This is a genomic window from Candidatus Frackibacter sp. WG13 (assembly GCF_900114655.1).
Lineage (GTDB): Bacteria > Bacillota > Halanaerobiia > Halobacteroidales > Acetohalobiaceae > Frackibacter.
The window spans coordinates 1-82,649 of sequence record NZ_FOTT01000012.1 but is presented as its reverse complement, the minus strand read 5'-3'; the positions used below and the strand labels follow the sequence as shown (position 1 = coordinate 82,649).

Genomic DNA, 82,649 nt, shown 5'->3' with positions numbered 1-82,649 from the left:
ATATCAAGGCTCATCAGCATTTTCTTAGAAAGAAAGTCACCGATTTTAGGTCGTATATCTATACATTTGGGCTTGTTTTTAATAAAATGCCGCGGATTAGCACCTAGTATTAACTACTGTTATTATAGGATTTGTTAAGGTCCGTATATTTATACACCAATAATTTTGCCTCAGAATTATTATTCTCCTCTATATATTAATTTAGATAAATTTTCTTATTCTCCTGCTTATAATTCAGTTTTCTTATCTTTAACTTATGCCTTATCTGTACAAGTTATGTATCTAAAAAATTCAGACCTTAAAGGTTTTAACTGTCTCACCCAGCCTAAAACCAAGGCTGGTTGCAAGCCTACGATAAACTCTGCTTCTAATTCGGAATCTCTTTTCTGGGCTTCACTATCAACTGTCAACTAAACAAAAAAAGCTCCCACCTAATAAAAAGTGAGAGCTTAAATATCTAATTATTCATCATAAATCGGACGACCTTCACTATTAGCGACCTCTCTAAAGCGTTCAATCAATTTCCAAGTATACTCACCTGGTTTACCGTCGCCGATATCTCGACCATCTATATTGATTACCGGAATTACTTCCGCCGCTGTTCCTGTTAAGAAGCACTCATCAGCAGTATAAAGATCATGACGAGTAAATACTTCCTCTTTCACCTCTAACCCAAACTCAGGAGCTACCTCCATTACTACACCTCGTTTAATTCCTTTCAAGGCACCTATGTAAGTCGGAGGAGTGATTAATTTTCCATCTTTAACAATAAAGATATTATCTCCAGTACACTCTGCTACATAACCTTCATTGTTTAGCATAACTGCTTCTAATACCCCAGCTCGATTTGCTTCGATCTTAGCTAAGATATTGTTAAGATAATTTAGTGACTTAATACGAGGATTTAAGGCCTCTGGAATATTTCTTCTCGTCGGCACTGTAATTACTTCTAAACCTTCCTCATAAAACTCTGGCGGATAAAGCTCAATATCACTAGCAATGATCAGAACTGTAGGCTCAGGACACTTACGAGGATCTAATCCTAAATCACCAACTCCTCTAGAAACTACTAACCGAATATAAGCATCTTCTAATTCATTAGCTTGAATCGTCTTAATTACTGCTTCTTCCATCTCCTCTGGTGATAATGGAATATCTAGCATAATAGCCTTAGCTGATTCATATAAACGCTTAATATGCTCATCAAACCTAAAGATTCGACCATTATAAGCTCTAATCCCTTCAAAAATTCCATCACCATATAAAAAACCATGGTCCCATACTGATACATTTGCATCTTCTTTAGCTACCAATTCACCATTTAAATATACCTTTTGTTCCATATTCATTCCCCTTTCTGCATCCTACTCTAATACTCACTTCTATTTAACCTCTTACTTTTTGAAATTATTAAAAAAGTAGAAAGAGCAAAAGCTCTTTCTACTCAACAAATATTATTTATCACCATTCACCGCATCTTTTAGCCCCTTCCCTGGCTTAAAGGCAGGAACTTTTCGCGCAGGAATTTCAATCTCTTCTCCAGTCTGAGGATTTCTACCAGTTCTTGCACTTCTATCTCGAACTTCAAAACCTCCAAATCCAATAAGCTGAATCTTGTCTCTTTCATCAGCGCTCTTTTCAGCTTCTGACTTAAGAGTGTCAGTAATTACATCGAGTACTGCATCAACCGTCTCTTTAGTATCCTTCTTAGTCAATCCCGTCTTCTCTGCAACTTTGTCCACTAATTCAGTTTTTGTCAAATCACTCACCTCCCTTAATATTATAACACTTTAAACTTTATTATATCACCAATTTAATTCGTGATATCGATAATTTATTCCTTTTTTTTTGCAAAAAAATCTTCTAAAATAAAATAACCGGCATTAATGCCGGTTATTAAAGTTAAAACTTAATATTAAATTTACCCATTTTCTCAATAATTATTCTCTTCTTTATAAAATAATACAGATCAAACCTCCACTACCTTCGTTCACTATCTTCTGCAAAGTATCTTGTAATTTATCTTGAGCATTCTCAGGCATTCGATATAACTTAGTCTGAATGCCATCTTTAACTAAATCATACAATGAACGACCTAAGAAGTCAGTATCCCAAATGGCATCTGGATTCTCTTCGAACTCTTCTTGTAAGAAGTCAATTAACTCTTCACACTGTTTTTCAGTCCCCACTACTGGCGAAACTTCAGTAGTAATATCTGCTCTAATCATATGAATAGAAGGTGCCGAAGCTTTTAAATTAACACCAAATCCTCCGCCACGCTTAATTAATTCTGGCTCGTCAAAAGTCAAATCTTCTATTTCCGGCTTAACAATTCCGTAGCCCTTTTCTTCTACCTCAGCCAAAGCCTCTGCTACTCGGTCATACTGTATCTTAGCAACACTCAACTCTTTTATTAGATTAAATAACTCATGTTCTCCTTCAATCTCTAAGCCGGTCACTTCTTCAATTATGTCATAAAATAAGTTCTCTTGCATACCAATAGTAATTTCCGCCGTCCCTGTCCCTAAGTTCATATCTTCTAAAATTACTTCTTGTGCATGTTTAAAATCAGCTAAATTATTCAACCCTTGCTCAATATCTCTTAGCCTAATTACCTCATCTAAGGATGTGTTAATACTTTCAGTTAATTCTTTGCTCAACCAATGGACAGGCTCTAACTCATCAATCCATAATGGTAGATCAATATTAATTTCACGGATTGGAAATTCATATAAGATCTCTTGCAATAAATAAGTTATGTCATTCTCAGTTAAATTAGCACAATCGATAGGAATAACTGGTCTGCCATACTTCTCCTCTAACTCCTCTTGTAGCTCCTTAGTTGCTTGACTAGTAGGATGGGTACTATTTAAAGCAATTAAGTATGGCTTCCCTAGCTTCTCTAACTCATTAATAACTCTTTCCTCTGCATTAACATAACTATCCCGCGGCAACTCAGTAATAGAACCATCTGTAGTTACCACCAACCCAATTGTAGAATGGTCTTCAATTACTTTTTCAGTCCCAATCTCAGCAGCTTCCTGGAAAGGAATCGCATCTTGGAACCAAGGAGTTATCACCATCCGTGGACCATCTTCCTCTTCATACCCTAAGGCTCCATCAACTTTGTAGCCAACACAATCCACCAACCTAACTCTAAAGTCTAACTTTTCATCTAAGGCAATCTTAGTCCCTTCATTAGGCACAAACTTAGGCTCCGTAGTCATGATTGTCCTACCGCCACCACTCTGCGGTAACTCATCTTGTGTTCGTTCCTTCTCGTATTCATCTTCGATATTAGGTAGTACTAATAAGTCCATAAACTTCTTAATGAATGTCGATTTGCCAGTTCGAACTGGACCTACTACACCGATATAAATGTCACCACCGGTCCGATCAGCTATGTCTTGATAAATATTATACTCCTCCATCATTTTCCCTCCTCTAAGTTAATAATCCTATAAATATATCATAAGCGTTAACTTAAACTAAATTCTGATAAATTACAGTCTATAAAATACACCTTTATTAATAAAACCTGAAACAATGTCTTAAGCTAACGCACATGATAAATATATATATAATAACCTATAGATATTAGGCATATATCAATATATATATATGAACTCAATTCCAAAATATTCTTTTTTGCTTATAATAAAATAAAAAATCTCAAACATAATTAAGGGAATTTCTCTATATCAACAATTAATCAAGTAAAAGTCTTATGTACAGCAAAGTAAGCTTAATAAATGCATTTTTCTTTACTTATCTCTTGTAAACTTCAAAAGACTAGAAATAAGAATAAAACTTTCTTTAACCCCTTGTAAATTTAAATCAAAGTGTTATAATAAGCCTAAATAAAGATTGATATATCCTTCACAATTAAAAAAAGGAGATGAAAATGACTATGTTAGACTTTTTAAAAGTAGGCGTAAAAAATTCAAAGACTTATCTTGTTACTATCTCTAGCAACAAGGACGAATCTGTTTTAACTCGTTGCCAAGCTGGAAATGGTAACGAAGCCATTAAGAAGACAGCTTCGAAATATCATGTCTTAGAAAAAGACTTAAAGGCCTACAAGATCACTCATTAATGATTATTTAATTCTATTATATATACATTCCTAATAAAAATAATCCCAACTCCAAAATTAACTCTGGAGTTGGGAGCTTTTATTTAAGCTATAAAACTATCTCTTTTCTATATTAAACCTACCAATTATCTTTATTACTAACCACTTCTTCTATTTCATGCTTCTTTCCTCGCTGCATCAATTCATTAACACCTTGTTGCGGGTCTTTTCCTTTAAATAATACCTCGTACGCTTTATTTATAATCGGTACTTCTACTTGTCTATCTCGAGCTAAATGATAAGCTGCTTTAGCAGTCCTAACCCCCTCGGCCACCATAACCATTTCATCTAATGCTTCTTCTAAACTCTTACCGCTACCTATCTTAGTTCCTAAGCGTCGATTTCTACTATGTTGACTAGCGCAGGTAACAACCAAGTCCCCCATGCCTGACAATCCAGCAAACGTCATTGGATCAGCACCTAATGCTATTCCTAATCGTTTAATCTCTGTCAAACCACGAGTGATCAAAGCTGCTTGTGTATTATCTCCATATCCTAGACCGTCAGCGATTCCAGCAGCAATTGCAATTATATTCTTTAAAGCTCCGCCTAACTCTACTCCTACTATATCTGGATTAGTATAGACTCTAAAAGTATCAGACATAAAAATATCCTGAATTCTTTCAGCTAATTGTCGTGACTGACTAGCTACTACTACTGTTGTCGGAATCCCTCTACTCACTTCTTCAGCATGACTAGGTCCAGATAAGACCGCTATATCATCATGTAGCTCTGGTCTTAATTCATCTTTTAATACCTCTGACATTCGATGATAAGTTTTATCTTCAATCCCTTTAGTCGCACTAACAACTAATGTGTCAGCAGAAATTAGACCTTTTAATTCTTTGGCCACTTCTCGAATCACATGTGAAGGAACTACTACCACAACTAATCCAACGTCTTTAACCGCTTCTTCTAAGTCAGTAGTAGCCGTAATATTATCTGGAAACTTAACTCCTGGCAAATAATTATTATTGCTTCTTTTATCATTGATCTCTTCAACCTGTTCTGGTGATATATCTCGTAGATTAACTTGATATCCGTTTTGAGCTAATACGATAGCAAGAGCACTGCCCCAACTCCCACCACCAATAACAGCTACTTTCTCCATCTTTTATCTCCTCCTTTATTGCCTAACTTAACGCTCATCAACTATATCTATCTCACTCATCATCTGTATCCACATTCATATTCCAACCAATCTTATTTTCTTCCCCAGCTAATAGTCTTTTAATATTAGGACGGTGACGATAAATTACAAAAGTAGCAATCGCTATACCTAAACTAACATATACTAATGGATTATTAAAAAGAATAGCCAAAATAGGTATTAAAGCAGCCCCTAATATAGAACCTAACGAAACATATCTTGTCGTTAATACAGTTATTAACCAAACAAAAAAGGCAATTAAAACTGCTTTCGGCATCAGACTAATTAAAACCCCCACTGAAGTAGCTACTCCACGACCTCCATTAAACTTTAAGAATATCGGCCAATTATGCCCGGCAACCGCTGCTAACCCAGCTAAAATAAGAATTAGAGACGGACTAGTTCCAAATACTTGCTTTGCTATTAGAACACCAAAGTAACCCTTACTAATATCAAAGAGCGCAACCATCACTCCCATTCCAAACCCCATTATTCGATAAGCATTAGTAGCACCAATATTACCACTGCCGTGTTCTCTTATATCCACACCTTTTACTAATCTAGTTAATAATAAGCCAAATGGAATTGAACCTAATAGATAGCCAATTAAAATTACAAACAAATAACTAAACATCATTCTTCTCCCCTTACTTACTCTCTTTTTAATTTCTTTCTCTAGTTAAAATCTTAATCGGTGTTCCCGCAAATCCAAACGCCTTTCGAATACTATTCTCCAAATAACGCTTATAAGAAAAATGCATTAAATCTGGGTCATTAACAAAGAAAACGAATAATGGCGGTTTAACCCGCGGTTGAGTAGCATAATAGATCTTCAACCTCCTACCCTTATCACTTGGTGGCTCAAACATAGTCGTTGCTTCTTTGATTACATTATTTAAAGTATTAGTCTTAACCCTTCTTGAATGCTGTTCAGAGACATACTCTACTATCTCTAATATTTCTAACACCCGCTGTCCCGTTAAAGCTGAAACAAAACTAATCGGTGCATATTTTAAGAATCCAGCTTCATATCTAATCTCTTCGGCATATCTTTGATCAATATTTGTTTCCTTCTCAATTAAATCCCACTTATTAACTACTAAAACCATAGCCTTGCCTTCTTCATGGGCATAACCAGCAATCCTTTTATCCTGCTCAGTAATTCCTTCGGTAGCATCTAAGACCATCAATACTACATCCGAACGATCTACAGCCTTTAAAGACCTAATTACACTATACTTTTCGACACCTGGTTTCACCTTTCCTTTCTTCCGCATCCCTGCAGTATCGATAATAACAAATTGTTGTTCACCAACTGAAAAGTAAGTATCTATAGCATCCCGAGTAGTTCCTGGTACATCACTAACAATTACCCTTTCTTCTCCTAAAATCTTATTAACTAAAGACGATTTTCCTACATTAGGTCTACCAATTACCGAAATACGGATTGTATCCTCTTCATACGCCAAATCTTCCTCTTGTGGGAAATGAGCAATTACTTCATCTAATAAATCTCCTATCCTACGACCATGCTCCGCCGAAATCAATATCGGTTCATCTAAGCCTAACTCATAAAAATCATACTTTACTTCCTCAGCCAGTTCCTTAGATTCTACCTTATTAACCGTCAAAATAATCGGTTTCCCACTCTTACGCAATAGATTAGCTACTTCCCGGTCCATAGGATGAACCCCATATCGCCCATCGACTACAAGCATAATCACTTCGGCTTCCTCAATAGCTATTTCTGCCTGTTGTCTAATCTTTTCTTTAAATTCTTCTTCACTACCTAAATCAATTCCTCCTGTATCTACTAATAAGAAATGGTTATTTAACCATTCTGCTTCTGCATAGATTCTATCGCGAGTAATACTTGGCTTATCTTCAACAATAGAGATACGGTTACCAACAATCCTATTAAAAAGTGTCGATTTTCCTACATTAGGTCGCCCAACAATAGCTACAACCGGCTTACTCATACTAAATCCCTCCGTCTAATTATTAATTAGTTCATTTGTCAAATCACTTGCGTTATTCGCAACTAAAATAAATTCTAAATAATCAAATTCTGCTTCTAATTCTTCTAGCTTTAAATCATCAATAAATAATCCATCATCATTTAAAAGAATCTCTGGTAAGATTACTCTACCTGTTACTTCTTCTTCCCTAATCTTCTTAATTATATCTTTTCCAGTTAAGAGTCCAGTAACCGTAACTTCTCTACCAAAAAAATTATTAGGCACTACTAATAATTCTACTAATAAATTTCTAATCTCATTCAACCTAGCCACTACTGGCCTTAAAGCTTTTTCCCCTAATTCACCAGTAACTAACGTAAATTTCTTCTCTTCTTCTATAGTATCCGGAAGCTCATCTTCTACTTCTGCAAACTGGTCCCAAAAAAGACGCACCATCCCTACCCCATTCTCTAATTGTGGAAAACCGTCATAAGCTTCTGCTTCTGGAAGCGGTTGCTCAGCTAACAAATAGAATTCATCTGCTAAATATAGGTAATTTCCGCCTTGCTGCTGACCTAATTTCTGCTGCCAGTCTTCTACCTGAGCTACTACCTGTTTAGCTTCGTCTTTAGTAAAACTTCGTAAATCATATAATTCATCTCTAAATTTAGTCAAACCAACTGGAACCACCGCTAAACTTTTGACAGCAGATGCTAACTCATCTAAATCTTGAACCGTTCTATCTAATTCCTCACCATCATTTAAATTAGGACATAGTACAATTTGAGTGTGAAACTCAATACCGAACTCGGCTAAATCTTTTAATCTATCTAAGACCTTTCCGGCCTTCTTATTTCTTAACATCTTCACTCTTAATTTAGGATTAGTTGTATGTATTGATATATACAAAGGACTTAAATGCATTCTTTTGATTCGTTCAAAGTCTTTAGCTCTTAAATTAGTTAACGTTATATAGCTTCCTTGTAAAAACGAGAATCTATAATCATCATCTTTTAAATTTAAAGTTCTTCTTAGTCCTGGCGGTGATTGATTAACAAAACAGAAAAGACAATTATTATTACATTTTTTCAATCCATCATATATAATATCTGAAAACTCCAAACCTAAATCTTCATCATAATCCTTTTCAATCTCTAATAACCACTCTTCTCCATTACTCTTTTTAATCAGAACCTCTAAATATAAATCGGTAACTAAAAATTTATAATCAATATAATCACGAATTGGCATTCCATTAATACTCATTAACTTATCTCCAGACTCTATATCTAAATCTGCCGCTATACTATTTGGACTAACTGCTTCTATTTCTATACAGTTCCTTTTTTCCATGATTAACCACCTCAATTTTGCAACCTATCTTATATTATCTTATATCAAACTAAATTAGTCAAGCTATATCATTATTTTAACAACAAAAAAGCTCACCAACAAGTGATGAGCAGTTAAAATCGAGTTAATTACTGAAGATTAGCTAGCCTCTCCTTTACATCCCCAACTAAGTTAACAAAACGATTGTATGACCTCTGCAACCCGTAAACTGTTAAAGGCCTCCCAATGCTAATCAAGCCCAATCCCCTTGATAAAAAACCACCTATTCGGGTCATATTATTAACATATGGCAAAGTATCAACTAAGATTAATTCTGTTCTAGCAATACCGAGATGTTTTAAAGTGCTGAAAATAGCTCGCTTCACAATCTTCCGTGATCCTTTCATACCAACTATATAGACCTTAAACCCTAATTCATCCTCACCAAAATAATAGATAGTTCCTATCTCTTCAGTATCCGTCTTGTCATAATGGGGTACATTTAAGATTTCTTCTTTAGTTGGAATCCGCTCATGAGGCAAAACTCCAGTATGAATTGCAGCTGCCAAAACAGAAGAATGAGCACTACCATAACAATTATATATTACTTTCATTCATTTGCCACCTTTATAATCTAAATCTTCTTATTTTAAACTTTTCTTTATTTTATTAACTTTATCAAGTAATTCAGGAAATGAATCTCTTAGACTATGATTAATTAATCTATTAGCTACAGAAAGACTGGGAAATATTCTTTTCAACTTTAATCCCCACTTTAGTCTTCTATCTTCATAATCTGTTAAATCTATAAATAGATTCTCTGCTTCTAACTGAAATATCCTACTTAAACCTTCTGCTACCCGCTCAATTACGTCACCAACCTTGTCACTACCTAAAATATAAATATCATTACCTAATTGGTCGGTGCCAACAAAGATAATCTGTCCTAATTTAACTTGCTCTTGATTGCCGAAGTACGGCAACTTCTCTAATGTATCCCGTTTAGGAAGTTGATTATCCTCTACTTTATTATCTACAGATACCATATTCAAATGAAAAGCAGCAGCAATAACTGCTAAGTACTGCCCAGTACTGTCATAATAGATTATCTTCATCTTTTACTCCTCTAGTTAATGCTTAACCAATTAATGTTTAACTAAAATATATACACCATTTCCTAAATTATGAGCCATAGATAATGTTAATCGCGAAATTAACATTGCTACATACTCTAACTCCTCTTCATCTTCTACATAAAATACTGGCGCCCCTCCACCTTCAACCTTATCCTTATTAGACTCTAAAGTGACGATTGCCAATATATTATTAGTTAAACTAACTTCCATCTTCAAGCCTCCTTAATCAGCCGCTGCATGACCTGCTTCTGATGCTAAAGGTCTCCGTTTAGACCCTTCTAATACAGGAGTCTTCTCTACAGCCTTCTTAATCCATTTCTCATCCGGTTCAATAGGAATTATAATAATAACGACTCTTCCTGTATCTAAATTTAATCTAGCTAGTGGAGTATAATCTTGTACTCCAACATCTAATCTAACTCCCAATTGAGTAGCAACATCATGTAAGATTGCTTGTCTTTGGCCAGTATTAGCCAAAGTGGCTCTTGCATTATCATCTTTTGGGTCGAGCACAATTCCTATTCCATTTTTTTGCCAATACTCTAAAGATTCTTTTACTCCTACGTTCATAATTATTACATCACCAATAGCAATATTCTCTCCTTCATCACCTTTAAACTCCAAGTCCACCACCTTTACATCAGCAATATCTTTAACTACTTTTTCTCTCATAGCATTCTGTAAAATTAATGCTGTTAGTACTCCAAAAATAATGCCTCCGTACCATTCAAATAACTTAAAGCCAATGGTACTAATTAAAGCTACTAATAAAGCAAGATAATTTCTAGTCTCAAACACTTTAGCTATTCCTTCTATATAGGCAGTCCCTCGCGGAACTAATTCAGTCTCTTCTAAATGATTTAAAAACTCTCTTTCTACTCCACGAATATTACTAAACTGTTGAGCAGCCAAAGCAAGAAATGTTATCGCTACATAATCCTTCTCTAACAATGCTGGTAGGACCATAGCACCTAACCCAGCAGCAATCATTCCTAAGGTTAGATGCACAGCATATCCGTGAGGATAACCAGGGTACTGACGATAATCGATCTTCAGCATCCAAAGCCGAGCTAAGGTCCCTAATAGAATACTACCTATAATCATTACTGGGTATTTCATCTAATATTCGGCAAGGAAACCCCATCTAAAATTTAGGCGGGGAGGAATTGCCTTCCCTCCTTTGTGTGTAATATTTAACATGGTAAATTAATCCATATCATGATATAATAAACTTAAGTGAATATATGGAGTTACATTGACTAATACCTTCAATGTGTGAAATATTCAAGGTATACGCTGTATGAACAGCATACAAGGTGACTTGTAGCCCCTATTGTTTTTACAATAGGGATAGCCTTTTTAGTCAGCTCTAACAACACTATCTAATTCTTAGCTTGTTATTATTTTCTTTCTTATTCATCCTTATTCTTATCTCCATCCTTGTCCTCATTTGACCTTTTAATACCATCTTCAAATCCTAAGAAGTTGACCATCTCTTGACCAAAGAAACGTCTAATTCGATTCATTACTCCTTCCCAACTCCCTTCATTAATAAATAGATAACCAAAGATTCCCGCAGTTACTACTGCTAAAATAATTAATAATGAAGTAAAAGCACCTAAATCCTGTTCAGCATTAACCTGCCCAGCACCCTGCGCTTGTTGTTTTCCTCCTCCATAGAGCAATTGATTCACCGCATCAGCAAACATCACTGCCCCTCTCTTCGCTTGCTCTCGAGGGATAACATGAGTACCCATTTCTAACAACATTGCCCTAGGAGAGAGATCTTGATTATATTTACCTTTAGCATAAAAGATTCCTTTAATTAACCCTGGATGGACCTTATCTGCAGTTGCCTTTAGCTGTTTAGCAAATTTATCATTTACTTTCATGTTAGGATTCTGTCTACCTACTACTAATCTCACCTGACTAACTTTCTTACCATCAATAGTAGTAACATATTGTGAAGGATCTGGTACTCCATCACGATGGATATCAAAGATAGCATCGGGTCTCTTTTGAGCTAATTTTTTCGCAGTTCTCCTTGATCTTTCATAAGCACCTCCGTCATGAGGGTCATGTTTAGCATTAGATGCAATTACTTTAATCCCTTTCTTGCTTAACTGCTTAGCAAATACATCAGCGACATTATAAACATCTCCGTTACCCGGTTCAGTATGAGTTCCACTAGTAGGTACATAGGACTCATCACTATGAGTATTATAGATTGTAATCTCCTTTTTAGCCTCTTCTTTAGATAATAAGGCTTCCGGCTGTGAGATAGAAGAAGATAAATCATCGCTCGTAGTTAGGTCAACAGTACCTTCATACTTAACAATAGCTTGATCACCATTAACTTTAGTCACAACGTACTTCTTATTATTCTGATTAATATACCAGTCACCTTTGTGTACCATCATAGCAGTTTGAAAGATGACTTTCCCGTTTTCATCTACTACTGTAAAATAACCATCCTTCTTTTCTTGTTCAGCATAAGCAAGTGTACTGAAGATCATTAAGAATACTAAACTTAAAATTAAAGTTTTAGTTACCTTTTTATTCATCTCTATCACCTCTTTTCCCCTCATCTGTATTATCTTTAAGCTTTCCTGACAAGAAATCAGCATACTTAACATTATCTAGTTTTTCTTCTTCTCCAGAGTCATCTCCATCTGTATCATCATGGTTTGATCCACCTTGGAGCCGTTCTCTAGATTCACCAACTATTTCAGCTAATAAGACAGCAATAAAACCAGAAGTAACGATTGTATCTAAGGCTCCTGCTCCTCCAATATCTGCTTGTCCTGGTACACCTCCATAGGTGATCTGCCATACATGAATTAAATCATATAGTAAAAATCCTACAGTACCAGAAATAAAAGCATTTCTCCGTGAACGACTAGTTAAGTAAGCCGTTACACCAGCAACAATAGCGAAGATATACGATGGATCTAATAAAGTATGACCCTCTTCAAATTGATAGATCTTAGTCAAAGAATAGATCACCCCACCGGTTACCACTATGGAAAAGATAGCTCTTAACCATTCTTTAGTGGAATCTGCTTTAGCTAAAACATAGATAGCCAAAAGAACTGGTAAAATCGCACCTCCTACATTAACACTAATTGCTGGCGCAGTAGTAATCGGGATATCAATAAAACTACCCACTAACATCAAAGCAAGAAATACTAATGCCTGTTTATCAGTAAGATACATCCTGTCCAAAATCCTTTGTGCAAAACCTAGATAAATTAAGACCGCCATAACAACTAATACAATTACTCCAAATGGCATTTTCCCACCTCCAAATTTTTTCTTATCGCTAGCTATTCTTTCCCTGAAGGCACTAAAATATTCATTAAAAAAAGAAGCCTCTGGTATGAAAATCATACCAGAGGCTTCTTAATAGTTTAGTTTAGTTTAATTTAATTTAATTTTAATTATAAAACTAAATTTAAAGATTTATCTAAATTTTGATATTACTCTTCAAATAATTCTCCAAACATATCACCAATAGTAACTCCACTACCTTCGTCATCATCAATAAAGTCCTCAACATCTTTCTGTTGCTTTTGTGGCTGGTCATTATCATCTTCTAACTCTTTCATGCTTAATCCTACTCTTCTTTCATTAGATTCAATATTAATAATCTTAGCTTCAACTTCATCACCAGCATTTACTACTTCATTAGGAGTAGCAACATGACGTTGAGATAATTGAGAAATATGAATTAAACCTTCAACTCCAGGTTCAATCTCCATGAAGGCACCAAAGTCAACAGTCTTAGTAATCTTACCTTCAACTACTTCACCTTCATTATACTTACTAACAAACTGTTCCCATGGGTCTGGCAGAGTCTGTTTTAACCCTAAAGAGATTCTCTCTTCTTCTGGATTAACACCTAAAACTTTAACTTTAATCTCTTCTCCTTCTTCTAATACATCAGATGGATGGTCGATTCTTCCCCATGACATTTCAGAAATATGTAATAGACCTTCTACTCCACCTATATCAACAAAAGCACCAAAGTCTACTAACTTAGTTACTGTTCCTTCAACTACTTCTCCTTCTTCTAAAGAACTAAAGATTTCCTCTTTCTTCTTCTCAAGCTCTTTTTCTAATACTTTCTTACGTGAAAGTACTACATTATTATTCTCTCTTTCAACTTCGATCACCTTTAATTGTAATGTTTCACCAATATATTGACTTAAATCTTCAACATATTCGATCGCTACATGAGAAGCAGGGATAAACCCTCTTAGTCCAATATCAACTACTAAACCACCTTTTACTTCCTTAGTAACCTCAGCTTCAATAATTTCATCATTCTCATGTACTTCTTGTACTCTTTCCCAGGCCTTTTCATGCTCAAGTCGTTTCTTAGATAAAATAACCTCTCCACTGTCACTTTCAAGCTTCAATACTTCAACTTCAATTTCATCGCCTTCGCTTACTACATCTTCTGGTGCATCAGAACGATTTGAGCTAACCTCATTACGAGGAATAAAACCTTCAGATTTAGCACCGATATTAACATATACTCCTTCATCAGTGACCTGTTCTACAGTTCCTGTTAAGACTTCACCCTTTGTGAAGTCAGCAACTTCCTCATAATTTTCCTCTGCTACCTCTTCTGTTTCACCTACTTCTTCATCAACCTCTTCAACCTCTTCAACCTCTTCAACCTCTTCATTTTCACTCGTTTCTTCCTCAGTTAAATTCTCCTCATTCTTAATCTCTTCCATTCGACTGACAACCTCCTTAATAATCCAATTTGGGGTCGATGCCCCAGCAGTAACACCTACTCTTTTAATATTATGAAACCAATCCCGACTTAGGTCATCTGCAGTTTCAATATGATAAGTCTGAGTGCCAACCTCTTGACAGATTTGAGCCAGGCGATTGGTATTCGCACTATTATAACCACCAATTACAATCATTAAATCTACTTTATCAGCTAATTTTGCTGCTGATGCTTGTCTTTCATTAGTGGTAGTGCAGATAGTATTAAATACCTTTAAAACCTCTGTAACATCCATTAATTGACTAACAACCGCTTTTAACTTATCAATAGATTGTGTAGTCTGAGCAATTACACCAGCTTTTTTTAATTTATTTGGTAATTTTTCAAAATCACCTTCATCTTCAATTACAATTGCTTGGTTATTAGTAGAACCTAAAATTGCAATTACTTCTGGATGTTCTTTATCCCCGCTAATTATTACTTGATAGCCTTCCTCTTGTAAGCGGGCAGCACTCTTTTGTGCCTTCTTAACAAAAGGACAAGTAGCATCCAATACTTCTAAATCTTTCTCTTTAGCTTCAGCTAGTATGCTAGGAGGAACACCATGTGACCTAATGATTATAGTTCCTTCATCTACATCATCTACATTATTTGCTATATTCACATCTAGTTCCTCTAACTTATTTACTGCCTGTGGATTGTGAATTAGAGGACCTAAAGTAAAGATTTCACCTTCTTTATTCTTTCCAGCATCCATTGTTAAATCCATTGCTCTAGTAACTCCAAAACAGAAACCAGCATGATCTGCTAAAATAATCTCCAGAACCAATTCCTCCTTCCAACACAACAATACCAAGATAATCCTTACAAGGTAGTATTCCCATTCTAATCCGGAATATTATAGAAATTAAAAAAGAACCCTTTATATTTTTTCGTCGTCAATAAAATAATTCCTTCTTATATTAGAAAAAAAGTATACCTTAATTCAAATTAAGGTATACTTTTTATTCAAAAAACACATTATTTGACATTATATATAATTAAATGTTATTTCATCCCCATTATTGACAATTACGCAGCATTCTCCATTTCGCCTCTAATTTCTTGTTTTTGATGGGTTCTTAGGAACCATACAAAAGCTCCAATTGCTACTAAAACTCCAACTATTGTAGCCAATGGCCCTTGAATACCGAAACCCTCTGGAGCCATAATGATATACGAAATAGAAACCGCAGTCATAAAAGTAGCAGGTAACGTAGCAATCCAATGAAATCTACCATGCTTAGCTAAATAAGCAGCACCTGCCCATAAAGCGACCATTGCTAAAGTCTGGTTAGACCAAGCAAAGTAACGCCAAATAATACTAAAGTCCATCTGTGATAAGACGACTCCGATTGCAAATAAAGGAATAGCTAACTTAAATCTATTAGTAGTTTCAGTCTGGTCTAAATCAAAGATATCTGCTAATGTTAATCTAGCACTTCTAAATGCAGTATCTCCTGAACTAATTGGCAATGCTACAACGCCTAACATAGCTAAAATACCACCGAATGCACCTAGCATATTATCGCTGATTATCTTAACGATTCCTGCTGGTCCACCATTTTCAGCCATAGCTGTTGCTAAGCCTTCTGTGCCTCCAAAGAAAGTCATTGCTGCTGCCGCCCAAATTAAAGCAATTACACCTTCAGCAATCATAGCTCCATAGAACACTTTTCTACCATCTGTTCTTTCTTGGTCTAAACAACGAGCCATTAATGGAGACTGAGTTGCGTGGAAACCACTAATTGCCCCACAAGCAATCGTTACAAATAACATTGGCCACATCGGCAATGAATCCGGGTGTAAATTAGTTAAAGCAATCTCTGGAATCTTGTAATCACCAAATACTAATCCACCAGCAATCCCTAACGCCATAACCAATAACGAACCACCTAAAATTGGATATAATTTAGCAATAACCTTATCTACTGGCAATACAGTAGCTAAGAAGTAATAGATAATAATAATTCCTAACCACATATTAAGATTTAAACTAGTCATATTAGCCAATAATCCCGCCGGTCCAGTCATAAATACAGTTCCAACTAAGACTAATAAAATAATTGAGAATACTCGCATAAATTTGCGTGCTCCCTCTCCTAAGTATTCCCCAACAATTTCAGCAATACTTGCTCCATCATGCCTTACAGAAATCATCCCTGATAAATAGTCGTGAACTGCCCCCGCAAAGATCGATCCAAATACAATCCAAAGAAATGCAGCTGGCCCAAATAATGCTCCAGCTATCGCACCAAAGATAGGACCTAATCCAGCAATATTTAAAAGTTGAATTAAGAATACCCGCGGCCAACTAAGCGGCATATAGTCCACACCATCTTCTTTAGCATGAGCCGGAGTCTCTCTAGTTTCATCCGACCCAAAAATATTATCTACAATCTTTCCATAAACCATATACCCTACTATTAATGCAATTAATGAACCTATAAATGATACCATAAATATTTCCCCTCCTAATTTTAAAAATATTGTGTAATCAAATTATAATAAATTAGGAGGAATAAAGGAATACTTTCGCTTTAAACTACATAAATCGACACCTGAAATACATTATATTAACCTGAGTGAATTAAACTAATTAAAATCTTTACATAATTAAGAATCTTGTATAACTATTATAGCTTCATTATCATTTATAATTTCATTATTCTTTTTAACTCTTTAACTTTCATTCTACTAACCGGTACTTCTAATTCTAATTTATCATTCATAATTAAACGATATTTCCCTTTAAACCAAGGTAAGATTTCCTTTACTCTTTCTAGATTAACTAAGTAACTACGATGTACTCGAAAGAACTTAGGCATCGGCAATCTTTCTTCAAGGTCAGATAAAGTTGCATCAGTCTTATATTCATTATCATAAGTCTTAATATAAATATCTTTATTCTTAGTATAAGCAGCAATAACCTCATCTTGATTTAATAATTTAATTCTTCCTTGTTTCGAATGAACCGGAATCTTAAGGACTGAATTCTTTTTATCTTCAACTGAAGCTAATATTTGACCTAATTTGTCATTAATCCCTTGCTTCTTTTGCTTATCCTTCTTCATTAACACCCGTTCTATTGTCTTATTAAATCTCTCTTCAGTAAAAGGCTTCAAGAGATAGTCGATAGCATTTAGTTCAAACGCCTTAATTGCATACTCATCATAAGCGGTAATGAAGATAATTAAAGGTTGAACCTCCCATTTGAGAATCTCTTCTGCTACTTCTATTCCTGTCTTTCCTGGCATTTGAATATCTAAAAAGAGCAAATCTGGTTCATTACTCTTACAAATATCTAACACCTTACCACCATCACTTACTTCGGCTACTATTTCAATTAAATCAAATTTAGACAATAAAAATTTCAATTCATCTCTAGCCGGTGCTTCATCATCTGCTATAACCGCTGCTAAACTCATGCTTTCCCTCCTTCTATATCTTGTTGAGGAATTGTAACTAATATCTTAGTTTCTATACCTAACTGACTATCTATTTTTAAACCATAATCGTTACCATAAATCTTTTGTAAACGTGAATTGACATTAGTTAAACCGATCCCTGTTCCTTTACCTCTTCCTTCCTTTAAAATTTCTGTCAATTGACCTTCTTCAATCCCCATGCCATTGTCCTTAATAATAATCTCTACCTCATTATTCTTTTCCTTTGCTATTATCTCTACTATTCCAATACCAGACTTAGGAGAGATCCCGTGCCGAACTGCATTCTCAACCAACGGTTGTAATATAAAGCTAGGTAGATGTAAGTTTAATAGTTCATCTTTAACCTTTATCTTCATTTGTAAATCATCACCAAATCTAGCCTTTTCAATCGCTATATAGTTTTTTACATGCTCTAACTCTTCAGCTAAACTGACCATCTTTTTACCTTCTTTTAAAGTCTTTCTAAAGAAATGAGAGAGCTTAATTAATAATCTTCGGGCTTCGGAAGGGTTAGTTCGACAGAAAGAAATGATTGTATTTAAAGCATTAAATAAGAAATGAGGATGAATCTGTGCCTGTAATGCTTTTAACTCAGCCTGAGTAGTTAACTGAGCCGCTTGTTCTAAATGAGCAATCTTGATTTGAGTCGATAATAGATTAGCTACACCAGTAGCTAACTCTATATCCACATCATTAATACTACTTTCATTATCTTTATAAAATTTTAAAGTTCCAATTAACTCTTCATCAAATTTCAAAGGAACTACTACTGCTGATGCCAATTCACAACCTTTAACTGGACAACCAATATCCGTACGCTTATCAATAACAGCTAATTCTCTATCTGCAATAGCCCGCTTAGTAGCCTCAGTTATAATCTTCTCTCCTGGTTGATGATGATCCTCTGCTAAGCCTTTATGGGCCAAAACTTCATTACGATTAGTAATAGAGACTGCTTTTATATCCGTCATACTTAAGATCGTTGCCGCAGCTTTAGCTGCTGAATCATAATTAAGACCCTCTCGCAGATGAGGAAGGGTCCGATTAGCAATCTCTAAGGCTTTCTGTGATTGTAAAGCTCTTACTTTTTCTTCTTCATTTTTGGTAGTTTTCAAAATGTTAATAAAGATAGCAATACCTAAAGCATTATTCAAAATCATAGGTAAAGCGATTACTTTCACTAGTCTTTGAGCGTCTACAAAAGATTCACTTAAAAATAAAACATATATCATTTCAATAACCATAATTAAGATTCCTAATCCAAAAGCAAATTTGGCATTAATCTGCTTAAATGAACGATACTTACGGACTAAACCAGCCGTTAAACCAGACGAAGTAGTCCCCACTGCACAAGCAAAAGCTGTAAAGCCACCTAAAGTATAACGATGCAAACCTCCAATTAAACCAGTAGTTAAACCAACTATTGGACCACCTAATAAGCCAGCTACCACCGCACCAATAGCCCTAATGTTTGCATAAGCACCAAAGATATAAACTCCTAAGTAAGTTCCTAAGGCCGAAAGAAGCCCAAAGAATATAATTAGAAATATCTTAATTCTAGGACTAGACTGTTCATAAACTACCTTCTTAAATATTTCAGTCCGACTTAATAAATAAGCAAATACAGCAATCACTGACATATTCTGTAGTAAAGTAATTAATAGATCAAATATCATTACTATACCTACTTTCTAATCTATACTTAACTAAAAGTTCATCTATAATTTAATTACAAAATTAATTCTAAAATTAGTATATTATTCAATTAAAGTCTTAATCTCACTCATAATCTCTCTACCGACTGCTTTCATTTCCTTCTTATCTAATTTCTTACCATAATATTTATCTAAAGTAAATGGCTCTCCTATCCTTACTTTAACATCTTCACTAAAAGGCTGCTTAGTATTAGATAAACCAATAGGTAATAATGGAACCTCCGCCTTTAAAGCAATCATAACGATTCCTAACTTAGCTCTTTTTAATTTACCTGTCTTACTTCTAGTACCTTCGGGAAAAGCACCTAAAACTTTACCTTCGTTCAATATCTTTAATGCCGAACGAATCGCTCCCCGAGCAGACTTACTTCGATTTACAGGAATCATACCTATATGATTTAAAACCCCACCTATAACAGGAGCCTCAAATAGTTCTTTTTTAGCCATAAAATGTACAGGCCTGTTCAAAGCACTTCCTACAATTGGTGGGTCCCAATTACTAATATGATTAGCAACTACAATTAATGGTCCCTGCTGAGGAATATTCTCCCTACCATCTATCTGCCAACCAGTCCCAAATCTAAAGAAAGTATTAAAAGCAAAATGACCAAACTTATAGGTTAAGTTTCCTTCCTTCATACTAACTCCTCCTAGCATAATCTTAATACTTCTTCAACAACCTCTCGAATCGTTAGCTTTGTCGAATCCAATTCAATGGCATCATCTGCTTTCTTTAAAGGAGCCACTACTCGTTCCCTGTCTAACTTATCTCTTCTTATAATTTCTGACTTTAACTGAAAAAAATCTATCTCTTCACCTTTGAGCTTCAACTCCTCATACCTTCTCTTTGTTCTCTCTTCTACAGACGCGGTCAAAAATATTTTAACATCTGCATTAGGTAAAACAACAGTACCAATATCACGTCCATCCATTACTACACTAGTATCTTTCGCCATCTTTCGTTGCAAATTAACTAACTCTTTTCTAACTGCTGGTACTTTAGCAACTAAAGAAACATGATTACTAACTGCTTGGCTTCTAATCTCTTCACTTACATCTTCATTATCTAATAATATCCGGTCTTGATTATCCACCTTTCGGAAACGAATCTCTGTATTCTTAGCTAAATTCGCTAGTTCTTGTTCAGAACCTATATCAATCTCTAAACGCAGAGCCTTAAGAGTTAAAGCACGATACATAGCACCGGTATCTATATAAATGCTACCTAACTCCTCGGCTACCTGCTTAGCTATAGTACTCTTTCCTGCTCCCGCTGGTCCATCAATTGCAATTACTAAATCTGATTTCATATCTATCAATTCCTTTCACAACTGTTCTCTACCTATATCAAATAACTATTTCGTGAAAGAAAGCATAAATCCTGCTTAAATTGTTAAATTGACTTCCTGCATAATTAGGAAATTTACTTAAATTAAATTTGAGCTATCAAATCACTAAAACTAGGAAAAGAAGTATTAATACATTCCGTATTTTGAATGATTACTTCCTCTTCAGCAATTAAACCGGCGATGGCTAAAGACATTGCTATCCTGTGATCACCGTAGCTTTGGCAACGACACCCGCCTTTAATCGTCTGTGACCCGGGAATGACCATGCCGTCTTCTCGTTCTTCAACTTCAATACCTAACCTTTTCATTTCTGTAACCATAGCTTTAATACGGTCTGTTTCTTTAACTCTTAGTTCTTCAGCATCTTTAATTATCGTTTCGCCTTCAGCTTGAGTGGCAGCTATAGCTAATATTGGAATCTCATCTATTAGCTTAGGAATTACTTCTCCGCCGATAGTTGTTGCCTGTAAATTACTACTCTTAACTTTGATATCTGCTATTGGCTCTTTATTCTCTAATCTTTTATCTAATAATTCATAGTCAGCTTTCATGTCCTGTAACACTTCTAAAATTCCATCTCTCGTTGGATTTAAACCTACATCTTTTAGAACCAGTTCTGAATTTTGATTAATTAATGCGGCTACAATAAAGAAAGCAGCCGAAGATATATCGCTAGGTACTTTAATCCTCTTACCCTGTAAATTAGGCTTCCCTTTTACTTTGACCTTTAACCCTTCAACTTCTATTTCGGCTCCAAAGTATTCTAACATTCTTTCTGTATGGTCTCGGGATTTTTCTGGTTCTATAACTGTTGTCGTTCCATCTGCATATAATCCAGCTAATAGAATGCATGATTTAACTTGTGCACTAGCAATAGGTGAATGATACTCTTGATTAGTAAGTTCTTGTCCTATTACTGTTAATGGAGCCAGATTACCATTATCTCTTCCATAAATCTTAGCTCCCATATCACTTAAAGGCTTGGTTACTCGCGCCATTGGTCGTTGAGATAAAGATTCATCACCTGTAATTACTGAGTAGAAGTTTTGACCTGCTAAAATACCTAGCATTAATCGCATGGAAGTTCCAGAATTACCTACATCTAAAATAGAAGTCGGTTCTTGCAGCCCATCTAAACCTACGCCATGAATAATCATCTTCTCTGAACCTAAGCCTTCAATCTTAACCCCCATACTTTGGAACGCACGGGCAGTATTCAAACAGTCTTCACCAGTTAAAAATCCCTCTATCTCAGTCTCCCCATTAGATAATGCTCCTAACATTACTGACCGATGAGAGATTGATTTGTCACCTGGCACTTTAATATTTCCTTGTAAATTACCTTTAGGTTTAATTTTTAGTTCCATAATACTCACTCCTCAGACTACTTTATCTGTAACTTATATCCTGCTTTAATCAATAAATTTTCTGCTGTTTTTAACTCTTCTTCTGTAGCAACGACTAATCGTAAAGTTCCACCTTGTTCCCTTACTCTTAAAATCTCAATATCAACAATATTAATTCCTGCTTCTCCTAAAAGTGATGTTGCCTCACCGATAGCTTTTGGACGGTCAGGTAGAGTTAATATTATTTCATAATTAGGAGAAATTAATCCTCTTTTCTTTTTAGGAATCTGACGACGCAGATTTCTAATATGATCAAATTTTTTTAATAACTCATTAGTATTTGTAGCAGTTAATAAATCTTCAAATTCAGTTAATCGCTCTTTAAAAACTTTAATCATTATTTGAATTGCCTCTTTATTATGAAGACAGATATCAGTCCACATTTTAGAACTTCCGCTGGCAATTCTAGTTGTATCTCTAAAACCACCAGCTGCTAAAGAAAATACTCGTTCCTCTTCTTTAGCAACCTCGCCAACTGTATCAACTAAAGTACACGCCATAATATGAGGTAAATGGCTAACAGCAGCAACAATTTGGTCATGTTGCTTAGGCGACATAAAGAGTAATTTAGCTCCTATTATCTGTAGCAAGTCCCTTAATAATTCTATCTTTTCTTCTTCTATATCTTCTGAAGGAGTTAAAACATAGACTGCATTTTCAAAAAGATACAAATCAGCTCCTTCAGGGCCACTAATCTCAGATCCAGTCATAGGATGACCTGGAATGTATACCAAGTCATCCCTTAATACTGAATCAATTTCTTTTACTAACTGTCTTTTAGTACTCCCTACATCAGTAATAATCGCCCCAGATTTTAATTGAGGCTGAATCTTTTCAATTAGCTCCGGAATCACTCCTACAGGTGTAGCTAAAAAGACTAAATCTACTTCCTTAAATCCTTGGTTACCATCAAAACTATCAAGATCAAGACTACTAATACCTTGGTCAATGCTACCTATCTCTAGCGCTGTCTTTATATGTTCTTCATGGTTATCATATCCGATTACCTTTTTGACTGGAGTCAAATTCCGTAAAGCAAGCCCCAATGAACTACCTAGCAGTCCTACCCCGATAATCGCTACCTCTTTAATCTCTTGCATTCTCTTTTCAACTCCACTATCCACGTTATAACTTCTTCCCTACTACTTCACCTAGCGGTCTTAACTCATCCATCAACTTAGTAAAGTTAGTAGGAGTTAAAGACTGAGGTCCATCACATAAAGCAGTAGCAGGGTCTGGATGGACTTCTACCATTAAACCATCGGCTCCAGCAGCTAAAGCAGCCTTAGCCATTGGATTAACTAAATTCCACTTGCCAGTACCATGACTAGGATCAACAATAACCGGTAAATGGCTTAATTCTTTAATGACTGGTACAGTTGAGATATCTACTGTATTTCTTGTATGCTCAACAAAAGTTCTAATCCCTCTTTCACAGAGGATAACATTATAGTTTCCTCCAGCCATTATATACTCTGCTGCCATCAACAACTCTTTATAAGTTGCTGTCATTGCTCTCTTTAACAGTACCGGGTTGTCCTGTTTCCCGGCCTCCTTCAATAAAGGATAGTTCTGCATATTACGCGCACCAATCTGTAAGACATCTGCATAATTACTAACCAAGTCTACACTACGAGTATCCATAACTTCAGTCACTATTTTAAGGCCGGTTCTCTCTCTAGCCTCAGCTAACATTTTTAATCCTTCTTCAGCTAATCCTTGAAAACTGTATGGCGAAGTTCGGGGTTTAAAAGCACCTCCTCTTAAAATATGCCCACCTTTATCCTTAACTATCTCTGCTGCCTCAAACAATTGCTCCTTACTTTCAACAGCACAAGGGCCAGCCATAACTGCAAATGAACCTCCACCTATCTTAACACCATCAATATCAACAACTGTTTCTTCTTTAAACTGCTTTCCAGCTAATTTATACGGTTTTGTAATTTCCACAACTTTTTCGATCCCTCGCAAAGATGCTATAGATTGTATTTTTTCTCTTTTATCTTCACCTATTACGCCAATGATTGTCTTAACTTTGCCTCTTGAAAGATGAACTTTTAATCCTAAATCTTCTACTCGATTAACTACATTATTAATTTGTGCTTCAGTAGCATCATTCTCCATTACAATTACCACTTTCATAACCTCCTATAAATTCAACTATTTAAAATTGAATTAATAATTAAGATTTATTTAACACTTTTTCTAAAGTCTCAATAAACCTTTTATTCTGCTCCTCAGTTCCAACTGTTACTCTAATCTTAGTTTCATAGCCAAAAGCTTGAGCATTACGAATAATTACTCCTTCTTTTAGCATATTTTCAAATACTTTACCGGCATCTTCTTCAATGTCGACCAAAATAAAATTAGTCTGTGTAGGCACATAATCTAAACCTAGTCTTTTAAATTCTTGATATAAATATTCTTTACCTGTTTCATTCACTTGCTTACTTTTATTTAAATGCTCTTCATCTTTTAATGCTGCTTCTGCTGCTCTTTGGGCCATTAAGTTAACATTAAACGGATGCCGAACTCGATTCATGTAGCCTATTAACTCTTCATTAGCAATTCCATAACCAATCCTTAACCCTGCTAAAGCATATGCTTTCGAAAATGTTCTTAAAACGATTATATTATTATATTCATCTAAATAATTAAGGCTCTCTGGATATTCTCCTGTATCTACATATTCTTTGTAAGCTTCATCAAAAATAACAACTATATCTTCTGGTACTTTAGTTAAAAATTCCTCTATCTCTGTTCTATCTACAATAGTTCCTGTTGGATTATTAGGATTACAGACAAAGATTAATTTAGTCTTATCTGTAATTGCTTCTAACATTGCTGATAAATCATGAGTATAGTTATCTAATGGAACTGTTACTATCTCGCCACCCATTACATTAGTTACAAACTCATATTGACTAAATGATGGTTCAGCCATAATTACCTCATCATTAGAAGTTAAAAAAGCTTCTGCTACTAAACTTAATAGACCGTCTGAACCATTACCGAAGATTAACTGCTCCTCTTCTACTCCTAACTTATCACTTAAACTCCTTCTAAGAACGTGACAGTTGCCGTCAGGATAGATATGTACTTGTTTAGCAACTTCTTGCATAGTCTTAATTGCTTCTTTAGATGGTCCAACTGGATTTTCATTAGAAGCCATCTTAATTACATCATCTAATCCTAATTCCCTCTTCACCTCTTCAATTGGCTTTCCTGGTACATATGGTTTAATATCTAAGATTTCTTCTCTAATCATTATCCTTCTCCTCCTTAGTTCACTAAATCTGGTCTTAACTTCTCTGCTTCTCTCAAATAGACATGTTCTATCTTTGACATTTCGTGATCAGGATTAATATGTACTAATACTCTAACACATTTGGAAAGAGAACCTGGTACATCAACCTCGGTAGCACACATCAGAGGAATAAATTTCCACCCTAGTCGCCGAGCTGCTTGCGCTGGAAAGACAGCATTTAGATCCTGAGTCATAGTAAAAAATATAGATACTATCTCATCTTCTGCTAATCTATTTTGCTCAATAATTTCTAGTAATAATTCTTGCGTACTAGTTAAAATCTCCTCTTTATTATTCTCCTTTACTGTAGTGGCTCCTCTAATTGCATAAACATTAACACTCATTCTCTAAACCCCTTCCCTTCAAAATATTAACTTTAAGGCACTGCGCGATGACCTAATCCAATTGCTATTTCATTAAGATGTAATAGACCAATTGCAAAGAAGACCGAAACACTAATGTGATCGCCTCTCCTCGCAATACCGATCTTCCCTCCTACATTAAAGCCAATCGCTTTAGGAGTAATCTGTGATAGAGCTTCACGAGCAGCACCTGCAACTGCTCCTTGGTCGGTATGAGTCTCTTTAATCACTGACTCCCGCTTAGCAGCAACTACTGCTCGTTCTATAATCTTCTTTACTGAAGAAGTAAACTCTCCCCCAAAATCTACAGCCGCTACTTTTAAACCTTCCTTAGCATAATCTTTTTTTAATATATCCTCTTCTTTCCTATCAGTTAACGCCATCTTAATTGCTGCTGCCGCCACATCTTTACTTGCTTGATCATCTTTCATTATTTAATTCCTCCCTCTTTGAAATAAAAAAACACTCCCAATAGGAGTGTGTATTAATAAAGATTAATATTATAAATTACTATTAGCATTACAATACCAATGACTAATAGAATTAACTTGGCACTCCTACCTTTTAATATAACCATCCTAGCAAACCAAGTTACCTAAAATATTAAATTTTTTAAATGAAAAATTAGTTAAATACCATATCTACCAACCTACCGTACTACCATAATACCATAAACCTTTCTACTATATTAACATAAAGCTTTAAGTTTTACAACCATATTTTAATATCTTTTTTGAAACTCTACCCGACCTAAACTCTTTAAATTATCCTGAATCCAGATCTGCTCTCCAACTCTAAAGTTCTGAATACCACCAGAAATATCTGTAACCTTAAACCATAGTCCTCTTTGCACACCACGAGTATCTACTATGACTCTATCACCATCTGAAACAAAAATTTGTATTTGATTACCTATAAAATTATCTATTCGCTTCCCATTAACTATAATTCTAATATTATTCTGATTAACTTGGTCTAAATTTAAGACTGTTAACTCAATTAATCCCTTCTTTTCCCCCATTACTTGACTAGATATTCTACTGGCTTCTTTATGTTTAGCAACTCCTTGCTGAGTTTGCTGATATTCTAGATCCAATTTCTCCAGTGGCAAATAGGTTAATACTTTTTCTACTACTGGTAACTCGCTTAGCTTCAAATTAACATTTAGTGGGTCATTTAAAGCAACTTGTACAGTAATTAATAGGATAATTAATGCTATTGTGCCTTTAATTAAAAGACTCTCTATCCTTTCAATTAATCTTATTACAAAATCATAAAACCCCCGGGACATAATATCACCTCATAATAGTCATTTCTATTTATAATATTATGTCCTCAATAACAAAAATATCCCAATTATAATTAATTAATACTATTAATCCCACTTAAATAACCAGTAGAAAAAGCTGCCTGCAAATTAAAACCGCCTGTATAAGCATCAATATCAACCACTTCTCCAGCTAAATAAAGACCAGAAATTAATTTTGATTCCATAGTACTAGAATCAATTTCATCGGTGCTAACCCCACCTTTAGTAACAATTGCTTGTTTTAATCCTTTAGTCCCAATAATAGTCAAAGTCAATCCTTTTAAGATTCTTACTAATTCAGCTCTCTCTTCTTTCGTAATTTGGTTTACAAACTTATCTTCGGGAATAGATGACAGTTCGATTACTATTGGGATTAATTTACTAGGCAAGAGATCACTAAGACTATTCTTGAACTGTTTACGACTATACTGCTCAAAATCTCTTTGTACTCTATCATCTAGTTGTTGCTCTGTTAAAACAGGCTTTAGATCAATCTCTAACTTTAGACTACCTTTACCTAAATTGTTGACTACATTACGACTCAAAGTTAATACTATTGGCCCTGAAACACCAAAATGAGTAAATAAGAGTTCACCAAATTCAGTCCTAATCATCTCATCATTAAAGTATAACGATGCTTCTACATTCTTAAGCGTTAGGCCTTGGGCTTCACTAGCCCATTCTTCTTTAACCTTTAAGGGGACTAAAGAAGGCTTAATTGAAGTAATAGTATGTCCAATTCTTTCTAACATCTGATAACCATCACCAGAAGAACCGGTGCTAGGATAGACAGCGCCCCCAGGTGTTAGAATTACTCTCTTAGCTAAGTAACAATTACCATCTCTATCTTCAACTCCAGTAACCTGCTTCTCTTCAACTAATACTTTAGCAACTGCAGTATTTAACTTAATCTTAACTCCATTCTCCTCTAAATATCTCTTTAAAGCAGCAACTATATCCCGGGCTGAATCAGACTCCGGAAAGACACGACCACCTCGTTCCACTTTCGTTGGTACTCCTAATTCAGCAAAAAAATCACGTAACTGTTGGTTTGTAAATGTATAAAGAGCACTATACAGAAAAGAACCGTTCTTAGGAAAGTTTGCAATAATTTCTTCGATTCCACAGTTATTAGTCAAATTACATCTACCTTTACCAGTGATTAATATCTTCTTACCTAACTGTTCATTCTTCTCTAACAATAAGACTTCAGCGCCTTGGTTAGCAGCAACACCAGCCGCCATCATTCCAGCAGCACCGCCGCCTACTACTATTATGTCTGCCATATTATCTCTCCCTTCCTAATGAAAAAAGCAGCTCACATATTGATATGCAAGCTACTTTAATTTCTTCAACGCATTTTTAGCTGCCTCTTGTTGTGCTTCTTTCTTACTAGAACCAGAACCTTGACCTAACGACTTATCGTTAAATTTAACTTGAATAGTAAATTCTTTACTATGATCAGGACCTTCTTCGTTAATTACATAATATTCTGGTCTTGAATTAGAAGCCTTTTGAATCTTCTCTTGTAAAGCAGTCTTATAATCTTGAATATGTTCCCCGGCTTCTACAGTTTCAATATCTTCTTTCATTAATCTTAGAATAAAACTACGTGCCGTATCTAAGCTACTATCTAAGTAAATACTACCAACTAAAGCCTCAAAAGCATCAGCAAGAATAGAACTTCTATTGCGACCTCCAGTCATTACTTCACCTTTGCCTAATAATAAGTATTTGCCTAAATTCAACTCTTTCGCCTTATCAGCTAAGATCGGAGCACTAACAAGTACTGCTCTCATCTTAGCTAACTCGCCTTCTTGGTAATCTGGATAACGATTAAACATATACTCACTAATGACGATATCAAGTACTGAATCACCTAAAAATTCTAATCGTTCATTATCCTTTAAACCTAAATTTCTATTTTCATTAGCAAATGACTTATGTGTTAAAGATTTACGAAGTAAATCTAAATCATTAAAATGAATACCTATCTTATTCTGTAATTCCGTTAATTTATCTTGATATTTGGAATCAACCATAATTCTCACACCTTAATTACTCTTGATATTTTTTAAAGATCAAAGTTGCATTATGACCTCCAAAACCTAATGAATTCGATAGCGAAGCATTAACTTCCATTTCCCGTTTTTCATTAGGAATATAGTCTAAATCACAATCTTCATCTTCATTTTCATAGTTAATTGTCGGCGGTACTACCCCTTCTTTAATAGCTAATATAGAAGCAATAGCTTCAATACCACCAGCTGCTCCTAACAAGTGTCCAGTCATTGACTTTGTGGAACTGATAACCAATTTATTAGCATGCTCTTCAAAGACTGATTTAATAGCCATTGTCTCTAGCTTATCATTCTGTGGAGTAGAGGTTCCATGAGCATTAATGTAATCAATATCTGTTAGGTTCAAATTAGAATTATCAATAGCCATCTGCATTGAACGTGCTGCACCTTCTCCATTAGGGTCAGGAGCAGTTACATGATAAGCATCACCAGACATACCATAACCAGCTACCTCACCATAAATCTTAGCTCCTCGCTCTAAAGCACTCTCAAGTTTTTCCAAGATTAAAACTCCAGAACCTTCACCCATAACAAACCCATCTCTTTCAGCATCGAAAGGTCTACTAGCCCTTTGTGGGTCATCATTACGAGTAGACATTGCCTTCATAGCACAGAACCCAGCATAAGATAGAGGAGTTACTGATGCTTCTGCTCCCCCAGTAATCATGATATCTGCATCGCCTCGTTGAATAATCTCAAAAGCATCACCAATAGCATTAGTTCCAGATGCACATGCAGAAACTGTTGTTGTATTAGGACCTTTTGCTCCGGTATGAATTGAAACCTGTCCTGAAGCCATATTAGCAATCATCATCGGAATGAAGAAAGGACTAATTCGTCCTGGCCCTCTTTTTACTAACCTTTTAGCTTGAGCTTCAAAAGTCTCCATTCCACCAATTCCACTACCAATCAGTACTCCTATGCGTTCAGAATTACCTTCATCTATCTCTAATTCAGCATCATCAACCGCCATCTTAGCTGCGCCTACAGCAAATTGAGCAAACTTATCCATTCGCTTTGCTTCTTTGCGGTCCATATAATCTTTAGCATCAAAATCTTTAACCTCACCGGCAATCTGCGAGTCATACTCATCAGCATTAAAATGTGTAATCTTATCTATTCCAGACTCACCTGCTATTAAAGAAGACCAATAATTATCCAATCCACTTCCTACAGGTGAAATCACTCCCATTCCGGTTACTACAACTCGATTACTCATCCTTAGCTTCCTCCCTATTCAAATAATTCTTTGCTTCCGTAACTAGATTTTTAATAACCTCTTTAACCGGTAAAATTTCATTAACTCTATGAGCTTCTTCACCGGCAAAGACTAACCCATTAGCCATATCGCCTTCTTTAGCTTTAACAAGTGACTTAACGATACAGAAGTAACGAGAACACTTCTTTAAACATAAATAGTCACAACTATTACCAGTGTCTACCTCATCAGCATCTAATTTATCAGTAAATTCATTACTTAATGCTTGACCTGGTAACCCAACTGGACTCTCAATTAAGATACTATCCTCTTTAGTAGAATTTATATATAAATCTTTAAACTCTTGCACAACCTCACATTCATCAGTCGCTACAAAACGCGACCCCATCTGAACACCATCGGCTCCCATCCTCAAAACTTCTGCAATATCTTCACCATCAATAATTCCACCAGCAGCAATTACAGGAATCTTTACTTTATCTACAATCTTTTTAATCAAAGACTTCATTGGCTTATCAGTACCTAAATGACCACCAGCCTCTTTACCTTCCACAACTATAGCTGAAGCTCCCAATTTCTCTGAAATCTTAGCTAGTCTAACTGAGGATACTATTGGTACTACTGGTACATTATTTTCTTTACCTAGTGTAAATAGATCTCTAGAGAACCCTGCCCCAGCAACTATTAGGTCTATTCCTTCATTGATCGAAGCCTTAACTAAATCTTTAAATTCACTAGCTGCCACCATAATATTAACACCAATAATACCTTCGGTTAATTCTTGTGCTCTTTTGATTTCATTTCTTAGTTCATCAACTGAGATACCAGAGCCTGCTATTAAACCTATACCACCTTCATCTGCTACCGCAGCAACTAAAGGTGCTGTAGATACTTTAACAGCCATTCCACCCTGGACAATAGGAACTTTAGCTACTAAATCTCCTATCCTTAATTCTGGCAAATTCAAAATAATTCCCCCATATATTTAGATAATTTAGCCTCTCCCTAGCCAAGCCCAAACTATTATTTATGAGGAAAGCCTCAAAAGAGGCTTCCCAAAAACACAAATTAATAATTAAGCATTATTTTCAATATACTCAACAGCATCATTTACTGTTGCAATATCTTCAGCATCCTCATCAGGAATTTCAATATCAAACTCTTCTTCAAAAGCCATTACTAGCTCAACAATATCTAAAGAATCAGCTCCTAAATCATCAATGAAAGAAGCATTTTCTGTCACCTCATCAGGATCAACGGCTAACTCTTCAACAACAATCTCTTTAACTGTTTCTAAAACTGACATTATTCCTTCACCTCCCTTCAGTGATAATTGACAGTTACATAACCATTCCTCCATCAACATGAACCACTTGCCCTGTAATATAATTAGCAGCATCTGAAGCTAAGAATGTAACTAAATTAGCTACATCTTCTGGTTCTCCAAATTCAGCTGCTGGTATCGAACTTAGCATCTGTTCCTTTACATCATCTGATAATTCTTCAGTCATCTTTGATTTAATGAATCCAGGAGCAATAGCATTAGCATTAATGCCTCTACTTGCTAACTCTTTAGCAGTCGACTTAGTAAAACCGATTACTCCTGCTTTAGATGCAGAGTAGTTAGCCTGCCCAGCATTACCCATTACTCCTACTACCGAAGAAATGTTAATAATCTTTCCACTACGCTGTTTCATCATCGTTCTTGTTACTGCTTTAGTGCAGTTAAATACTCCTTTTAAGTTGACGTTAAGTACCGCATCCCAATCCGTCTCTTTCATTCTCATTAATAGACCATCTCTAGTGATGCCAGCATTATTAACTAAAATATCTATAGAGCCACATTCATTTTTTACTTTCTTCATCATTGATTTTACTTCATCTAAATTAGAAACATCTGCTTTCATAGCAACTGCTTCACTTCCTAATTCTTTAATTTCACTCACAACTTCTGTAGCACTATCTTTTTCAGCTTCTACTGGATAATTAACTACTATATTTGCTCCTTGTTTAGCTAAACCTAGAGCTATTGCTTTACCAATCCCTCTTGAGCTTCCAGTAACTACCGCTACCTTATCTGTCAGTTGCATATTTTCACCTTCCTTACCTATTATCATAAATATAATTAGAATTTATTCTAAAACCTATAATTTTTGTAATGTCTTTTCTAAAGAAGAAAGATCTTTTACATTTAAAGCTGTTACACTACGATCAATTCGCTTCATAAATTTCTTAAGAGTTCTGCCTGGACCAACTTCAATTACTGTGTCAACTCCATCATCTATCATCTGTCTAATCGTATCTACCCAATATACTGAACCATCTAATTGCTTAATTAAAGTGTCTCTAATCTCTTCTGGCTCTTTAACATAGTCAGCAGTTACATTAGCGATAATTGGAATTTCAGGCTTGTTAAACTCTGCTTTCTCTAATTCAGTTGCTAATTTTTCTCCAGCAGGTTTCATTAAGCTTGAATGAAATGGACCACTAACTCGCAATTGTACTGCCTTTTTAGCACCTTCTTCTTTAGCTAATTCAAGAGTCTTAAGTACAGCATCTTTTGCCCCTGAAATTACAGTCTGTATCGGTGTATTATAATTAGCTAGCTCTACAATTCCAAATTTACTACCTTCTTCAACTACCTCTTCGATTTGTTGACGCTTTAAGCCAATAACTGCTCCCATAGCACCTTTCCCCTCTGGTACTGCTTCTTCCATGAACTTACCTCGTTTATGTACTAATTGAACCGCTGTTTCAAAATCTAATACCCCACCAGCTACTAAAGCTGAATACTCACCTAAACTATGTCCAGCTACTACTGCTGGCTTCACTCCTTTTGCTTTCAATACTTCACAAGCTGCTATGCTCATTGTTAAGATAGCTGGTTGTGTATTTTCAGTCTTCTTTAATTCACTTTTAGGTCCTTTAAAACAGAGTTCAGACACTTCAAATCCTAAGGCTTCATCTGCTTTAGTAAATATCTCTTTTGCTTCGGAATATTCATTACTTAACTCTTCTCCCATTCCTACTTTTTGGGCTCCTTGCCCTGGAAATAAAAAAGCAATCTTCTCTGTCATATTAATCCTCCTAAATCAGAATAATTATTATCTTATATATTAATTAATTGATATTTCTCTTTAAAGACTTCTTCCGCTTCTTCAATAAAACTCTTAATAATTTCTTCTGCAGATTCTTCTTTATTTACCATTCCAGCTACCTGCCCTGCCATAACACTACCTTCTTCTACATCGCCTTCTTCAGCTGCTACTCTCAATCTATCGACACCTAACTCCTCAATCTTCTCTTTATCGGCTCCTTCTCGCTCTAACTTTTCGATTTGACGAGTTAATTTATTCTTTAAATTCCGAACAGGATGACCGGTAGAACGAGCAGTCACAATTGCATCTCTATCTCTAGCATTAATAATAGCCTCTTTATAATTTGGATGTACCGTACATTCTTCAGCACAGACAAATCTAGTTCCAATCTGTACACCTACTGCTCCTAAAGCCAAAGCCGCTGCTAAGCCACGTCCATCTGCAATACCTCCAGCCGCAATAACCGGTAAATCTACCGCATCCGCTATCTGTGGAATTAAAGCCATAGTTGCTAATTCTCCAATATGTCCTCCAGCCTCAGTTCCTTCAGCAATAATCGCTTCAACATCAAATCTAGCCATTCGTTTAGCCAATGCTACCGAGGGTACCACTGGAATAACTTTAGTCCCTACTTCCTTTAATCTCTCTATATACTTACCAGGATTCCCTGCTCCAGTAGTAATCACAGGAACTTCTTCTTCATAAATAACATCTACCACATCATCAACATGAGGTGATAATAACATAACATTAACACCATAAGGCTTATCTGTTAATTCTTTTGCTTTACGAATCTCTTCTTGAACTACTTCACCAGGTGCATTACCAGCACCAATTACACCTAATCCACCAGCGTTAGAAACAGCCGCTGCTAATTCCCCAGTAGCAATCCAAGCCATACCCCCTTGAATAATCGGATATTCAATCCCTAGTTTATCACAAAGTTCAGTTTTAAACATAGTTTTCCCCCTTACGACCATTTTATAACACTTGCTGCCCAAGTCAGACCAGCACCAAATCCGACTAAAACAATATTGTCTCCTTTATTAATTTCACCGGCCTCTATTGCCTCCGCTAAAGCTATTGGAATAGAAGCAGCCGAAGTATTTCCGTATTTATTAAGATTAACGAAGACATCATCAGAATCTAACTTTAGCCTCTTAGCAGCTGCATCTATAATTCTTGTATTTGCTTGGTGCGGAATGAAGAAATCAACATCTTCCCGGTCTAAATCAGCTTCCTTCAATGCTCTTAAAGCTGCTTTTCCCATAATTCTAACCGCAAATTTAAATACTGAGTTACCTTCCATCTCTATATAATGAAGATTATTTTCAACTGTATCTAAACAAGTAGGTTGTCTAGAACCCCCAGCAGGTAGTTGTAGTAATTCACCACCGGAACCATCGGCTCCTAATACATTGGACAAAACTCCACCTGACTCTACCGGCTGTACCACAGCAGCCCCGGCACCATCACCAAATAATACACAAGTATTCCTATCTTCCCAATTAACAATCTTAGATAATGTTTCTGCTCCTACAATTAATACATTATCATAAGCACCAGTTTCAACAAACTGAGTAGCTGCTGATAATGCATAAACAAACCCTGAACACCCAGCACCTAAATCAAAGGCAGCAGCTCCTTCTGCATTCAACTTGTCTTGTAATAAGCAGGCTGTCGCTGGAAATTGCATATCTGGCGTTATTGTTGCAACTATAATTAAATCTAAATCTTCAGCATCTAATCCAGCATCGTCTAAAGCAACTTTTGCCGCTTCATAAGCTAAGTCTGATGTTGCTGTATCATCATCAGCAACTCTACGTTCCTCAATTCCTGTCCTACTCCGAATCCATTCATCACTAGTATCTACTATCTTCTCTAAATCGTGATTAGTCAAGACTTTCTCCGGAACATAAGAGCCAACACCCGTAATTCCCGCATTTCTTAATTCTTTACCCATCTGCTCTATCATTCCTTTCGTTTAATGTTTTCTTTTATTCGCTGCACAACTTGCTTCTCTATTGCTTCTTGAGCTACATTAATTGCATTCTTGATTGCTTTACCTTTTGAACTCCCATGACTGATAATAACTACCCCATTAACTCCTAATAAAGGAGCTCCACCATATTCAGCATAATCCATCTTCTTTTTCAAATTTTTTAAACCAGACTTCATTAAAAAAGCTCCTGCCTTAGCAATTACACTTTCTTCTAATTCAGACTTTAACATTGTAAATAAAGCATTACCTAAACCTTCTGCTGTCTTCAAAACTATATTGCCTATGAACCCATCACAAACAATCAGATCACAATCACCAGAAAATATATCTCTTCCCTCTACATTTCCAATAAAATTAATATCTAATTCTTTAAGTAATTGGTGTGCTTCTTTAGTTAAGTCATTTCCTTTTTTCTCTTCTTCTCCTACACTTAACAGTCCAACTTTTGGTTCTTTTTTATGTAATATCTGTTCAGCATAAATACTACCCATTAAAGCATATTGAGCTAAATTTATTGGTTTGCTATCTACATTAGCTCCTACATCTAAAACTAAAGTTTCTCCCTCTAAAGCAGGCATAACTGTAGCAATGGCTGGTCTTTTTACTCCTTTAACTCTACCTATCTTCAGTAATCCTGCTGCCATCATTGCACCTGTACTTCCTGCTGAAACTAACGCATCTGCTTTACCTCTCCTAACTAAATTAGCTCCTACTACAATTGAAGAATCTTTCTTTTTTCGAACAGCACGTGCTGGTTCTTCTTCCATTTCGATTATATCCGGTGCTTCTACTACCTCTAATTTATCATTATTATAATCATAATTGGCTAACTCATTCTTAATAATTTCCGTTGGTCCAACTAAAATTATTCTTCCTTTAACTTCTGGTATCGCCTCAATTACACCTTTTATAATTTCAGTTGGAGCATGGTCTCCCCCCATAACATCAACCGCAATTTGCAATTTAGTGCCCCTCCTTGCTTAACTTTTCACCAGAAAAAACAAGAAATTTTCCACTAAAGACTTCCTCTTGATTTACTCTAGTCTTAACTTTAACTCGAAACTTATCTCCTCTTATATTATTAACAGTTGCCTCGGCAATTAATCTCTCTCCTACATAAACTGGTCGTTTAAATTTAGTCTTAGCTGAACCAGTTAAAGCGGCGTCAATATCAAGTATAGCTACTGCTAATGAATTAGCTTGAGCAAAGATATGATGCCCTCTAACAATTTTAGTCTTCTCTAAAACCATATCTTCATTCGTTTCTAATATAGATATTCCTGAATTATTTAACTCTATATCGACTAATTTACCAATAATCTCACAACCACTAATAGATTTAACTTTGGAATATGCTTGTTTAGCCAAATTCTTAGTTCGCTTTCTAACTTCAGGAATATTAAGCTCTAATCTATCTAAACGAATAGTTTGAATGCTAACATCAAATATTTCTGCTAGTTCTCGGTCAATTAGAAAGGGATTCTCTCTTATTTTCTTTTGTAAAACTTTCTGTCTTTCTTTTTTAGACAAATTTTTAACCATATTACCACCTAACTCTATGACCTAGTATTAAGACCTAGTACTAACTTAACCATCATTGATTATTATATATTAAAGAAATTAAAGATTCAAGCAAAAATAAGAAAAAGTTCAGAAGGATATATCCCCTGAACTTTTATCTCAATCTATTTACTTAACAGCTTTACCTTTATAGTGTCCACATTCCTTACATACTCTATGCGATAATTTAGCTTCACCACATTGTGGGCATTCTACTAAATTAGGTGCATTCAACTTCCAGTGTGTTCTTCTCTTTCGCTTTCTAGTCTTTGAAGTACGTCGCTTAGGTACTGCCATTCCTAACACCTCCTTATAGATTCGCTTGCAGTCATAATATATATAAATAGATTAATCATTATCTAATAATTCTTCTAATTTAGCTAATCTCGGATCTACCGTATGCATAAAGCAATCACAGTCTTCAAAATTTAAATTTATACCACAGCTTGGACACAAACCAGCACATTCATCATCACAGACCGGTTTCATCGGAACTGCTAACATTATACTATCGATTACTTCATCTTCAATATCAATAGTAGTCAGTTGCCCAACTTCAACCCTGTCCTTTGATACTTCCTCTTCAACTTTAGCTTCCACCGCCATTTCAAATGGCTTTAAGCAACGACTACATTTGACCGCTAAGTACAGATCAATAGTACCAGTAACCAAGAATGATTCATCAGTATTAATCACCTGAAGATCCATCTCTACCGGATTCTCTATCTCAATATCCCGTCCTTTTAATTGAACATCAACATCTTCTTTTGTCAAATGCACTTCTTTAAAAGCGCCAATATCTCCTCTAATATCACTAATATCAATTTTCATTATAACTCACCTCATGTTTACCACTGTTAATTATAATACAGAGATTATTATCTTGTCAAGGTTTAAAAAAAATTTTTGCAATAAGCTTCTTAATTAGTTTATCTAATATTAGGTATATTTATTATTAAAAATAGCTTCTAGCACACATAAACTTGAGCTAGAAGCCATAATTTTTACTTAAATTTAAACTTAAATTATTTATTCTTCTTCTACTAGTCGTTTAGTATCGCGAGCAATCATTAATTCCTCGTTAGTCGGCACTACCATGGCTATAGTATCTGAGTCGTCAGTTGTAATTATCTGTTCTTCTCCTCGAATATCATTCTTCTCTTTATCTAACTTAACACCTAAATAATTCAATCCTTCCAAAATATCTTCCCTAATTTCAATTCCATTTTCACCTATCCCAGCAGTAAAGACAATAACATCTACCCCACCTAAGACAGCAGAATAAGAACCAATATACTTCTTCACCCGCTGGCAGAAAAGATCAATAGCTAGTTGAGCCCGTTCGTTACCTTCTTTAGCTGCTTCCTCTAAATCTCTAAAGTCATTACTAATTCCAGACACTCCCGCTACGCCGCTCTCTTTATTCATTAGATTATCTACTTCATTAATATCTAAATCTTTTTTATCCATCACAAATGGAATTATTGCCGGGTCAATATCCCCGCAACGAGTTCCCATTACCAAACCCTCTAACGGTGTTAAACCCATACTAGTATCAATTACTTTGCCACCATCAACAGCAGCCATACTAGCACCATTCCCTAAATGACAAGTAATTATCTTCAGTTCTTCAATCGGTTTATTAAGTATTTCTGCTACCCTTTGAGAAACGTATTTATGAGAAGTACCATGGAAACCATAACGACGAATTCCATGCTCTTTATACAATTCATGAGGTAAAGCATATATATAAGATTTAGCCGGCATCGTCTGGTGAAATGCCGTATCAAAGACAGCTACATCTGGTGTTTCAGGCATCATCTCTTGGCTAACTTCAATTCCTAATAAGTTAGGTGGATTATGTAACGGAGCCAAATCTTTAACTGCATCAATAGCATTATAAACCTCATCATCAATTAAAACTGAATCAGCAAACTTCTCACCACCATGTACAACTCGGTGTCCGACAGCATTAATTTCATCCATACTTTCAATTACACCATGCTTATCATCTAAAAGAGCATCAATCACCATCTTAATAGCTACACTATGGTCAGCAATCTTATTTTCAATCTTAACCTCTTCACCGCTAGTAGGTTCATGCTCTAGAAAAGCACCATCAATACCGATTCTCTCTACTAAACCTTTAGCTAACACAGATTCATCTTCCATATTAATTAGTTGATACTTTAATGAAGAACTTCCACAATTAAGTACTAAAACTCTCATAAATTAATATCCTCCCTCTAGGTTATCTCTTAGTAATTTAATTTTAGTTATCTTTAAAGACAGCTTGTACAGCTGTAATTGCCGCTACTGTTACTATATCATCTACACTACATCCTCGTGATAAATCATTAGCAGGTAAAGCAGTCCCTTGAATTAATGGACCAAAGGCATCAGCTTTAGCTAATCTCTGCACTAGCTTATAAGCAATATTTCCTCCATTTAAATCAGGAAAGATTAGAACGTTAGCTTTACCAGCCACATCACTATCTGGTGCCTTCTTAGCTCCAATCTCCGGCACTAAAGCAGCATCAGCTTGCATCTCTCCATCAACTTGTAATTCTGGTGCTTTTTCTTTACAAATTTCAGCTGCTTTTTTCATCTTATCTACCAATGGATGTTCAGCACTTCCTTTAGTAGAAAAAGATAACATAGCAACTACTGGCTCTTCCCCCGTTAATGCTTCAAAAGTTTCCGCTGAGGAAATAGCTAATTCTGCTAATTCTTCTGGAGACCCCTCGGGAAAGACACCACTATCAGCAAATAACATCTTACCATTAACACCATATTCACAATCTGGCACAATCATTAAGAAAGAACCAGAAACTATAGAAACATCATCGGCTGTACCAATTATTCTGATTACTGGACGCAAGACATTAGCCGTAGTATTTAATGCACCTGCTACCATCCCGTCCGCTATCCCTTTCTTAACTAGCATAGCTCCAAAATAGAGTGAATCTGTCATTTGTTTTTTTGCTTCTTCCTTCGAAATCCCCTTATGCTTCCTTAATTCATAATAGGATTGACCAAATTCATCTAATTTTTCAGCTGTTTCTGGATTAATTATCTCTGCTCCAGAAATATCTACTCCTTCTTGTTTAGCTATACCATTTAATTCATCCTCATCACCTAATAAAATAACTTCAGCCAATCCCTCTTTTAAAATTTCAGGAGTAGCTTTAATCATTCTTGGTTCTATTCCCTCTGGTAACACAATAGTCTTACCTGCTGCTTTAGCTTTTTCTTTAATTTCTGCTACAAATCCCATTAATATATCCTCCTTCTTCCTATATTGAATAATTATTTAAATTATGATGATTTGTACTACCTTAATACAATACTACACTATATATATAGTTTCCTTGTTTTATGCTAATTTATGTCTAAAGATTCTATTTTCTGAATTTAATAATTATTAGTAAAATATATATGATTCTTTTATAAGTGCTAAACTAAATTTTAATAAATTAGCTAAAGATGGCTACTGAATCAGCAGCCATCTTTTAGATAAGTTTTTTAATTTTTAAAATCTAATCCTTATTCTATCTTCATCTAAAGTTACTCCATCTGATGCAAATTCTAACATATAAGTTCCTTCTTCAGGTAATTGTTCTTTTGGTACTTCAATCAAATGGTAACCTCTTCTTTTTCGTTCTACTTCTGCCCTAATAACCATATCATCAGCAAGACTCAATTCATCAATATCATATTCAATACCACCAATAACTATATTGTCATTAAAGTCAATACCTCTCGGTACTGGAATATCAAATGAGTCTAATCTTCTTCTTAATTGTCTTCTGCTGACAGCTCCAAAGAGCCTATCTTCAACTGAGCCTGTAAAGTTAATAGTATTATCTTGCGCTATAGTTTCAAAATCTAAGTCTCCTTCTCCTGGTTCTGGACAAGGGATAATCAATATCCTTCCTGGGAAGATTAAATCAGGATTTCTAATACTATTATAGAAGACTAATTCATTAACAGTTGTATTAAACCTTTGCGCTAATTCAAATAATGTATCCCCTTCTTCTACTGTATACCTGAAGAAGCAATCAGGTGGTGATGGAAGCAGAATAGGCAAATTAATTATCATTCCTGCTTCGATTTCATCAGGGTCTTCAATATCCGGATTAACTCGTAATAGATTAGCTACAGTGGTGCCATACTTTTGTGCAATCAAGAATAAAGTTTCTCCTGGTTGCACAACATGCTGTGCTAAATTAACAGTTGGCGGTGGTGGTACTGGTTCTAATTCATCAATTAATTCATTTAACATGTCAATTTGATTTCCTTGACATCTAATTAATTGATCAACTATTTCATTTAAATCCCTATCTGTTACTTGACTGTCTAACCGTCTATATAAGGAAAGTAATTCCCTTTCTCTACTTAAAATTTCACGTGCTGTTTCTAAACCTGGCATTTTTCAACCTCCTTTTATTCATCTGTAGTACATATATATGTAATAATCGTATCTTTGTGTATGTAAATTATTTAAAATACTAAGGAGGTTATCAATTAAAATTTATTAGTATTATGATGATTTAAATACCTAATAACAACTTTCCAGCCATGATTAATACTGCAATTGTAAGTATAACACGAATCCATTTATCTCCTTTATTAACTGCAAAATTACTACCTAAATAGGCACCTAAGCTATTTCCTACAGCCAAAACTAAACCTAACATCCAATCAATTTTGCCATTACTAATAAATACTGCTAATGAAGATATCGTATATACTGCAATAACAAAGACTTTAATACTATTAATTCTTACTAAAGAAAGTCCTGTAATTAAAGATAATGTAACAATAAATAAGAAACCTACTCCTGCTTGAATGAATCCACCATAAATTCCTACAAAAAAGAAAGCAACCATTGCACCTAACTGTCGTCTAGAGCTTAACTTTTCTATAGTAGACTCTAATCTCTTCTTCGGATTATAAAGGATAAGAGCTAATACTACAATCATTACTATCCCTAAAATTTTATTAAAGAGTTCTTCTGGCAAGTTAACAGCAATACTTGAACCAATGATCGCACCTGCAAATGCTGGAATACTCAACTTTAAGCTAAATTTGAAATCAGAATATCCTTTTCGTTTAAAGTTGGTAACTGCTACAATATTCTGCACTAAGATTGCAATTCGATTAGTTCCATTCGCAACTGCAGAAGGTAATCCTAAAAAAATTAAAGCCGGAATTGCAATTAAAGAACCTCCACCAGCTAAAGTATTTAAAAACCCCGCTGCAGTTCCTGCTAACAAAATTAGAATTAATTTAAACGCTGACATCTTTTTTCCACTCCTATTTCATTTAGATTTTGAATAATGTTATTCAATTGAATTTGAAAGTTTATTCTGCATCTATATATTTTATATGCGAAAGAGATAGCTCCTAAATATAGGAACTATCTCCTGATCAAATATCTTCATTAAAAACTACTCTCTTTACAACCTTACTTGCCAAATCTATCAGCTAACTCATTATAAATCTGATTTAAATTAATCTGATGATAATTAAGCAAGACCAGCAAATGATATAATAGGTCTGAAACCTCATAAATAATCTCATCATCTTCATCATTCTTAGAAGCAATAATCACTTCTGCTGCTTCTTCACCTATCTTCTTAAGAATCTTGTCCAATCCTTCATCGAATAAATAACAAGTATAAGAACCTTCTACTGGATTCTTCTTACGATCTAGTACTACTTGATAAATTTCTTGTAAGATTAGAGGTAACTGTCCTTGTGGTACCAATTGATTCTTATTCTGTGCTTCGCCAGTTGAAGTTTCATCTGTCTTCTCTTCATAAACTTCTCCTGGGTCAAATACTTTCTCACCCTCTTCCTCAAACTCTAAATCAGAATTTAAGTGTTGATAGAAACAAGAATAATAACCAGTATGACAAGCACCACCAGTCTGCTTTACTTTAACCAATAAAGTATCGCCATCACAATCGATAGAGATATCTTCTACTTGCTGTAAATGTCCAGAAGATTCTCCTTTTCTCCATAATTTCTGTCGGCTACGACTCCAAAACCAAGTATAACCGGTTTCAATAGTTCTCTTGACAGCCTCTTCATTCATATAGGCCATCATCAATACTTTATCACTTTCGACATCCTGAATAATTGCTGGGATTAATCCCTTATCATTAAAATTTAAACTTGTTAAGTAACTCATATCCTAACTACTACCCCCTCTTTTTGTAGATATTCTTTAACTTCTTGAATTGAATATTCATCAAAGTGAAAGATTGAAGCTGCTAATGCAGCATCCGCTTCTCCATCTACAAAAGCATCTAGGATATCATCAGGGCTACCTGCCCCTCCAGATGCTATTACTGGAATATCTACACTACTTGAAATAGCACAATTTAACTCGTTATCATATCCATCTTTAGTCCCATCTCCATCCATGCTAGTCAACAAAATCTCACCGGCTCCCAAATCTTCAGCTTTTTTAGCCCACTCTACAGCATCTAAACCAGTAGCCTTGCGTCCACCATGGATGTATACTTCCCATTCTGGATTATCATCTGCACTATCTTCTTTTCTTTTGGCATCAATTGCTACGACAATACATTGACTACCAAATCTTTTTGCTCCTTGGGCAATTAAATCCGGATTCTTAACAGCTGCCGAATTAATTGACGTCTTGTCGGCACCTGCTTTTAAAAGTTCACGCATATCATCTACCGTTCGAATTCCTCCTCCAATAGTAAAAGGAATAAAGACCTTCTCAGAGGTTCGCTTAACCACATCAACCATTGTCTCCCGTTTCTCTGATGAAGCAGTAATATCTAAAAACACTAATTCGTCGGCACCTGCTTGATCATAAAAAGCAGCCAATTCTACCGGGTCACCAGCGTCCCTAATATCAACAAAATTAATCCCCTTCACCACTCTACCCTTATCGACATCGAGACAAGGAATTATTCGTTTAGCTAACATATTTTACACCTCACTTGCTACTAACTTCGATTGCATCTTCTAAATCTAAATTACCACTATATAATGCTTTACCTGTAATTACACCTTTAACGCCAAACTCTTCTATCTTTTGCAATGCTTCAATATCAGCTAACTTAGATACTCCTCCAGAAGCGATTACTTTTAATTCTGTCTCTTGTGCTAACTCCTGAGTGCTCTCTATATTAGGACCACTAAGAGTACCGTCTTTACTAATATCGGTAAATACTACCCACTCTACTCCTCTTTCCTTCATCGCATTACCTAGTTCAACAGCAGTAGTATCCGAAGTTTCTAACCAGCCTTCAGTAGCTACATAACCATCCTTAGCATCAATACCTACTACTATTGCCTTCGAGCCAAATTCTTCGATCGCATCTACCACTAATTCTGGATTCTCTATAGCTGCAGTACCAATAATCACACGTTCTACACCAATCTCTAAGTATTGCTTAATCGTCTCTAAGTCTCTAATTCCCCCGCCAACCTGTACCGGCAAATCAACTTCATCGGTAATTTCAGAAATCAAGCCTAAATTCTGTGGTTTCCCATCTAAAGCGCCATCTAGATCAACAATATGTAGTCTTGTCGCTCCTTTATCAGCCCATAATTTAGCCATCTCTAATGGCTCACCATAAACTGTCTCCTGCTCAAAATCTCCTTTATATAACCTTACACATTTCCCATTACGAATATCTATTGCTGGAATAACCTCCACTATATCAACTCCCCAAAATTACGTAAAATCTGCAATCCTTTCTGACTACTCTTCTCTGGATGATATTGAACAGCATAAATATTATCTTTTTGTATACTCGATACAAACTCAATACCATAATCAGTTGTAGTAGCTACCACTTCCTCATCATCAGGAAGAACATAATAAGAATGAACGAAGTATTGGAAAGTTCCTGACTCCAATCCTTTAAATATCTCCGTCTCTTTCTTTATCTCTAATTGATTCCAACCCATATGCGGTATCTTCTTATCCAAATCGCTAGGAAACTTAACTACATTTCCCGAAATAATATCTAAACCCTCTTGAGTTCCCCACTCCTCACTAGTAGAGAAGAGCAAATGAAGTCCAAGGCAGATACCTAAGAATGGCGTTCCTTTGTTTACTACTTTCTTAATCACAGGAATCAACCCAGTAGAATCCAAATTATCCATAGCATCACCAAAAGCACCTACACCTGGTAAAACAACCCCATCTGCCTCTAATATTTCATCAGCATCAGAAGTGATTTGAGCTTCAACTCCTACTTTTTCAAATCCTTTCTGCACACTACGCAGATTACCCATGCCATAATCTATAATCGCAATCACAATCTCACCTCGCTATCGCCTATTAAAGTTTCCCTTTCGTTGACATCACTCCGTCAATACGGTCATCCTTCTCTACTGCTTGCCTTAGTGTTCTCCCTAATGCTTTAAAAGCTGCTTCAATGATATGATGAGTATTCTCTCCCGCTAATTGACGTAAGTGAAGAGTAATACCTCCATTATAACTAACAGCTCGCATAAATTCCCTTACTAATTCTGTATCGAAGTCTCCTACTCGCTCTTTAGTTAATTCTAGTCCATATGCTAAGTATGCTCTACCACTTAGATCTAGTGAAACTGAAATTAAAGCTTCATCCATAGGAACATATTCTGTACTATAACGCTTAATTCCTGCTTTATCTCCTACTGCTTCATTAATAGCTTTCCCTAAACAGATTCCGATATCCTCGACTGTATGGTGAGCATCAATTTCTAAGTCACCACTAGCTTCTAATTCTAAATTAAATAGTCCATGCTTAGTAAATAAGTCTAACATATGGTTTAAGAAAGGAACGCCAGTATTGATTTGGCTTCTCCCTTCCCCATCTAAGTCCAAATTTAATTTAATATCCGTTTCAGATGTTTGGCGTTTGATCTCTGCACTTCTCATTCTATCCTTCCTTTCTCAACTTCTACTCTTCAAATCTAACTCGGACTGAGTTAGCATGAGCATCTAAACCTTCTACTTCAGCCAACTTAATAGCTTTATCTTTTACTTTAGCTAAGCCTTCTTTCGAATAAGAAATAATACTGGACTTTTTAACAAAGTCATCTATATTTAATGGCGAATAAAATCTAGCTGAACCTCCTGTTGGCAAGACATGATTAGGACCAGCAATATAATCTCCTATTGGCTCTGCAGTATAATGTCCTAAGAAGATAGCACCGGCATTCTTAATCTTGCCTAACGCCTCGAATGGTTTGTCTACTGCTACTTCTAAGTGTTCAGCAGCAAAGCGATTAGTAATTTCGATTGATTCTTCTAAATTTTTAGTTAAGATAATAGCACCGTAATCTTCAATCGCTTGTCCCGCAATCTCCTTTCTAGATAATTCAGCTAACTGCTCTTCTAATTCTACCTTAACTTCATTAGCTAATTCCTTAGAATCGGTCACTAAGATTGACGATGCCATTGGATCATGTTCAGCCTGTGATAAGAGATCAGCAGCTACATGACGTGGAACTGCGGTTTTATCAGCTAAAACTAATACTTCACTAGGTCCAGCTAACATATCAATATCTACATAACCATAAGCTAACTTTTTAGCCAGAGTAACATAAATGTTGCCAGGTCCTACTATCTTATCTACCTTAGGAATAGTCTTCGTCCCAAAAGCCAAGGCTCCTACTGCTTGCGCTCCACCTACTTTGTAGATCTTATCTACTCCTACCTTATCTGCTGCTACTAAAGTATAAGGGTTCATCTCTCCTGTCTCACTTGGTGGCGAAACCATCACTACTTCCTCAACTCCTGCTACTTTAGCTGGAACCCCATTCATTAATACCGAAGATGGATAAGCCGCTGTACCACCAGGTACATATAGTCCTACCTTCTCTAATGGTCGAAAGACTTGACCTAAAATGACTCCATCTTCGTCAGTCTTCATCCACCCTTCCCTCGTCTGACGTTCATGAAAATCTTTTATATTATTAATTGCCGTTTCTAAAGCAGCTAGGAATTCATCATCTACTTTCGTATACGCTTCTTTAATCTCTGCTTCTGAAACTAACTGTTCTTTAGCACTGAATTCTGCTTGGTCAAACCTAGCTGTATAATCTAAAACGGCTTCATCTCCATTTTGTTGGATATTATCTAAAATATCTTGCACTGCTTCTAACTTTTCTGGTTCATCAAACGAAGAACGATTTAATACCTTCTCTAACTCCTTTTCTACCCCTTTTGCATTAGCTTTAATTAATCTAATCATCTCTTTCTCCCAAACCCCTTTCTATTCCTTTAATAATCTCCTGTACTTCATTAAATCGCGTCTTATAGCTAACCTTATTAACTATTAACCTTGCTGAAGATTTAGCAATTTCAGCAATCTCAATTAGATTATTTTCCCGCAAAGTAGTTCCAGTAGAAGTAATATCTACAATCATTTCTGCCAAATCGACGGCTGGCGCTAATTCAATAGAACCATTTAGCTTAATGGTTTCTACTTGAATTCCATGTTGATTAAAGAACTTCTCTGCTGTCTTAGGATACTTACTAGCTACTCTTCCCTTAGCTGGTAGCTCTTCTAAAGTAGTGATTCCTCTTTCCTTAGGTACTGCTACCACTAAACGACAAGCACCTAATCCTAAATCGACTACTTCACAAACATTCTTGCCTGCTTCTAATAAGACATCTTTTCCAGCAACTCCGATATCGGCTGCTCCATACTCTACATATGTAGGTACATCTACTGCTTTAGATAATATAAACTTAAATTTACCATCTTTACTATTTAATATTAACTTTCTCGAATCATCACTTAACTCCTCTTTAACTACCCCAGCTTTTCGCAAAATATTAACAACTGGGTCAAAGAGCCTTCCTTTCGGTAAAGCAATCTTTAATGGAACCATCTATAAAACCTCCTAGCTGATTTTAATAACTTCTATACCTAATATCTCTTCAACAGAGTATTGATAATTATCTACTTTATCTTCTGAACCTAAGTAAAGAACTTGATTAAAGTTCTTTTCTCTTGCATACTTGATACTCTCATCTATACTACATTCTTCTACCTCTAAAACTACTGCTTTTTCATTTGCTCTTAGTTTTGTAGCAAGATTAATTGTTTCTTCTTTTTTGTTCTCTTCATAACAGAGAAATATTCTTTCTTCTTGAATTGGCAGCTGAATATTTTGATTCTCTAATGAGAGTAATAACCTATCTATTCCTACTGCAAAACCAGTAGCTGGACTCTCAGTTCCAAACTGTTCAAGTAAGTTATCATAACGTCCTCCGCCACAGATAGTAAACCCTAAATCTTGTGTATATCCTTCAAAAACCATTCCAGTATAATAATCAAGACCTCGATTTATACTAAGGTCTAGATGAATATATTCTGCCACTCCTGTATTTTCCAAGTTTTGGTATATATCATCTAGATTATCTAAAGCCGCTTCAGATTTCTGATTATTAATGAACTTTCTAGCTTTATTTAAAATCTCTTTTCCACCTCTTAACTCAGGTAATACAAGTATACTCTCTTTCTGAACCTCTGTTAAATCTGCATTAGCTATTAATTCTTTTAATGCTACAAAATCCTTATTTGCTAATACCTTTCGTAACTTCCCCTTTGCTTCACTATCTAATTCGAGTTCTTCCATGAGACCTATAAAGTAATCTATTTGTCCAATATCAATATAAAAATTCTCTAAACCTACACTCTTTAAAATTTGCACAGCAATCGCTATAATTTCAGCATCAGCTAAAGAATCTTTAGCTCCAATTAACTCAATACCTGCTTGATAGAATTCTCTCTGTCTTCCAGCCTGAGTTGCTTCATACCTAAAGACATTAGCTTGGTAAGATAGCCGTAATGGTCTTGGTACTTCTTTCATTCGATTTGCTACTAATCTAGCAATCGGTGCTGTCATTTCTGGTCTCAAGGCTAGTATATGACCATCACGATCAAAGAATTTATACATCTTTTCTTGCAATTTAGCTCCAGTGCCAACTGATAGAGCGGCAAAAAACTCAAAAGTTGGCGTTACAACCTCATCATAACCCCAATTAGTAAAAATAGAGTTAATCTTATTCTCTAAATATCGCTTCTTCTTAGCATCTAGAGGTAAATAATCTTTAGTTCCATTAGGTGTCTGCATTTTAGTAAAACTTAATTCTTTTTCCATTTTGTTCACCTCTTTATTAGTTTAACACATTAAAGTAATGATATACTAAAATATAACATACTCTATTCTTAATGTCAACTACTTTAGCAAATTTAATTATAAAATTAAATAAAAGACCTCTAACATTTAATAATTAAATGTTAGAGGTCTTAATTTCTTACTTAGCAAACGTATGGTTTGCTATCTTAACTGTGGTTTCCCTAGTAGATAACCACCATAATGTCTTAGCTTTCTTAGGGTTATAAAAATATATTGCCCCTTTAGATGGGTCTCTACCATTTAAAGCTTCTTTAGCTGCTTTATATGCAGTCTTGTTCGGCTTTAAATTAATCTGACCATTCTTTACTGAAGTAAATTGTCCTTTTTGATAGACAACACCACGGATAGTATTAGGAAATCCGGAGTTTTCTACACGATTTAAAACTACAGCTCCTACTGCAACTTGTCCTTCATATGGTTCTCCTCTTGCTTCAGCATGAATAACTTTAGCTAGCATCCTTAATTCACTATCTGCAATTTCTCCTGTCTCAACTTGTCCTCTTTCAACGCTTTCTTTTCCATCAGCATATTTAGTTATTAAAGTAAGTAATAAGAATAGTGCTACTCCTTTATAAGCATCCTTATTAGTAAGCTCTGCAGCATAAGCAGTTGAATTATTGGCAACTGGCAATATCACAGATAAATACGGAAATATTAAAGTAAATACTAAAGTGAATATTAAGACTTTTATATTAAATAATTGCTGTAGTTTATTCATAGATAATTACTCCTTTTTCCGAATTAAGATTTTATACTAATTCGTCTTCTGTAAAGAATAAGTTGATCTCTCTTTCTGCACTTTCTTGTGAATCAGAACCATGTACAACATTCTCATCAATAATTAATGCATAATCTCCTCTAATAGTACCTGGCTTTGCTTCAAATGGATCAGTAGCTCCCATCATATTTCTAACAGTCTTAATTGCTTGTGCTCCTTCTACTACCATAGCTACTACTGGTCCAGAAGTAATAAATTCTTTTAAATCTGGAAAGAAAGGTTTATCAACATGTTCAGCGTAATGTTCTTTAGCTAATTCATCAGAAATCTGTAACATCTTCATAGCTTTAATATTTAAACCTCTCTCTTCAACTCTACTAACCACCTTTCCAACTAAATTTCTTTTTACTCCATCTGGTTTAATCATAAAAAACGTCTGTTCCACACTTATTCCCTCCTATAGATTTTTATATTGTATCTAAAGATTAAAAACTTTTAAACTAAATAACTTAATTCAATTACACAAAAGCATTAGTTAATTATTGACTACTAATTAATAAGGCTGCTACTCCAATTAGAGCAAATTTCCAATTCTTCACTTTATTTTGTAATCCAGAATTTTCGGCTTTAGTATCTGCTAATTTTTCTTCTAATGCTGTTACTCTATTGCTTAAATTTTGATTCTGTCTTTCTATTCTATTTAATCTAGCGTTGAGATTATTTTCAATCTCTACCCTAATATCTTCTATTATTTTATCAACTTCTTTTCTAACTTCCATTAATTCTCCTTTGGTACTAACTAAATCTTCCTTAATAATCTTATTCTTTTCTTCCAACTTTTTAATCCTTTTATTAAAAATATCTGTTTGTTGATTTAATTCTACTAACTCAGTCCTAAATTCAGTAGACAGTTTACGTAAAGTTTTAATATCACTTTTAGAAGCGTTAACCTTTTCTTGGTCAATAGCCACTAAAATCTTAGCTACAACTTCAGCTAATTGATACCTATTAACTTTCTTTTCACCTTTAAACGTATTATCCTCATATAAAGACATTAATCCATTATCTACTAATTTTTTGACATCTTGATATGCCCAATGACTCTTAGGGACATCTTTAATCTTTTCTACTGCTAAGGCTGGAAGAGTAAAAGTTAAAATCATGCTTATAACAATTAATGTACTAATTAACCTCTTCATTCTTATTTCATCTCCTTCTTTATTAATCATATTCTTCTCCACCTTTAATTACCAAGTCTAAACCTTGACTATTATAATCAACTTCATTACCCGCTTCATTCTTTACCGATAACTCATTTAATTTAAAGTTAGCTGCTCCGGCCTTCTTCACTTTAAAATACATTACAGCAATAGTATCAGAAGTATTTCGTTCCTTATCTAAGTTACCAGCTAAAGTAATCAATCCTTTTTGGTTATCTATTGATGGCTGTTGCCAATTTAATAATCTATTTCCTTCAACAAATAATGTTCCTCTTGAAACATAAACAGCTTCTAAATTATCTGTGTCATACTTTAGTTTAGAATGAAATCTATAAAAATCTTTAATATTAGCTGCTCTAAAGATTACTTTTAAATAATTCCCTACTTCAACATCTCTATTCTGCGCCTCTAAATAGATTACCGGTTCTAATTTAGGTACGGTTAAAAAATTTAACTTCGATTTTGAAGTAGTATTAATTGAATTTAATTTAATAGCGTAAGGCAATTCACCATTAATTCCAGTAGCTTCAACCTGCCAAGGAATCTCTAACTCTTCTTTCGCTTCTAAATAACCTAAATACTTTACTTTTTTCTCACCATTAACTAACTTTAATCCTGGTGGTAAAATTATAGAAACCGTAGGGTCATAAGCCATAGACGCTCCACTATTCTTTATATTAGCTACTACCTTAAATGGATTTGGATTTAAAATTTTATCTTTTACCTTTAATTCCTTAGGACCTAATACTGATAGCTCTAATTTCGGCGGCCCAACAACCTTAACTGACCTATCAACCGAATTATCATCAGTATTATCAGCAATTACTTTTACAGTATACTTTAATCCTTCTCCTGTTCCTTCCTTAGGAACTACTTCCCATACTACCTGTCCAGTTGAACTAGGTTTTAAATTACCTAATTTTTTATCTCGATTTTCTCCCTCTGCTAAAGTTAGTTCTGGTGGCAATTCGATCTTAGCCACTACTTCTTTAGCCTTGATTTCTGCAGTGTTTTGGATATATGCAACAACTGGAAATGATTTCGTCTGTTTATCCAAGACTACTTCTGCTGGTGAACTAACGCCTAAGGATAAGATTCCTGGTACAATCGTAATTCCACCTAATCCATAATTAGTAATATAAGTTCTACTCTGTCCAGGAGGTATAGAGTTCGGTTCCCAAAAGAGAGCCAAAGCACTATCTAGTTGAAACTCACCTTTACGCATAAATTTCTCTCCAGGATTATAATCAAAGTTCCATACACCATCAGCTAGACTACCCCAGTCTGCAAAATAAAGCTTATCAGGTGCAGTTACCTGGTTACCTCTAACTGTTCCTTGAGCAGTTACATGGGGATTAGTTAACTGGTCAAACGCTTGCCAAAAAACTGGCAATTCATTCTTAGTATATACTTTATCACTAATAACTGAATTAGCTCCAATTCTAAAAGGCGCACCATCATTAGTACCTAACATGGTATCTAACATAACTCGCAACCCAACTTTATGACGCTGCTTACCATTATTTTTAATCTTATACTTGATCTGAGCAGTATCTGGTAGACCAGTAGTATTACTCTTAACAAAACTTAAACTCTGAATTACAGTTATATCACCATACTTATAAACAGTTTCAATACCACCTTGGTCGGTTATGTAAGGAGCCTTTACTTGTGTACCATACTTCCCAAATTGTCCAGCCCGTTTCTCCGTTTTACCCCCAAAAATATAATTTTCTCCATCAATCTTTATCGTTGTATAAGAAGTCCATGGTTTAGGTCTTCCATAAATTAAAGGTTTACCATTATCACTATTACGAACTGGATTACCTCCGGTAACATCAACAGCAAATCTGCCATTATTCTCTTTATCTTGATTAACAATAATTGAAATATAATTATTCTTAATCTGCAAATTGCCATTTTTATCAATTGCTGCATAACTAATATTACTTAGGAATAATATTGATATTAATATAAGTATTATTCCCAGTTTCTTTTGTCTCATACTTTAGTCACCTCTTAATTTGCTTAATTATTATAAATCAAGCTTATTAAATTGAACCTTTACATTCTCTCCTGCCTGGAAATTTATAGTTAAGAAGACTGAATAACTATTGATAGCCGTATGAAAGTTCCAACCTCTCTCTACTGTTAATTTAGCTACTCCATCTAAACTACTATTTCCTGAAGATTTAAGAATTCTAATATCCATAATCTTTCCTGTTGCACTCACATCAACTCTTAGCTTAACAGTTCCTTCTACATTCTGATTAGCTGCATTTTTAGGATAAACAGGTACTAACTTCTTAGCAACCATCATCTGTGGAGTCTTCTTCTGTGGTTTTGATTCTTCTTTACTATTATCATCTGTATCTTTATTATTAGCTTGACCTGATTTATTATCTGCTTTCTCAGTATTGCTCTGTTGATTTTTAGATTCTGATTTATTTCGATTAGAATCTGCTTTATCATTAGTTTCTCTTTGCTTATTTACCTTATCCTTGCTAACTTCTATCGTCTCTTTACCCTTTTGACTATCCAATACATCCGAAGAAGTTTTAGATTTAGAATTGTTCTTTTCTAACTTGGATTCATTCTGATTAACGTCTTCTTGCTTAGCAACCTTTTGCTCATCTATATTAGTTTTTTCTTTCGGTTCTTTTTTATTACTAGTTTTAGCCTTCTCCTCTTGTTTCTCTTGTTTCTCTTGTTTCTTTTCTTCCTTCTGCTTCTTTTTCTCTTCCTTTTCCTCTTCTTTCTTATCATTTTCATGTTTCTTATTCTTCTTAGTACTATCTTTAGAATCTATTTTTTTAATCACGTTAGGGTCATTCTTTTCTAGTTCAACATACCTTATTACTCCTGGTTGTTCTAATGGAGAAACCTTGAAGCCAGGCTTTGCTTGATAAACACTAGGAAAGAAAGCTAGTATCAAAATATGAATTAACAAAGAAATCAAAATATACCTTTTCATTAAACCAACCACCTTAAATTTTGGTTATTGCTTCTTGATTTCATCATCTGCTGCTAGAGCTAATTTATAAGCACCAACCTGGCGAGCAACATCCATAACCTCAACCACTTCATTATATACTACTTCTCTATCAGCTTTAATAATTACTACTGTTGCTGGGTCTTCTTTAATTTTTGTAGCAATCTTATCTTTTAAACCAGCCTTAGTCAGTAATTTATCATTTAAATAAATATGCCCTTTTGATGATAGATTAACGATTAATTGTTCTTGTTTCTGTTGATTAACAGTTTTAGCTTTTGGTAGGTTAATATCTAATCCTGTAGGGGTAGTCTTAAATGTAGTAAATAGCATAAAAAATACTAACAAGAAGAAGATAACATCGATCATAGGTAAAATCTGAATATTACTCTTCTTTCTAGTACTTCTGTGAAACATATCGTTCACCCCTGATGTTACCACTTTGACTTCTTTTGAAATCATTATTATCTTCAGATAAAAGTTCAATTAATTTAGTTGACCATTGATTCATCTCATTAACTTTCTCTTCTACCTTACTATCTAAATATGTATAGAATAACATAGATGGGATCGCAACTATTAATCCCGTAGCAGTACTAATCAATGCTTCCGCAATTCCCATGCTCAAAGCACTAGGTGCTGCTATTCCCTGTGCTCCCGCCAAAATATTAAAACTATTTATAATTCCTATTACAGTTCCTAATAAACCTAATAACGGAGCCACAGTAACAATAAAGTCTAAAATCCTTAATCTTTTCTCCATAGCTTTAACCTGATCTTGACCAGTTGCCTGAATATATTCTTTTAAAGTCTGCCTATTCTCCCCATAATTTTCTAATCCACTTAAAAACATAGCTGCTATTGGACCATTAGCTTGCTTAGCCTCATTTTTAGCTTTAGAGACCTTACCATTTGAAAGTAATAACTCAATCTTTTTAAACAGTCTAAAATTATTATTGTCCTGCTTGCGAAAATAATAATATCTCTCAATTATAATTGCTAAACTTAACACCGAACAGATTAATAATGGAATCATAGTTGGTCCACCTTTAAGTAAAACCTTCAACATCTAAATTCCTCCTTAAATTAGAATAAATATCGTTCAATTATTAACAAGTTAACAGAATCTAAACTTATTATCATCTACTTCTAATGCTTCGACATAGAAGGAGTGAATTCCTGCAAAAAAATAATTAATGCCTCTAATCTCCTACTGGAAATTAGAGGCATTGATTTTAACCTGATAAACCTGATTACTCGTTTAAATCTTATTTTGTTGAGTCTTTCTTCTTCATATCTAATCCTGCATGTGGGTTGCTCTTTCCATTATTATTTCCCCCACCAGCATGTGGATTTGTCTTGCCTTTAGGAACTTTAATCTCAATCAATTCTTTGATATCACTTTCATTATATGATTTCTTCAAATAATCCTGTAATACTTTCTGTTTTTTACGACTAACGAATGAATCTTTAATCATACTCTTAACATCAGCAAATTTAAGCTTTTTACCTTCCTTCTTATCAGTTACTTTAATAATATGATAACCATATTTAGTCTTAACTGGATCACTTATTTCACCTGCTTTAAGATTAAAAGCTACTTTTTCAAAAGCAGGAACCATCTGACCTTTACTAAAGTATCCTAAATTACCACCTTTATTTTTACTTGGGCCTGTAGAATTTTCTTTAGCTAATTTAGCAAAATCAGCTCCAGAATCAAGCTTAGCTTTAATCTTTTCAGCTTTCTTCTTAGTATCTACTAAGATATGACTAGCTTTCACCTTAGCCGGCTGAACAAACTTTTCTTTATTCTTATTAAAGTAATCTTTTAACTCTTGGTCAGTCACTTTAATATCTTTAGTTAATTCATTTCCTAATTTTTTAACTATTAAATTCTTCTTAATATTATCTTTAACGTCTTCAAGTGTAATACCTGCTGCTTTAAGTTTCTTCTTAAGGTCTTCAGTCTTATACTGAGCCTTAATTTGATTCAATCTATCTTTAATATCTTTTTCAGTAACTTTTACACCTTTCTCAGTAGCTTTCTGCATTAAGATTTTTTCTTGAATCATTTGGTCTAATAATCTTTTCTTAATTGAAGCTAACATTCCAGCAGACTTTTTATTAGAAAAATCTAGCCCATATCGTTCCTTATATTGAGCTTTAATCTGCTGTAAATTCTTCTCAAACTTCGCTTTAGAAATTAATTCCCCATTTACTTTAGCTACTGCTTCACTCTCATCAATCTTTTTACTACTGCTCTTCGTAGAACTATTACAACCAACTACTAAAGTTGCTAATAATCCTAATGCTAGTAATACCGCAACTAACTTTTTCTTCTTTTTAATCATCTTATCTCTCCTTTGTAATTTAATTTAGTGCCCTTTACTATCCCTTAATATAATACCCTCTTTTATAGATTAAAAATTAATTAAGACTCTTACATAATTAATTTGTAACACCTAATTAATTACAAACTAACTACTCATAGAATTAAGACTAACTAAATCTAAAGTGCTCTCTTTCAATTTAAAGACCACTGAAGATGGTACATCAACGGTCCCAATTAAAGTCCTACCTTTATTCGGCCCATGACAGTCAGAACCTCCAGTTTTAATCAATTCGTACTCCTCAGCTAAAGCAGCGTAATGCTGCACATCATCTTCATCATGTTCAGAATGATAAACCTCTAAACCCTGCAAACCTGCATTAACTAATTCAGGTATTAAATAATCACGCTTAGCTAAAGCGGGATGAGCTAAAACTGGTACACCTCCTGCCCTTTTAACCAACTTAACCGCTTCTACTGGGGTCAACTTATATCTATTAATATAGGCTGGAGACCCTTTCCCAATATAACGGTCAAACGCCTGACTAATTTCTTTAACATAACCAGATTCTATTATAGCCTGAGCAATATGAACTCGTCCTAAGCTTCCTTCTCCTGCTAACTGACAGACACGCTTAAAAGTAATGTCAATCCCTAACTGATTTAATTTTTTTACCATTCTTTGTGCTCTATTATATCTGCTATTTCTTAATTTACTTAAAGTATCTGTTAACTTTAAATCATTGGTATTTATATAATAACCTAAAATATGCACTTCTGCATCAGATATATCAGTATTTAATTCGATTCCTGGAATTACTTCTAAATTTTTATCTACTGCCGCTAACTGTGCTTCTTCTATTCCTCCAATAGTATCATGGTCTGTGATAGCAATTGTCTTAAGACCTAGCTCAACTGCCTTATCTACTACTTTAGTAGGAGTAAAACTACCATCAGAAGCAGTAGTGTGTAAATGTAAGTCAACATTCATCATTATAGTCTCCACCTTCACTTTGCTACATTTTTCACACCCATATACTATTATAAAGATTATTAGCTAAAATATCAAATTTATTTTTAAACTTGTCCAATATAATTTCTTATCTAATATGAAATTATTTGAAATTTAGAATACCATTCTTGTAATATAAATAGCTGCTAAAAACCCTACTAAATCTGCTATTAAACCAGCTACAATCGCATATCTAGTATTTCTAATTCCAACTGCTCCAAAATAAACAGCTACTATGTAAAAAGTAGTCTCTGTGCTTCCTTGAAGTGTAGAAGCTAAACGACCAATAAACGAATCTGGTCCATATTGCTGGATTAATTCAGTTACTATACCTAATGAACCGGTCCCTGAAAGTGGTCTAACTAAACCTAAAGGAACAATCTCTTTAGGAATCCCAAAAAACTGTAATACAGGCTGTAATATATTTAATAAGATATCTAAAGCCCCCGATGCCCTAAAGATACTGATTGCCATTAACATTGCTATCAAATAAGGAATTATCTTAACCACTGTAGTAACTCCCTCTACAGCGCCTTCAGTAAATACCTCATAAACCTTAACCTGCTTGAAATAAGCATAAGCAACAATAGTTAAAACTATTACCGGAATCGCCCATTCAGATAAATACTTTAAATATAAAGCCATCTCTCTGCCTCCTTAAGACCAAATTTTTCGCAAAATTCTATCTGCTATTATTCCGGCAATAGTAGAACAAGTAGTAGCAAAAAGAGTAGTACCTATAATCTCCATTGGAGCACTAGAACCAGCAGCAGAACGTAGGCTAATAATCGTTGCTGGAATTAATGTCACACTAGAAGTATTTATTACTAGAAAGGTACACATTGAATTTGTAGCCCTTTGGGAGTCAGGATTTAAAGTTTGTAATTTCTGCATGGCATTAATCCCTAGTGGCGTAGCAGAATTTCCTAGACCTAATATATTTGCACTTATATTTAACATAATTGCGCCTAATGCTGGATGATTGGGGGGGATTTCTGGGAATAAACGTGTAGTTATTGGTCTAATAACCCGAGATATTAAGTCGGTAAAATTTGATTCTTCAGCTAACTTCATAATACCCAACCATAATGACATTGGACCTATTAACTTAATTAGAATCATAGCTCCATCTTCAGCTGACTTTAAGACTGCTTCTGAAACCTGGTCCATATTTCCGGTAAACATTCCCGTTATAACTCCAATTAAAATTAATCCAAACCAAATATGATTTATCATCTTTACTTCTCCTCCTTAATTAATCATATGCTAAGAATGAGAAGTTATATGCACCTAAAAGACCTACCTATTCAACATTTGAATAGGTAGGCAAAAGTTTAAATTTATTAAATTTACCGCGGCTCCACAATTAACTTAATAGCTGTTCGCTCCTCACCATCAATCTCAATATCAGTAAAGGCTGGAATACAGATTAGATCCATACCACTCGGTGCTACAAAGCCTCTGGCAATTGCTACTGCCTTAATTCCTTGATTAATTGCTCCTGCTCCTATAGCTTGGAGTTCAGCACCTCCCCTTTCTCTTAAAACCCCAGCTAATGCACCAGCTACTGAATTTGGACTGGAACTAGATGATACCTTTAGTACTTCCATGTTAATTAAATACCTCCTCTTTTTGTTAAAAATACCTTTGCTTTACTATAATATTATTTAGACACCTAGAAAAAAATTCCTTCTTTTTTAAAAAAATTTCAGACTTTTCTAACTAAAGAGGAAGCAGCTTAATTTAATTATAATGTTCTCGTCTAATCCTAGTAATAGAATTAGCTAATTTATTCTTCAAATCCAACTCAATAATTGCACCACAAAGTTGAGTATCTCCGGTAGCTGCTGAAAATCGTTGAGGAAGTTTTGTGACCATCTTCTTTAATACATCCTCTTCTTTCATTCCTAAAATTGATTCTATCCCACCAGTTAAGCCTAAATCGGTTATATATGCTGTCCCACTAGTTAACACTCTTTCATCGGCTGTCTGGACATGGGTATGAGTCCCAAAAACCGCTGCTACCTGTCCATCAAAATATCTACCTAAGCCTACTTTTTCTGAGGTGGCTTCAGCATGGAAATCGACCAAAATTAAATCTGCTTCTATCTCATCTAATAACTCTTCTAAACTCCGGAATGGACAATCAACACCATCTAAAAAAATTCTCCCTAGTAGATTAATTACAGCTATTGTACCCCCAGACTCTAACTTATAAATTCCATATCCTCTTCCAGGCGTTCCAGGAGGATAATTATAAGGCCGAATTAACCTCTGATCATCATCAATAAAATTGAAGATCTCTTTGTTATCCCAAGTATGGTTCCCCATTGTCAAAACATCAACACCATAATCATAAAGTTCCTGTGCTACTTTTTCCGTAAGTCCAAATCCACCAGCAGCATTTTCACCGTTAGCTATTATAAAATCAATCTCTTCTTCCTGTTTAATATTAGGTAATAGTTCTCTAACGGCTCTTCTTCCTGCCCTTCCAACTATATCTCCAATCACTAAGACCTTCATTCTAATTCTCCTTCCTAACTACACTTAGATACAAAAGCTATCTATTAAGGATTTTGTATAATTAATTATAGATTTAGCTAACAGATTTAATTGCTTTATCAAATACTAGAACTTTATCACCATCTCTAAAACCAGTTAGTGACTGCTGCATTCTTTTATGGTCCAATTTTATTAAGAGACTATTGATAGTCTCTTCTTGTTCTGTTAAAGCATCTTCTGGTAATGGTTCAATACTTTCAACTAATAAGTCATTACTAAATTCAGACTGAAAAAATTGAATAAAAAAAGAAAGTTTATCTTTAGTTAAACTTAATAAGCTAGTAATCACCTTAACCTTAGTTAAAACTTCATAATCATCAAAGTCAACCTTAAGATGACTTGGTTCTATTTTTGCCAACCGATTAAACAGTTCCAAACTCTTCTTTAATTTAGTTGTAAACTGTTCAATCCGATTCTTTTCTAATTTAGAATCAACTAAGAAAGTAAATGATAATTCCTTATTTTCTGGATCAATATTAACTTTATTAATCTGTGGATATCTAATTAAAATTGAAATAATTAATTCCATGCTCTCGGATTGATTGCTATATTTTTTAGCTACAGGCTCCATTTTATTTTTCACCATCCCTAAAAATTTTATAAATAAAAACCTACACTTCTTATCCTAATTAATCTTTAACTCTCTATTAAATCATTATCTTCTAGATTAATTCATTGAAATCCTGCCTATTCAATAAAGTTAAATATTACAAATAGAAAAAACGCCCTAATCTAATAGATTAGAGCGTTCAAAAATAACTAACTTATAAATTGTATATTATTTTGCATAATCAACTGCTCTGGTCTCTCTAATGACTGTCACTTTAATCTGGCCTGGATATTCTAGCTCATCCTCAATCTGCTGAGAAACATCATAAGCTAATTTAGCAGATTTATTATCAGAAACGTGATCTGGATGAACCATAATTCTCACTTCACGCCCTGCTTGAATAGCATAAGCATTTTCTACTCCATTGAATGAATCAGCAATCTTTTCTAAGCTTTCAAGACGTTTAATGTATGATTCTAATGTCTCACGTCTTGCTCCAGGTCTAGCAGCAGATACTGCATCAGCAGCCGCCACTAATACAGCTTCTACTGATTCTGCTTCTATATCACCATGGTGAGCAGCAATAGCATGAATTATCTTGTCTGATTCACCATATTTTTTAGCCAAGTCAGCCCCAATCTTAACATGAGGTCCTTCAACATCATGATCAACTGCTTTTCCTAAGTCATGCAAAAGACCTGCTCGCTTAGCTAAGTTAACATCCACTCCTAATTCAGAAGCCATAACACCAGCTAAGTGAGATACTTCAATTGAGTGTTGCAATACATTTTGACCATAGCTTGTCCGATATTTAAGCCTACCTAATAACTTAATAATTTCACTATCTAGCCCATGTACTCCTGTATCAAAAGTAGCTTGTTCACCTACTTCATAGATTCTTGAATCTATCTCTTCTTCTGCTTTCTCAACCATTTCTTCTATACGAGCCGGATGGATTCTTCCGTCAACTATTAACTTTTCTAAAGCTATTCGTGCAATTTCACGACGAATCGGATCAAAACCAGAAAGAATTACTGCCTCTGGAGTATCATCAATAATTAAATCAATACCTGTTAAATTCTCTAAAGCTCTAATATTACGCCCTTCTCTTCCAATAATACGTCCTTTCATCTCATCGCTAGGTAATGAAACAACAGAAACCGTCGTCTCAGCTACATGATCAGCTGCACATCTTTGAATCGCAGTAGATACAATCTCTCTAGCTCGTTTATCAGCTTCTTCACGAGCTTGACTTTCTACCTCCTTAATCATTCTTGCTGACTCATGTTCGACTTCATCTTCTATTCTCTTTAATAAGATATCTTTTGCCTCTTCAGTAGTTAAACCTGATAACTTCTCTAACCGCTGAACATGCTTTTGATGTAACTCATCAATCTCTTCTTTCTTTTCTTCGACTTTCTTTGCTTTCTGCTTTAAAACTTTTTCTTTTCTTTCAACATTATCCATTTTCGATTCTAAAGTTTCTTCTTTCTTAACTAGCCTTCCCTCTAAACGTTGTAGCTCATTACGGCGTTCACGACATTCATTTTCTACTTCTTCTTTTATCTCGTGAGCCTTCTCTTTAGCTTCTAAGAGTACTTCTCTTTTCTTAGAATCTGCTTCACGATGTGCATCATCTATAATTTTTTCTGCACGTTTTTCAGCAGATTCAATCTTGCCTTCAGCAATATGGCGTCTAATTAGATAACCTACACCTGCGCCAACTACTAAAGCAACTATTACTAGAATTAATGTTTGCACCATAAATATAAATTCACCTCCATATTAAATTGTACTTATTTTCTATCAAAAAACATAAATTTTTTATGCTGAGAGGACGCTCTTTTTCATTGTATACTTTTCCAAAAGGTATGTCAAGCTTGAAAATCAGTTGTTACATTACTAACCCCTTCTTCTGCTTTTACCCGAAATGCTTTATCCCCTATTTCACTAAGATGGTTCTCATGAGTAACTATAATTACTTGGCGAGAAAAAATTTGGTTAATATGCTTCAAAAACTGAGCTACATTAACAATATAATCTGCACTAACATGTTTAGCTGGCTCATCCAACACCAAAGGACCAGCCACTTTAGGATTATACGATTCCAAGATTGCCACCCTTAATGCCAAAGAAACTACGTCCACTACCCCTCCCCCTCTTGCAGTCTGAGGTTTATTCTTTAACCTACGGTCACCATAATCAGAAACTACATAAAATTCAACATGAGGACGACCTCTCTTTTCTTCAATCTCTATTTCAAAACTAAATTCTGGACCAAATACGAATTGTAATGCTTTAGTAACTAAGCTCACTATCTGTTGCTTAGCCTGCTCTCTAGCATATTCTGAAGCTTCTTTTAGTAAAATTCTTGTCTGCTCAAATATATCTATATCATCTTTAAGCTCTTTAATCTCTTTCTCTCGCTCCTCTTTATCAGTTAATAATCGATTCCGCTCACCTTTACGAATATTGTATTCTTCTTTCTGTTTAATTAAGTTCCTATCTAACTTGCTTATTACATTATTAACTTGCATCTAATTCCTCCCTTATTCATTAAGAATATCATGAGGAAGCAATTCATTAGCTTCACTAATTAATTTTTGTAACTTATCTTCTAAGTTCTTAATTTCCTCTTCTAACTCTTCAGGTTTTACTCCACACGATTCTAATTCTTCCAATAATCGCTTTCGTTTCTTCTTTAATTCATCCATTCTAGCTTCAAATTTATATTGTTTTGTCTTAGCAGCATCTAAGTTATCCTTTAACTCTTTAATCTCTTTCGCAAAGTCTTTATCTGTCATTATTTACCCCTCCCTAATTGATAATTATCAATTATTCGTTCTAACACTCCCTCTTCAATTTGGCTAAAGCAGAGCGGACACCTCTTTAATTCTTTGAGCTTATTTTCATATCTATTTAAGTTCTTATTTAAATCTCGCTTCACTGTCTCAATATACTCTCTACCTTTATTGATACTCTGTTTATTAGCCATATAGTCCTCTTTAATTTGTTTTAAATCTCTTAATCTATCTTTAATCTGTTTCATCTGCTGAATTAAGTTCTGCACTCTATCTGTATTATTTAATTTCTTTAAAACTTTTTCCTTCTCATTTAATTCAGTGATTAATACCTTCCACTCTTGTTGTATATTCTTAAGCTGTAAATATTTCTTATTATACTTACTAAATTCACTTAATGACTTTTCAATCTTATCTAAATTCGTTGTCTCTTTAAGTTTGGATTGAGTAGTTATTATTTCTTCTTTAACCTCATTAAAGCTTTGCTTTAATTTGTTTAAAGTCTTTCGTCTTTCAGCTACACTATCTATCTTTTGATAATAGCTCCCTACTTTGTCTAAATTGCTTAATCTATTTAGCGTTTGGTCTAATTTCTCTATATTAGCATTGGTTTTTTGCCAATCATTCCATAACCTCTTTAAAATAAGAAGTTTTTCTTTCTTTTTACTCATTTTTTTAAGGAGTCGTTCCATCTTTTCTAATTGATTTAATTCCTTTAATACCTCTTTTAAATAAACTCTCTCTTTTTCAACCTCTTCCCATCCTCTTTGTAGATTATAATATTTATTTAATCTATTGTTAACCTCTTTTAGCTGACCTAAAAGTTTCTCTTTCTTATTTATTTCTTTCTTTAAGGCTGGTAAGTCTTGATATTCTTTTAACTGTTCATCAATTCGTTCTATCTCGGATAATTCTTGTTTCTTCTTTCTCTTAGCCCGTGTTAGATCAATAGCCACATCTTTAATAGCAGCATCAATAATATGTACTCCTGTTAATTGACCAATAACTTTTGCTTTAGTAGAACCACTGTCATTCAGCAAAAAGGGACCAACCAACTGATAATCTAAATTTAAAGTCGTCTCCATATCATCATCTATAGTTACTTTCGGCATCTGATGAACTTCTGTTACATCTTTTGGAACTTTAGTTCCAAATCCACTATAGATTTCCTTCTCCCCTGTAGGATCAATTACTACATATCTATTTTCTCTATTAGACCGTTCTCTAATAACTCGATATCCATTTGCTAATAATATACCTACACGACACTGATTAGTACCTACCTGAATAAATTCATCGCCTAATGGCTCATTATATAAAACCCATCTTAAAGCTCTAATAATAGCTGATTTTCCGGTATCAGAGGGCCCTGTAATTACATTCAATCCATCACTTAATTCAATAATAGTCTGATTATGGGATTGAAAGTTTTCAATAGTAATCTCCTTAATTATCTGCATAACGTTCACCTCAACTCTCTATCTAAACTAATCGCTCTTCTGCCTTCTCCAAGCGTCTTCTTGCTTCATCTTTTATTGCTTTATCTAAATCTTTATTATTAGCTAGTTCATTCAAAATATCGTTTAAACCTAAAGAATTGAATGAACCAGCACTCTTTATCTCCTGTACAAAACCAGCTAGTTTTTTTTGTCGATACTCGTTTAACTCTATCTGACTCCGGTCTAACACTTGCTCTCCGGCTTCAGCAACTTTTAATTTATACAATGAAATATCTATATCTTCTTCTAAACTAATAATAGCCACTTGCGGCTTTCTTTTTAACTCACTAGCATAAGCGCCGATTCTAACTAAGCTCCCAGGATTTAAACAGTATTTATCTTCAGACAGCCTTTTGACTCCAAAGCCAGTATGATAATGTCCGGTAATTGTGATATCAGCTTCCGTGTCTTTTATATCGTCTAGCAATGTATAATCTAAGTCTACTGGAAAAGGACGTGGCAGCAACATACCATGAACTATATTAATAGCATAATCAACATCAGTGCGTTTCTTAATTAAATAATCGCTTACACGATTAGATTTATCTAAATCATAATGATATGATGAACCATTTAACTGAACTTTTACCCCTTTCAACTCTATTATCTCCTCATCATCAGGAACTAGAATATTGATAATACCTGAAGCATTGAGCAAACCTAACATTGTTCGTGATAATGTACTAGGGTTATGACCATAAAGATCATGATTGCCAGCAATAGTATAAATAGGCACCTTAAAGTCACGTAATATATGAATAAAATCACCAACTACTGAAGGAGCAGTATCAGGACGGTCAAAAAGGTCGCCTCCATGTAAAACAAAATCTATCTCTTTTTTCTCAATAACATCTTTAACTTCTATTAATTTCTTTTTTAGCATAGTAGGAAATTCATCTAAACGATTACGAGGGGTAGTCCCGCGAATATGAGTATCAGTTAAGACTAAAATTTTCAACTATATATTCCTCCTTCTTATATTTCCTATTTGATTCTAATTCTCGAAACAACTAATTAATCCCTCTATGCAGATAATTTAATTAAATCTCTTGCATAATTATTAATAATAAATACCTTTAATTTAATTCTTAATTTCATATTGAATATTATTATACATATGATATAATACATACAACAAATCAATAAAAGGTGATGGAGCTCACCAGTAAACGCTCAAATAAATATGAGATAATGGCTCCTATCTGTTACTAAGTCTAGTAGTGGATAGGAGTCTTTATATTTAATAATCCCATAAATTTATTAAAAGGTAGGGGAGGTGAAGACATAATGTTAAAGTTATTTTACATAGGATTAGGAGGTTTTTTCGGTGCTATAAGCCGTTATACGATTTCTAAATGGATGGCCCAATGGAATAGTACTTTCCCTTATGGTACTTTTACAGTGAATATATTAGGATCATTTTTATTAGGTTTTTTGATGACCATCTTTTTTGAAAAAACAACCATCTCCCCCTATCTCCGAGTAGCAATTACAACAGGATTTTTAGGTGCTTTAACAACATTTTCTACTTTCGCCTACGAAACAATGTCACTCTTTGAAGATAAAGAAATTCTTTTAGCTAATATAAATATTTTTAGTAATCTAATTATCGGTTTAATATTTGTATTAGCCGGGATATTTTTAGGAAGAACTGTTTAGAAAATTATTTAAAAGAACTATCTTTAATCATTGAAGTAGTAGACAAAGCAGAAAAAATTGAAGTGATTATCCCTGAAGTTAAAAAATGGTTACTAATGAAAAAATAAATGGTACAACCACAAATATTTTTTCAGTCTTCACCAAAATTAAAAAGGGTTGATATAATCATACCAACCCTTTCTAAGTCTATTCTTCATCTTTTTCTATAGCTTCAGTTTTTTCATCTCCATCAACTTCTACTTCATCTTCATTGACCAAGCCGGCTTTTATTTTTACTTTCTTTTCTATTTCAGCCAATAATTCTGGATTCTCCTCTAAAGCTTGTTTAGAGTTTTCTCTCCCTTGTCCTAAAGTCATATCATCACCATAGGAATACCATGCCCCAGAACGTTGAATAATATCGTAATCCACTGCTACATCTACAATACAACCTACTTTAGAAATACCTTCTCCATACATAATATCGACTTCTGCCTTCTTAAACGGCGGTGCTACCTTATTCTTAACTACTTTTATCTTTGTCTTATTTCCTATCATTTCGTCGCCATCTTTAATGGCCTTCCTTCTTCTAATATCTATCCGAACTGATGAATAAAACTTAAGAGCTCGTCCACCTGGAGTAGTTTCTGGATTACCAAACATAACTCCAACTTTTTCACGAATCTGATTAATAAATACACAAGTTGCTTTCGATTTACTAATACTTCCTGATAACTTTCTCATAGCCTGTGACATCAAACGAGCTTGTAAACCCACATGGGCATCCCCCATCTCACCTTCAATTTCAGCCTCAGGTACTAATGCCGCTACTGAATCGACAACAATAATATCTACAGCTCCACTCCTTACTAAAGCCTCACAAATCTCTAATGCTTCCTCCCCAGTATTAGGTTGAGAAATTAATAATTCATCAGTATTTACACCTAAATCTTTAGAATACTTAGGATCTAAAGCATGTTCAGCATCAATAAACGCCGCTACTCCTCCCATCTTTTGTGCTTCAGCAATTACATGTAACGCCAGTGTCGTCTTACCAGAAGATTCCGGTCCAAATATTTCTATTATTCTTCCTCGAGGAATACCACCTACACCTAAAGCAATATCTAATGATAAAGCTCCTGTTGGGATCGTTTCCACATCTAATGCTTTAGCTTCACCTAACCGCATAATAGAACCTTTACCATACTCCTTTTCAATCTGTTTTAAAGTTCTTTCCAAAGCTTTCTTCTTTTCATCACTCACCCTTATCAACTCCTTAAATTTAAGATCTTAAAACCAATAGATTACTTTTGATTACTAAATTTTAAAATTATTTCTTAATTTATTTCTTCATGTCTAAAAAATAATGTAATATAAAAACATCTACAACATGTATATTATAGAACAAATGTTCTTTAATTACAATTGCTAAAATCAATCAATTCAGAGCAATAACCACAATTAAAGGTGATTAAAGCTATTTAAATAACTTTAACATAACTTTACTACTCTTAACAACCTTCTTAAACTTCAAACTTGGTTAGAATCTATTTACTACTTTTCCTATTATTTATTTCATTAGAATATGTTATTTCCCCTTGTTCTTATCATAATTCTTGACACTAATTAACCCTAATTATATAATAATTAATAGTGATTATAAAAAGCTAACTCTTACATGCCTTTATTATAATACTCTCTAATATTTAGAATACTATAGTTAAATTAATTATTGTAATTAGGAGTGAAGATAATGAAAAAACATACAATCAGTATATTCTTAATTATTATTGTTCTTCTTAGTGGATATAACCTTTATTTCAAAGAAAATAAAGTAGAATCTATTAATAATCAAATGTCAGCTACAACCCAACAGAAAAAGAAAGTAGTCGTCAAAGAACAAATTCAACCTACTATAAATAATAGAATTAAATCAAAACCCAATAATAACTTAAATCAACAATCTATTCCAAAGCCTAATAATAAGTCCCAAGAAAACTCCAAATTATTTAATCAAAATAAGGATATAGAAACCACAAAACACAAAATTACTAAACCAACAAAAGAGCCATCATTAGTAGATAAAATTCACGAACATACTGTCCAATACGGTGAAAATCTTTTTTCAATCGCTAAAAAGTATAATATCAATATAGATACTATTTTAGGTGCTAATGATATAACAAATATGAATAGAATTAAACCAGGAATGAAAATTAAAATTCTACCAGTTAAAGGCATCTTATATAAGATTAATCCAGGAGATAGCTTATGGGAACTTACCCAACGTTTTGATATTAGTTTAGATAGAATCACCAAAGCTAACAATATTAGAGATCCTGGACAAGTACAATTAGGTGATTTAATAATCCTTCCTGGGGCTAAACCTGAATTTGGTTATCAAGATAGACTGAAAAAACAATTTATTGCTCCTATTCATACTCCAATTTCATCTTATTTTGGTTATAGAGTTCACCCTATTTCTGGCAAACGAACATTACACGAGGGAATCGATTATGCTGTTAATGTTGGTACTACAGTTAGAGCAGCCAGAGGTGGTAAGATTGTATATAGTGGCTGGGCTAGAGGTTATGGTAAAACAGTAATTATAGAACATCAGCGCGGGTTGAGAACATTATATGCTCATAATTCAAAACTCCTTGTTTACAGTGGAGAGAATGTATATCGAGGAGAGCCTATCGCTAAATCTGGTAACACTGGTAGAAGTACTGGACCACATCTTCATTTTGAAATACAGGTCAATAGTAGACCAGTTAATCCTCTTAATTATTTAAAGTAAATTAATAACTAAAGATATTTATACATTAAAAGCCGGCGATACCGGCTTTTAAAAATTATATCTTATACTCCCATTATAAACTCTAAGATTTAGAAAATTTCTAATTAGAAATTAATTGTTCTTCTTTACTAATCCCTTTTCTTTTTAAAATAAAACTACTCTCACGACTATAAATTGTAATCGTATCAATAGCTTTTAATTGAATTCCATCTTTATTATTAAAATGTAATAAATTTAACGTATAAGGTATTCCATTTTCACTTTGTAACCCCCTAATTCCAGCAGCACCTGTTGTTCCAGCATCTGCAATAACTGTCCTCTTTTCTTCTCTAATCTTAAATTCATGGTCATGACCATGTAATAAGACTGGAACTTTTCCTACTACTGGCGTAGCAATCAAAATATTATGAATCACTACCAAGTCTGGTGCTGTTGCTAACTTGCCTAATAATTCTTTTAAACCATCTTGATATTCTTTAATCATATCTACTTTTGGTGGCTTAATATTCTTAGTAATTGAAGCAGGGTCAGCAAGCCCAGTAACTGTTAAACCTTTAACTTTTACTGTCCCGGCCTCTAATACAATTACATTATCAAAGCTCTTCATCTTCTCTATAATAATTGGTGAATCATGATTACCAGGGACAAAAAGATAAGGAATCTTTAAATTGTCAATCCTCTCTAATAACTTAGCTTCTAGTGGAGTTCCATAGTCACTTATATCACCTGAATCAATGATTAAATCGACATCAAAACTATTAATTGCTTTTTCAACAATATCTAAAGCTACAGGATTATTGTGAATATCACTAACGTGTAATACTTTTATCTGTCCACTGACTTCTCTTAAAGTCTTTAAAGCCTCTACCTCAGTAAAGAGATTAGAAATATTAGTCGTTATCTTCGCCATCTCTTTCCCTAACTGATCAATATTATTTAATCCTTCCTCTATTAAACCGATCATCCAAGGTGCTGCAGATAACATTCCTTTATAATTTGGATCATCAAACCTATCAAGATTATAAGTAGAATAAGTACCTGCAAAGAGAATTACTAATAAAATTAAACCAATCAATCCACCAACTAATAGATATTTGAATTCTCTTCTACCTAACATAAAAACTCCAACTACGCCCCCCATAAAAGCAATTAAGAGTGTGCGTAAGATAAAGAATTGTAGTATATCTCTTCCTCTTCGTTCGATGACATTTATAAATTCTTCTTTATCTTCAATCTGTTTTACTAAACTCCTTAGTCGGTCAGGATTTACATTTAAAACAGTAGCTTTTAAATTCAAAGGATAAGAATGAGTATTAGCCACTACCTTGCCTATTGGTGGAAAATTTACCTGTGTAAAATTATTGCCAGAAATCTGCACAGCTAATTCTACTTCAAAAGCACTTAGTTTATAGACCGTACCACTCATTAAGTTAACCGCAACTACTGCCCCTAAAATTGCAATAAAAAATATAATAATTATTTCATTCTTCATTTTTTATACCACCTAGAGTTATAATTATTCTTTCTTTATTATAACTCTAAAGCACCCTCTAAATACCTTCTTAATTTATCTAATACATATTGCGATGTAAGATATTTAATCTGTTGGCGATTTCCATGAAACTTAAATCTGAAGGCTTTAGTACCTTCTGAAGTTGCTAAACCCATATAAACTAACCCTACTGGCTTTTCTTTACTCCCGCCTCCAGGACCAGCAATACCGGTTACTGATACACCCAAATCTGTACTAGCTAATTCTTTAACTCCTTTTGCCATCTTTAAAGCTACCTTTTTACTGACCGCTCCCTCTTCTTTTAATGTCTTTTCTTTAACCCGCAATAAATCTTTCTTAGCTTGGTTACTGTAAGTTACAACTCCCCTCTCAAAATAAGAAGAGCTCCCAGGAATATCAGTTATTCTATCTCCAATTAATCCTCCTGTACAAGACTCCGCTACAGCTAAAGTTAATTTCTCGTTCTTTAAATAATTCCCTATCACTTCTTCTAAGGTTTCATCATTAACCCCAAAAATATTAACTCCCAGACGGCTTCTTAATTTAGCTTCTGCCTCTTTAATCAACTGATCTGCTAATTCTTCATCTTTTGATTTAGCTGTGATACGCAGATGAACCTCTGCCTTACCAGCTAAAAGAGCAATCGTTGGATTAGTCTGTTCATCCAAGATATCTTTAATTTCAGTTTCCAATGATGACTCTCCATAGCCACACACTTTTAAAACTTTTGATTTAATTAATTGATTACTTCCTAATTTCTTCTTCAAATATGGAATTACTGTCTTGCTCATCATCTTCTTCATCTCTTCTGGAACGCCTGGCATAGAAATGATAGTATTATTATCTTTCTCTAAAATTATTCCTGCCGCTGTCCCTTGTTCATTGATAATTGGTTCTGCTCCTGCTGGCAAATAAGCTTGAGTAAGATTATTTTCAGTCATCTCTCTTCCTAAATCTTTAAAAAAACCCTCAATTCTCTCTACTAGATCCTGATCTTTAATCAATTCCACTTTCATTACATCAGCCACTACCTCTCTAGTTAAATCATCATCAGTAGGACCTAAACCGCCAGTAGTTAATACTATATCAGACCTTTCCAAGCTCATCTTTAAACTTTTATATAACCTCTCCTTATTGTCACCAACTGTATTTCTATGGTATAAATCAATCCCTAATTCAGCTAGCTTCTCTGCAATATAAGCAGCATTAGTATCGATAATTTGACCCAATAATAATTCGGTTCCAATAGAAACTATTTCAGCGCGCATGTTACTTCCTCCCCATTAAAATTATGTATCTATTACTATATATTTATAATACCATAAATAATAGTGCTTTAACAGTTCAGTTTTTATATTTTACATTTCAAAAATTTCATAATTACTTGTTAACGCCCAAAAATTCCTTGTTAATTATACTCAAAATCTAATTATGAAATGCACTTAATTAAATTTTTAATGTAATTGATTATCTATCAGTGAACTGATATAATTAATCAAAAGATTCTAAATTATCTTAATTAAAGGAGTTGATATTGATGTCTTTATCAGAACATGAAGATGTTATCGCTTATAAACCCGCTATTAAAAAAGCTCAAAGACGTTTAGAAAGAACTGGAATTGAAGATATAATAGATAAAACTGGATTAGAATTTATAGAAGAAGAAAATAAATTTGTTATCCCAAGTCTAAATCAAAAGTATTACGTAGACTACCCAACTGGAGAAATGAGTAGTTCAAATCCAGAAATTCCAGTAGCCATTGGAATGAAGATAGTAACCTTACATTTTTTAACTCGGGGTAATAATTGGGAACCAAACGGCGAATTAATTTCTTATAAAGAACTCCCCGGTGGTAATGTTTACAGTGATGCTTTCCAAAGAGAAGCAATTAAACCAATTATCAATAATTTATGCCAACACCCAAATAAATTAAAAAAAGCAGCAAAAAAACTAGGAGCTCAATTTATAGATAAAGGCGATTTAGGTTTCACTATTGAAACTTTACCTACTATTCCATTAACTTATATCATCTGGTTTAGTGATGAAGAATTAAATGGAGGAGCTAATATTCTTTTTGATTCATCAGTAATAACTAAATTACATACAGAAGACGTAGCTTTTTTAGGACAATATACCACTAGCTTACTGATTAAATTAGTTAGCAATTAATTCTTTGCTTCATCTCATATTTTTCTTGATTACTTTGGCATTTCTTCTTTCTTAATAATTTTATTTATAAGGGTATTTCACTATCTGAATAAGCCTAAATCAAATATTTAGGAGACTAATAGATGGATATTATTGTTTCAAAAGTAAACAATTTGTTATTGTCTACTTTTAAAGTTTATGTTACCCTTATATAGGTTAGAAAAAGAAAGGAGAATAAAAATTATGAAGAAAAATTTAATCATCTTAGTAATATTAGCAGTTATAGTAAGTATTCCCGTCACTCAAGCAGATGCCAATCAAACAAAGACTAGTAAAGTTTATCATGTAAAGAGGGGAGACACTTTAGTAAAAATTTCTCGTAATATTGGTATTCCAGTCAAAGTTATAGTTAATCAAAATGATATTAATAATCCATCCAATATTTATGTAGGTCAAAAATTAGTAATTACTATTGATGTTAGTTATGAAAAAGACAACAGTAATAATAATAAAAAAATATTTAGCTATTATACAGTCAAATCAGGAGATATTCTATGGAATATCGCACAAAAGTATAATACAACCGTAAAAAGATTAGTTAAGTTAAATGATATTAAAGATGCTAATGATATGTATGTTGGGCGTCAATTATTAGTGCCTACAAATAATAGCGAGAAGACTAATGATAATTATCGCTATTATACTGTTCAAAAAGGAGATATTTTATGGAATATTGCCCAGAAGTATAATACAACAGTTGCTAAATTAGTTGAATTAAATAATATTCAAGATGCCTATGATGTATATCCTGGACGTCAATTAATTCTTCCTATAAATACTAACGAAGATAACGATAATCAAGAATCAACTAATTATTCATACCCTTTGTATTACTTCTACAAAGTGCAAAAAGGTGAGAACCTAAATAAAGTAGCTAACAAATTTGGAATTAGTCCTCAATTGTTAGTAAGATTAAATAAAATTTCTAATTCAGTTGATCTTAAAGTAGGTAATACAGTCATAATTCCATTAAATAGATCTCAAAGATTTAACTTCTCTTATCTTAAAAACGCTAGTCAAAGACTAGATAACTATTATCGAGTTAAGAGAAATGAATTATTACCAGATATTGAAACATCTTTTAATCTAAATGAAGATGCCTTAAGAATAATTAACAACTTAGATGCGACTGAAAAAGTAGCTACTGGACAGAAATTATTAATGCCAATTAGTCCAGCATTATTCAATAAGCATAAACTTTATACTGTAAAAGCAAATGGAGAGTATATCTTCGATATTGCTTTTAATCACAGTGTGACTATCGATTCTATCCTTAAAGCAAATTATTTTAAAAATGGTAATACTAAATTAAAAAGTGGAACGACTATTATTATTCCATTAACTGAAGATAGTATAACTGAATGGGTAGAATATGAAAATGGCAAACCTAAAGATTCATTATTAGGTTAAATTTTAACTATATCAAAAGACCATGCAGTTTAATCTATCTGTATGGTCTTTCTGTTATATATTCTACCTTTAATTTAATCACTTTAAATAATACCACACTAACCCTACCCACTCATGTAGAGCGCTTAATGAATTTCGCAAAGAAATTCGATTAGGCAAAAAATCTAATAAACTAAGTTCTTTATCTAATATATAATCTGTCGGTACAGCAATTAATGATAAATTCCCATTCTCCTGAAATGAATAGATAGCCCGATTCATATGTACAGCACTAGTTACAAGAATTATTTCTTCATATTCTAACTTTTCTAAAAGCTCAGTAGTGTTAACAGCATTTTGCCATGTATTCTTCGACTGGCTTTCAGTAATAATTTTCTCTTGATTTACTCCCCAATCCAACAATACATTTTCCATAATATCTGCCCCAGAAGTAGCATCTGCACCAGGAACGATACCACCGCTGACTACTATATCTAATCCAGTCTTCTGCTGCAATTGCCAACCAGCGTATAAGCGCTTCAAAGTTGTCTTCCCTATTTCACTGCCTAATGGAGTTCCTCTAACTACTCCCCCGCCTAATACTACAATTATACTTTTATCATTAATCTTTCTCTTGACTTCAGTATAAGTTCGAGGAGGGAAACTATTTTCTAAAGGACTAACTAAAATAAATTCACCTACATAAGAACTCAAAATATATATCACTAAGAATAATACTATTAACCCACTATAAACATAATTCATTTTATAATTACGTGACCTATATCGATTCCTATGTTCCCATAAAAATAACAATATCCCCCCAATTAAAACTAGAAATAACCCTGGAGGCAGTAAGATTCTAGACAGTAACTTTACAATAAATAGCTTCATCAATTTCCCACCTTTTATAATTTCTATGCTCATTTACTTATTCTATTTAACAAGTGATTTTTCCTTGCGAAATTGATGTTTTTTATAATAATTTATAATTTAAAATCTTACTACTGTACCAACTAACTATATTCTATCAAAAACTATTTCATCTAAAGACAAACGAGGTCTTTGCTGCGGTACTTCTTCTGGATACCCTATTGGTAACAAAGTCATAACTTCTAAATTATCCTTCAATTCCAACAGCTCACTAACTTTCTTCTTATTAAACATCATAATCCAACAGCTCCCTAAGCCTAAGCTTGTAGCCTGTAAGACCATATTTTCAATTGCAATAGCACAATTTAACTGCAGGTAAGTCTTAATTTCTGCCTCATCCATCTTTCTACCTTTATATTTTGAAGCATCCATCTTTTCTAGCTGTGTTCCTTTGAAAGCCCCTGATTTATGTAATTCTACAATTCTTCTCTTCCTCTTTTGAATTGAAGTCTTATCAATACAACAAGCTATCACTACTGGCGCCTCAACAACAAAATCAAGCGTGCAGTCTTTTAATTCATCTCTCATCTTTTGCGATTCAATAACAACAAAACGCCAAGGTTGAATATTAGTTCCTGAAGGTGCTAATCTTGCTGCTTCTAAAATTTGATTAACCTCTTCTTGACTTACTTTCTCATCTTTAAAACCCCTAATACTCCGTCTCTTTTTAATTGCTTCTTTAACTTTCATTCTATCTACCTCCTAATATTATTAATGAAATAAAGGAATACTAACATTAATCAAGAAATTATAATATATAAATATAGTATAAGAAACTAATCTTATTATCTAAAGAAAGGTGAGGTCTATGTCAAAAGAAATTAAGATTACACAAAGTGCTAAAGAACTTCTAGCCAAAAAGGCAAGTGTAAAAGAGATTACTATTAAGACTTTAAAAGTAGGTGGCGGCTGATGCGGTACGACTTATAAACCTACCGTGAATGTAGGTAAGCCAGATATTATGTCTAATTATCAGTCTCATGCTATTGATGGTTATAACATACACATCCATAATTCATTACGATTACAACTAAAAGATAAACCAATAATTATAGGGACTAGCGGCTTCCTTTGGTTTAAATCTTTATCTCTACAAGGAATCTCTCCTTACACCGCTTAACTTTAAAGCCACTAATCTAGTGGCTTTTTTACCTCTCTAAGGCCACCTTGTTATTATATTCACTACTTATAAAGAGTAATCTTATTTTAATTCCAATTCATCTATTAATTCCTTATTACCTAAATCTATAATTTCAATTTTGTTATCTTCTATTGCAGCTATAGTTGGTTGAGCTGGTTCCTGCTTTGGTAAAGAAGTACTACCGGGGTTTAATAGGATAACTCCGTCTCTCTCCTTAATTAGTGGTATATGTGTATGACCAAAAACTAAAACATCAGCTCCAAATCTCTTTGCAAACTCAACTCTTTCTTTCTCAGTTTCATGTTGGTAACCATGATAGATAACTATCCTTAAATCATTATCAACCACCACTGAGTATTCTGATAAAGCATAAGGCAGAACCCAATCATCCACTAAAGCATCTACATTTCCTTTTACTGCTACCAAATCACCATCAAACTCATTTAAAGCTTTTACTAATCCTGCTGTATCATATCCTGATGGTAATGGATTTCTTGCTCCGTGATACAGTATATCACCAGCATGCAAAATAATATCTGTGTCCTTTAAATATTCAGTTGCTTCTTCCCAAGCTGATAAACTACCGTGAGTATCGCTCATCACTCCTATCTTCATTGAGTACCACTCCTTCTTTCACTTTTTTAATATTACTTATTTTGCTCTTAAATCATAGTTAATTATCCATATCTTTTACATAAAGTCATATAAGAACAAAATCAATATACCTATTCCACTTGTCGTTCATTCCGCCTGAAATTAAGTATAGTCACTCTATGTAGATGAAAAAACAGCCTATTAACTAGGCTGCTCTGTTGACATACTATTTATTTCTGTACTCCCAACCATTCTCTTAACTCTAACAATAATTGGATACAATATATAAAGAAATACTATGTTCATTAATGTCGTTGGAATAACTACTGAAAGGAATAACCCTTTAAATGGACCTGGTAAACCAACAAATATTAACGCACTTAATAGAAATAAAGTTCCGCTAATAAGTGTACCTATTGCCGCTACAATCCCTGATTCTAATTTTTCATTCACATTAGCTTTCCTAATTAAGCTAACTAAAAGGAAAACTGCAATAGCCGTTAATGGTTTATCGATTATATTAGCAACCTGACCACCAGGAAAAGTAGTAGTAAAAGCAGAGATAATCCCCGTTACTACTCCGGCAACTAAAGTTAATTTAAAATCTTTATACAACATAACCACCACAAACAACATCACTAAACTTAAATCTGGCCTCATACCCATCACAATTGGAGGCATAATACTATGCAAGACAAAACCAATAGCCAACATTAAACCTGCTTCTACAAATTTTCTCATCTTCACTTTTCTCATCTCTCCTTTTCTAATCTATTCTAGTCTAAATATATTTTATCATAAAATTATAAAAAGTAAAGCTATATCTTAAAAAATTCCGATAAACTCTTTAATCAGTAATTCTTCTGCTCGCTCACGGCGATATGCTAAATATATCTTACGATTAATTATCATGTCTTCAACTTTAATTCTTTCGACTCGATTGTTAACTACTGCTTTCTTAGCTGCTAATTCAGAAACAAAGGAAATTCCTAAACCAACCTCAACTGCAGAAATAATTGCCTCAGTACTACCTAATCTTACTATAATATTTAGATTTTTTTTACTTAAACCTCTTTCTTTCAAACCATCTAACATAGCCTTTCTTGTCCCTGACCCTTCTTCTCTAATCAAAATTCTTTCTTTCACTAAGTCATTAGTAGTCACTCTTTCATTCTTAAGTAAACCATGATCTTTAGGTACAATTAAAGTCAGGTTGTCTTCAGCTACTGTCCTAAACTCTAACTCTTTTTTTGTAGGCTTAGAACCTACTACTGCAACATCTACCTTCCTGTTATCTAATTTATCAACAATCTCCTTACTATCATCTACTTCCATTAACACCTCAACTTCAGGAAGCTTTTTACAAAAGTCACTTAGTAAGTTTGGTAAAAGATATTCTGACGGAATAGTACTAGCCCCTATAACTATTTGTCCATAGGCTTCTCCTTTTACTTCTTTAACCTCTAATTTAGTCTGTTCCCAATTATCTAATATCTGTTTTGCTCTATGATATACTACCTTTCCAGCTGGAGTTAATTTTATTTCTCCTCCTTCACGAATAACTAAATCAGTATTAAAAGTCTCTTCTAAAGATTTAATCTGCATACTAACTGCTGGTTGTGTTAAATCTAATTCATCAGCTACTACAGAAAAACTTCCTTTCTCTATTAACTTAACTAACATCTTCAACGTCTTTAACTTCATATAATTAGCCTCCAATCCCACTTTCTTTTCTTGTATTTAGGCTTTTAATTCTTTATTACTATCTTCGTAACGAAGCAATAATTCGTGTAGGATTTAATAAGATATCTAAGACTTCATTGATATCTTTTATTACTAAATCAGATTTTAATAAACTTCTAGTAGCTGCCCCTTCAGGTCCAATAATTAAAATTCCTAAACGTGCTTCTTCTAACATTAAAGCATCATTACTACCATTACCAACTGCAATCACACTATTACTGCCTAACTCTTTAATAAATTTCTTTTTAAACTCAGTTCCTTTAACAGAATCAACAATAGTAACTTCAACATCCACATCGCTAAATTCTTCTTTTACTGTTCCAAAAGTATCAGCAGTCAAAACATAAACCTTAAAATCTACTGCTAATTTATTTAACTTAGCTTTAACTCTCTCTATTGGAATCCCATCACAAGCCAAGGTCCCATTATAATCAAAGACTAGCTTATCTACCTCTAAAGAAATAAAATTAGGAATATCACAATCTAACAACCAGTTCTCCTCCTTCACTATTCTATTACTTAACTTAATTACTATATTTGAACAAAATGTCGATAAAATCCTTCATAGCTAGTTTAAATAACTTCTTACTTCTCTATGTCAAGTACATCTAGACGCTTACATTTTGCCTCACAACCAAGTATTTGACTCACACTTGGCCTTGTTCGTCCCTCGTCTCCAGAGATTAATTCTTTAATATAAGCCCCTGCTTCTGCTTTAATAGTAAGGTCAATCTTTTTAGAAGTAAGTTTATCATAATCTATTTTATAAATCTCTCTTTTTCTAGTCAGTTTAGCTCGTTTATGACTAACTCGCTGAGGAGTATCTTGCTTAATAGTTCCTACTATTTGCTTTAATTTTTTAAAATCTTTTTCTTCAATACCTTTTGAAAGTACTGCTAGAGCACGATAGATCTTATTAGCTCTCTTTCCTTTAAGTTCTTTTTTCTTATCTTTAACGGTAAAATCGAGATTAAAAATCTCAACTTTATCCTGAATCATATTAACTTGTTTTTGTAATTTTTTAAGAGCGATACTTCTCTTTTTAGGCGCTACTAACTCTAAAACAAATTCTCGCTTGCCAAAACATCTTACATCAATATCTTCTCTTCCCGCACCATGAAATTTACCTTCTTTAGCTTTAGATGCTTCAACAAAAGGAGCCTGGACTATTTCTTGTATTGATTCTGAATATTGATTCTTATATCGCCATTCAGTCTGTGGTAAATTACGCGAATATTTATTATATTGACCGTAAATAAATACTGAACTAATCTGTAATTCTACTTTATCCTTAGTTAAATCAACCAATACTGTAATATCAGGATTATTAAACTCAACTGTAACATCTAATCTTTTTAACACTCTCTTTCCTAATAATCGATTAAACTCAGTCTTAATTGGTTCTATATATTGATCGCCACATACTTCCCAAATCTCTTTTTCTTTATCTTTTATATTCTGGGGAAAACGAGTGCCAATTAAGAGATTATTAAATTCATAATTAGTTAAAGCAGCAATTACCATCTTTTCGTACTTATCTAGTTTATTAAAAAAACCTCTGCAGAGAAAACAATCATCTTTAGGAGATATATCTTGCGGAATATTTTCTTGAGAAAAAATATTTTTATGTATCTCCTTACTCTCTTTAAGAATTGCGCCTCGTTCATAGTTTTGCAGTCCATATCCTAAACGAGCAAACTGTCTACCTAAACAGCGGTCACAAAGACCTAACTTCTTTAATTTATCAAATCTTTTTTGAAGGTCCACTCTTATCACCTCAAATAAATTTTTATATCTTTCTGTAAAAAAGAAAAATATCAATAATAGTCTTAATTATAAACAAAATTACTATTCATTTTTAAATATTACTAATTACCAAAGACCTCTACTTTATAAAGTAGAGGTCTTAATATTAAATAAAAAACTAATCTCTCACTAATTTGTTATTCATCTTCATTTACTTGACCCATATACCTTTCATAAATCTCATTTAAAATCTGATTACGAAGATCATGTTCAGCAATAAATTTATTTCCATCTTCCTGTTCAGATTCATCCGTAATCAATAACAATCCCTCTAATTCTTCACAATAACTACTATAATCTAATAAAAATTGAGTAGAATACTTTAACAAAACTAAATCTTGAATTTCTTTTTGAAAATTAATAAAAGCCTGCCTTAATTGATCAAGTTCATATTTAGCCATTTCAATAGCCGCTTCTTTCATTTCTTTATCTAACTTTTGTTTAGGTTGAGTATAGTCTTCTATTGGGTTAAATTCATCCCCCTCCTCATGCAAGTTAGTTTCACCAAATAACTGCTCCATAATCTGTTGAAATCTCTTTTCTTCTTCTGAATTCATTGATAATTCCTCCTTACCAAAGGAAGTAAATTTAATAATATATATATAAGTATAATAGAAAGATTAATTAATAATAACCTTCTTTATACATATTCGTGATAAAAAGCCAAAACCCTCTTAGAATGTAAGTTCTTTAGACGATTATTACTATTTTAAATATAAAAGGATAGAGAATATTCTCTACCCTTTTATATTATATTAAATTTTTACCCTAAAGTTGACTTTAATGTTTGTTTTACCTTTTCCGGTTGAATTGGCTTAACAATAAAATCTTTAGCTCCGGCATCTAAAGCATCTAAAACCATAGGCTTTTGTCCCATTGCACTACACATAATAATTTTAGCGTTCGGGTCAAAATTAATAATCTCCTTAGTTGCTTCAATGCCATCCATATCTGGCATAGTAATATCCATAGTTACTACATCTGGATTAAGTTCTTTATATAGTTCAATAGCCTGCTTTCCATTTTCTCCTTCGCCAACTACCTCATATCCATTATCTTCAATTAATTGTTTCAACATAGTACGCATGAATTGCGCATCATCAACAATCAAAATTCTTTTACTCATCTATTATGCCCCCCATATCATATATGTACTGACTATATATCATTATACATTAAAAAAAAGAAAAAGTGAAGTCAAAATATGTAATAATATATCTATATATTAAAAAACTTTCCCTCTTAATCCTAGAAGGAAAGCAAAAATGGTCGGAGCGAAAGGATTTGAACCTTCGACCCCCTGGTCCCAAACCAGGTGCGCTACCAAACTGCGCCACGCTCCGATAGTATTAATGGTGCCGGGGGTGGGACTCGAACCCACACGGGCACTAAGGCCCATCGGATTTTAAGTCCGATGCGTCTGCCAATTCCGCCACCCCGGCATATTAAAATGGAGCGGGAAACCGGACTCGAACCGGCGACACCCAGCTTGGAAGGCTGGTGCTCTAGCCAACTGAGCTATTCCCGCATATGATTTATAAATTATCCTATATTTCAATTTTAAATTGGTTGCGGGGACTGGATTCGAACCAGTGGCCTCCGGGTTATGAGCCCGACGAGCTACCGGACTGCTCTACCCCGCGTTATTAAGATA

The 82,649-nt window shown here is 34.1% G+C and carries 88 protein-coding genes, 4 tRNA genes and 1 riboswitch; of the genes, 5 read left to right on the top strand and 87 right to left on the bottom strand.

Annotation, left to right across the window (positions count from 1 at the left end):
- Positions 1 to 254: 254 nt before the first annotated feature.
- The 4 genes from BM077_RS13720 to spoIVA form a co-directional block, all read right to left on the bottom strand.
- Entirely contained in the window at positions 255 to 410 is a 156-nt protein-coding gene (locus BM077_RS13720) for a hypothetical protein (RefSeq protein WP_176941670.1), read from the bottom strand.
- Between the two features lie 51 nt (positions 411 to 461).
- Positions 462 to 1,343 (bottom strand): branched-chain-amino-acid transaminase, encoded by an 882-nt coding sequence (ilvE, locus tag BM077_RS07865; protein ID WP_089749269.1) that lies wholly within the window; start codon positions 1,341 to 1,343, stop codon positions 462 to 464.
- Positions 1,344 to 1,454: 111 nt separating this feature from the next.
- Positions 1,455 to 1,760, bottom strand: coding sequence for an HU family DNA-binding protein (locus BM077_RS07860; RefSeq protein ID WP_089749267.1), 306 nt, complete (start codon positions 1,758 to 1,760; stop codon positions 1,455 to 1,457).
- 192 nt (positions 1,761 to 1,952) lie between these two features.
- On the bottom strand, positions 1,953 to 3,431 hold the full coding sequence (spoIVA, locus tag BM077_RS07855; protein WP_089749265.1) for a stage IV sporulation protein A: 1,479 nt from the start codon (positions 3,429 to 3,431) through the stop codon (positions 1,953 to 1,955).
- 473 nt (positions 3,432 to 3,904) lie between these two features.
- Here spoIVA and BM077_RS07850 point away from each other — a divergent pair, with 473 nt between their 5' ends.
- Positions 3,905 to 4,096, top strand: a complete 192-nt coding sequence (locus BM077_RS07850) for a hypothetical protein (RefSeq protein WP_089749263.1) — start codon at positions 3,905 to 3,907, stop codon at positions 4,094 to 4,096.
- A gap of 118 nt (positions 4,097 to 4,214) precedes the next feature.
- On the opposite strand, the gene BM077_RS07845 is transcribed toward BM077_RS07850, so the two are convergent.
- From BM077_RS07845 to BM077_RS07515, 67 genes are all read right to left on the bottom strand, one after another.
- Positions 4,215 to 5,246: an NAD(P)H-dependent glycerol-3-phosphate dehydrogenase gene (locus BM077_RS07845; protein ID WP_089749261.1), complete on the bottom strand. Its 1,032-nt coding sequence runs from the start codon at positions 5,244 to 5,246 to the stop codon at positions 4,215 to 4,217.
- A gap of 52 nt (positions 5,247 to 5,298) precedes the next feature.
- The gene (gene plsY / locus BM077_RS07840; protein ID WP_176941669.1) at positions 5,299 to 5,919 is read right to left on the bottom strand and encodes a glycerol-3-phosphate 1-O-acyltransferase PlsY; all 621 of its coding nucleotides are present in this window, start codon (positions 5,917 to 5,919) and stop codon (positions 5,299 to 5,301) included.
- A gap of 28 nt (positions 5,920 to 5,947) precedes the next feature.
- On the bottom strand, positions 5,948 to 7,264 hold the full coding sequence (gene der / locus BM077_RS07835) for a ribosome biogenesis GTPase Der (RefSeq protein ID WP_089749257.1): 1,317 nt from the start codon (positions 7,262 to 7,264) through the stop codon (positions 5,948 to 5,950).
- Between the two features lie 15 nt (positions 7,265 to 7,279).
- Positions 7,280 to 8,596, bottom strand: a complete 1,317-nt coding sequence (locus BM077_RS07830; protein ID WP_089749254.1) for a DUF512 domain-containing protein — start codon at positions 8,594 to 8,596, stop codon at positions 7,280 to 7,282.
- 128 nt (positions 8,597 to 8,724) lie between these two features.
- A complete protein-coding gene (locus BM077_RS07825; protein WP_090003406.1) occupies positions 8,725 to 9,189 on the bottom strand; it encodes a DUF3189 family protein in 465 nt (154 codons plus the stop codon).
- Between the two features lie 30 nt (positions 9,190 to 9,219).
- Positions 9,220 to 9,690, bottom strand: coding sequence for a DUF3189 family protein (locus tag BM077_RS07820; RefSeq protein WP_089749249.1), 471 nt, complete (start codon positions 9,688 to 9,690; stop codon positions 9,220 to 9,222).
- Positions 9,691 to 9,720: 30 nt separating this feature from the next.
- A complete protein-coding gene (locus tag BM077_RS07815) occupies positions 9,721 to 9,921 on the bottom strand; it encodes a capping complex subunit for YIEGIA (protein WP_089749247.1) in 201 nt (66 codons plus the stop codon).
- A 12-nt stretch (positions 9,922 to 9,933) separates the two neighbouring features.
- Complete coding sequence (locus tag BM077_RS07810) at positions 9,934 to 10,830, bottom strand: YIEGIA family protein (protein ID WP_089749245.1); 897 nt, start codon at positions 10,828 to 10,830, stop codon at positions 9,934 to 9,936.
- 293 nt (positions 10,831 to 11,123) lie between these two features.
- Positions 11,124 to 12,275, bottom strand: coding sequence for a stage II sporulation protein P (gene spoIIP / locus BM077_RS07805; RefSeq protein ID WP_176941668.1), 1,152 nt, complete (start codon positions 12,273 to 12,275; stop codon positions 11,124 to 11,126).
- Positions 12,268 to 13,005 (bottom strand): DUF1614 domain-containing protein, encoded by a 738-nt coding sequence (locus BM077_RS07800; RefSeq protein WP_089749277.1) that lies wholly within the window; start codon positions 13,003 to 13,005, stop codon positions 12,268 to 12,270. The genes spoIIP and BM077_RS07800 overlap by 8 nt, the downstream gene beginning before the upstream one ends.
- Positions 13,006 to 13,190: 185 nt before the next feature.
- Positions 13,191 to 15,284, bottom strand: coding sequence for a bifunctional 4-hydroxy-3-methylbut-2-enyl diphosphate reductase/30S ribosomal protein S1 (locus BM077_RS07795; protein WP_255361593.1), 2,094 nt, complete (start codon positions 15,282 to 15,284; stop codon positions 13,191 to 13,193).
- Between the two features lie 242 nt (positions 15,285 to 15,526).
- Entirely contained in the window at positions 15,527 to 16,954 is a 1,428-nt protein-coding gene (locus BM077_RS07790; RefSeq protein WP_089749241.1) for a carbon starvation CstA family protein, read from the bottom strand.
- Between the two features lie 194 nt (positions 16,955 to 17,148).
- Positions 17,149 to 17,922, bottom strand: a complete 774-nt coding sequence (locus BM077_RS07785) for a LytR/AlgR family response regulator transcription factor (RefSeq protein WP_089749238.1) — start codon at positions 17,920 to 17,922, stop codon at positions 17,149 to 17,151.
- Positions 17,919 to 19,619, bottom strand: coding sequence for a sensor histidine kinase (locus tag BM077_RS07780; RefSeq protein WP_089749236.1), 1,701 nt, complete (start codon positions 19,617 to 19,619; stop codon positions 17,919 to 17,921). The genes BM077_RS07785 and BM077_RS07780 overlap by 4 nt, the downstream gene beginning before the upstream one ends.
- A gap of 81 nt (positions 19,620 to 19,700) precedes the next feature.
- On the bottom strand, positions 19,701 to 20,297 hold the full coding sequence (locus tag BM077_RS07775) for a lysophospholipid acyltransferase family protein (protein WP_089749234.1): 597 nt from the start codon (positions 20,295 to 20,297) through the stop codon (positions 19,701 to 19,703).
- A gap of 11 nt (positions 20,298 to 20,308) precedes the next feature.
- Positions 20,309 to 20,968 carry a (d)CMP kinase gene (gene cmk / locus BM077_RS07770; RefSeq protein ID WP_089749233.1) on the bottom strand — a complete coding sequence of 220 codons (660 nt, stop codon included), beginning with the start codon at positions 20,966 to 20,968 and terminating at the stop codon, positions 20,309 to 20,311.
- Positions 20,969 to 21,090: 122 nt separating this feature from the next.
- Positions 21,091 to 22,374, bottom strand: a complete 1,284-nt coding sequence (aroA, locus tag BM077_RS07765) for a 3-phosphoshikimate 1-carboxyvinyltransferase (RefSeq protein WP_089749231.1) — start codon at positions 22,372 to 22,374, stop codon at positions 21,091 to 21,093.
- Between the two features lie 17 nt (positions 22,375 to 22,391).
- Positions 22,392 to 23,537 carry a prephenate dehydrogenase gene (locus tag BM077_RS07760; RefSeq protein WP_255364343.1) on the bottom strand — a complete coding sequence of 382 codons (1,146 nt, stop codon included), beginning with the start codon at positions 23,535 to 23,537 and terminating at the stop codon, positions 22,392 to 22,394.
- A 1-nt stretch (position 23,538) separates the two neighbouring features.
- Complete coding sequence (gene aroF, locus BM077_RS07755) at positions 23,539 to 24,549, bottom strand: 3-deoxy-7-phosphoheptulonate synthase (RefSeq protein WP_089749229.1); 1,011 nt, start codon at positions 24,547 to 24,549, stop codon at positions 23,539 to 23,541.
- Positions 24,550 to 24,595: 46 nt separating this feature from the next.
- Complete coding sequence (gene hisC / locus BM077_RS07750) at positions 24,596 to 25,681, bottom strand: histidinol-phosphate transaminase (RefSeq protein ID WP_089749227.1); 1,086 nt, start codon at positions 25,679 to 25,681, stop codon at positions 24,596 to 24,598.
- A gap of 14 nt (positions 25,682 to 25,695) precedes the next feature.
- Positions 25,696 to 26,064: a chorismate mutase gene (aroH, locus tag BM077_RS07745; protein WP_089749225.1), complete on the bottom strand. Its 369-nt coding sequence runs from the start codon at positions 26,062 to 26,064 to the stop codon at positions 25,696 to 25,698.
- A gap of 32 nt (positions 26,065 to 26,096) precedes the next feature.
- Positions 26,097 to 26,513: a HutP family protein gene (locus BM077_RS07740; RefSeq protein WP_089749223.1), complete on the bottom strand. Its 417-nt coding sequence runs from the start codon at positions 26,511 to 26,513 to the stop codon at positions 26,097 to 26,099.
- Positions 26,514 to 26,803: 290 nt separating this feature from the next.
- The gene (locus BM077_RS07735) at positions 26,804 to 27,373 is read right to left on the bottom strand and encodes a hypothetical protein (RefSeq protein ID WP_089749221.1); all 570 of its coding nucleotides are present in this window, start codon (positions 27,371 to 27,373) and stop codon (positions 26,804 to 26,806) included.
- A gap of 71 nt (positions 27,374 to 27,444) precedes the next feature.
- Positions 27,445 to 28,677 (bottom strand): BaiN/RdsA family NAD(P)/FAD-dependent oxidoreductase, encoded by a 1,233-nt coding sequence (locus BM077_RS07730; RefSeq protein ID WP_089749218.1) that lies wholly within the window; start codon positions 28,675 to 28,677, stop codon positions 27,445 to 27,447.
- 51 nt (positions 28,678 to 28,728) lie between these two features.
- Positions 28,729 to 29,433 (bottom strand): ribonuclease III, encoded by a 705-nt coding sequence (gene rnc, locus BM077_RS07725; RefSeq protein WP_089749216.1) that lies wholly within the window; start codon positions 29,431 to 29,433, stop codon positions 28,729 to 28,731.
- 16 nt (positions 29,434 to 29,449) lie between these two features.
- Positions 29,450 to 30,691, bottom strand: coding sequence for a beta-ketoacyl-ACP synthase II (fabF, locus tag BM077_RS07720; RefSeq protein ID WP_089749214.1), 1,242 nt, complete (start codon positions 30,689 to 30,691; stop codon positions 29,450 to 29,452).
- Positions 30,684 to 31,658 (bottom strand): NAD(P)H-dependent flavin oxidoreductase, encoded by a 975-nt coding sequence (locus BM077_RS07715; RefSeq protein WP_089749212.1) that lies wholly within the window; start codon positions 31,656 to 31,658, stop codon positions 30,684 to 30,686. Before BM077_RS07715 ends, fabF begins: the two co-directional genes overlap by 8 nt.
- A gap of 108 nt (positions 31,659 to 31,766) precedes the next feature.
- Complete coding sequence (locus tag BM077_RS07710; RefSeq protein ID WP_089749211.1) at positions 31,767 to 31,997, bottom strand: acyl carrier protein; 231 nt, start codon at positions 31,995 to 31,997, stop codon at positions 31,767 to 31,769.
- A gap of 34 nt (positions 31,998 to 32,031) precedes the next feature.
- Positions 32,032 to 32,781 carry a 3-oxoacyl-[acyl-carrier-protein] reductase gene (fabG, locus tag BM077_RS07705; RefSeq protein ID WP_089749209.1) on the bottom strand — a complete coding sequence of 250 codons (750 nt, stop codon included), beginning with the start codon at positions 32,779 to 32,781 and terminating at the stop codon, positions 32,032 to 32,034.
- A gap of 54 nt (positions 32,782 to 32,835) precedes the next feature.
- The gene (gene fabD, locus BM077_RS07700; RefSeq protein WP_089749206.1) at positions 32,836 to 33,768 is read right to left on the bottom strand and encodes an ACP S-malonyltransferase; all 933 of its coding nucleotides are present in this window, start codon (positions 33,766 to 33,768) and stop codon (positions 32,836 to 32,838) included.
- 32 nt (positions 33,769 to 33,800) lie between these two features.
- The gene (gene fabK, locus BM077_RS07695; RefSeq protein WP_089749205.1) at positions 33,801 to 34,748 is read right to left on the bottom strand and encodes an enoyl-[acyl-carrier-protein] reductase FabK; all 948 of its coding nucleotides are present in this window, start codon (positions 34,746 to 34,748) and stop codon (positions 33,801 to 33,803) included.
- 11 nt (positions 34,749 to 34,759) lie between these two features.
- On the bottom strand, positions 34,760 to 35,752 hold the full coding sequence (locus BM077_RS07690) for a beta-ketoacyl-ACP synthase III (protein ID WP_089749203.1): 993 nt from the start codon (positions 35,750 to 35,752) through the stop codon (positions 34,760 to 34,762).
- A gap of 8 nt (positions 35,753 to 35,760) precedes the next feature.
- Positions 35,761 to 36,753, bottom strand: coding sequence for a phosphate acyltransferase PlsX (plsX, locus tag BM077_RS07685; RefSeq protein ID WP_089749201.1), 993 nt, complete (start codon positions 36,751 to 36,753; stop codon positions 35,761 to 35,763).
- Between the two features lies 1 nt (position 36,754).
- Positions 36,755 to 37,333 carry a transcription factor FapR gene (gene fapR / locus BM077_RS07680; RefSeq protein ID WP_089749199.1) on the bottom strand — a complete coding sequence of 193 codons (579 nt, stop codon included), beginning with the start codon at positions 37,331 to 37,333 and terminating at the stop codon, positions 36,755 to 36,757.
- Between the two features lie 147 nt (positions 37,334 to 37,480).
- Positions 37,481 to 37,648 carry a 50S ribosomal protein L32 gene (rpmF, locus tag BM077_RS07675; RefSeq protein WP_089749197.1) on the bottom strand — a complete coding sequence of 56 codons (168 nt, stop codon included), beginning with the start codon at positions 37,646 to 37,648 and terminating at the stop codon, positions 37,481 to 37,483.
- 51 nt (positions 37,649 to 37,699) lie between these two features.
- Positions 37,700 to 38,182: a YceD family protein gene (locus BM077_RS07670; protein WP_089749195.1), complete on the bottom strand. Its 483-nt coding sequence runs from the start codon at positions 38,180 to 38,182 to the stop codon at positions 37,700 to 37,702.
- 198 nt (positions 38,183 to 38,380) lie between these two features.
- Positions 38,381 to 39,580, bottom strand: a complete 1,200-nt coding sequence (locus BM077_RS07665) for an acetate/propionate family kinase (RefSeq protein WP_089749191.1) — start codon at positions 39,578 to 39,580, stop codon at positions 38,381 to 38,383.
- A gap of 43 nt (positions 39,581 to 39,623) precedes the next feature.
- Complete coding sequence (pta, locus tag BM077_RS07660; protein ID WP_089749190.1) at positions 39,624 to 40,628, bottom strand: phosphate acetyltransferase; 1,005 nt, start codon at positions 40,626 to 40,628, stop codon at positions 39,624 to 39,626.
- 255 nt (positions 40,629 to 40,883) lie between these two features.
- Positions 40,884 to 41,783 (bottom strand): LysM peptidoglycan-binding domain-containing protein, encoded by a 900-nt coding sequence (locus BM077_RS07655; protein ID WP_089749188.1) that lies wholly within the window; start codon positions 41,781 to 41,783, stop codon positions 40,884 to 40,886.
- Positions 41,784 to 41,904: 121 nt separating this feature from the next.
- On the bottom strand, positions 41,905 to 42,657 hold the full coding sequence (locus tag BM077_RS07650; RefSeq protein WP_089749186.1) for a sulfite exporter TauE/SafE family protein: 753 nt from the start codon (positions 42,655 to 42,657) through the stop codon (positions 41,905 to 41,907).
- 164 nt (positions 42,658 to 42,821) lie between these two features.
- Positions 42,822 to 43,550, bottom strand: a complete 729-nt coding sequence (gene hisIE, locus BM077_RS07645) for a bifunctional phosphoribosyl-AMP cyclohydrolase/phosphoribosyl-ATP diphosphatase HisIE (protein WP_089749184.1) — start codon at positions 43,548 to 43,550, stop codon at positions 42,822 to 42,824.
- The gene (gene hisF / locus BM077_RS07640) at positions 43,547 to 44,320 is read right to left on the bottom strand and encodes an imidazole glycerol phosphate synthase subunit HisF (RefSeq protein ID WP_089749182.1); all 774 of its coding nucleotides are present in this window, start codon (positions 44,318 to 44,320) and stop codon (positions 43,547 to 43,549) included. Before hisF ends, hisIE begins: the two co-directional genes overlap by 4 nt.
- A 10-nt stretch (positions 44,321 to 44,330) precedes the next feature.
- Positions 44,331 to 45,056, bottom strand: a complete 726-nt coding sequence (gene hisA / locus BM077_RS07635) for a 1-(5-phosphoribosyl)-5-[(5-phosphoribosylamino)methylideneamino]imidazole-4-carboxamide isomerase (protein WP_089749180.1) — start codon at positions 45,054 to 45,056, stop codon at positions 44,331 to 44,333.
- Entirely contained in the window at positions 45,056 to 45,664 is a 609-nt protein-coding gene (hisH, locus tag BM077_RS07630; protein WP_089749178.1) for an imidazole glycerol phosphate synthase subunit HisH, read from the bottom strand. Before hisH ends, hisA begins: the two co-directional genes overlap by 1 nt.
- Before the next feature lie 22 nt (positions 45,665 to 45,686).
- On the bottom strand, positions 45,687 to 46,271 hold the full coding sequence (hisB, locus tag BM077_RS07625; protein WP_089749176.1) for an imidazoleglycerol-phosphate dehydratase HisB: 585 nt from the start codon (positions 46,269 to 46,271) through the stop codon (positions 45,687 to 45,689).
- A gap of 22 nt (positions 46,272 to 46,293) precedes the next feature.
- On the bottom strand, positions 46,294 to 47,589 hold the full coding sequence (gene hisD / locus BM077_RS07620) for a histidinol dehydrogenase (RefSeq protein ID WP_089749174.1): 1,296 nt from the start codon (positions 47,587 to 47,589) through the stop codon (positions 46,294 to 46,296).
- Complete coding sequence (hisG, locus tag BM077_RS07615) at positions 47,582 to 48,232, bottom strand: ATP phosphoribosyltransferase (RefSeq protein WP_089749172.1); 651 nt, start codon at positions 48,230 to 48,232, stop codon at positions 47,582 to 47,584. The genes hisD and hisG overlap by 8 nt, the downstream gene beginning before the upstream one ends.
- A gap of 12 nt (positions 48,233 to 48,244) precedes the next feature.
- Positions 48,245 to 49,507, bottom strand: coding sequence for an ATP phosphoribosyltransferase regulatory subunit (gene hisZ, locus BM077_RS07610; protein ID WP_089749171.1), 1,263 nt, complete (start codon positions 49,505 to 49,507; stop codon positions 48,245 to 48,247).
- Between the two features lie 157 nt (positions 49,508 to 49,664).
- Complete coding sequence (locus tag BM077_RS07605) at positions 49,665 to 50,264, bottom strand: cell wall hydrolase (protein WP_089749169.1); 600 nt, start codon at positions 50,262 to 50,264, stop codon at positions 49,665 to 49,667.
- A gap of 31 nt (positions 50,265 to 50,295) precedes the next feature.
- Positions 50,296 to 50,709, bottom strand: a complete 414-nt coding sequence (ndk, locus tag BM077_RS07600; RefSeq protein ID WP_089749167.1) for a nucleoside-diphosphate kinase — start codon at positions 50,707 to 50,709, stop codon at positions 50,296 to 50,298.
- Between the two features lie 94 nt (positions 50,710 to 50,803).
- Positions 50,804 to 51,493, bottom strand: a complete 690-nt coding sequence (locus BM077_RS07595; RefSeq protein ID WP_089749165.1) for an S-layer homology domain-containing protein — start codon at positions 51,491 to 51,493, stop codon at positions 50,804 to 50,806.
- Positions 51,486 to 53,489 carry a cohesin domain-containing protein gene (locus BM077_RS07590; protein ID WP_089749163.1) on the bottom strand — a complete coding sequence of 668 codons (2,004 nt, stop codon included), beginning with the start codon at positions 53,487 to 53,489 and terminating at the stop codon, positions 51,486 to 51,488. The genes BM077_RS07595 and BM077_RS07590 overlap by 8 nt, the downstream gene beginning before the upstream one ends.
- 30 nt (positions 53,490 to 53,519) lie before the next feature.
- Entirely contained in the window at positions 53,520 to 54,458 is a 939-nt protein-coding gene (locus tag BM077_RS07585; RefSeq protein ID WP_089749161.1) for an energy transducer TonB, read from the bottom strand.
- 24 nt (positions 54,459 to 54,482) lie between these two features.
- Positions 54,483 to 54,893 carry an ExbD/TolR family protein gene (locus BM077_RS07580; protein WP_089749159.1) on the bottom strand — a complete coding sequence of 137 codons (411 nt, stop codon included), beginning with the start codon at positions 54,891 to 54,893 and terminating at the stop codon, positions 54,483 to 54,485.
- Entirely contained in the window at positions 54,874 to 55,545 is a 672-nt protein-coding gene (locus BM077_RS07575; RefSeq protein WP_089749157.1) for a MotA/TolQ/ExbB proton channel family protein, read from the bottom strand. The genes BM077_RS07580 and BM077_RS07575 overlap by 20 nt, the downstream gene beginning before the upstream one ends.
- 199 nt (positions 55,546 to 55,744) lie before the next feature.
- Positions 55,745 to 56,827, bottom strand: coding sequence for a peptidylprolyl isomerase (locus BM077_RS14140; RefSeq protein ID WP_089749154.1), 1,083 nt, complete (start codon positions 56,825 to 56,827; stop codon positions 55,745 to 55,747).
- A 126-nt stretch (positions 56,828 to 56,953) separates the two neighbouring features.
- Positions 56,954 to 57,799, bottom strand: a complete 846-nt coding sequence (locus BM077_RS07565; protein ID WP_255361591.1) for a PHP domain-containing protein — start codon at positions 57,797 to 57,799, stop codon at positions 56,954 to 56,956.
- Between the two features lie 132 nt (positions 57,800 to 57,931).
- Positions 57,932 to 58,462: a spore maturation protein gene (locus BM077_RS07560; protein ID WP_089749152.1), complete on the bottom strand. Its 531-nt coding sequence runs from the start codon at positions 58,460 to 58,462 to the stop codon at positions 57,932 to 57,934.
- A 12-nt stretch (positions 58,463 to 58,474) separates the two neighbouring features.
- Positions 58,475 to 59,053, bottom strand: coding sequence for a nucleoside recognition domain-containing protein (locus BM077_RS07555; protein WP_089749150.1), 579 nt, complete (start codon positions 59,051 to 59,053; stop codon positions 58,475 to 58,477).
- 113 nt (positions 59,054 to 59,166) lie between these two features.
- Positions 59,167 to 59,427, bottom strand: a complete 261-nt coding sequence (locus BM077_RS07550) for a stage V sporulation protein S (protein WP_089749149.1) — start codon at positions 59,425 to 59,427, stop codon at positions 59,167 to 59,169.
- Positions 59,428 to 59,560: 133 nt separating this feature from the next.
- On the bottom strand, positions 59,561 to 60,340 hold the full coding sequence (locus BM077_RS07545; protein WP_089749147.1) for a TIGR00282 family metallophosphoesterase: 780 nt from the start codon (positions 60,338 to 60,340) through the stop codon (positions 59,561 to 59,563).
- A gap of 73 nt (positions 60,341 to 60,413) precedes the next feature.
- A complete protein-coding gene (locus BM077_RS07540) occupies positions 60,414 to 60,950 on the bottom strand; it encodes a hypothetical protein (protein ID WP_089749144.1) in 537 nt (178 codons plus the stop codon).
- A 207-nt stretch (positions 60,951 to 61,157) separates the two neighbouring features.
- Complete coding sequence (gene rny, locus BM077_RS07535) at positions 61,158 to 62,693, bottom strand: ribonuclease Y (RefSeq protein ID WP_089749142.1); 1,536 nt, start codon at positions 62,691 to 62,693, stop codon at positions 61,158 to 61,160.
- Between the two features lie 110 nt (positions 62,694 to 62,803).
- Complete coding sequence (locus tag BM077_RS07530) at positions 62,804 to 63,466, bottom strand: P-loop NTPase family protein (protein WP_089749140.1); 663 nt, start codon at positions 63,464 to 63,466, stop codon at positions 62,804 to 62,806.
- A gap of 12 nt (positions 63,467 to 63,478) precedes the next feature.
- Positions 63,479 to 63,733, bottom strand: coding sequence for a hypothetical protein (locus BM077_RS07525; protein WP_089749138.1), 255 nt, complete (start codon positions 63,731 to 63,733; stop codon positions 63,479 to 63,481).
- Positions 63,733 to 65,190, bottom strand: coding sequence for an AAA family ATPase (locus BM077_RS07520; protein ID WP_089749136.1), 1,458 nt, complete (start codon positions 65,188 to 65,190; stop codon positions 63,733 to 63,735). Before BM077_RS07520 ends, BM077_RS07525 begins: the two co-directional genes overlap by 1 nt.
- A 22-nt stretch (positions 65,191 to 65,212) precedes the next feature.
- Entirely contained in the window at positions 65,213 to 66,187 is a 975-nt protein-coding gene (locus tag BM077_RS07515) for a metallophosphoesterase family protein (RefSeq protein WP_089749134.1), read from the bottom strand.
- Positions 66,188 to 66,368: 181 nt separating this feature from the next.
- Positions 66,369 to 66,437, top strand: a riboswitch (Fluoride riboswitch).
- A gap of 79 nt (positions 66,438 to 66,516) precedes the next feature.
- Here BM077_RS07515 and crcB point away from each other — a divergent pair.
- The gene (gene crcB / locus BM077_RS07510; RefSeq protein ID WP_089749131.1) at positions 66,517 to 66,888 is read left to right on the top strand and encodes a fluoride efflux transporter CrcB; all 372 of its coding nucleotides are present in this window, start codon (positions 66,517 to 66,519) and stop codon (positions 66,886 to 66,888) included.
- 186 nt (positions 66,889 to 67,074) lie between these two features.
- On the opposite strand, the gene recA is transcribed toward crcB, so the two are convergent.
- Positions 67,075 to 68,130 carry a recombinase RecA gene (gene recA / locus BM077_RS07505; RefSeq protein ID WP_089749130.1) on the bottom strand — a complete coding sequence of 352 codons (1,056 nt, stop codon included), beginning with the start codon at positions 68,128 to 68,130 and terminating at the stop codon, positions 67,075 to 67,077.
- Between the two features lie 490 nt (positions 68,131 to 68,620).
- Here recA and BM077_RS07500 point away from each other — a divergent pair, with 490 nt between their 5' ends.
- Entirely contained in the window at positions 68,621 to 69,667 is a 1,047-nt protein-coding gene (locus BM077_RS07500) for a peptidoglycan DD-metalloendopeptidase family protein (RefSeq protein WP_089749127.1), read from the top strand.
- A gap of 100 nt (positions 69,668 to 69,767) precedes the next feature.
- Here the strand turns inward: BM077_RS07500 and BM077_RS07495 are convergent, their stop codons facing one another.
- Both BM077_RS07495 and BM077_RS07490 read right to left on the bottom strand, forming a co-directional pair.
- Positions 69,768 to 71,159, bottom strand: a complete 1,392-nt coding sequence (locus BM077_RS07495; RefSeq protein ID WP_089749125.1) for a metallophosphoesterase family protein — start codon at positions 71,157 to 71,159, stop codon at positions 69,768 to 69,770.
- 38 nt (positions 71,160 to 71,197) lie between these two features.
- Entirely contained in the window at positions 71,198 to 72,448 is a 1,251-nt protein-coding gene (locus BM077_RS07490; protein WP_089749124.1) for a competence/damage-inducible protein A, read from the bottom strand.
- A 269-nt stretch (positions 72,449 to 72,717) separates the two neighbouring features.
- On the opposite strand from BM077_RS07490, the gene BM077_RS07485 reads away from it, so the two are divergent.
- Together BM077_RS07485 and BM077_RS07480 are read left to right on the top strand one after the other, a co-directional pair.
- Positions 72,718 to 73,350, top strand: coding sequence for a DUF3786 domain-containing protein (locus BM077_RS07485; RefSeq protein WP_090003405.1), 633 nt, complete (start codon positions 72,718 to 72,720; stop codon positions 73,348 to 73,350).
- A gap of 222 nt (positions 73,351 to 73,572) precedes the next feature.
- A complete protein-coding gene (locus BM077_RS07480; protein ID WP_176941667.1) occupies positions 73,573 to 74,799 on the top strand; it encodes a muramidase family protein in 1,227 nt (408 codons plus the stop codon).
- 78 nt (positions 74,800 to 74,877) lie between these two features.
- Here the strand turns inward: BM077_RS07480 and BM077_RS07475 are convergent, their stop codons facing one another.
- From BM077_RS07475 to BM077_RS07415, 13 genes are all read right to left on the bottom strand, one after another.
- Complete coding sequence (locus BM077_RS07475) at positions 74,878 to 75,672, bottom strand: YdcF family protein (RefSeq protein WP_176941666.1); 795 nt, start codon at positions 75,670 to 75,672, stop codon at positions 74,878 to 74,880.
- 126 nt (positions 75,673 to 75,798) lie between these two features.
- Positions 75,799 to 76,401, bottom strand: coding sequence for a nitroreductase family protein (locus BM077_RS07470; RefSeq protein ID WP_089749115.1), 603 nt, complete (start codon positions 76,399 to 76,401; stop codon positions 75,799 to 75,801).
- 511 nt (positions 76,402 to 76,912) lie between these two features.
- Positions 76,913 to 77,467 (bottom strand): phosphodiesterase, encoded by a 555-nt coding sequence (gene yfcE / locus BM077_RS07465; protein WP_089749114.1) that lies wholly within the window; start codon positions 77,465 to 77,467, stop codon positions 76,913 to 76,915.
- 180 nt (positions 77,468 to 77,647) lie between these two features.
- On the bottom strand, positions 77,648 to 78,187 hold the full coding sequence (locus BM077_RS07460; protein WP_255361594.1) for a tryptophan transporter: 540 nt from the start codon (positions 78,185 to 78,187) through the stop codon (positions 77,648 to 77,650).
- Between the two features lie 84 nt (positions 78,188 to 78,271).
- Positions 78,272 to 79,150, bottom strand: coding sequence for a selenium metabolism-associated LysR family transcriptional regulator (locus tag BM077_RS07455; protein ID WP_089749111.1), 879 nt, complete (start codon positions 79,148 to 79,150; stop codon positions 78,272 to 78,274).
- Positions 79,151 to 79,208: 58 nt separating this feature from the next.
- Positions 79,209 to 79,679 (bottom strand): HAD family hydrolase, encoded by a 471-nt coding sequence (locus BM077_RS07450; protein WP_089749108.1) that lies wholly within the window; start codon positions 79,677 to 79,679, stop codon positions 79,209 to 79,211.
- Between the two features lie 95 nt (positions 79,680 to 79,774).
- Positions 79,775 to 80,956, bottom strand: coding sequence for a tRNA pseudouridine(54/55) synthase Pus10 (locus BM077_RS07445; RefSeq protein ID WP_176941665.1), 1,182 nt, complete (start codon positions 80,954 to 80,956; stop codon positions 79,775 to 79,777).
- A gap of 176 nt (positions 80,957 to 81,132) precedes the next feature.
- Positions 81,133 to 81,552, bottom strand: a complete 420-nt coding sequence (locus BM077_RS07440; RefSeq protein WP_089749104.1) for a hypothetical protein — start codon at positions 81,550 to 81,552, stop codon at positions 81,133 to 81,135.
- A 206-nt stretch (positions 81,553 to 81,758) separates the two neighbouring features.
- Positions 81,759 to 82,121, bottom strand: coding sequence for a response regulator (locus tag BM077_RS07435; protein WP_090003404.1), 363 nt, complete (start codon positions 82,119 to 82,121; stop codon positions 81,759 to 81,761).
- Between the two features lie 140 nt (positions 82,122 to 82,261).
- Positions 82,262 to 82,338 (bottom strand) — tRNA-Pro (locus BM077_RS07430).
- A gap of 10 nt (positions 82,339 to 82,348) precedes the next feature.
- Positions 82,349 to 82,437 (bottom strand) — tRNA-Leu (locus BM077_RS07425).
- 9 nt (positions 82,438 to 82,446) lie between these two features.
- Positions 82,447 to 82,523 (bottom strand) — tRNA-Gly (locus tag BM077_RS07420).
- Between the two features lie 38 nt (positions 82,524 to 82,561).
- Positions 82,562 to 82,638 (bottom strand) — tRNA-Met (locus BM077_RS07415).
- Positions 82,639 to 82,649: the final 11 nt, after the last annotated feature.

What these genes read in the sequence shown, in the direction of transcription:
- ilvE (WP_089749269.1), bottom strand. Translation starts at nt 1,343, where the DNA reads ATGGAACAAAAGGTATATTTAAATGGTGAATTGGTAGCTAAAGAAGAT.
- spoIVA (WP_089749265.1), bottom strand. Translation starts at nt 3,431, where the DNA reads ATGGAGGAGTATAATATTTATCAAGACATAGCTGATCGGACCGGTGGT.
- BM077_RS07850 (WP_089749263.1), top strand. Translation starts at nt 3,905, where the DNA reads ATGACTATGTTAGACTTTTTAAAAGTAGGCGTAAAAAATTCAAAGACT.
- BM077_RS07845 (WP_089749261.1), bottom strand. Translation starts at nt 5,246, where the DNA reads ATGGAGAAAGTAGCTGTTATTGGTGGTGGGAGTTGGGGCAGTGCTCTT.
- plsY (WP_176941669.1), bottom strand. Translation starts at nt 5,919, where the DNA reads ATGTTTAGTTATTTGTTTGTAATTTTAATTGGCTATCTATTAGGTTCA.
- der (WP_089749257.1), bottom strand. Translation starts at nt 7,264, where the DNA reads ATGAGTAAGCCGGTTGTAGCTATTGTTGGGCGACCTAATGTAGGAAAA.
- BM077_RS07830 (WP_089749254.1), bottom strand. Translation starts at nt 8,596, where the DNA reads ATGGAAAAAAGGAACTGTATAGAAATAGAAGCAGTTAGTCCAAATAGT.
- BM077_RS07825 (WP_090003406.1), bottom strand. Translation starts at nt 9,189, where the DNA reads ATGAAAGTAATATATAATTGTTATGGTAGTGCTCATTCTTCTGTTTTG.
- BM077_RS07820 (WP_089749249.1), bottom strand. Translation starts at nt 9,690, where the DNA reads ATGAAGATAATCTATTATGACAGTACTGGGCAGTACTTAGCAGTTATT.
- BM077_RS07815 (WP_089749247.1), bottom strand. Translation starts at nt 9,921, where the DNA reads ATGGAAGTTAGTTTAACTAATAATATATTGGCAATCGTCACTTTAGAG.
- BM077_RS07810 (WP_089749245.1), bottom strand. Translation starts at nt 10,830, where the DNA reads ATGAAATACCCAGTAATGATTATAGGTAGTATTCTATTAGGGACCTTA.
- spoIIP (WP_176941668.1), bottom strand. Translation starts at nt 12,275, where the DNA reads ATGAATAAAAAGGTAACTAAAACTTTAATTTTAAGTTTAGTATTCTTA.
- BM077_RS07800 (WP_089749277.1), bottom strand. Translation starts at nt 13,005, where the DNA reads ATGCCATTTGGAGTAATTGTATTAGTTGTTATGGCGGTCTTAATTTAT.
- BM077_RS07790 (WP_089749241.1), bottom strand. Translation starts at nt 16,954, where the DNA reads ATGGTATCATTTATAGGTTCATTAATTGCATTAATAGTAGGGTATATG.
- BM077_RS07785 (WP_089749238.1), bottom strand. Translation starts at nt 17,922, where the DNA reads ATGAGTTTAGCAGCGGTTATAGCAGATGATGAAGCACCGGCTAGAGAT.
- BM077_RS07780 (WP_089749236.1), bottom strand. Translation starts at nt 19,619, where the DNA reads ATGATATTTGATCTATTAATTACTTTACTACAGAATATGTCAGTGATT.
- BM077_RS07775 (WP_089749234.1), bottom strand. Translation starts at nt 20,297, where the DNA reads ATGAAGGAAGGAAACTTAACCTATAAGTTTGGTCATTTTGCTTTTAAT.
- cmk (WP_089749233.1), bottom strand. Translation starts at nt 20,968, where the DNA reads ATGAAATCAGATTTAGTAATTGCAATTGATGGACCAGCGGGAGCAGGA.
- aroA (WP_089749231.1), bottom strand. Translation starts at nt 22,374, where the DNA reads ATGGAACTAAAAATTAAACCTAAAGGTAATTTACAAGGAAATATTAAA.
- hisC (WP_089749227.1), bottom strand. Translation starts at nt 25,681, where the DNA reads ATGATTAGAGAAGAAATCTTAGATATTAAACCATATGTACCAGGAAAG.
- aroH (WP_089749225.1), bottom strand. Translation starts at nt 26,064, where the DNA reads ATGAGTGTTAATGTTTATGCAATTAGAGGAGCCACTACAGTAAAGGAG.
- BM077_RS07740 (WP_089749223.1), bottom strand. Translation starts at nt 26,513, where the DNA reads ATGAAAGATGATCAAGCAAGTAAAGATGTGGCGGCAGCAGCAATTAAG.
- BM077_RS07735 (WP_089749221.1), bottom strand. Translation starts at nt 27,373, where the DNA reads ATGTCCCGGGGGTTTTATGATTTTGTAATAAGATTAATTGAAAGGATA.
- BM077_RS07730 (WP_089749218.1), bottom strand. Translation starts at nt 28,677, where the DNA reads ATGGCAGACATAATAGTAGTAGGCGGCGGTGCTGCTGGAATGATGGCG.
- rnc (WP_089749216.1), bottom strand. Translation starts at nt 29,433, where the DNA reads ATGGTTGATTCCAAATATCAAGATAAATTAACGGAATTACAGAATAAG.
- fabF (WP_089749214.1), bottom strand. Translation starts at nt 30,691, where the DNA reads ATGAGTAATCGAGTTGTAGTAACCGGAATGGGAGTGATTTCACCTGTA.
- BM077_RS07710 (WP_089749211.1), bottom strand. Translation starts at nt 31,997, where the DNA reads ATGTCAGTTTTAGAAACAGTTAAAGAGATTGTTGTTGAAGAGTTAGCC.
- fabG (WP_089749209.1), bottom strand. Translation starts at nt 32,781, where the DNA reads ATGCAACTGACAGATAAGGTAGCGGTAGTTACTGGAAGCTCAAGAGGG.
- fabD (WP_089749206.1), bottom strand. Translation starts at nt 33,768, where the DNA reads ATGACAGAGAAGATTGCTTTTTTATTTCCAGGGCAAGGAGCCCAAAAA.
- fabK (WP_089749205.1), bottom strand. Translation starts at nt 34,748, where the DNA reads ATGTTTAAAACTGAACTTTGTGATAAACTAGGGATTGAATATCCGATT.
- BM077_RS07690 (WP_089749203.1), bottom strand. Translation starts at nt 35,752, where the DNA reads ATGGGTAAAGAATTAAGAAATGCGGGAATTACGGGTGTTGGCTCTTAT.
- fapR (WP_089749199.1), bottom strand. Translation starts at nt 37,333, where the DNA reads ATGGTTAAAAATTTGTCTAAAAAAGAAAGACAGAAAGTTTTACAAAAG.
- rpmF (WP_089749197.1), bottom strand. Translation starts at nt 37,648, where the DNA reads ATGGCAGTACCTAAGCGACGTACTTCAAAGACTAGAAAGCGAAAGAGA.
- BM077_RS07670 (WP_089749195.1), bottom strand. Translation starts at nt 38,182, where the DNA reads ATGAAAATTGATATTAGTGATATTAGAGGAGATATTGGCGCTTTTAAA.
- BM077_RS07665 (WP_089749191.1), bottom strand. Translation starts at nt 39,580, where the DNA reads ATGAGAGTTTTAGTACTTAATTGTGGAAGTTCTTCATTAAAGTATCAA.
- pta (WP_089749190.1), bottom strand. Translation starts at nt 40,628, where the DNA reads ATGGGATTTGTAGCAGAAATTAAAGAAAAAGCTAAAGCAGCAGGTAAG.
- BM077_RS07655 (WP_089749188.1), bottom strand. Translation starts at nt 41,783, where the DNA reads ATGCCAGGTTTAGAAACAGCACGTGAAATTTTAAGTAGAGAAAGGGAA.
- BM077_RS07650 (WP_089749186.1), bottom strand. Translation starts at nt 42,657, where the DNA reads ATGTCAGCGTTTAAATTAATTCTAATTTTGTTAGCAGGAACTGCAGCG.
- hisIE (WP_089749184.1), bottom strand. Translation starts at nt 43,550, where the DNA reads ATGAGTTACTTAACAAGTTTAAATTTTAATGATAAGGGATTAATCCCA.
- hisF (WP_089749182.1), bottom strand. Translation starts at nt 44,320, where the DNA reads ATGTTAGCTAAACGAATAATTCCTTGTCTCGATGTCGATAAGGGTAGA.
- hisB (WP_089749176.1), bottom strand. Translation starts at nt 46,271, where the DNA reads ATGAGAAGTGCAGAGATCAAACGCCAAACATCTGAAACGGATATTAAA.
- hisD (WP_089749174.1), bottom strand. Translation starts at nt 47,589, where the DNA reads ATGATTAGATTAATTAAAGCTAATGCAAAAGGGGTAGAAAAGGAGTTA.
- hisG (WP_089749172.1), bottom strand. Translation starts at nt 48,232, where the DNA reads ATGGTTCCATTAAAGATTGCTTTACCGAAAGGAAGGCTCTTTGACCCA.
- hisZ (WP_089749171.1), bottom strand. Translation starts at nt 49,507, where the DNA reads ATGGAAAAAGAATTAAGTTTTACTAAAATGCAGACACCTAATGGAACT.
- BM077_RS07605 (WP_089749169.1), bottom strand. Translation starts at nt 50,264, where the DNA reads ATGAATAAACTACAGCAATTATTTAATATAAAAGTCTTAATATTCACT.
- BM077_RS07595 (WP_089749165.1), bottom strand. Translation starts at nt 51,493, where the DNA reads ATGATTAATAAAGAAGGAGATGAAATAAGAATGAAGAGGTTAATTAGT.
- BM077_RS07590 (WP_089749163.1), bottom strand. Translation starts at nt 53,489, where the DNA reads ATGAGACAAAAGAAACTGGGAATAATACTTATATTAATATCAATATTA.
- BM077_RS07585 (WP_089749161.1), bottom strand. Translation starts at nt 54,458, where the DNA reads ATGAAAAGGTATATTTTGATTTCTTTGTTAATTCATATTTTGATACTA.
- BM077_RS07580 (WP_089749159.1), bottom strand. Translation starts at nt 54,893, where the DNA reads ATGTTTCACAGAAGTACTAGAAAGAAGAGTAATATTCAGATTTTACCT.
- BM077_RS07575 (WP_089749157.1), bottom strand. Translation starts at nt 55,545, where the DNA reads ATGTTGAAGGTTTTACTTAAAGGTGGACCAACTATGATTCCATTATTA.
- BM077_RS14140 (WP_089749154.1), bottom strand. Translation starts at nt 56,827, where the DNA reads ATGATTAAAAAGAAGAAAAAGTTAGTTGCGGTATTACTAGCATTAGGA.
- BM077_RS07565 (WP_255361591.1), bottom strand. Translation starts at nt 57,799, where the DNA reads ATGATGAATGTTGACTTACATTTACACACTACTGCTTCTGATGGTAGT.
- BM077_RS07560 (WP_089749152.1), bottom strand. Translation starts at nt 58,462, where the DNA reads ATGGCTTTATATTTAAAGTATTTATCTGAATGGGCGATTCCGGTAATA.
- BM077_RS07555 (WP_089749150.1), bottom strand. Translation starts at nt 59,053, where the DNA reads ATGATAAATCATATTTGGTTTGGATTAATTTTAATTGGAGTTATAACG.
- BM077_RS07550 (WP_089749149.1), bottom strand. Translation starts at nt 59,427, where the DNA reads ATGGAAGTACTAAAGGTATCATCTAGTTCCAGTCCAAATTCAGTAGCT.
- BM077_RS07545 (WP_089749147.1), bottom strand. Translation starts at nt 60,340, where the DNA reads ATGAAGGTCTTAGTGATTGGAGATATAGTTGGAAGGGCAGGAAGAAGA.
- BM077_RS07540 (WP_089749144.1), bottom strand. Translation starts at nt 60,950, where the DNA reads ATGGAGCCTGTAGCTAAAAAATATAGCAATCAATCCGAGAGCATGGAA.
- rny (WP_089749142.1), bottom strand. Translation starts at nt 62,693, where the DNA reads ATGGTGCAAACATTAATTCTAGTAATAGTTGCTTTAGTAGTTGGCGCA.
- BM077_RS07530 (WP_089749140.1), bottom strand. Translation starts at nt 63,466, where the DNA reads ATGCAAGTTAATAATGTAATAAGCAAGTTAGATAGGAACTTAATTAAA.
- BM077_RS07525 (WP_089749138.1), bottom strand. Translation starts at nt 63,733, where the DNA reads ATGACAGATAAAGACTTTGCGAAAGAGATTAAAGAGTTAAAGGATAAC.
- BM077_RS07520 (WP_089749136.1), bottom strand. Translation starts at nt 65,190, where the DNA reads ATGCAGATAATTAAGGAGATTACTATTGAAAACTTTCAATCCCATAAT.
- crcB (WP_089749131.1), top strand. Translation starts at nt 66,517, where the DNA reads ATGTTAAAGTTATTTTACATAGGATTAGGAGGTTTTTTCGGTGCTATA.
- BM077_RS07500 (WP_089749127.1), top strand. Translation starts at nt 68,621, where the DNA reads ATGAAAAAACATACAATCAGTATATTCTTAATTATTATTGTTCTTCTT.
- BM077_RS07495 (WP_089749125.1), bottom strand. Translation starts at nt 71,159, where the DNA reads ATGAAGAATGAAATAATTATTATATTTTTTATTGCAATTTTAGGGGCA.
- BM077_RS07490 (WP_089749124.1), bottom strand. Translation starts at nt 72,448, where the DNA reads ATGCGCGCTGAAATAGTTTCTATTGGAACCGAATTATTATTGGGTCAA.
- BM077_RS07485 (WP_090003405.1), top strand. Translation starts at nt 72,718, where the DNA reads ATGTCTTTATCAGAACATGAAGATGTTATCGCTTATAAACCCGCTATT.
- BM077_RS07480 (WP_176941667.1), top strand. Translation starts at nt 73,573, where the DNA reads ATGAAGAAAAATTTAATCATCTTAGTAATATTAGCAGTTATAGTAAGT.
- BM077_RS07475 (WP_176941666.1), bottom strand. Translation starts at nt 75,672, where the DNA reads ATGAAGCTATTTATTGTAAAGTTACTGTCTAGAATCTTACTGCCTCCA.
- BM077_RS07470 (WP_089749115.1), bottom strand. Translation starts at nt 76,401, where the DNA reads ATGAAAGTTAAAGAAGCAATTAAAAAGAGACGGAGTATTAGGGGTTTT.
- yfcE (WP_089749114.1), bottom strand. Translation starts at nt 77,467, where the DNA reads ATGAAGATAGGAGTGATGAGCGATACTCACGGTAGTTTATCAGCTTGG.
- BM077_RS07460 (WP_255361594.1), bottom strand. Translation starts at nt 78,187, where the DNA reads ATGAGAAAATTTGTAGAAGCAGGTTTAATGTTGGCTATTGGTTTTGTC.
- BM077_RS07455 (WP_089749111.1), bottom strand. Translation starts at nt 79,150, where the DNA reads ATGAAGTTAAAGACGTTGAAGATGTTAGTTAAGTTAATAGAGAAAGGA.
- BM077_RS07440 (WP_089749104.1), bottom strand. Translation starts at nt 81,552, where the DNA reads ATGAATTCAGAAGAAGAAAAGAGATTTCAACAGATTATGGAGCAGTTA.
- BM077_RS07435 (WP_090003404.1), bottom strand. Translation starts at nt 82,121, where the DNA reads ATGAGTAAAAGAATTTTGATTGTTGATGATGCGCAATTCATGCGTACT.